The sequence below is a fragment of the Candidatus Omnitrophota bacterium genome, from assembly GCA_003598025.1.
GTDB lineage: Bacteria > Omnitrophota > Gorgyraeia > Gygaellales > Profunditerraquicolaceae > Profunditerraquicola.
Map to the genome: position 1 here is coordinate 230687 of QZKH01000002.1, position 115343 is coordinate 346029.

Annotated in this window: 112 protein-coding genes and 2 pseudogenes (2 of these 114 running past the window's edge); 109 read left to right on the forward strand and 5 right to left on the reverse strand. The window is 43.4% G+C overall.

Annotated elements, in window-relative coordinates:
* Together C4533_01420 and C4533_01425 are read right to left on the reverse strand one after the other, a co-directional pair.
* Positions 1-991: the 5' portion of a DEAD/DEAH box helicase gene (locus C4533_01420; protein RJP29674.1), read on the reverse strand. Its footprint begins 884 nt before the window's first position; 991 of the gene's 1875 nt are visible here — the first part of the coding sequence; its start codon is at positions 989-991; the stop codon falls past the left edge of the window.
* A 95-nt stretch (positions 992-1086) separates the two neighbouring features.
* The gene (locus C4533_01425) at positions 1087-1899 is read right to left on the reverse strand and encodes a hypothetical protein (protein RJP29675.1); all 813 of its coding nucleotides are present in this window, start codon (positions 1897-1899) and stop codon (positions 1087-1089) included.
* 242 nt (positions 1900-2141) lie between these two features.
* On the opposite strand from C4533_01425, the gene C4533_01430 reads away from it, so the two are divergent.
* The 98 genes and pseudogenes from C4533_01430 to recJ all read left to right on the forward strand — a co-directional run bounded on the left by C4533_01430 (position 2142) and on the right by recJ (position 101988).
* Entirely contained in the window at positions 2142-2693 is a 552-nt protein-coding gene (locus C4533_01430) for a DUF3786 domain-containing protein (GenBank protein ID RJP29676.1), read from the forward strand.
* A gap of 9 nt (positions 2694-2702) precedes the next feature.
* Positions 2703-3263 carry a hypothetical protein gene (locus tag C4533_01435; GenBank protein ID RJP29677.1) on the forward strand — a complete coding sequence of 187 codons (561 nt, stop codon included), beginning with the start codon at positions 2703-2705 and terminating at the stop codon, positions 3261-3263.
* Positions 3260-4180 carry a hypothetical protein gene (locus tag C4533_01440; protein RJP29678.1) on the forward strand — a complete coding sequence of 307 codons (921 nt, stop codon included), beginning with the start codon at positions 3260-3262 and terminating at the stop codon, positions 4178-4180. The genes C4533_01435 and C4533_01440 overlap by 4 nt, the downstream gene beginning before the upstream one ends.
* Before the next feature lie 47 nt (positions 4181-4227).
* Complete coding sequence (locus C4533_01445; protein ID RJP29679.1) at positions 4228-5268, forward strand: chorismate synthase; 1041 nt, start codon at positions 4228-4230, stop codon at positions 5266-5268.
* A gap of 57 nt (positions 5269-5325) precedes the next feature.
* Positions 5326-5580, forward strand: a complete 255-nt coding sequence (locus tag C4533_01450; protein RJP29680.1) for a septation protein spoVG — start codon at positions 5326-5328, stop codon at positions 5578-5580.
* Between the two features lie 57 nt (positions 5581-5637).
* On the forward strand, positions 5638-6147 hold the full coding sequence (locus C4533_01455; GenBank protein RJP29681.1) for a shikimate kinase: 510 nt from the start codon (positions 5638-5640) through the stop codon (positions 6145-6147).
* Positions 6126-7220, forward strand: a complete 1095-nt coding sequence (gene dprA, locus C4533_01460; protein ID RJP29682.1) for a DNA-protecting protein DprA — start codon at positions 6126-6128, stop codon at positions 7218-7220. The genes C4533_01455 and dprA overlap by 22 nt, the downstream gene beginning before the upstream one ends.
* 3 nt (positions 7221-7223) lie before the next feature.
* Positions 7224-9212: a type I DNA topoisomerase gene (gene topA / locus C4533_01465; protein ID RJP29683.1), complete on the forward strand. Its 1989-nt coding sequence runs from the start codon at positions 7224-7226 to the stop codon at positions 9210-9212.
* Positions 9213-9218: 6 nt separating this feature from the next.
* Entirely contained in the window at positions 9219-10079 is an 861-nt protein-coding gene (gene xerC / locus C4533_01470) for a tyrosine recombinase XerC (GenBank protein ID RJP29684.1), read from the forward strand.
* A gap of 5 nt (positions 10080-10084) precedes the next feature.
* On the forward strand, positions 10085-11347 hold the full coding sequence (locus tag C4533_01475; GenBank protein RJP29685.1) for a 3-deoxy-D-manno-octulosonic acid transferase: 1263 nt from the start codon (positions 10085-10087) through the stop codon (positions 11345-11347).
* Positions 11348-11419: 72 nt separating this feature from the next.
* Positions 11420-14494: an elongation factor G gene (gene fusA / locus C4533_01480; GenBank protein ID RJP29850.1), complete on the forward strand. Its 3075-nt coding sequence runs from the start codon at positions 11420-11422 to the stop codon at positions 14492-14494.
* Complete coding sequence (locus tag C4533_01485; protein RJP29686.1) at positions 14487-15140, forward strand: hypothetical protein; 654 nt, start codon at positions 14487-14489, stop codon at positions 15138-15140. Before fusA ends, C4533_01485 begins: the two co-directional genes overlap by 8 nt.
* 18 nt (positions 15141-15158) lie before the next feature.
* On the forward strand, positions 15159-16022 hold the full coding sequence (locus tag C4533_01490) for a hypothetical protein (GenBank protein ID RJP29687.1): 864 nt from the start codon (positions 15159-15161) through the stop codon (positions 16020-16022).
* A gap of 3 nt (positions 16023-16025) precedes the next feature.
* Positions 16026-16769, forward strand: a complete 744-nt coding sequence (locus tag C4533_01495) for a hypothetical protein (protein RJP29688.1) — start codon at positions 16026-16028, stop codon at positions 16767-16769.
* Entirely contained in the window at positions 16762-17805 is a 1044-nt protein-coding gene (gene pyk / locus C4533_01500) for a pyruvate kinase (protein ID RJP29689.1), read from the forward strand. Before C4533_01495 ends, pyk begins: the two co-directional genes overlap by 8 nt.
* Before the next feature lie 20 nt (positions 17806-17825).
* Positions 17826-18545 carry an STAS domain-containing protein gene (locus C4533_01505; GenBank protein RJP29690.1) on the forward strand — a complete coding sequence of 240 codons (720 nt, stop codon included), beginning with the start codon at positions 17826-17828 and terminating at the stop codon, positions 18543-18545.
* A gap of 41 nt (positions 18546-18586) precedes the next feature.
* Complete coding sequence (locus tag C4533_01510; protein RJP29691.1) at positions 18587-18973, forward strand: OsmC family peroxiredoxin; 387 nt, start codon at positions 18587-18589, stop codon at positions 18971-18973.
* A 13-nt stretch (positions 18974-18986) separates the two neighbouring features.
* Entirely contained in the window at positions 18987-21596 is a 2610-nt protein-coding gene (locus C4533_01515) for a cellobiose phosphorylase (GenBank protein ID RJP29692.1), read from the forward strand.
* Positions 21597-21623: 27 nt separating this feature from the next.
* The gene (locus C4533_01520) at positions 21624-22280 is read left to right on the forward strand and encodes an endonuclease III (GenBank protein RJP29851.1); all 657 of its coding nucleotides are present in this window, start codon (positions 21624-21626) and stop codon (positions 22278-22280) included.
* Positions 22277-22657 carry an acyl-CoA thioesterase gene (locus C4533_01525; protein RJP29693.1) on the forward strand — a complete coding sequence of 127 codons (381 nt, stop codon included), beginning with the start codon at positions 22277-22279 and terminating at the stop codon, positions 22655-22657. Before C4533_01520 ends, C4533_01525 begins: the two co-directional genes overlap by 4 nt.
* Before the next feature lie 224 nt (positions 22658-22881).
* Positions 22882-23301: a YjbQ family protein gene (locus tag C4533_01530; protein ID RJP29694.1), complete on the forward strand. Its 420-nt coding sequence runs from the start codon at positions 22882-22884 to the stop codon at positions 23299-23301.
* The gene (gene lpxK, locus C4533_01535; protein ID RJP29695.1) at positions 23298-24401 is read left to right on the forward strand and encodes a tetraacyldisaccharide 4'-kinase; all 1104 of its coding nucleotides are present in this window, start codon (positions 23298-23300) and stop codon (positions 24399-24401) included. Before C4533_01530 ends, lpxK begins: the two co-directional genes overlap by 4 nt.
* Positions 24355-26307, forward strand: coding sequence for a hypothetical protein (locus tag C4533_01540; protein RJP29696.1), 1953 nt, complete (start codon positions 24355-24357; stop codon positions 26305-26307). The genes lpxK and C4533_01540 overlap by 47 nt, the downstream gene beginning before the upstream one ends.
* Complete coding sequence (gene waaF, locus C4533_01545) at positions 26304-28400, forward strand: lipopolysaccharide heptosyltransferase II (protein RJP29697.1); 2097 nt, start codon at positions 26304-26306, stop codon at positions 28398-28400. Before C4533_01540 ends, waaF (C4533_01545) begins: the two co-directional genes overlap by 4 nt.
* On the forward strand, positions 28397-29500 hold the full coding sequence (locus tag C4533_01550; protein ID RJP29698.1) for a glycosyltransferase family 1 protein: 1104 nt from the start codon (positions 28397-28399) through the stop codon (positions 29498-29500). Before waaF (C4533_01545) ends, C4533_01550 begins: the two co-directional genes overlap by 4 nt.
* Positions 29479-30270, forward strand: coding sequence for a polysaccharide deacetylase family protein (locus tag C4533_01555; GenBank protein RJP29699.1), 792 nt, complete (start codon positions 29479-29481; stop codon positions 30268-30270). The genes C4533_01550 and C4533_01555 overlap by 22 nt, the downstream gene beginning before the upstream one ends.
* Positions 30263-31288 (forward strand): lipopolysaccharide heptosyltransferase II, encoded by a 1026-nt coding sequence (waaF, locus tag C4533_01560; GenBank protein RJP29700.1) that lies wholly within the window; start codon positions 30263-30265, stop codon positions 31286-31288. The genes C4533_01555 and waaF (C4533_01560) overlap by 8 nt, the downstream gene beginning before the upstream one ends.
* On the forward strand, positions 31275-33338 hold the full coding sequence (gene waaF, locus C4533_01565; protein RJP29701.1) for a lipopolysaccharide heptosyltransferase II: 2064 nt from the start codon (positions 31275-31277) through the stop codon (positions 33336-33338). The genes waaF (C4533_01560) and waaF (C4533_01565) overlap by 14 nt, the downstream gene beginning before the upstream one ends.
* 146 nt (positions 33339-33484) lie before the next feature.
* Complete coding sequence (locus C4533_01570) at positions 33485-33790, forward strand: hypothetical protein (GenBank protein ID RJP29702.1); 306 nt, start codon at positions 33485-33487, stop codon at positions 33788-33790.
* Between the two features lie 152 nt (positions 33791-33942).
* Positions 33943-34623, forward strand: a complete 681-nt coding sequence (locus C4533_01575; GenBank protein RJP29703.1) for a hypothetical protein — start codon at positions 33943-33945, stop codon at positions 34621-34623.
* 78 nt (positions 34624-34701) lie between these two features.
* Positions 34702-35511: a hypothetical protein gene (locus C4533_01580; protein RJP29704.1), complete on the forward strand. Its 810-nt coding sequence runs from the start codon at positions 34702-34704 to the stop codon at positions 35509-35511.
* A gap of 304 nt (positions 35512-35815) precedes the next feature.
* Positions 35816-36745 carry a hypothetical protein gene (locus C4533_01585; GenBank protein RJP29705.1) on the forward strand — a complete coding sequence of 310 codons (930 nt, stop codon included), beginning with the start codon at positions 35816-35818 and terminating at the stop codon, positions 36743-36745.
* Positions 36742-37761 carry a D-glycero-beta-D-manno-heptose-7-phosphate kinase gene (rfaE1, locus tag C4533_01590; GenBank protein ID RJP29706.1) on the forward strand — a complete coding sequence of 340 codons (1020 nt, stop codon included), beginning with the start codon at positions 36742-36744 and terminating at the stop codon, positions 37759-37761. The genes C4533_01585 and rfaE1 overlap by 4 nt, the downstream gene beginning before the upstream one ends.
* A 25-nt stretch (positions 37762-37786) precedes the next feature.
* The gene (kdsB, locus tag C4533_01595; GenBank protein ID RJP29707.1) at positions 37787-38527 is read left to right on the forward strand and encodes a 3-deoxy-manno-octulosonate cytidylyltransferase; all 741 of its coding nucleotides are present in this window, start codon (positions 37787-37789) and stop codon (positions 38525-38527) included.
* A complete protein-coding gene (locus C4533_01600; GenBank protein RJP29708.1) occupies positions 38527-39339 on the forward strand; it encodes a 3-deoxy-8-phosphooctulonate synthase in 813 nt (270 codons plus the stop codon). Before kdsB ends, C4533_01600 begins: the two co-directional genes overlap by 1 nt.
* Complete coding sequence (locus tag C4533_01605; GenBank protein ID RJP29709.1) at positions 39336-40307, forward strand: KpsF/GutQ family sugar-phosphate isomerase; 972 nt, start codon at positions 39336-39338, stop codon at positions 40305-40307. Before C4533_01600 ends, C4533_01605 begins: the two co-directional genes overlap by 4 nt.
* Complete coding sequence (locus tag C4533_01610) at positions 40307-40834, forward strand: HAD-IIIA family hydrolase (protein ID RJP29710.1); 528 nt, start codon at positions 40307-40309, stop codon at positions 40832-40834. Before C4533_01605 ends, C4533_01610 begins: the two co-directional genes overlap by 1 nt.
* Positions 40824-41714: an LPS export ABC transporter periplasmic protein LptC gene (gene lptC, locus C4533_01615; protein RJP29711.1), complete on the forward strand. Its 891-nt coding sequence runs from the start codon at positions 40824-40826 to the stop codon at positions 41712-41714. The genes C4533_01610 and lptC overlap by 11 nt, the downstream gene beginning before the upstream one ends.
* On the forward strand, positions 41695-42417 hold the full coding sequence (gene lptB / locus C4533_01620; GenBank protein ID RJP29712.1) for an LPS export ABC transporter ATP-binding protein: 723 nt from the start codon (positions 41695-41697) through the stop codon (positions 42415-42417). Before lptC ends, lptB begins: the two co-directional genes overlap by 20 nt.
* 120 nt (positions 42418-42537) lie before the next feature.
* Positions 42538-43410: a hypothetical protein gene (locus C4533_01625; GenBank protein RJP29713.1), complete on the forward strand. Its 873-nt coding sequence runs from the start codon at positions 42538-42540 to the stop codon at positions 43408-43410.
* 225 nt (positions 43411-43635) lie between these two features.
* Positions 43636-44241, forward strand: a complete 606-nt coding sequence (clpP, locus tag C4533_01630; protein RJP29714.1) for an ATP-dependent Clp endopeptidase proteolytic subunit ClpP — start codon at positions 43636-43638, stop codon at positions 44239-44241.
* Between the two features lie 31 nt (positions 44242-44272).
* Positions 44273-45409 carry an alanine--glyoxylate aminotransferase family protein gene (locus C4533_01635; GenBank protein ID RJP29715.1) on the forward strand — a complete coding sequence of 379 codons (1137 nt, stop codon included), beginning with the start codon at positions 44273-44275 and terminating at the stop codon, positions 45407-45409.
* A gap of 112 nt (positions 45410-45521) precedes the next feature.
* Positions 45522-47108 (forward strand): phosphoglycerate dehydrogenase, encoded by a 1587-nt coding sequence (locus C4533_01640; GenBank protein RJP29716.1) that lies wholly within the window; start codon positions 45522-45524, stop codon positions 47106-47108.
* Positions 47105-48847 carry a hypothetical protein gene (locus tag C4533_01645; GenBank protein ID RJP29717.1) on the forward strand — a complete coding sequence of 581 codons (1743 nt, stop codon included), beginning with the start codon at positions 47105-47107 and terminating at the stop codon, positions 48845-48847. The genes C4533_01640 and C4533_01645 overlap by 4 nt, the downstream gene beginning before the upstream one ends.
* Positions 48848-48941: 94 nt before the next feature.
* On the forward strand, positions 48942-50177 hold the full coding sequence (locus C4533_01650; GenBank protein RJP29718.1) for a homocitrate synthase: 1236 nt from the start codon (positions 48942-48944) through the stop codon (positions 50175-50177).
* 26 nt (positions 50178-50203) lie between these two features.
* Positions 50204-51475, forward strand: a complete 1272-nt coding sequence (locus C4533_01655) for an adenylosuccinate synthase (protein RJP29719.1) — start codon at positions 50204-50206, stop codon at positions 51473-51475.
* Positions 51476-51649: 174 nt separating this feature from the next.
* Complete coding sequence (locus tag C4533_01660) at positions 51650-52294, forward strand: hypothetical protein (GenBank protein ID RJP29720.1); 645 nt, start codon at positions 51650-51652, stop codon at positions 52292-52294.
* Positions 52295-52311: 17 nt separating this feature from the next.
* Entirely contained in the window at positions 52312-52707 is a 396-nt protein-coding gene (locus C4533_01665) for a hypothetical protein (GenBank protein ID RJP29721.1), read from the forward strand.
* Positions 52708-52796: 89 nt separating this feature from the next.
* Positions 52797-53780, forward strand: coding sequence for a DUF4912 domain-containing protein (locus tag C4533_01670; protein RJP29722.1), 984 nt, complete (start codon positions 52797-52799; stop codon positions 53778-53780).
* Positions 53781-53820: 40 nt separating this feature from the next.
* A complete protein-coding gene (locus C4533_01675) occupies positions 53821-55398 on the forward strand; it encodes a DUF1957 domain-containing protein (protein RJP29723.1) in 1578 nt (525 codons plus the stop codon).
* A gap of 21 nt (positions 55399-55419) precedes the next feature.
* On the forward strand, positions 55420-56130 hold the full coding sequence (locus C4533_01680; protein RJP29724.1) for an isoprenyl transferase: 711 nt from the start codon (positions 55420-55422) through the stop codon (positions 56128-56130).
* 12 nt (positions 56131-56142) lie between these two features.
* Positions 56143-56943, forward strand: a complete 801-nt coding sequence (locus C4533_01685) for a phosphatidate cytidylyltransferase (protein RJP29725.1) — start codon at positions 56143-56145, stop codon at positions 56941-56943.
* 10 nt (positions 56944-56953) lie between these two features.
* Entirely contained in the window at positions 56954-58105 is a 1152-nt protein-coding gene (locus tag C4533_01690) for a 1-deoxy-D-xylulose-5-phosphate reductoisomerase (GenBank protein RJP29726.1), read from the forward strand.
* A gap of 6 nt (positions 58106-58111) precedes the next feature.
* Positions 58112-59191 (forward strand): RIP metalloprotease RseP, encoded by a 1080-nt coding sequence (rseP, locus tag C4533_01695; GenBank protein RJP29727.1) that lies wholly within the window; start codon positions 58112-58114, stop codon positions 59189-59191.
* The gene (locus tag C4533_01700; protein ID RJP29728.1) at positions 59179-60240 is read left to right on the forward strand and encodes a flavodoxin-dependent (E)-4-hydroxy-3-methylbut-2-enyl-diphosphate synthase; all 1062 of its coding nucleotides are present in this window, start codon (positions 59179-59181) and stop codon (positions 60238-60240) included. The genes rseP and C4533_01700 overlap by 13 nt, the downstream gene beginning before the upstream one ends.
* Before the next feature lie 7 nt (positions 60241-60247).
* The gene (proS, locus tag C4533_01705; GenBank protein RJP29729.1) at positions 60248-61489 is read left to right on the forward strand and encodes a proline--tRNA ligase; all 1242 of its coding nucleotides are present in this window, start codon (positions 60248-60250) and stop codon (positions 61487-61489) included.
* Between the two features lie 20 nt (positions 61490-61509).
* On the forward strand, positions 61510-61968 hold the full coding sequence (locus tag C4533_01710) for a ribosome maturation factor RimP (protein RJP29730.1): 459 nt from the start codon (positions 61510-61512) through the stop codon (positions 61966-61968).
* A gap of 13 nt (positions 61969-61981) precedes the next feature.
* Positions 61982-62935 (forward strand): annotated as a pseudogene (gene nusA / locus C4533_01715) (transcription termination/antitermination protein NusA).
* 288 nt (positions 62936-63223) lie between these two features.
* The gene (locus C4533_01720; GenBank protein ID RJP29731.1) at positions 63224-65455 is read left to right on the forward strand and encodes a translation initiation factor IF-2; all 2232 of its coding nucleotides are present in this window, start codon (positions 63224-63226) and stop codon (positions 65453-65455) included.
* 84 nt (positions 65456-65539) lie between these two features.
* Positions 65540-66523 (forward strand): tryptophan--tRNA ligase, encoded by a 984-nt coding sequence (gene trpS / locus C4533_01725; protein ID RJP29732.1) that lies wholly within the window; start codon positions 65540-65542, stop codon positions 66521-66523.
* Positions 66524-66529: 6 nt separating this feature from the next.
* A complete protein-coding gene (locus C4533_01730; GenBank protein RJP29733.1) occupies positions 66530-67300 on the forward strand; it encodes a chromosome segregation protein ScpA in 771 nt (256 codons plus the stop codon).
* A complete protein-coding gene (ruvB, locus tag C4533_01735) occupies positions 67263-68366 on the forward strand; it encodes a Holliday junction branch migration DNA helicase RuvB (GenBank protein RJP29734.1) in 1104 nt (367 codons plus the stop codon). Before C4533_01730 ends, ruvB begins: the two co-directional genes overlap by 38 nt.
* A 15-nt stretch (positions 68367-68381) precedes the next feature.
* Positions 68382-68936, forward strand: a complete 555-nt coding sequence (locus C4533_01740) for a hypothetical protein (protein ID RJP29735.1) — start codon at positions 68382-68384, stop codon at positions 68934-68936.
* 7 nt (positions 68937-68943) lie between these two features.
* Positions 68944-69159, forward strand: a complete 216-nt coding sequence (locus C4533_01745; protein ID RJP29852.1) for a DUF2905 domain-containing protein — start codon at positions 68944-68946, stop codon at positions 69157-69159.
* Between the two features lie 13 nt (positions 69160-69172).
* Positions 69173-70312: a SpoIID/LytB domain-containing protein gene (locus C4533_01750; protein ID RJP29736.1), complete on the forward strand. Its 1140-nt coding sequence runs from the start codon at positions 69173-69175 to the stop codon at positions 70310-70312.
* Between the two features lies 1 nt (position 70313).
* The gene (gene queA / locus C4533_01755) at positions 70314-71306 is read left to right on the forward strand and encodes a tRNA preQ1(34) S-adenosylmethionine ribosyltransferase-isomerase QueA (protein RJP29737.1); all 993 of its coding nucleotides are present in this window, start codon (positions 70314-70316) and stop codon (positions 71304-71306) included.
* Between the two features lie 99 nt (positions 71307-71405).
* The gene (locus C4533_01760) at positions 71406-72548 is read left to right on the forward strand and encodes a tRNA guanosine(34) transglycosylase Tgt (GenBank protein RJP29738.1); all 1143 of its coding nucleotides are present in this window, start codon (positions 71406-71408) and stop codon (positions 72546-72548) included.
* A complete protein-coding gene (trmD, locus tag C4533_01765) occupies positions 72538-73236 on the forward strand; it encodes a tRNA (guanosine(37)-N1)-methyltransferase TrmD (GenBank protein RJP29739.1) in 699 nt (232 codons plus the stop codon). Before C4533_01760 ends, trmD begins: the two co-directional genes overlap by 11 nt.
* Before the next feature lie 2 nt (positions 73237-73238).
* A complete protein-coding gene (gene rplS / locus C4533_01770; GenBank protein ID RJP29740.1) occupies positions 73239-73595 on the forward strand; it encodes a 50S ribosomal protein L19 in 357 nt (118 codons plus the stop codon).
* A gap of 10 nt (positions 73596-73605) precedes the next feature.
* A complete protein-coding gene (locus C4533_01775) occupies positions 73606-74214 on the forward strand; it encodes a ribonuclease HII (protein RJP29741.1) in 609 nt (202 codons plus the stop codon).
* Entirely contained in the window at positions 74201-74587 is a 387-nt protein-coding gene (locus tag C4533_01780) for a YraN family protein (protein ID RJP29742.1), read from the forward strand. Before C4533_01775 ends, C4533_01780 begins: the two co-directional genes overlap by 14 nt.
* Positions 74584-75147, forward strand: a complete 564-nt coding sequence (locus tag C4533_01785; protein RJP29743.1) for a hypothetical protein — start codon at positions 74584-74586, stop codon at positions 75145-75147. The genes C4533_01780 and C4533_01785 overlap by 4 nt, the downstream gene beginning before the upstream one ends.
* Positions 75128-75979, forward strand: a pseudogene (locus C4533_01790) (bifunctional 5,10-methylenetetrahydrofolate dehydrogenase/5,10-methenyltetrahydrofolate cyclohydrolase). Before C4533_01785 ends, C4533_01790 begins: the two are co-directional and overlap by 20 nt.
* A gap of 9 nt (positions 75980-75988) precedes the next feature.
* On the forward strand, positions 75989-76315 hold the full coding sequence (locus tag C4533_01795; protein RJP29744.1) for a hypothetical protein: 327 nt from the start codon (positions 75989-75991) through the stop codon (positions 76313-76315).
* A 1-nt stretch (position 76316) separates the two neighbouring features.
* On the forward strand, positions 76317-77186 hold the full coding sequence (locus C4533_01800; protein RJP29745.1) for a 5,10-methylenetetrahydrofolate reductase: 870 nt from the start codon (positions 76317-76319) through the stop codon (positions 77184-77186).
* A gap of 3 nt (positions 77187-77189) precedes the next feature.
* Positions 77190-78083 (forward strand): hypothetical protein, encoded by an 894-nt coding sequence (locus C4533_01805; GenBank protein ID RJP29746.1) that lies wholly within the window; start codon positions 77190-77192, stop codon positions 78081-78083.
* Between the two features lie 2 nt (positions 78084-78085).
* Complete coding sequence (cdhC, locus tag C4533_01810) at positions 78086-80272, forward strand: CO dehydrogenase/CO-methylating acetyl-CoA synthase complex subunit beta (GenBank protein ID RJP29747.1); 2187 nt, start codon at positions 78086-78088, stop codon at positions 80270-80272.
* 50 nt (positions 80273-80322) lie between these two features.
* Positions 80323-81162, forward strand: a complete 840-nt coding sequence (locus C4533_01815; protein ID RJP29748.1) for a tetratricopeptide repeat protein — start codon at positions 80323-80325, stop codon at positions 81160-81162.
* Between the two features lie 54 nt (positions 81163-81216).
* Complete coding sequence (polA, locus tag C4533_01820) at positions 81217-83772, forward strand: DNA polymerase I (GenBank protein RJP29749.1); 2556 nt, start codon at positions 81217-81219, stop codon at positions 83770-83772.
* Positions 83765-85153, forward strand: a complete 1389-nt coding sequence (locus C4533_01825) for a glycogen synthase (GenBank protein RJP29750.1) — start codon at positions 83765-83767, stop codon at positions 85151-85153. The genes polA and C4533_01825 overlap by 8 nt, the downstream gene beginning before the upstream one ends.
* The gene (locus C4533_01830) at positions 85131-85745 is read left to right on the forward strand and encodes a dephospho-CoA kinase (GenBank protein ID RJP29751.1); all 615 of its coding nucleotides are present in this window, start codon (positions 85131-85133) and stop codon (positions 85743-85745) included. The genes C4533_01825 and C4533_01830 overlap by 23 nt, the downstream gene beginning before the upstream one ends.
* Positions 85733-86989 (forward strand): transcription termination factor Rho, encoded by a 1257-nt coding sequence (locus C4533_01835; GenBank protein ID RJP29752.1) that lies wholly within the window; start codon positions 85733-85735, stop codon positions 86987-86989. Before C4533_01830 ends, C4533_01835 begins: the two co-directional genes overlap by 13 nt.
* A 28-nt stretch (positions 86990-87017) precedes the next feature.
* Entirely contained in the window at positions 87018-87224 is a 207-nt protein-coding gene (locus C4533_01840; GenBank protein RJP29753.1) for a 50S ribosomal protein L31, read from the forward strand.
* On the forward strand, positions 87217-88296 hold the full coding sequence (gene prfA, locus C4533_01845) for a peptide chain release factor 1 (GenBank protein ID RJP29754.1): 1080 nt from the start codon (positions 87217-87219) through the stop codon (positions 88294-88296). Before C4533_01840 ends, prfA begins: the two co-directional genes overlap by 8 nt.
* Positions 88283-89077, forward strand: a complete 795-nt coding sequence (prmC, locus tag C4533_01850) for a peptide chain release factor N(5)-glutamine methyltransferase (GenBank protein ID RJP29755.1) — start codon at positions 88283-88285, stop codon at positions 89075-89077. The genes prfA and prmC overlap by 14 nt, the downstream gene beginning before the upstream one ends.
* Complete coding sequence (gene murA, locus C4533_01855; protein RJP29756.1) at positions 89070-90332, forward strand: UDP-N-acetylglucosamine 1-carboxyvinyltransferase; 1263 nt, start codon at positions 89070-89072, stop codon at positions 90330-90332. Before prmC ends, murA begins: the two co-directional genes overlap by 8 nt.
* Positions 90329-90895: an aminodeoxychorismate/anthranilate synthase component II gene (locus C4533_01860; GenBank protein RJP29853.1), complete on the forward strand. Its 567-nt coding sequence runs from the start codon at positions 90329-90331 to the stop codon at positions 90893-90895. The genes murA and C4533_01860 overlap by 4 nt, the downstream gene beginning before the upstream one ends.
* A 27-nt stretch (positions 90896-90922) precedes the next feature.
* Complete coding sequence (trpD, locus tag C4533_01865) at positions 90923-91930, forward strand: anthranilate phosphoribosyltransferase (protein RJP29757.1); 1008 nt, start codon at positions 90923-90925, stop codon at positions 91928-91930.
* A gap of 4 nt (positions 91931-91934) precedes the next feature.
* Positions 91935-92717, forward strand: coding sequence for an indole-3-glycerol phosphate synthase TrpC (trpC, locus tag C4533_01870; protein RJP29758.1), 783 nt, complete (start codon positions 91935-91937; stop codon positions 92715-92717).
* A gap of 5 nt (positions 92718-92722) precedes the next feature.
* Positions 92723-93346: a phosphoribosylanthranilate isomerase gene (locus C4533_01875; protein RJP29759.1), complete on the forward strand. Its 624-nt coding sequence runs from the start codon at positions 92723-92725 to the stop codon at positions 93344-93346.
* On the forward strand, positions 93343-93690 hold the full coding sequence (locus C4533_01880) for a hypothetical protein (protein ID RJP29760.1): 348 nt from the start codon (positions 93343-93345) through the stop codon (positions 93688-93690). The genes C4533_01875 and C4533_01880 overlap by 4 nt, the downstream gene beginning before the upstream one ends.
* Positions 93691-93706: 16 nt before the next feature.
* Positions 93707-94885, forward strand: coding sequence for a tryptophan synthase subunit beta (gene trpB / locus C4533_01885; protein ID RJP29761.1), 1179 nt, complete (start codon positions 93707-93709; stop codon positions 94883-94885).
* A complete protein-coding gene (locus tag C4533_01890) occupies positions 94882-95667 on the forward strand; it encodes a tryptophan synthase subunit alpha (GenBank protein RJP29762.1) in 786 nt (261 codons plus the stop codon). The genes trpB and C4533_01890 overlap by 4 nt, the downstream gene beginning before the upstream one ends.
* Positions 95668-96942 carry an insulinase family protein gene (locus tag C4533_01895; protein ID RJP29763.1) on the forward strand — a complete coding sequence of 425 codons (1275 nt, stop codon included), beginning with the start codon at positions 95668-95670 and terminating at the stop codon, positions 96940-96942.
* 1 nt (position 96943) lies between these two features.
* The gene (locus C4533_01900) at positions 96944-97969 is read left to right on the forward strand and encodes an HlyC/CorC family transporter (protein ID RJP29764.1); all 1026 of its coding nucleotides are present in this window, start codon (positions 96944-96946) and stop codon (positions 97967-97969) included.
* A gap of 258 nt (positions 97970-98227) precedes the next feature.
* The gene (gene rsfS, locus C4533_01905; GenBank protein RJP29765.1) at positions 98228-98593 is read left to right on the forward strand and encodes a ribosome silencing factor; all 366 of its coding nucleotides are present in this window, start codon (positions 98228-98230) and stop codon (positions 98591-98593) included.
* Positions 98594-98644: 51 nt separating this feature from the next.
* A complete protein-coding gene (locus tag C4533_01910) occupies positions 98645-100279 on the forward strand; it encodes an arginine--tRNA ligase (protein ID RJP29766.1) in 1635 nt (544 codons plus the stop codon).
* Positions 100280-100296: 17 nt separating this feature from the next.
* Positions 100297-101988, forward strand: a complete 1692-nt coding sequence (recJ, locus tag C4533_01915) for a single-stranded-DNA-specific exonuclease RecJ (protein ID RJP29767.1) — start codon at positions 100297-100299, stop codon at positions 101986-101988.
* 7 nt (positions 101989-101995) lie between these two features.
* Here recJ and rpmB read toward each other — a convergent pair whose 3' ends face one another.
* On the reverse strand, positions 101996-102226 hold the full coding sequence (gene rpmB / locus C4533_01920; GenBank protein RJP29768.1) for a 50S ribosomal protein L28: 231 nt from the start codon (positions 102224-102226) through the stop codon (positions 101996-101998).
* Between the two features lie 184 nt (positions 102227-102410).
* Here rpmB and C4533_01925 point away from each other — a divergent pair, with 184 nt between their 5' ends.
* From C4533_01925 to C4533_01970, 10 genes are all read left to right on the forward strand, one after another.
* Positions 102411-105320: a PD-(D/E)XK nuclease family protein gene (locus tag C4533_01925; protein RJP29769.1), complete on the forward strand. Its 2910-nt coding sequence runs from the start codon at positions 102411-102413 to the stop codon at positions 105318-105320.
* 140 nt (positions 105321-105460) lie between these two features.
* Positions 105461-105937: a hypothetical protein gene (locus C4533_01930; GenBank protein ID RJP29770.1), complete on the forward strand. Its 477-nt coding sequence runs from the start codon at positions 105461-105463 to the stop codon at positions 105935-105937.
* Between the two features lie 42 nt (positions 105938-105979).
* A complete protein-coding gene (locus tag C4533_01935) occupies positions 105980-106252 on the forward strand; it encodes a hypothetical protein (protein ID RJP29771.1) in 273 nt (90 codons plus the stop codon).
* A 71-nt stretch (positions 106253-106323) separates the two neighbouring features.
* A complete protein-coding gene (locus C4533_01940) occupies positions 106324-106593 on the forward strand; it encodes a 30S ribosomal protein S15 (protein ID RJP29772.1) in 270 nt (89 codons plus the stop codon).
* 50 nt (positions 106594-106643) lie between these two features.
* The gene (gene pnp / locus C4533_01945; protein RJP29773.1) at positions 106644-108707 is read left to right on the forward strand and encodes a polyribonucleotide nucleotidyltransferase; all 2064 of its coding nucleotides are present in this window, start codon (positions 106644-106646) and stop codon (positions 108705-108707) included.
* Between the two features lie 6 nt (positions 108708-108713).
* Complete coding sequence (locus C4533_01950; protein RJP29774.1) at positions 108714-110933, forward strand: DNA translocase FtsK; 2220 nt, start codon at positions 108714-108716, stop codon at positions 110931-110933.
* Positions 110930-111706 (forward strand): helix-turn-helix domain-containing protein, encoded by a 777-nt coding sequence (locus tag C4533_01955; GenBank protein ID RJP29775.1) that lies wholly within the window; start codon positions 110930-110932, stop codon positions 111704-111706. The genes C4533_01950 and C4533_01955 overlap by 4 nt, the downstream gene beginning before the upstream one ends.
* Positions 111703-112950: a 30S ribosomal protein S12 methylthiotransferase RimO gene (gene rimO / locus C4533_01960; protein ID RJP29776.1), complete on the forward strand. Its 1248-nt coding sequence runs from the start codon at positions 111703-111705 to the stop codon at positions 112948-112950. The genes C4533_01955 and rimO overlap by 4 nt, the downstream gene beginning before the upstream one ends.
* On the forward strand, positions 112947-113525 hold the full coding sequence (gene pgsA, locus C4533_01965) for a CDP-diacylglycerol--glycerol-3-phosphate 3-phosphatidyltransferase (protein RJP29777.1): 579 nt from the start codon (positions 112947-112949) through the stop codon (positions 113523-113525). The genes rimO and pgsA overlap by 4 nt, the downstream gene beginning before the upstream one ends.
* Before the next feature lie 4 nt (positions 113526-113529).
* Entirely contained in the window at positions 113530-114006 is a 477-nt protein-coding gene (locus tag C4533_01970) for a phosphatidylglycerophosphatase A (protein ID RJP29778.1), read from the forward strand.
* On the opposite strand, the gene thpR is transcribed toward C4533_01970, so the two are convergent.
* Together thpR and C4533_01980 are read right to left on the reverse strand one after the other, a co-directional pair.
* Positions 113967-114539 (reverse strand): RNA 2',3'-cyclic phosphodiesterase, encoded by a 573-nt coding sequence (gene thpR / locus C4533_01975; protein RJP29779.1) that lies wholly within the window; start codon positions 114537-114539, stop codon positions 113967-113969. The two genes, C4533_01970 and thpR, sit on opposite strands and share 40 nt — an antisense overlap.
* 1 nt (position 114540) lies before the next feature.
* Positions 114541-115011 (reverse strand): CinA family protein, encoded by a 471-nt coding sequence (locus C4533_01980; protein RJP29780.1) that lies wholly within the window; start codon positions 115009-115011, stop codon positions 114541-114543.
* 268 nt (positions 115012-115279) lie between these two features.
* Between C4533_01980 and C4533_01985 the strand changes: the two genes are divergently transcribed.
* Positions 115280-115343, forward strand: the 5' end (the start) of a protein-coding gene (locus tag C4533_01985; GenBank protein RJP29781.1) for a hypothetical protein. The gene runs 152 nt beyond the window's last position; 64 of the gene's 216 nt are visible here — the first part of the coding sequence; its start codon is at positions 115280-115282; the stop codon falls past the right edge of the window.

Sequence of the window (115343 nt, forward strand, 5' to 3'; positions counted from 1 at the left end):
CGAACATAACGCTGCGGCTGGGCATATTTATCCCCAGGGCAAAGGTCTCGGTGGTAAATATTATTTTTAAAAGCCTGCTGGTAAAAAGCCTTTCAATCACTTCTTTTAAGGTTGGCAGCATGCCAGCATGATGGTAGGCGATACCTTTTTGTACAAGGGTAAATATTGCCTGGGCGGATTTTTCGTGTGTCAGGCTGAATTTTTCACAGAGCAAATTAAAAAGAGCAATGATTTTTTCTTTCTCCTGCGAGCTCAGGAAATTGTACCCTGATAATTCAAAGGCAAGCTCTTCGGCCCTGCGCCTGCCGAATACAAAATAAATTCCGGGCAGGCCGTCTTTTTGCTTTACGTAATTTATCAAAGCATTAAATTTGTTTGGGCGCGGATTCTTCGTCCTCCTGATCTTATTGATGTTGTCCAGTATCTCATTATTCGATTGGAAGAAAAAATGCAGGGGGACGGGGCGTTTTTCCTCAATGACCATCTTGGTCGGTTTTTTGCGTATTGTTTCTATCCATTGGGCAAAGAATTTTATATTTGGTATAGTGGCTGATAGGCCCAGGAGATTTAAATGTTCGGGCATAAAAATCAACGATTCTTCCCAGACTGTGCCGCGTTCAGGGTTATCAATGTAGTGTATCTCATCAAAGATCACCCAGGAATATTTTTTCAGGCTTAGCGGCTCCTCAAGTATCTTATTGCGCAGGATCTCCGTGGTCATTATAAGCACAGGGGCATCCGGGTTAATGGATACATCGCCGGTAAGTATCCCTATTTTTTCTGAAAAGTTATCGTAGAAATCGCGGAATTTCTGGTTAGAGAGCGCTTTTATCGGTGCGGTATAAATTACGCCGGTATTTAATTTTATGGACTCGCTTATTACATGCTCTGCTATTGCTGTTTTGCCTGCGCCTGTTGGAGCCGAGACTATTACAGAATAGCCCTGATTTATGTAATTTATAGCTTCTTCTTGAAACCGGTCATATATCATAGTATTAGTTCATGGTTCATAGTTCATAGATTAGTTCACAGTGCACAGTTCGCAGAGCACAGATTAGTTCATGGTTCACGGTTCATGGAGTACAGTTATTGAATTTGTTTTATAAATTTAATAAATCTTCTTGTATAGAGCGTGTAAAAGAATGAAGTGTCATTAACATATTGACCCTCGGAGATACGGCTTGAAGACTTATTCCAATATAGAACATTTGAAAACAAGCCTATATTTCTAAGTTCCCTTACCGCTGAATCAGTTAATTCAGGGGAGTATTGGAATTTCTGATGTGTTTCTGTTACGACATCTCTTATTATAATCTGCGGTAATGAAATTGTACTCTCTAATTGTTTATCATACTTTTCATAAATAGCATATAGTACATTTAATGCCACCTTGCTTAAATGCCTAATTAAATCAATAAATCGTAATTTTTCATCTTCTGAAACATTCCTATCGGAAGCATTAAATAGGGCATTAACAAATATTTCTTGCTTGTCCATATATTCTGCGTTTAATGCTGTCTCCATTATTTTAATACAAAACAACTGTCCTTCTTGTGTATTAAAATATTCCTGCAGTTTATTTTTGAATTCGTCATTAAGGTTATTAATTCTATTTTCAAGATGCCCCAACATTTGAATTCGAGTTTGTTCTTTTATGGAATCTTGACATTTTTCTAATCCTTCTACCAAATCCCCCCATAGCGGGACCCTTTTTGCGAAGCTTTTTACAGCTCCCCAAAGTCCTGATTTTACGGCTAAGAGCCGGTTTGTTCTAATGTTTTCTTTATTCATCAGTTCGTTTACAAAGTTATTTGTAGAGACTATGGCGTGAAGGAACAATAAATTTGGACCCCCCACCATTCTTTCTTTAGTTACTTTTAACCATGAACTATGAACCATCAACTATGAACTAACCTATCCCACAGCTATAATCCCGGGATAAGTTCGGTCCTATAACTTACGTTCTACGCCTACGGCGTATCCGTAAGTTATGACCTCACAAATCCCACAGCTATAATCCCGGGATAAGTTCGCGCATACAATTTACGTTCGCCGCCTTTGGCGCCTCCGTAAATTGTGCGCTCACTTATTATATTCTAAAAACATTGATTTATCTATTATTAAATAGTAGAATAAGGGGCATGAGTTATGAGGTGGCGCTGAATAAGGCATGGCTAGATATTGCTAACCTTAATGTTACCAAGAATTTATCGGTAAAATTTCTTGGTGATGAGTATTCGGTTGATACAGAAAACAGGGTAATCCTGTCTTTGGCTTGTAACGTAAAAACGAAAGACTATAGGACAATACTTATCCTGCATTATTTGAAGAAAAAAATATCAGGTTTGCCTTTATTAAGCGGTAACTGGAAGAATTTCAGAGAGATAGCCTTGATCGAAGGCTATCACGATACATTCAGGAACAGGGTGCTTAAGCCGTTAATAAGGAAATACGGCAGGAACCCGGAAGGAATTTCTGATTCGATTAAGCGCTTCAAAGCCAGAATGGTTAATAAGGCAGATGTGGCTTTTGAGGTTGAGGTTTTTGAGGGTGTTCCTGTCTTGATAGAGTTATGGCGCCAGGACGAAGAGTTTGAGGCAGAGGCAAATCTCCTTTTTGACGCGAGTATTACCGATATTTTCTGCATAGAAGACATTGTGGTATTGGCTGAGACAGTAGCAGCAGCACTTTAGCGGGTGAAAATGCGTATCTATAAAATAACTTTAATAGTTCTGACGTTGGTTGCCGGAGCTATTTGTGTTTTTCTAGAGAGCAGTATTTCTTATGCCGAAGAAGCAAAGATTTCTTTTCCCGTCGGCAAAGGTTATGATTATAACAACATACTCGTAAAAAGAGTTATTGACGGAGATACCTTGCTGCTTGAGGACGGCCAAAGGGTACGTATGATAGGCATTGATACTCCGGAAATACACGAATCAAGAAAACTTTATCGTGACAGCAAGAAAAATAGCCAGGATGTAGAAGCAATAAAAAACATGGGAAGAAAGTCGTACGAATTTACAAAGAAACTTATTGAAGGCAAAATGGCCAGGCTTGAGTTTGATGTTGAGAGAAAAGACAGGTACGGCCGGCTGCTTGCTTATGTTTACCTGCATGATGGCACATTTGTAAATGCCGAGATAGTCAGGCAGGGCTACGCCTCTTTATTAACAATACCGCCTAATGTAAAATTTGCTGATATGTTCCTGCAGCTGTATCGTCAAGCCCGCGAAAAGCAAGTAGGCCTCTGGAGGGAAGAATGAGCCCGATAAGAGTAATAAGCAAAAAAATGGGTGAGCTTTTAATTGAAAGGGGCATCATCAGCCAGGAAAACCTGCAGGTAGCGCTTAGGGTGCAAAAGGAAAAAGGCGGCTACATAAGCCAGCACCTGATCGGACTTGGATATGTAACTGAATTTGACGTCGCAAATTGCCTGGCAAGCCAATACGGTTTTGCCTATCTGCCTCTTGAAAATTACAGCATCCCGGATAAGGTCTTAAATATACTGCCTCTTAAGATCATACGCATATATTGCCTTATGCCGATAGACAAAATCGGCAATGCCCTCACTGTGACGATGGCTGATCCTTTGAATGACGGGGTTATAGAGATGCTTAAACATATTACCAACTGTGAAATAAAAGTATTTATAAGCACATACAGCGAGCTATATAAGGCTATAGATAAATATTACGGCAAAAATATGAATGAATCCGAAGAGGCAAGCATGGAGAGAAAAGACCTTCTCCGCGAGAATATCGTTCATTCTTTTATACAGACAAAAAGCTATGCCGGGGTGGAAAGGCGCAGGGATATAAGGATAGATGTAGATGGATTAAGCCTGTTGTATTTTCTTGAGGGCAAAGAATACAAAGCCGTGGTGCGCAATATTAGTTATTATGGGGTATATTTTACATGCGATTCATTTCTGCCCATAGATACGAATCTTTATACCAATATTGTTTGTAAGATACAAATGCAGGATGAAGTGCTTCATTCTGTCGTCCAGGTTGTCAGGGTGGAGAGGAAGAAAGGCGATGATAACCCCGATAACGTTTCGCCTTCCTGGCACTACGGTATCGCGGGTTTTTATAATTTTATGACCAAGGATGACAGGCATAAGCTCGCTGTGTTTTTAAGCGAGCTTCTGAAAAAACGCGATGCCGGAAGCAAAGATTAATCAAAGACCCGCCGCAGGTTATTGGCGGCCTGATAGAGGAGGATAAAATGCTCAGATATTTAACTGCCGGAGAATCTCATGGCAAGGCAATAACCGCTGTTCTGGAAGGGATGCCCGCAGGCTTAAAGATAAATACTGCTTTTTTAAACTCGGAACTGAAAAGGCGCCAGTCCGGTTTTGGCAGAGGAAAACGCATGAAGATAGAATGCGACCGTGCGGATATCCTCTCCGGGATAAAGAATAACGTTACACTTGGCAGCCCGATAACCCTGGCAATAAAGAACAGGGATGACAGTATCGAGCGCCTGCATAAAGTGCTTGCGCCGCGTCCGGGGCATGCCGACTTAGCCGGTTTCCTTAAATACGGCTTTAGCGATATACGCCAGGTGCTTGAGCGCGCTTCAGCAAGGAGCACGGTTTCGGTCGTTGCAATCGGCGCGATCTCTAAATTGCTGCTAAATGAATTCCGTATAAAGATTTCAAGCCGGGTACTTTCTGTGGCCGGCTCAACTTCCGCAGCAAAAATAAAAGGGAAAATCATCGAGGCCATGAAAGAGAAGGATACTGTCGGAGGTATTTTTGAAGTCAGGGCAGAGTCGGTGCCTGTGGGTTTAGGCAGCTATGCCCATGCTGACAGAAGGCTTGATAGCCGCCTGGCAAAAGAAGTCATGGCTATACCGGGCATAAAAGGAGTTGAGATAGGTTTAGGGTTTGGCTATGCGCAGAAAAAAGGCTCAGAAGTCCATGACGCAATTTACTTCAGCAGGCAAAAAGGTTACGTGAGGAAGACCAATAATGCCGGCGGCATTGAAGGCGGGATATCTAATGGCGAGGACATAATTATGCGCGCCTGCATGAAACCCATATCTACATTAATGCGGCCGCTTGATTCCGTTAACATTATGACTAGCAAGGCATCCAAAGCCAGCGTCGAACGGACTGATACCTGTGTTGTTCAGGCTGCGGGCGTAGTGGCTGAATCAGCGTGCGCTTTTGTCCTGGCGGATGCTTTATTAGAGAAGTTTGGCAATGATAACCTTGGCGACATCAAACTGGCCTTTAAGAATTATTTGAAAAGAATATCTTAAACAAGGTTAGAAAGTATCACCTTCCTTCGTCTATTAATATTGAAGGGGGTGATACCTATGGATACGAAAGACCTTAAAGTTGAAAAGATCAGGAAGGTGCAGGGCCAGAGCAAACTTCGGGCTTTTGTGGATGTTTGCTTTGGAGAAATAACAATCAAAGGCCTGCGGGTGGTTGAAGGGGCAAACGGTTTTTTTGTCAGTATGCCGAAATACCAGGGTAAGGATGGCCGCTGGTACAGCAATATATGCCCTAAGACAAAAGAGGCGCAAAAACAAATTAATGACCTGATATTGCAGGCATATTTGGAATAAGTAAAATGGCTAAGGTTATGCTTGCGTAATAACCCTAGCCGGTTTTATATAAAAATTATGAAAAACCTATATTTAGTCGGTTTTATGGGCACGGGTAAATCAAGCGTGGGCAAGCTGATCGCTAAAAAGAGAAAATGCAGGTTTGCAGACCTGGATGAATTAATAGAATTAAAAGAAAAGAAAAGTATCCCTGATATCTTCGCTAAATACGGCGAGGCGCATTTTAGAAGGTTAGAGAAAAAGGCGCTTAAGGAAATATCGCGTGAAAGTAATTTCGTGGTTGCCTGCGGAGGCGGGATAGTATTAGATAAAGAGAATATCCAGATAATGAACGAATCCGGGTTGGTCGTCTGCCTTAAAGCAAGCCCTGAAGTCATCCTGAAGCGTACAGCCGCCTCAGTTAACCGGCCATTGCTGAATGTAGAAGAACGTAAGGAGAAGATCAATATGCTTCTGAAGATACGCGCCCCTTTTTACGCGCAGATAGCCAGGCAGGTAGATACATCAACCCTGTCTATCGAAGAGGTGGCTGATAAGGTGGCCGGATGGATGAAAGAGAAGCCTTAATTGCGCTGAATTTCGTTAGCGGTATCGGCGGTGTTAAATTAAAGAGGCTGCTGGATTATTTTTTCAAGCCTCAGGATATATTCCGGGCATCATCCGGAGAGCTGAGCCAGGTATCAGGGATAAACCCTGAGATTTGCAGGAAAATAAAGGATTTAAACCCGTATAACCTGGATAAAGAATTGGCAACGGCCGCAAGGCTCGGCCTTAAGATAATCACTTTGGCAGATGCAGATTACCCAAAAGCTCTGCTGAACATAGACTCATGCCCGATCGTGCTTTATTGCAAGGGCGCCCTGAAAGAAGAAGATGCATCTGGTATCGCCGTTGTGGGGAGCCGTAAGGCAAGCTTGTACGGCTTATCATGTTCGGAGAAGTTCGCGTTTGATCTTGCCTGTTGCGGGTTGACTATAATCTCCGGTATGGCATCAGGTATAGATACTACAGCGCATAAGGCGGCGTTAAAAGCAGGCGGCCGTACCGTTGCAGTCATGGGCAGCGGGTTTAACCAGATCTATCCCAAAGAAAATAAAGAACTGGTTGATAAGATATCTGCAAGCGGCTCTGTTATTTCAGAATTCCCGATAGATACGCTGCCGCTGAAATATAATTTTCCCAGGAGAAACCGCATAATCAGCGGATTATCCCGGGGCGTATTAGTGGTAGAGGCTTCTTTGAAAAGCGGTGCGCTGATAACCGCTGATTTTGCGCTGGAGCAGGGCAAGGATGTATTTGTTATTCCGGGCAAGATAGATTCGTTTAATTCTTGCGGAAGCAATGGCCTGATAAAGCAGGGCGCAAAGCTGGTTTCAGATATAAATGATATATTACAGGAGTTTGGCCTGGAATTTTCTTGCGGCAATATTGATAGTTCTGACCCGGCGAAAAACCGCATGGATAAAGAAGAAAATGTTCTATATGATGCTATAGATGAAAAAGGCATATTTATAGACGATTTGGTATCAAAGACAGATTTTAAAATAAACAAAGTGTTCGGTTTGCTTTTTAAACTGCAGCTTAAAAAGCTTATAAAACAACTTCCGGGCAGGATATTTGCCAGGAGCAACCAAGAGTAGACTATGAGTAAGAAAGACCTGATAATAGTTGAATCCCCCACTAAGGCCAAGACAATAGGCAAGATCCTTGGCGATAAATTTACAGTTGTATCCTCGATGGGGCATGTAATTGACCTCCCGCAGAAGAAGCTTGGGGTCGATATTGAGAATGGTTTCCTTCCGGAATACACGGTTTTAAGCGGAAGAAACAAGGTTTTAACCAGCCTGAAGAAGGACGCTAAGGAAAAATCCAATATTTATGTTGCGACTGACCCTGACCGCGAAGGGGAGGCTATCGGTTGGCACCTTAAGGAAAGGGTATTTAAGAACAAGAAGGTTTTCCGCCTGGTGTTCCATGAGATAACTCCGTCTGCGATAAAAGAGGCATTTAGTAAATCGCGGGATTTTGACATGAATATGATCGAAGCCCAGGCAAGCAGGAGGATATTGGACCGCCTGGTCGGTTATTTCCTGAGCCCGTTATTGTGGAAAAAAATAGTCAGGGGCTTAAGCGCAGGCCGGGTGCAATCTGTGGCTTTAAGGATATTGATCGAGCGTGAACGCCAGATTAATAATTTCGTTCCCAAAGAATATTGGGAGATAGAGGCGGAGCTAGAAAAAGCCGACGGTCAACGGTCCACAGACCACGGTATATTTACGGCTAAACTGGATAAAATCGATGACAGGAAGGCGGAGATAGCAAATAAGAAGCAGGCAGACGATATTGTCGCCTACCTCTCCGGAAGGGATTTTATCGTCAGCGATATAAAGAAGACCGAGAAGAAAAAGAACCCCCTTGCCCCTTTTATCACCAGCACACTTCAGCAGGAGGCCTTCAATAAATTCAGGTTCAATGCTACGCGCACCATGATGCTGGCCCAGCAGCTTTATGAAGGTATAGATATAGGCAGGGATTCACCCGTTGGCCTTATCACATACATGCGTACTGATTCTCCGCGTGTTGCTCCCGAAGCGATCAGGGAAGTCAGGGGAATGATCCAAAAGAAGTTCGGCGCCGAATACCTTCCCAAAGAACCTAATGCCTACAAAGTAAAGAAACTCGCCCAGGAGGCGCATGAAGCAATAAGGCCGACTATGATAGATAGCGCGCCGGATGCATTCAAGGATTTCCTGACCCCCGACCAATACAAGCTATACGAGCTTATCTATAACCGTTTTGTATCCAGCCAGATGACTCCGGCAAAATACCTGACGACTACGGCAGCCATTGAATGCGAAAAGTATTTGTTCAGTGCTTCAGGAAGCGTATTGACATTTGACGGTTTCCTTAAATTATATGCCAATAACGAAGAGGAAGAAGATAACAGCGAAAGCCAGAAGAATAAAATACCGGAATTAAAAAATGGCGAGGTGCTAAAACCGCAGAAATTAATCCCTTCCCAGCATTTTACTAAGCCCCCGGCAAGGTTTTCTGACAGTTCCTTGGTAAAGGCGCTTGAAGAAGACGGGATAGGCCGCCCCTCTACTTATGCCCCGATTATCCAGACCCTGATACTCAGGGATTATGTGCGCAGGATTAAAGGCTATTTCCACCCTACGGAACTCGGGACAAAAGTAGTTGAACTCTTGATCGAGTATTTTCCCAAGGTCATGGACCTTAAATTTACCGCGCTCATGGAAGAAGAGCTGGATGAGATTGAAGAGGGAAAATTAAAGAGAGCTGATGTCTTAAATCAATTTTATTCCAGCTTTAAGGCAAATTTAGATTTTGCACAAAAGAACATAAAGAAAGAAGTCATAGAGACGGACCAGGTATGCGAGTCTTGCGGGAAACCCATGATAGTAAAATGGGGCAGACGGGGCAAATTTTTAAGCTGTTCCGATTTTCCCAAGTGCAAGAGTTCAAAATCGATAACCAGCGGAGTCAAATGCCCTGAAGCTGGATGCGGCGGCGAGCTTATTGAGCGCCGTTCCAGGCGCGGATTTTTTTACGGCTGTTCCAATTTTCCTAAATGCAGGTTTACCTCGAGGACTTTACCCGAGGAAAAATAACCGAGAATGCAAAGGTATATCGAGAAATTCATCAGGTATCTGGAGATCGAAAAGAACTATTCTGCGCATACGCTCTTGAATTATAAGCTCGACCTGGAGCATTTCTTCAGTTTCCTGGGGTCATCTCCGGTTGAAGGCGTGGATTATATAACTCTGAGGAAATACCTTGCAACACTCAAAGATGCAAGCCTCGGCAACAGGTCCATAGGCAGGCATTTATCTACCCTGAGGACTTTCTTTAAATTTCTTACCCGCGACGGATTCATAAAAACTAACCCGATGCTCAGTCTTTCCAGCCCTAAAATAGAAAAGCACCTTCCCCAGTTCCTTACCGAAGAGGAGGCCAGCCGGCTTATAGAGGCGACTGTCGCAAAGGATGAATCAGGCTTAAGGGACAGGGCCATACTTGAGACTTTCTATAGCACAGGCATAAGGATCAGCGAGCTTGTTTCGCTTGATACCGATGATATTGATTTTATAAGCGGAGTGGTAAAAGTCGAAGGTAAAGGCAAAAAAGAGAGGATCGTGCCTATTGGTGATAAGGCGTTGTCTGCGATAAGGCAGTATATAGATAAAAGAAAAAAAGAATTTGATGCCGTATTCTTGAATAAAAACGGCAAGCGTATCAGTACGCGGGGAGTAAGGAGTATAGTTGCAAAATACATCAAGGCATCGGGTTTAAAACACGGGGTCTCGCCGCATACTATCCGGCATTCTTTCGCCACGCACCTTTTAAACCGCGGGGCAGATTTAAGAAGCGTGCAGGAACTCCTGGGGCATGTAAACCTTGCCACAACCCAAATCTATACCCATCTTACTACCGACAGGCTGAAAAATATTTATGACAAGGCGCATCCGCGGGCTTAACTATTATGACCATACTGATTGATTTATTGTACTTTATCGGCTTTATATTTTATCTGCCTCTGCTTGTCTTTAAGGGAAAACTGCATAGAGAGTTTTTCTTCAGGCTTGGGTTTATACCTAAAGTATATATGGAGAACCCTATCTGGATACACGCCGTAAGCGTCGGCGAAGTCATGGCCATTAAGAAGCTGGTTTATGAATTAAAAGCCGCGTTTCCAAGAAAAAGGTTTGTTATCTCGACAGTCACCGCTACCGGAAATAAGGTCGCCAAGACCTTAGCCGGCGGCAGGGATTACGTGACCTATCTTCCTTTTGATTTCAGTTTTATTGTCAGCAAGGTCATGCGCAGGATAAAGCCTTCTTTATTCATCGTAGCAGAAACAGAGATCTGGCCTAACCTGATAAACTATCTGCACCATAACAATATTCCTTTAATAACAATTAACGGCAGGATATCCGATAAATCCTTCATAGGATACAAGAGGATCAAGTTTATCCTGAGACACATCCTGAATAAGGTAAGCTTGTTTTGCGTGCAGACAGAAGAAGATGCCAAAAGGCTGATGGCTCTTGGGGTGGGCCTTGATAAGATGGATATTACAGGCAACCTTAAATTTGATTTAAACTATGGTAACGAGGTAAACCCTGAGAATTACAGGTCGCGGCTGGGCATAGTTTATAATGAAAAGCTTTTTGTCGCAGGCTCTACCCATAAGGGCGAAGACGAGATAATCTTCAGCGTATATAAGCGGATGCGCCAGTCATCAATAAATATAAAATTATTGATCGCTCCCAGGCACCCGGAAAGGGCCAGGGATGTCGCCAGCCTCGCTAAGAAATTCGGATTCAACCCCCAGTTGATATCTGCCATCCCTTTTATCTGCGAGACGTGTATTACGCAGCCGGTATTTATTCTGGATACCATAGGCGAACTCCCTGGTTTTTATAGCGCAGCCGATATAGTTTTTATCGGGGGCAGCCTTACGAAGAACGGCGGGCATAATATAATTGAGCCGGCAAGTCATGCCAAGCCTGTGCTTTTCGGGCCGTGGATGTTTAACTTCCGCGAGATAGCCAGGATGTTTCTGGATAAATCAGCAGCAATAATGGTCAGGGATGAAGACGAGCTTTTTAACAAAGCAGTCGCCCTTCTCAGGAATGAATCTGAAGCCAGCTTATATTCGGAAAGGGCAAAAGAACTGGTTTTAAAACATAGAGGGGCAACAGCAAGGACATTAAAACATATAATGAAGTTCATAACTAAATAACCGTTTATGTCAGGATATTTCTTAATTTTTATTTTTATCAGTGTTGTTTTTATTGCTTATTCCTTTTACGGGATGCTCCCGGCGGATTCAAGAAGCCGGAAGAAAAAAGGAAGAAGCAAATTTCCCGCCGGTAACGCAGACCAGGAGTTATTCAATAAAGAGCAGAAGATAATAAACCTGGAAAACAGCCTTAACGAACTGCAGTTTGACCTGGAGAAAGCCCAGGCAGAGCGCGCCGGACTTGAGAAGCAGATTGAGGAGTTAAAAAGGTCCAAGTCGGAAGCCGAAGATAAATTAGAAAAGAGGCAGTCATGGGTTGATAAGGATAGCCAGGAGTTCGGGAAAGTCAAAGAGCAGAGCGCAAAATTGCAGAAAGAATTCCTGGAAAAAGAAAAGCAGCTTCAGGAAGAGTTTGCAAAGAATGTAAATCTAAACAGGGATGTAAATAATCTGAACATCAAGATACAAGGGCTGGAGAATGATATAAAAAATAAGGATGAACAGATCGAGCTGTCAAGGCACAGGATAGACAAGCTCACTAATGACCTTGAAGGGCTCAAAGCTCTCAGTAATAAATTACAGAAGGAAAAAGAAATAAGCGAATGGGTGCCTAAAAGTGAATTCAGTAAATTAAACGAAGAGTATACTCAGCTTGAGAACGAACTTTTTGAAAAAGACGAGAAGATAAAGCGTTTCAGTGATGAGATAGTGCACTTAAATGATGAGCTTAAAAAAGTAAAGCTGCACCCTAAGGAAGAGCCTGCAGCAGAAGATAAGCCCGCTGATTTAGTTAGCCAGGAAACAGAAGCAAAACCTGCTGAAGAAAAAGCGCCGTTGCCTGAAGCTAAGGAAGAGAATGCAGGGGCCGCTAACGAAGAAGTAAAAGCAGCAGAGGAAAGCCAGGAGAAGACAGCCGCAGAAGAGCCGGTTACTGAAGAAGCAGAAAAAGCGGCGCAGGAGCCTGAAGCCCAAGAGGCAAAAGCTGCAGAGACAGAAGAAAAGACCGCAAAAGACAAATCTTCCAAAGAGCAAGTAGCAGCCCTTCCTAAGACCGAGCTGCATAAAATAAGGAATATAGGCATAATGGCGCATATTGATGCCGGTAAGACTACCGTCAGCGAAAGGATACTTTTTTATACCGGACGTTCGCATAAAATCGGTGAAGTCCATGAAGGCAAGGCCCAGATGGACTGGATGAAACAGGAACAGGAAAGAGGGATTACAATAACTGCTGCGGCAACTACCTGTTTCTGGAAAGACCACCGTATAAGCCTGATAGACACTCCTGGCCACGTTGATTTTACGGTAGAGGTTGAAAGAAGCCTGCGTGTTTTAGACGGAGCCGTAGCTGTATTCTGCGCAGTAGGAGGGGTGGAACCGCAGTCAGAGACAGTTTGGCACCAGTCTGATAAATACAGCGTGCCAAAGATCGCTTTTGTAAATAAAATGGACAGGGTCGGCGCGGATTTCTTTTTTGTCTTGAGGGATATGGCGGATAAGCTCGGGGCTAATGCGGTAGCAATACAGATACCTGTGGGCCAGGAAGATAAATTCAGGGGGGTAATCGACCTTCTGGAAATGAAGGCATATATATATCACGACGATACGATGGGCAAGGATTACAGCGTAGAAGATATACCGCAGGAATTTATGGATGCGGCTAAGGAGTACCGCCATATAATGATTGAAAAGGCGGTTGCCTTTGATGAAGCCCTGATGAAAAAATATCTTGAGGCAGAAGATTCCATTACAATAGAGGAGCTTATATCTGTGATCAGGTCTGCGACGATTACCAATAAACTTGTCCCGGTCCTCTGCGGTTCAGCTTTTAAAAATAAAGGAGTGCAGAAACTCCTGGATGCGGTTAATATGTATTTACCGTCTCCCGCTGACCTTGCCGAGGTAGCCGGACACGACCCGAAAGATAAATCTATCGAGATAAAAAGAAAAAATAACTATCAGGAGCCTCTTTCTGCCCTGGCTTTTAAAGTACAGTCAGACCACCATGTAGGAAAGATCGTTTATGTGCGGGTTTATTCAGGCGTGCTTTCATCAGGGACTTATATCCTGAATTCCGTGAAAAATAAAAAGGAGAGGGTGGGCAGGATCGTCCTGATGCATGCCAATCAAAGAGAGAATATAGATAATGCATTTGCCGGGGATATCATCGGCGTCGTTGGTTTGAACAATACCGTGACCGGGGATACATTATGCTCTGTGGAAAACCCGATACTTCTTGAAGCTATGGAATTTCCTGTCCCGGTTGTTTCTTTAAGCGTTACACCTAAGAGCAGGCAGGACCAGGATAAATTAGGCAGGGCGCTTGCCCGGCTGCTTGAAGAGGACCCAACTTTTATGGTAAGTTCCGACCAGGAGACAAAGGAGACGCTGCTTACCGGTATGGGCGAGCTGCATCTTGAAATTATAGTAGACAGGCTCAAAGAGGAATTCCAGGTGGAGGCCATAGTCGGCCAGCCTAAAGTCGCCTATAAAGAGACCATCCTGAATTCAGCTACGGCAGAAGGTAAATATATAAAACAGTCGGGTGGTCGCGGCCAGTACGGCCATGTAGTCATGGAGGTTTTGCCTAATGAGCAGGGCAAGGGGTTTGATTTTATCGACAGTATTAAGGGCGGCGCAATACCCAGGTCATTCATACCGGCAGTTGAGAAAGGCGTTGTTGAAGCTATGCAAAACGGGGTATATGCCGGATACCCCGTGGTTGATGTCAAAGTGAACCTTCTAGACGGTTCTTATCACGAAGTAGATTCGTCGGAACTGGCATTTAAGTTCGCCGCAATATTCGGGTTTAAGGAAGCGTTTTTAAAGGCGACACCTGTATTGCTTGAGCCATATATGGCGCTTGAGGTAAGCACGCCTGATGAATTCGCCAATAGTATCGTAGGTTATATCTGTTCGCGCAGGGGTAAGATCCTGAACATGGAAACAAAAGCAAAACAGAAACTGGTTTTTGCGGAAGTCCCGCTTGCCGAGATGTTCGGATATGCTACTGCATTCCGTTCTTTGAGCAGCGGCAGGGCCAATGCCCAGATGCATTTCTCCAAATATTTACAGGTGCCGAATGAAATAGCGCAGAAGATAATAGAAGAAAATAAAGACAAGAAAGAAGGCAGGGCAAATGGGTGACCTAAAATCCAGGGGAATGGAAAAACTGGAAAAGAAGATGCAGTCTATTGATGCTGATTCCATGCGTTACAGGATACTTGAAAGTGCAAAGATGTTTAAGTCTTCATGGATAGACTTAGGACAGGCGCTATATTCGGCCTGGAAAGACAAGCTTTATAAGAACTGGGGCTATCAGCAGTTTGAGACATACAGCGTAAAAGAGCTTGGTATCCGCAAGCAGACAGCCTTAAAATTATTGAGGTCTTATTTTTTCCTTGAAAAAGAGGAGCCCGCCTTTCTTAAAAGAGAGGCGCTTGAATCACTTGAGCCTTCTCATGTGCCTAACTATGAGTCAGTTGATATGCTGCGTTCGGCAAAAAGCAGGAAGATATTAGATGAACAGGATTATTCAGAGCTTAAGAAAGATATTCTGGAAAAGGGCAAAGATTACCGTGACGTAAAAAAGGGCCTGACAGAGCTTATAAGGCAGCGTAATGAGCTTGAGCCTGATGAGGCAAGGCAGCAAAAAAGGCAGGCTTCTTTAAAGAGGCTGCTGGGCTTGCTGCGTTCAGTAAAGAAGGAAGCTGAAGTTTCTAAATTCCTTCCCGAACCCGTACTGAAGGATGCGGAGAGCCTGATAAAAAAGATAGAATCGCTTCTGGAATGATTTTATTGGAGGGGATAAATGCAGACGAATAAAATATTCTTAAGCTTAGTATTGTTTATTTCTGGTGTTTTCTTAAGTGCTGTTTACGCGGAGCAGGCTTTTGAAGACAGGCCTTTTTCAATTGACGCTTATAGCAGGTATATACCGGAGAGTTCCGTCGAATCAATGCCGGGTAAAATAGAGGTCTCTGATTCTGAATTTGAAATAAGCAGGGAATTTAAACTATATGATAAGCTTCCGGTAAAACTGTCGTTCAATAATCGTTTCATCGATTTAAAGGATTCTGTCCCGGTCAGGCTGCCGCCTAAATTAGTCGGCCTTTCCTTTGACGTAGAAACGACTGTGTATTTCTTTAATCTAAAAAATACATATTTGCGTTTGGGCATAACCCCGTCGTCATTCAGGGACGACTGGGACCTTGAATCTTCCAGTTTCCGCATTCCTTCCAGGGCATTAGTAATATACCAGCCCCAGAGCCGATTGACATTTATCGCGGGGTTAGCCTGGTATCCTGATTTTGAAATTGAATTACTTCCGGTGATCGGTTTTATCTATAAGCCGAATGATAAACTCACATTCAGGATGGTGCCGGACAGGCCCGCTGTAAATTTCCGCTTGAATGATAAGATTACTTTATTTGCGGAGGGCAGCGCTAACTTAAATGAATTCGAAGTGACAAGAGGTAATGAGGAGAATGTTATCTTACAATACAGGCAGGCGGCTTTAGCTACAGGCCTAAGGTTTATGCTTAATGAATATACCCAGTTATCTTTATCGGTGGGCCAGGCATTTAACCGTCAGCTTAAGTACCGTGACGATAGCGCAAAAGTCAATATTGACAGTAGCGTTTTCGGCGAATTAAGGCTTGAGATAAGGATATAATCAATGAAAAAGAAAAACATAATCATAATATCGAGCGTGGTTGTTATCCTGGGATTATTATTATTATCGGTAAAGCTTATGCCCGGCAGTATGAAATGGGCAAAACAAGAAAAAGATAAAAGCCTGGATTTTCCGTATTTAGGCGAAAAGATAATCTATGAGGTGAAATTCGGGAAAATCCCTTTAGGCAGCGCAGTTTTTACTTATTTACCGCCTGAAACTGCGGGAGAAGGTATGATGTTGAGCCACATGAGGTTTGAAACAAGTGTTGCGCGCCTTAAGGACACGGAAGATATTTACTGTGACCCTAAAACAATGCTGCCCATAAAGATAAAGAGAGAAATCGTAAAGTGGATAAAAAAGGAGAATATCGTTGAGGAATATGACCAGAAGAATTTTTCGTTAAAGATAACAAAAAACGGTAATTCTGAGGAGAGCGTTTTTATTAAAAAAGATTCACCTATCCACAATGCTGTTTTGCTTCCGTTCTATGTCCGCGGGATCGCGGACCTGAAAAAGGGCTGGCAGCTTAAGGTCGCCCTTCCTCAAAAAAATTTTATTGTGACGCTTGATTCGGTAGAAAAGGTCAAGGTGCCTGCCGGGGAATTTCTTGCTTACCATTTTGTAAGCGAGCCGGCAGCAGTCGAAATATGGATAACCGTCGAGAAACGCATACCGGTTAAAATCGAAGGGCTGGGTGCGTTTGGGTATTCTCTTCAGATGAAGGAACTGCTTAAGGATGGCTAAGGCAAAAATAATCTGTACTATCGGCCCTGCAAGCGACAATTATAGCGTCTTAAGAAAAATGATGCTTGCGGGAATGGATGTTGCCAGGCTTAATTTCTCCCACGGTAACCACCTTTCTCACCAGAAAAGAATAGCGCTTATAAGAAAGCTTAATGCCAAATACAGAAGGCATATACGGATACTGCAGGACTTAGAAGGCTACCGTATAAGGATCGGAAAACTTAAGCACGGACCGGTAGTTTTAAAGAAAAAACAGGTATTATACCTGGCAAAAGAAAACTCTTTGCCTGATAAGCCGCACATCCCTTTCGACTACCCTGATAAACTTTCTTTTATAAGGAAAGGAGCATTAATATTCATAGACGACGGGAATATCTGCCTGCAGGTAAAAAGAAGCGCGGATTATTATTTACAGGCCGAGGTTGTAATTGGCGGTTTGCTTAAGGAATCAAAGGGGGTAAATATCCCCGGAGTTAACTTGCGTTTCCGCGGCATAACGGATAAGGACCGCAGGGATGTTGAGTTCGGGATATGCAATAAAGTGGATTTCATAGCCCAGTCTTTTGTAAGGGATGCGCTTGATGTGCAGAAAATCAGAGACATGATTCTAGACAGGCTTCCTTCATGCAAGATAATCGCTAAGATAGAAAACAGGGCAGGGCTAAAAAATATAGACAGTATAATTGAAGCGAGCGACGGGATAATGATAGCAAGAGGGGATATGGGTGTATCTATACCCTTAGAAGAGGTTCCGGTCATGCAGAAATACATTATAAAAAGGTGCAGAAGAGCAGGCAAATTTGTCATAACCGCCACACAGATGCTTGAAAGCATGGTTGAAAATATCAGGCCTACGCGGGCGGAGGCTTCCGACGTGGCGAATGCGGTGTTCGACGGCTCTGGCTACCTTATGCTTTCTGCTGAAAGCGCTGCGGGCAAATACCCCGTGCAGGCGACAAGATTCATGAACCAGGTAATAGGATTTACTGAACGCTACATTGATTCCGGTTATAAACTGGGTGAAAATTTAAAATAAATATGATAAAATAATTATCTATGGAAATAAGGATAAGCGTAAAACGCAACATAATAATCATGGAGTTGATCGGTAAGCTTGATGCCGATTCGGCCAACCTCATAGAGGCTATCGGCCAGTGCCTTCATGACGGCTATGGTGAGTTTTTATTGAATCTTGAGGCAATAGAGTTTATTGATTATCTCGGCATGTCAGCCCTTGTCCTTGCTTATAAAGAGATAATTAACAGTAAGGCCAGGATAAAAGTGGCAAATATCCCTGCGCACCTCAAGAATTTTTTCGTTGTCACCGGCATGGACAAAGTGGTTGATACATATGCAAGCGTTGACCTGGCATTAGAGAGTTTTAAAGAAGACCAGGCCATAGAGAATATAAAAAAGATGCAGTTACGGCGCAGGTTTAAGAGGCTGGCTATCGATATAAAAATCGACATGAAGCCTAAAATGAGCGCTAGCCCTGCCTGTTACCAGGCCGATATCCTTAATTTAAGCGCTATAGGTGCATATGTTTATGGTTGTGACCAATTCCAGCTTGGCGATGAGCTTACCTTGACGCTGAAGCTCGGCGTTGACCCCAAAGAGATGCACTTAAAGGCTAAAGTTGTCTGGATGTCGGATAAACAGGTGCAGAATCAGCTGCATCCCGGTATGGGGATAGAATTCCTTGACATTTCCAAGCAAGATCAGGATAAACTCCTGGCATTCATTGATAAGAATTTATCGTTAACACCGAGTGAATAATAAAACAGACAGGCAAACCCGGGTTTCGGATAGGCATAAGAATGTCAATTGCATATAAGGTAGAGATAAGCTCGGAAAAAGATTATTTCAGGGCAAAGTCAAAAGATTATGAATTTGAGATAGGCACAAAGGGCAGAGGGATGAGCCCGCCGGATGTGCTTTTGGCAAGCGTTGCCAGCTGTGTAGGCGTATATATAAGGAAATATTTTGAGAGCGCAAAAGCCGGAGAGTGCAATTTTCTGGTCAGGGCCGAAGCAGATTTTGCCAAAGAGCCGCCTTTCCGTTTTGATGAAATAAAAATAGACATTGAGCTTAAAGGCCTTAAACTTGATGACAGGAGAAAATCAGCCCTCCTTGAGTTTGTAAAGAATTGCCCCGTGCATAATACATTGAAATGTAACCCTAAAGTCAATATCAATATTAACTAAGAAAAGCCAAGGCATGAACTATAAATTTATAGACGATAAAGGTACTTTTGTAACTGATTCAGCGCAAAGCTTAAATACATATTTTCCGCTGGTTGATGCTAAAGGAAGCATTTTAAGCGCGATCTCGGCAAACTTATCCGGTGATATTAAAACAGATAACGAGCATTTCTTAACGCCTCCTGCCAGTATAGAAGACTTAAGAAGCAATTACCTTTCCAGGCGGGAGTTTTTTATCAGGCTCAATAAGCGCGTAATCAGGCTTTCGGATTTAAAGGCTAAACTTACCGCAGGTTTTCTTTATCATAAACTTTCAAAAGATATATCCGGGCTGAATATTGAAGTGACCAATTTTGTGCCTCATGATACCGGAGTTGAGGTGATGTGGGTAAAGATCAGGAATAATTCCGCAAAGCCCGTTACGATTGAGGCTACGTCATTCCAGCCGATATATGCCAGGTCGGAGAAGAATATGCGCGACCATCGGCACGTAAGCTCGCTTTTAAACCGCATCCAGCTGCATAAATACGGAACCATGGTTAAGCCGACGATGGTTTTTGACGAGAGCGGGCACAAAATAAATAAGAGCATATATTTTGTTTTAGGTTTTCAGGATGACGCTATTTTACCGCTCGGGCAATTCCCGACATTGGATTATTTCTACGGCAACTCCGATATTAACCGGCCGGATGCTGTTTACGGGCTGGTTAAACCTGCGCTTAAATATGAGCCTGCATTTGACGGCAAAGAAGCCTGCGGGGCTTTCAGGTTCAGGAGGAAAACTTTGGGCAGGCATGGTGAAGTAAATTATTTCATAATTATGGGCATAAGTTCTGATAAACAGAAGATTATGAATATTTTTAAGAGGCTTTCCAGCCGCAAAAAGGTAAATTTAAGCCTTGAGGCGGCAAAAAAATATTGGCTTGGTCTTTTAGGCGCAACGGAGATTGATTTTAATGGCAGGGATTACAATAACTGGCTGCTGTGGGTGAAATTACAGCCGACTCTGCGCAGGTTGTTTGGCTGCTCATTCCTCCCGCATTTTGATTACGGCAAGGGCGGGCGCGGCTGGAGGGATTTATGGCAGGATGCTTTGGCTTTGCTGTTGACAGAGCCTGCCGCAGCCAAAGAAGTGATGCTTAAAAGCTTTGCCGGCATCAGGGCCGACGGCTCAAATGCCACAATCATAACCAAAAAAGGTGACTTTATATCGGACAGAAACCGCATAAACAGGGTCTGGATGGACCATGGCGTCTGGCCCTATCTTACCTGCAGGCTTTACATCAATAAAACGAACGACCTTAATATGCTCCTTAAAGAAGTCGCTTATTTTAAGGACCATCAGATAAAGAGGGCAAGGGAAATTGATAAAGGGTTTACTCAAAAGGACAATATCCTGCGCGATGTAAAAGGCCGGGTTTATTATGGCTCAGTGCTTGAGCATATTTTATTGCAGACCTTGGTGCAATTCTTTAATGTAGGCAGGCACAACATTATCCGGCTTGAGAATGCCGACTGGAATGACGGCCTGGATATGGCGCCGAACAACGGAGAGAGCGTTACTTTCAGTTTTATGTATGCGCATAACCTTAAAGATATCTGTGTTTTCTTGAACAAGTTAAATAAAAAGAGCAGGAGCATCAGGGTGTTTAAGGAATTGAAGATCCTTTTAGACAGGATAGCCGGGCCTATAGATTACAATGATTACAGGCTTAAGCAGAGGCTCCTTAATAAGTATCTGGATGCCTCTGCCAATATCAGCGGCCAGAAGACAGATATCCTTATTGACGACTTAATCAATGATTTAGAATATAAGGCCGGGCACCTTGGTAATTGGCTGCGTAAAAATGAATGGCTTAAAGAAGGTTTCTTTAACGGTTATTACGACGAGGATTCAAAAAGGGTTGAGGGAGGCCGGGGTTCTAACGTAAGGATGATGCTGGCGCCCCAGGTCTTTGCAATTATGAGCGGGGTTGCAGATGAAGCACAAATAAAAAAGATTTGGGTATCATTAAATAAATATTTACGCAGCAAAGATTGCCGCGGTTTCAGGTTAAACACTGATTTCGGTAAGGTGTATACCAAGTTAGGCAGGGCTTTCGGTTTTTCTTACGGAGATAAGGAAAACGGCGCATATTTCAGCCACATGGCAATTATGCTTGCCAATGCTTTTTATAAGAGAGGCTATGTAAAGGAAGGTTTTGAGGTAATGGATTCTTTATACAGGATGGCCTCTAACGACAAGGCAAAAATATACCCTGTGCTTCCTGAATATTTCAATTCAGAAGGCCGCGGCCTGTATCTTTATCTGACCGGCTCAGCCAGCTGGTACATTTATACTATAATCGAGCAGGTCCTAGGGGTAAATTTCAGCTTTGGCGATATCGTTCTTAGGCCGATGCTGCTTGCGCAGAATTTTATTAAAGGTAAAAAAATCAAACTCGGGTTATCATTATATAATAAAAAAGTCAATATTGAATATACCGCAATTAGCCGTAAAGCTGCCCTTAAAATAAGAAAAGTCATTGTAAACGGGGAAAAATTAACCAGCCGCGGTGCCTCGTTTATTATAAGCAGGGATAAACTCGTAAAAGATAACAATCTGATAAAAGTATATTTATCCTGATTAATGTCAAAGCCATTCTTGCGCAAGATGCGTAAATATCCAAGAGTGACGGTTGTATTAAAGGCCCTTAAGCTTATAGAAAATCAGGCGGCAAGTTTTGTTCTCCCTTCAGTTACGGTGATCTCTGATAGGAAAAAGGACCCTTATCTTGTGCTTATCTCCTGTATTCTTAGCTTGCGCACTAAAGATAAAACGACTATGGAGGCAAGCAGCAGGCTTTTTGAAGCGGCAGATAATCCTGTTGCTATGTTGAAACTTAACCCCAGGCGTATTGAAAAATTGATTTATCCGGTTGGTTTCTACAGGAATAAGGCTGCCGTCATTCTTGATATAAGCAGGCGGATAATTACAGAGTTCTGCGGTAAGGTGCCCGGCACTTTAGAGGAGCTTTTAAGTTTTAAAGGTGTGGGGAGGAAAACAGCTAACCTTGTCTTGGGCCTGGGGTTCGGGGTACCCGCAATATGCGTGGATACCCATGTAAACCGTATACCCAACAGGATAGGCTGGATAAAGACTGAGTCCCCTGAAGAAACAGAAGAAGAGCTTAAAAAGATAATCCCTAAGAGCCGTTGGATACAGCTTAATACACTGCTGGTTGCTTTTGGCCAGAATATATGCAAGCCGGTAAAGCCGCTTTGCGGCTTATGTCATATTGAGAAAATGTGCGAAAAGAGGATAAAATGAAAGAAAAAATACACTATCATCATACTGATTGCGGCGGAGTGGTCTATTATGCGAATTACCTGGATTTCTTTGAAGAGGCACGCACTGAATTCTTCGCAGATAAGGGTTTTTCTGTAGGCGAAATGGCAAAACAGGGGATACTTTTTGTCGTCGCCCGTCAGGAGATAGACTATAAGGCGCCTGCATTCTATGGCGATACCCTTGAAGTAACAGCAACCATGCTTAGCGCCTCAGGGGTGAAGTTTGAATTCGGCCAGGAAGTAAAGAATCAAGACAATAAGCTTATCTGCCTTGGCAGGACAATCTTAGTCTGTGTAGATAAGAATTTCCGGCCCCAGGCAATACCCGACAACATCCGCACAGCCCTCTTAAAATAAGGGCCGTTTCTCCAGCTCCTCATAGAACTGCCCCCGCTGGTTTTAGTTGACAGTTCACAGAGCACAGATTAGTTCACAGTTCACTGTTCACGGATCACAGAACATGGCTGTGAACTAATCTATGAACTAAAAGCTCTATTTTCGGCTGTTTACCCTCTTAAAATCATTTGCTTGGCCCCAGCCTTTATGCTATCATATTTAAATCAATTTTAGCCAAATGAGCCATGAAAATAGTTAATGAAACGCTGAGTTTCAAAACCCGGGGAAACCCCGATTTAATTAACATAACTGCTGATGTTGCAAAGTGTTTAGGCTCAAAGAAATTCATAAATGGCAGCATTATTTTGTTTGTCATCGGCTCAACAGCAGCTCTGACTACATTTGAGTATGAACCGGGCATGATAAAAGATATACAGGAGATATTTGAGAAATTGGTCCCCAGCGCTAAAGGCTATCATCACGACCAAACCTGGGGTGATGCCAATGGCTTCAGCCATATAAGGTCTGCTTTGGTAGGCCCATCCCTGACCATACCTTTTAAAGACGCTGAGTTATTGCTTGGCACCTGGCAGCAGATAGTCCTTCTTGAGTTTGACAACCGGCCGCGCCAGAGAAAAATCGCCGTCCAAATAATCGGAGAATAAGATTGAAGAAATCCATATTGCATGACCCTAAATTTTTCTTATATTCCCTGGCTACTGACAAGAAAAATGGTTTCATTGCCGGTGTAATTAAATTATTCCTGCTGATTTTATCTTTATTATATGGTATAGCCGTTAATTTACTTATACTTTCATCAAGCTCAAGGAAGGCTGTCCTAAAATGCAAGGTCATAAGTATAGGCAATATCACTTTAGGCGGAACAGGCAAGACTATGCTTGTGGAATATGTCTCAAGCTTCCTTAAGGAAAGCGGCATAAAATTTGCGATTATCAGCAGGGGTTATAAGAGAACCCTCTCTGCGGTTGCCAAAAACCAATTCTCAATCGCTCAAATGGGCGATGAGCCATATATGCTCTGGAAAAAACTCAAAGATGTCCCGGTCATCGTAGACAGCGACAGGATAAATGCCGCTGATAAAGCAATAAATGAATATAAGGTTAATGGCGTACTTCTTGATGATGCATTCCAGCAGTGGGCCATTAAAAAAGACCTGGAGGTCTGCGTAATCGATTCCTTGAATCCTTTTGGGAACGGGCATCTTATCCCGAGGGGGATTTTACGCGAGCCGCTCTCTTCATTAAAACGGGCGGATGTCTTTGTCTTAAGCAAGACAAATTTCTGCGAAAACCTTCCTGCGCTTGAACAGAGATTAAGCAGGATTAATTCTAAGGCGCTCATCGTAAAAAGCACCCATGAGTACTGCGGGTTTTATAAAATCAACCAGCATCAGCTTGATTTTGAAATGGAATTTTTAAGGGATAAGAAAGTGGCCCTCATCTCCGGCATAGGAGACCCGCATTCTTTTGAAAAAACAGTCAATTCTCTCGGCATAGATTATGAACTTTCTTTCAGGTTCATGGATCACCATAATTACACAAGCGACGAATTAAGGCATATCGTGAATAAGAGCGAAGAAAAAGGCATAACTTATATTATTACCACCGAGAAGGACGCAGTAAGGATCAGCGACCTCAACGAACCGGTTCTTACAGAGAATTTTCTGGTCTTAAAAGTAAAATTAAAGATAACCGATAATGAAGAAAAATTCCATAGTAGATTACTCAGGGTATTTTCTGCTTAAATACCTCGGCCCGCTTATAAGGTGTCTGCCTGTAAAGGCAGTTTACTTTTTGGGAAGGCGCTTAGGGGAGGCGATATACCTACTTGATTTTAAGCACCGCGCGATAGCGTATTCCAACATGAAGAGGGTCTTAGGCAGTGCTCAGCCTGCCTGGAGGCTGAAGAAGACGTTAAAAGGTTTTTACAGGTCGTTCGGCCAGAGCATTATGGACCTTTTTTTGATCCCGTCCATAAATGAAAAGTATATCAATAAATATATAAGTATAGACGGCAGGCAAAATTTGGATGAGGCATTTAAAAAAGGAAAGGGAGTCATATTCTGCGGGGTGCATGAAGGAAGCTGGGAGATCTATAATATCGTCTGTGCAAATTTAGGCCTTCCTTTTGTGCTTTTTGTCCGCCAGCAGTCGCTTAAACGCATGGATGCTTTACTAAATTCTTACCGCAGGCATAATCAGTCCAAGGTGATACAGAGGGAAGCAAGTATGCGGCAGCTTGTTGAAGTTTTAGAGAGCAACGAATCCATAGGGATGACAGTAGATCAGGGAGGCGCAAAAGGCGAGCGGGTGAAATTCTTTGGCAAGAACGCCTCTATGGCAACAGGCGCAATACGCCTTGCGATAAAGCGCGATGTGACACTTGTGCCTGCTTTTTATCACCGGCTAAAGGGCCAATACGCAAAAATAATAATTGATAAGCCTTTCAAGATAGAGAAAACAGGGAATATTGAAGAAGACGTAAGGCTTAATTTAGAAAGGCTGATTCAAATATTTGAAGGGTATATTAAAAAATACCCCACTGAATTCTACTGGCCTTACAGGATATGGAAATACTCCGATGAGCGCAGTGTGCTTGTTTTAAGCGACGGGAAAGCAGGCCACATCAGGCAGTCAGATGCGCTTTTAAAGTTGATCAAAGAGCATTATGCGCAAGCCGGAATCAAGGCCGATGTCCAATATATAGACGTCAAATTCAAAAATAAATTTTCCAAGTTTTTATTGCAGTTATCGGCCTGTTTTAGCGGCAGGTACAGCTGCCAGGGCTGCTTCTGGTGCTTAAGGAGGTTTATTGAGCCAAATGTTTTAGGCGCGCTCACTAAAGCAAACCCGGACCTTGTTGTTTCCTGCGGCTCATCATTAGCTGCAATAAACTTCCTGGTATCAAGGGAGAGCTTAGCAAAATCCATAGTGATCATGAAGCCGTCGGTTTTTAGCGTAAGGAGGTTTGACCTCGTTATCATGCCCAGGCACGATGCGCCTCCCAGGAGAAAGAATGTTGTTATGATAGACGGTGTGCTCACCGGCGTAAATAAAGATTATCTTAAAGAAAAAATGCGGCTGCTTGATGATTCCGGGCTTTACAGGAAAGGCGCCTCTTTCAATAACTATATAGGCTTATTTATCGGCGGAAAAAGCAAGAAATTCGGCTTAAGCAAGGACACTGCCTTGGCAGTTATAAGGCAGTTAAAAGATGTTTGCAGCAGCGCTGATTTCGGCTTGCTGGCTACTACCTCGCGCAGGACAACAGATGAGGTCGCCCGCGCAGTAAAAGACGAGCTGCATGATGAGAAATGCTGCTCGCTGCTGGTGATATACAATGAAAAGAATTATCCTTTTATATCCGGAGGGATACTGGCAAAGAGCGATATTGTTGTTGTATCTGCTGACAGCATATCCATGGTATGCGAGGCAATAGATAGCTTAAAGCACGTAATCGTATTTAAAGACGCAGGCTTATCAGGCAGGCACAAGGCGCTGCTTAATAATTTCGCAAGGAAAGGCCTTATCCATCTTATAGAGCCGGTAAGGCTTAAGGCTGAGATAGAAGAAATAATCATCCAGAAACCGGTGATAAAAACTAGCTCCAAAGAATCATTGATAAGAGAGGCATTAAAGAAAGTATTATGAATATCCTGCAGGTACTTCCTGAATTAAATGTCGGCGGCGTAGAAACAGGCACGCTTGATCTTGCCAAGCATCTTGTCAAGCTCGGGCATAATGCAGTGGTTGTATCCTGCGGCGGGGCGCTGGTCAAGGAGCTTGAGAGCTACGGCATAAAACATTATCAGCTTGCGGTAAATAAAAAATCCATTCCCACGATGATAAAGATGGTCCCTAAATTAGCCGAGATAATAACCAGGGAAAACATCGATATAGTGCATGCGCGCTCGCGCGTGCCGGCATGGATAGCCTATTTTGCCGCAAGACGGACCAGGCGCGTATTTATAACTACCTGCCACGGTTATTACACCAGGCATCCGTTTAGTTTTGTCATGGGCTGGGCAAAGAAGGTCATCGTATTGAGCAATGTGATAGGCAGGCATATGATCGAGGATTTTGGCGTGCCGGTTGAGCGGGTAAGGATGATACCGCGCAGCGTTGACATCGAGAAATTCAAATTTATCGACCCGCAGGAAAAAAAGTTTGATTATTTTAACGTCGGCATAATCGGCAGGATCACCCCTTTAAAGGGGCACCTTGATTTTATAAAAGCTATGGCTAAAGTCGCGCGGGTCATCCCGCGGCTTAAGATTTGGATAGTCGGAGATGCGCCGGAATCAAAAGAGGCGTATAAAGAGCAGGTGCAGGTTTTAGTCAGGAGGCTGGGCTTAAGCCACTGCACCCAGTTTCTGGGCACGCAAAGGAACATACCGGAGATATTATCCAATTTTAACCTGCTTGTTTTAGCAACGACAACCCAGGAGGCATTCGGCAGGGTAATAATAGAGGCGCAGGCAAGCGGCGTTCCGGTAGTCGCGACAAAAGTCGGAGGCGTAATTGATATAATTGAGAATGGTAAAAACGGGATTTTAGTTGCGCCTGCCGATCCTCTGGCGATGTCCGAAGCAATAATCAAGATAGCAAAGGACCCCGCTCTTGCCGGGAAAATGGCCCATGCCGCATACAAAAAAGTGGTTGAGAAATATAATATCGAGCTGATGGTAAAAAATACCATGAAAGTCTACGATGAGGCGCTCCAGGATAAGAGCATTCTGATAATCAAGCTCAGCTCGCTCGGAGATATCATACTTTCTACCGCGGCAATACGCGCCATAAGAGAAAAATTCAGCAGGAATTATAAGATTACGCTTTTGGTGGATGAAAAATTCAAAGAGCCGGTACTGACTTGCCCCTATATCGACGAATTGCTGGTATGCGATTTTAAATTCCGCGATTCCGGGATAAAGGGGCTGCTTAAGCTGGCTAAGATACTAAGGAAAAAGAATTTTGATATAGCCATCGACCTGCAGAATAACCACCGCAGCCATCTTTTGTCTTTTTTAAGCCTTGCTGTAGACCGGTATGGTTACAAAAATAATAAATTCGGGTTTTTGCTTAACAAGGGTGTCAGACTTGATAAGGCTCCGGCGCCTCCGGTAGAGCACCAGTTCCGGATATTAAAACCTTTAGGTATTGAGTTGAATGACCCCAGGCTAGAAATGTGGCCGGCAAAGAAGGACCATGATTATGTAGATGAGTTTCTCGGCTCTGAATGGCTGAATTCGAAGCAGAGGTTGATCGGGATAAATATAAGCGCAAGCAAAAGATGGCTCACCAAAGGCTGGCCGATAGAGCATATGGTAAAGTTATGCGAGGAGCTTGCGCGCAAAGAATTCAGGATGGTCATAACCGGCTTAGAACATGATTCAAAACTGGCAACGGAATTGATAAAAAGACTTAAAAACACAAAAGCGATTAATGCCTGCGGAAAGACTTCCATAAATCAGCTTGCCTGCCTGATTGCAAGGTGCAGCGTTTTTATTTCGGGAGATTCTGCGCCGCTGCATATTGCATCCAGCCAGAATATCCCGGTGGTTGCGCTTTTCGGGCCGACTGATCCCCTGCGGCATATCCCGCCGCATGATAAAATAATCGTAATAAGGAAAGAACTATCCTGTTCGCCGTGCTATAAACCCAACTGCAGGAATATAAGGTGCATGAACCAGATTAAACCCGAAGAAGTGATTGACGCGGTTATGCAGCTACTGGAAGGCAAATGAACATACTTTTTATAACTAACCATATAAATATCGGGGGTATTACAAGCTATGTGGTTAATTTAGGCTCAGGCTTCAGGGAACTGGGCCATGAGGTATACATAGCTTCTTCCGGCGGAGAATGCCTGTCCAGGATGGAGGATAAGCGCATATATTTTTATCCCATACCCATCAGGACAAAATCAGTGCTCAGCCCGAAAATTTTGATCAGTTTCTTAAAATTAAAGGGGCTGGTAAATAGCAAGAACATAGATATAATCCATGCTAATTCCAGGACCACGCAGGCCTTAGCATGCCTGTTAAGCCGGGCCACAAAAGTCCCGTATGTTTCAACCTGCCATGGTTTTTTCAGGCCCAGGATGCAAAGGAGGATGTTTTCCTGCTGGGGTAAGAGAGTTATCGCAGTGAGCGATTCGGTAAAGGAACATTTGATTAATGATTTTAATGTCAGCTTCGATAAAATAAGCCTTGTTTATAGCGGTATAGATATAGACAGGTTCAGTGTCCCCACCCCCAAGGAGAGGGTTGAGGCAAAGCAGTATTTCGGTTTAGGCAGGGGCAAAACTATCGGGATAATCGCCCGGCTCTCCGATGTAAAGGGCCATATATACCTGATTGAGGCGTTAAGGTATATCCTTGCGATGATGCCTGAGGTGCAGTTATTGATAGTCGGCGACGGAAACATGAAAAATGAACTGGTTACCCGCGTCAATAATTACGGGATTGCAAAGAACGTATTTTTTGTAACACAGACGCTTGATACGAGGGATGTCTTAGCGGCGATAGATATCTTTGTCATGCCTTCCATTAAAGAGGGTCTAGGTTTAGCGCTCATGGAGGCGATGGCATGCGGCCTTCCGGTTATCGGCAGCGATATTGGCGGCATAAAGAACCTTATAACCAATGATGTAAACGGGTTGCTTTTTCCGGTCGCAGACAGTAACGCATTGGCTAAAGCGATAGTTGAGCTCATTAAGGATGATAAACGCGCAGCTAAGCTCGGAGAGAGAGCAAGAGAGTTTATCTGCGCAAATTTTTCCAAAGATAGAATGGCAAGAGAAACCTTAGAGGTTTATAAAAAATGCTTAAATCAAAAAAGCTAAAAATAATAATTATATTGGCTGCGTTATTAGGTATCGTTTCTATGGGCCTGGTATCTTTTATCCGCCGGAACTATGTTCCGCCGATACTTATGTACCACTTTATAAGGCCGGGTGAGCCTCCTTCAATGAGGTTAACGGTTTCACCTGCTACTTTTGAGAGGCAGATGCGGGTTTTAAAAATACTAAGATATAAAGTGCGGCCGTTAAGCGACCTGGTTAAGATGATGGAGAGTAGCGAGAAGATCCCCTACGGCACGGTTTTTATTACTTTTGACGACGGGAGCAAGGACAATTATATCAATGCATACCCCGTACTTAAAAAATACAGCCTGCCGGCAACGATGTTTATAATCACGCAGGAGGTGGGCAGGGATGACAGGTTAAACTGGAATGAAATACTCAAGATGCGCGATTCAGGCCTGATTGATTTCGGCAGCCACTGCATCGGCCCGGAGCCTTTAGTTAATCTTAAATCAGAAGAAAAAATTAAAGACGAGATATTCAGGTCAAAGGCGGTATTAGAAGATAAGCTCAATGAACCGATAGAGTTATTTGCTTATCCCGAGGGTCTTTTTAACGAAAGGATCCGCCAGCTTGTAATAGATGCAGGCTATAAACTTGCCTTTACTACTTCAAAGAAAGGCTATCCCGATAACGACCGCTTTGCGATGAAGCGCTTGAGGATCTCCGAGACTTCGGCAAATCCGATTGTATTCTGTATCCAGGTTTCAGGGGTGTATAATTTCATTAAGGAGCACCGTGATGACTAAAAGGATACTGATTTTTAACGTTAATTGGCTGGGAGATGTATTATTTTCTACCGCGGTTATCAGGAATTTAAAACGCAATTACCCGGATAGCTATATTGCCTGTTGTGTGCCGGGAAGGTGCCTGCAGATTATCAAGGGCAACCCGCACCTGGATGAGATCATTATTTACGACGAGCGCGGCAAGGCAAAGGGCCTTATGCCGCGGCTTAAATTCATCAACATGCTTAAAACAAAGAAATTTGATACGGTTTATCTTTTACACCGGTCGTTCAGCCGCGCGCTTATGTGCAGGCTGGCAGGCATACCTGAGAGGATAGGCTATCATACTAAAAAGAGGGCGTTTCTTCTTACTAAAGCCATAAAACAGCCTAAAAAAGACAGCATGCACCGTATAGATTATTACCTTAATATCTTAAAAGAAAGCGGGCTTGCCTGTCATGACCGGCACACTGAGTTTACATTTGACGACATGGATATGCTTGCCGTTGGCAATTTTTTCAAGGAAAATGATTTGGATGATAAAGGCCTGCTTATTGCTATTAACCCGGGCGGGAATTGGCTTCCCAAACGCTGGCCCAAAGAAAATTGGGCAAAACTGGCTGACCTGATAATCAGTGAATTAAAGGCAAAAGTTATTATTACCGGCGGCTCCCAGGATTTAAAATTAAGCAAAGAAATAGAAGGCTTGATGAAAAATAAGCCGGTCATCTCTGTAGATATCTTTAATTTAAAACAGCTGGGCGCATTGTTAAGCAGGATACCGCTTTTTATTACTGCTGATTCCGGGCCTTTGCATATCGCAAGCTCGGTAGGCTGCAGGAACATTATCGCTATCTTCGGCCCGACTTCGGCCAGCGTAACCGGGCCTGTGCCGGGAGATAATACGCTGATTATCCAAAAAGACGTAGGATGCAAAATCCCATGCTACGAGGTGAAATGCCCGGATAACCGCTGCATGAAGGCGATTACCCCGGAAGAGGTTTTAAAAGAAATCAAAAAGATTTATGCCAAAAGATAAACAAGTCAAAAAAATACTATTCATCACCCTAAGCAATATCGGTGATAATTTTCTATCCCTTCCGGTATTAGATACCTTAAAAGAATGTTTCCCCCTTGCCCAGATACACGTAATGGCAGCGCTCCGGCCTAAAGAGATATTTGAGAATAACCCCCTGATAAGTAAAGTCATCGCGTACGATAAGCACTCCCGCTTAAGCGAGAAGATGAAATTGTTCGGCCAGCTCCAGAGAGAAAGATACGATATCGTCATTGATTTGCGCAACAGCCTCTTTGGCGCGCTCCTTCCTGCGCGCTACAGGATTTCGCCGTTTCTTATCGTGCCTAAAGACATAAAGCATATGAATTCCAGGCATCTTTATAAAGTAAAAAAGATCCTGCTTAAGATAAAGAAAGATTTATCCGTAAGCATGAAGGAGACAGTGTTTTTCTTGAACCCCGAGGATAAGGCGCGCATAAAGAAGATCCTTTTAGACCACGGACTTTTTTTCCGTAACGACGTAGTCGTGGTCTCAGCCGGCGCGCGCAGTTATATCAAGCGCTGGCCCAAGGAAAAATTCACCGAGCTCATTACTTTAATGATAAAAGAATTCGGCGTAAAGGTGGTCTTAGTCGGAGATAAGGACGATGAGCCGGTCTCTGAATATATAGCCAGCAACTGCCCGTATCCTGTGTTGAATTTAACGGGCCAAACCAATATCGCCCAGCTTGCGTACCTTTTAAAGCGGGCAAGGTTTTTAATAACTAATGACAGCGCGCCTCTTCATATCGTAAGTTACCTGAACGTGCCGGTAGTGGCAATATTCGGGCCGACCAACGAAGAAAAATACGGTCCCTGGTCGGATAACTATTCGCTGGCAAAAAAAGATATCTCCTGCCGGCCGTGCGAGAAAGCAGATTGTTCCCTCGGCTCGATAAACTGCATGAACATGATAAGGGCTGACGAGGTATTACGCCTTGCGCGCAAGATGATAGTTGACAAGTTTGAGCCGCAAGATAAAAAGATAGACCATGATTTTAAGCGCATCCTCATTGTGCGCACTGACAGGATCGGCGATGTGGTCTTATCTACCCCGGTGATTAAGAACCTGCGCAATAGATTCCCTTCAGCATATATTGCCATGGTGGTTTCTCCGCAGGCAAAGGAGATAATTGACAATAACCCCTATCTTGATGAAGTGATACTCTATGATAAGGACAAAGAGCATAAAGGATGGCAGCAGAGCATGGAATTTGCCGGGCTTCTTGCCAAGAAAAAGTTTGATATAGCAATAATACTGCATCCGACCAACCGCATGCACTTATTGACATTCCTGGCAAAGATACCGGTCAGGGTAGGCTATGACAAGAAAATGGGATTTTTGTTGAGTAAAAAGATAAAGCATACAAAACAATTAGGGCAAAAACACGAGCTTGAGTATAATCTGGATTTATTAAAGGCAATCGGCATAAATGCCGAAGATAAAGAATTAATTTTTAATATCCGCCCGGAAGTTGAGATATGGGCGCGCCATAAATTAATGAATTTGGGCGTAAAAGACAACGAGAAGGTAATAGCAATACATCCCTCAGCAAGTTGCCCTTCTAAGATCTGGCCGCATGAGAGATTTGCACAACTTGCAGATAAGCTTATCGAGAAATACAGCTTTAAAGTGCTCATTGTGGCTGCTGCAAAGGATAATTATCTGGCTGAAAAAGTGATGAAAGAGATGTATAATGAAGCCATAAACTTAAGCGGAGAGACTTCCGTCAGCCAATTAGCCGCAATATTAAAGAGAAGCGTTTTATTCATATCCAATGATTCCGGGCCCGTGCATGTTGCTAGCGCGGTAAACACTCCGGTTATCTCCATTTTTGGCAGGAACCAGGCAGGGCTTAGCCCCAAGCGCTGGGCGCCGGTAGGCAAAAAAGATAAGGTCCTGCATAAAGAAGTCGGCTGCATCCAATGCCTTGCGCATAACTGTAAAAAGAATTTTGCCTGTTTAAGGGCGATAGGTGTGGAGGATGTGATTAGAGCGGTGGAAGAGGTATTAGCGAAGCAGCTGTTATAATTAGTTCATAGTTCATAGTTAATGGTTCATAGTTCATAGATTAGTTCACGGTTCACAGAGCATAGTTCATAGAAATATCAAGAAGAGGTTAGAGGGGCCTGGTCCTTAAAATTAGTTCCTATAAGAAATGGGCTTTGGAGGAAATTATGGATAATAAAAAGATATATAATAATGACTTGATAGTGTTTTCGATTTTGGGGAGCTTATGCCTTTTGCCGTCTTTATTAATGCTATACTATTTTTTTGTTTCAGAATCCAGCCAACCGCCGTATCTATTAAGAATGCTTTTTGAGATTATGCTTTCATCAAAAACCTATGCCCCTATGTGGTCAGAGGTTGATAAAGATCTTTTACTATACCGAGCTATTATTTGGATGGCTTTAGGTATCGGATTGATAGGTTTTGGAATTTATAAATATAAAAAGGAATCGGTTATTAAGACTAGTTTATAGTTGATGGTTCATAGATCATAGAAATAGATAAAGTAGGTAGTCACAAAGACACACGACACAAGGACACAAAAATTAGTTCACGGTTCACAGTACACGGAGCACAGTTAATGCACTAGATTCGTTTGAGAACTGTTCAGTTGGAGGAATTTAACATGTATACGATTATAAAAAAAATACTAGCGAAGATAGTTAATAATAAAGATCTAATTGTAACTATTGTAGCTGTTGTTGCACTTGTAGTTTCCGTTAGGGGATGTTGCGTATCTACGGATGCTTATAGACTATCTAAAGAATCTAAAAATATAGCAAAGGATGCTTTAGATACGGGAAAATATCAGTTTATCCAAATTAATCGCCCTTATGTATTGATCTCTCCAAAGAAATTCAATGATGGCTCATTTTGGAAAATTCAGCAAAAAAGCAATCACGTCGAAATTATAGTTAAATACGAAATAAAGAACGTGGGTAACGTTGCGGCAAAAAATATTGAATTACCTGATAATTTAATAATTGGACAAGAGACAAAACTCAAGAGAGATGCACCTGTTTCTTATAAGAAAATGAGCGAGGTGACATTAGGACCCGGAGATTTTTATGAACTTGTGTGTAGTTTTGTGTTAGATTATTCAGACGAAGAGGCAGCCAAAAATAATTATGAGTATATTGTTTCGGATTCAAGTGAAGGCCTAACTTTGTTGTTAGCGGTAACTTATACAAACGAGATAGATGGATTTATGGAATATAGGACAATAGTTGAAAACAGAATTCATAATGATAATGCTTTAATTATCAAATCTGAGATGCTTAATCTCAATACTAAAGCTAAGAATTGAATTGCAAATAATATAGTTAGAGAGTCGTCTTTAAATAGAAAACACTGTTTTGTATTTAAGAAGCTCAAAAGAAGATCTATGAAAAATTTAGACTTGGAGAAAAATGCAATAAAAGGGATTCGAGAAGCGATAGCTTGGCATACTATAATAGTGGATGTTTCCCTCGCCAATACTTCTCTTGGGTGGGGGACGGGAACATTATTAGAGATAAATAGCAGAAAGTTTATATTAACATGCGCACATGTAGTTAAAAAAGAATATAAAAATAAAGATTTGAGGTTTATTTATCGCTCAGGAAATTCTTTAAGAGATGCTGATAAAGATATTATTAAAGAAGCTCCGCTTAATGATCTAGTTGAAGCAGATGATAAAGCGTATTCTTTAGAAATTCCAACAATTAATAGGTTTTATTCTGATTTTACTGATGATTTAGTCATGCTGGAATTAGAGCCAACAGCAAAAACAATAAGTAATTTTGTTTTTTTTGATGCCTCTATAGGGAGAATCATATCTCCTGAAATTGGCATGGCGACTTATATGCTTGGTTTTTCTGTTGAACTAACAAGAGAAATTAATAAATATGGTGTTGGAAATTTCCATTATTTCTTGGGATCAAAAATCATAGATTTTGCTGCTTCTGACCGAAGCATTGATTATAATAGGCAATTTTTTATCGATTATAGTATTGATGATCACTCAGTTGACCTGCATGGTTTGAGCGGCTGTGGAGTATGGACGCGCAAGCCATCTGGAAAGAATAATTTATGGTCTCCAAATCTTTATCTTGTTGGAGTCCAGGATGCTTTTATCACAGTAACTAGAAAATTTCAGCCTATCCGAGCGACTAGGGGAGAAAGAATAACAGATTTAATTAACAAAACAATATAAATAATAAACACTTTATGATATGTGTGTAAAGTGGATTTTGGTTTTCTCAATAAGCTATCAGCTCCAGGCTATATTTATCGTGATATACATATAGTTTTTCTGTGACCTTGTGTCTTTGTGACCAACTACTCTAGTTATTACTGTGCTCCGTGAACCGTGATCTGTGAACTCAAGCTTTTTGTGTCCTTGTGTCGTGTGACTTTGTGACTACCTACTTTAGCTATTTCTATGAACTATGAACCATCAACCATGAACCTTTTTTCCCTTTGCTTTCCCTCATTTTTGTGCTAAAATTAACAGTTCAATGAGCAATATAAAGAAGGTTAAAACATACTCCATAAAGAAGCGTTTCAGCAAGGTAAAGGCAGGGGATTTTGCCAAGGCTCCGGCAAAAAACAAGTCCTTTGCCCGCTTCTATGAGTCTATGCCGGATATCCTTAAGGCCAAGGATTTAAGGGCGGTTGTAGATGCGGTAGTGGCAGCCCGGCGCAAGAAAAAAAGCGTAATATTAATGGCCGGCGCGCACGTTATTAAATGCGGGCTTAACCCGGTTATCGTCGAGCTTCTTAAGAAGAAGGCCGTATCTTGCGTATGTTTAAACGGCGCAGGGATAATCCATGATTTTGAGCTGGCTTACCAGGCTAAAACCTCCGAAGATGTAGGCGAAGCCTTAAGAACGGGTAGTTTTGGCATGGGCAGAGAGACTGCTGAGTTCATCAATCAGGCAGTTTTAGATGGAGTTTGCGCAGGCAAAGGCCTGGGTAATTCTGTGGGCATGGCAATAACCAAAGCCAAGCTACCGCATAGGGATTTGAGCCTGTTATACAATGCCTATAAATCCAATATTCCGGTTTGCGTATTCGTTGCAATCGGAACTGACATAATACACCAGCACCCTTCGTTTAACCCGGCTTTAACCGGTGAGGCAAGCTATCGGGATTTTGCCACTTTAGTATATGAGATCAAATCCCTAAATAACGGAGGTGTATTGCTGAATTTCGGCTCGGCAGTTATCATGCCTGAGGTGTTTTTAAAAGCGCTTAACCTGACCCGCAACTTAGGGCATAAGGCGCAGAATTTTACAACCGCAAATTTTGATATGATACACCATTACCGGCCGCATCAGAATATCGTTACGCGCCCGGTTGAGGCAGGCGGCAAAGGCTACTATATTATCGGCCACCATGAAATAATGCTTCCGCTCTTTGCCCAGGCCGTCTTAGAAAAGATATGAAAGAATTTGATAAGTTAATAAAAGATTTCAGAAAGGCGCGCATCCTTGTAATCGGCGATTTGATACTTGATGAATACATCTGGGGAGATGTAAGCCGGATATCCCCGGAAGCGCCGGTACCGGTAGTGTGGGCAAAGAAGAGGAATTTTATGCCCGGGGGAGCGGCAAATGTCGCATCCAACATCGTTTCCCTTGGCGCAAAAGTATGCCTCTTAGGCGTAATCGGCGATTATGCAAGCGCAGACACCATGCTTACGGAGTTAAAAAAGAGAAAGATACCCACAGGCACTGTCTTTATTGACAGGCACAGGCACACGACATTAAAGACCCGGATTATCGCCGGCCACCAGCAGATAGTGCGCGTTGACTGGGAGGATACGCACCCGGTGCCAAAGAAGATAAACGATAAGATAATAAATTTTGTCACAAAGAACATAGATAAATTTGACGCAGTCATCATTGAAGATTACGGTAAGGGCGTAATAAACATCGAGCTCCTTGAAAAGGTAGTCAAGCTTGGCGCAAAAAAGAAGAAGGTGATCACTGTTGATCCTAAGGAAGAGCATTTCCAGTATTACCGCGGGGTTACTTCAATCACACCCAACAGGCGCGAGCTTGAGAACGCAGTAAGGAACTTAAAGATCAAAGATACTTCCAACAAGTTTAAGATCTGCGACGATAAATTATTCAGCGATAAAGAGATTGAGAATGCCGCCCGCCAGATACTAAAATACCTCGGCTTAGATTCCATACTGGTCACTCTGGGCGAGAACGGGATGTGGCTTTTTGAGAATAACGGCCATGATGTAAAGATACCGACTGTGGCGCAGGAGGTATTTGATGTATCGGGCGCAGGCGATGCGGTTATCGCCTGTTTTACGCTTGCCTTAGCAAGCGGGGCGCAAAAGAAAAAAGCAGCGGCTTTAGCAAACATCGCCGCAGGCATTGTAGTCGGAAAACTGGGCACAGTCCCGGTGACTAAAGAAGAACTTTTACAGAAAATACATAAGCTTTGAGAATAGAAAGGCAGAAGGTGCTTAAATGGATGTAGTCGGCGTAATCCCGGCAAGGTTTTCATCAACGCGCTTTGAAGGAAAAGTTTTGGCAGATATTGCAGGAAAGCCCATGATACAGCATGTCTGGGAGCGCGCAAAGCAAGCGCTTATCCTTGATGAACTGATTATTGCCTGTGACGATGAGAGGATACAGGAAGCGGTAAAGGAATTCGGCGCTAAGGCGGTTATGACATCAAAGAGCCATTCCTGCGGCACAGACAGGATAATCGAGGTGATAAACCCGCTTGATGTAAAAGTGGTGATCAATATCCAAGCAGATGAGCCGCTTATCAATCCTATGATGATTGATATGGCAGCCCGGGCGATATTGGATGACGAAAATGTCCATATGTCGACGATCTGCAAAAAAATAGAGGACCCGGAGCTGATAAATGACCCGAATGTGGTAAAGGTGGTAATGGATAAAAACGGCTTTGCCCTGTATTTCTCAAGGGCGGCTATCCCGCATTGCGGCCATGATAATGAAGGCGTCTGCATTGATTACTACAAGCATATAGGCTTATACGGATATACAAAAGACTTTTTATTCACTTATAAAAATTTACCGCAGTCCTGCCTTGAGAAGTGCGAGCGCTTAGAGCAGCTGCGCGTGTTAGAGCACGGCTTCCGCATCAAGGTAGTTGAGACTAAATTTGATACTTTAGGGGTAGATACCCCCGAAGATTTACAGAGGGTGAGAGATTACCTGAAAAACCAGGAGAACTGATGCCGCAAGTAGAGGTTAATAAAATAAAGATAGGCCATGGCAACCCTTTAGTTTTAATCGCCGGCCCATGCGTCATTGAAAATGCCAAAGACTGCATGGACGCGGCAAAGAGATTAAAGGAGATAGCCAAAAAGCATAAGCTCGGGTTGATTTTTAAATCCAGCTTTGATAAAGCTAACCGTCTTTCCGGGGATTCTTTCCGCGGTCCGGGTCTTGTTAAAGGCTTAGAGATCTTAAGCCGGATAAAGAAAGAGGTAAATGTCCCGATACTGACTGATGTGCATTGCGCCCACGATGTAGACAGGGTCGCAGAGGTCGCTGATGTGATACAGATCCCCGCGTTTTTATGCCGCCAGACAAATATTGTCGTTAAGGCAGCAAAGAGCGGCAGGGTTGTAAACATCAAAAAAGGCCAGTTTCTTGCCCCTTGGGATATGGCCCCGATAATAAAAAAGATAGAGGAAGCCGGCAGCAAAAAGATTTTGATTACCGAAAGAGGGGTTTCTTTCGGGTATAATAATTTAGTCACGGATTTCCGCGCGCTTGCGATAATGCGCGCTTTCGGTTACCCGGTCATCTTTGATGCCACCCACAGCATACAGATACCCGGAGGGAAAGGGAGCTGTTCAGGTGGCCAGAGCGAATTTGTTGACGGATTGTCACGCGCGGCAGTTGCTTTTGGCTGTGACGGGATATTCTTAGAGGTGCATCAGAACCCGAAAGCCGCACTCTGTGACGGGCTAAACATGATAGATTTTAAACAGCTGGATAAATTGCTTGCCCAATTAAAGAAAATAGAGGAAGTATTATGAAGAGGCATTCGGTAGAAAAAATAGCAAAGGATGTTTTGACTATAGAGGCGCAGGCAGTAAGCGCTTTAAAGAGCAGGATAGGCGCGGATTTTAAGAAGGCGTTTAATATTTTGTTTAAGACAAAAGGAAGGGTGGTAGTAAGCGGTATAGGAAAAACCGGAATTATCGGGCAAAAATTTTCCGCAACCCTTGCCTCAACCGGTACGCCCAGCCTGTTTTTGCATACAACAGAGGCAGTGCACGGGGACTTGGGCAAAGTTACCGACGAGGACTCGGTCGTGCTCATCTCTAACAGCGGTTCAGGTGAAGAGATAAAACAGCTGCTCCCTATACTTAAGAAGATCGGATGTAAAATCATCGCCATGACCGGAAACCCGGAATCTTTGCTTGCCGAATACAGCGATGTGGTTTTGGATATCTCGGTAAAAAAAGAGGCTTGCCCCCTGGGGCTTGCGCCCACAGCATCCACCACTGCGACCCTGGCGATGTCAGATGCTTTGGCAGTCTGCCTGCTTGAAAGCAAAGGCTTTAAGAAGAGCGATTTTGCTTTCTTCCACCCCGGCGGAGCATTAGGCAAAAGGCTGCTGCTTAAAGTAGAGGATATCATGCGTAAGGGCAGGGATAACCCGGTGGTAAAAGCAGAAGAAAGAGTGGATAAAGTCCTGGTTAAGATCACCCAGGTAAGAGCAGGTTCAGCCACTATCGTGGACACAAGCGGAAGGGTAAAAGGCATTTTTACTGACGGCGATTTAAGAAGGCACTTAGAGAAGGATAAGAACCTCGCCAGCCGCAGGATAAAAGAAGTAATGACAAAGAACCCGACTGTAGTCGGCAAAGATATGCTGGCAGCCGAAGCTATGCGTATAATGCGCCAGAAGAGAATAGATGAGATACCGGTTGTAAATAAAAAAGGTATTGCTATAGGCCTGTTGGATATCCAGGACCTTTTAAAATCCGGAGTTGTCTGATGCAGGGAGACCTTATAGATAAAGCTAAAATGATCAAGGTCCTTTTGCTTGATGTCGACGGGGTTTTGACTGACGGAAGGATAATCTATGATTCCGCAGGCCGCGATATGAAATTATTCGACGTGCATGACGGCCTGGGGGTAGCGTTATTGCATAAATCAGGGATACCCACGGTTTTGATTACCGCAAAAGGCTCCAGGGCGATTAAGCCGCGGGCAAAGGATATGAAAGTCGCCAGGATATATGAAAATATCTCCCCCAAGACAGCCGTATTAGATAAGATTATTAAGAAATATAAAATAAAGCCCGAAGAATTATGTTTTATCGGAGATGACCTGGTCGACCTCTGTTTATTAAAGCGGGTAGGCCTGGCCGTTTCAGTCGCCAATGCCTGCGCAGAAGTAAAGAAGATAAGCCACTATACCACCGCTAAGGAAGGCGGCAGGGGCGCGGTGCGCGAAGTAGCTGAGATGATCCTTAAATCACAGGGAAAATGGCAAGAGGCGATAAGGAAATATGAGGCTTAAATTCTTCTTCATCTGTTCTTTGTTTTTATTAAGTTTATGTTTTATCGCGCCTCTTTATGCCCAGACAAAGCAGGAAGGTGCCCAGGAGATAAGCGATTTTTCCCTTGCCGGTTACGGCGAAAAGGGAAAGAAGTCCTGGGATATCGCAGGAAAGTCAGCCAATATCCTTAACGATATCGTCAAGCTTGACGATATTACGGGCAACCTATACGGCGAAGATGATGTAAAGCTTACCGCAGATAAGGGGGATTTTGATAAGAGCCAGGCAAAGGTCCACCTGCAGGATAATGTCGTCATCACTACCGCATCAGGGGCAAAGCTGACCACTGATTCCCTTGACTGGGACAGGAAGAAACAGGAAGTCAAAACGAGTGATCCGGTCAATATCCAAAGGGATAACATTACCACTACCGGGGTAGGCGCCTTGGGTGAGCCGAGCTTAAAGAAAGTTACCCTTAATAAACAGGTAAAAGTTGATATTGACGCAGAGCAAAATCCCAAAGCTGGCGCACCTCAAGAGAAAGTAGTGATAACCTGCGACGGCCCGCTTACGATAGATTATGAAAAGAACATCGCGGTTTTTAATAACAACGTAAAAGTAGTGCGTCAGGATTCAGTGATATACAGCGATACTATGGATGTTTATTTTATTGCCAATAGCGGCAACAAGGGAAAGATAAATACAGCAGGCAATGCTGCATTGGGCAGTAAAATCGACAAAATAATTTCCCGCGGCAACGTAAAAGTAGTGCGCGGGGAGAATGTTTCTTACAGCGATGAGGCAGTTTATACGGCAGCCGATAAAAAGATCGTATTAAGCGGCCGCCCCAGGCTTGAAATATATTCATCGGAGGATTTAGATGCATCTTTTGGAAATTAAAAACTTATCCAAATCTTATGACGGCAGGCAGGTGGTCAAAGGAGTGGATATCCTGGTAAAAAGAGGCGAGATAGTCGGGCTCCTGGGGCCAAACGGCGCGGGAAAGACCACGACTTTTTATATGGTAGTCGGAGTCATCCCGCCGGAAAAAGGAAAGATAGTCTTTGATAATCAGGATATAACCAACCTGCCTATCCATGAGCGCGCGCATTACGGCATAGCTTATCTATCGCAGGAGGCTTCAGTATTCAGGAAGCTTACCGTAGAGGAGAATATATCGTCAATACTTGAGACGCTTCCCATATCGCGCGCCGAAAGGAAGCGTAAGCTAGGGATACTGCTTGATGAATTGAATATCGCGCACCTTGCCAAGAACAAAGCATATACTTTATCAGGCGGGGAAAGAAGAAGGCTTGAGATAACGCGCGCGCTTGTCACCAACCCTTCTTTTATACTCCTTGATGAGCCATTTTCCGGCATAGACCCGATAGTAGTCAGCGAAGCGCAGGAGATAATAAAGGAGCTTAAGGAAAAAGGCTTAGGGATACTGCTTACCGACCACAATGTACGTGAGACCCTTTCTATCACAGACAGGGCTTATTTAATAGCCGAAGGAAAAATATTAATATCCGGCTCAGCGCAGGAATTGATAGACAACCCTAAGGCAAGGGAAGTTTATCTGGGTGAGAAGTTCAGGATGTAGTTATTTAGTTGATTCGTTGATTCGTTGAACCGTTGAATCGTTTAATCGAAGAAAACGAGATTAACTAATCAACGAGTAAACTAATCAACTATTCAACGATTAAACGATAAAGGAGTTAACGTGAAAACAGCAGTAAAGAAGCTTGATGCAACTAAAAGGGAAATGTCAATCGAGGTAACAGGCGAGGTCATAAAGAATAAATTTGAAGACGTGATAAAGAAGATATCCAAAGAGGCAAAGGTCCCTGGATTCCGCCCGGGCCATGCGCCCCGGGATCTCATTGAGAAGAATTTCTCCGGCGCCATACGCGAACAGGTCCTAAAAGAGCTCGTCCCGGAATTATACAACCAGGCGATAGAAAAGGAAGCGTTGGATGTAATAGAGCTTCCGGATATCTCAGATATAAAACTTGATAATGTTACGCTTACTTTCAAGGCGACGGTTGAAACAGCCCCCGAAATAGCGCTTAAGAATTACAAGAAGTTGAAAGTCAGCTATAAGAATGTAGAAGTAACGCCTGATGACGTTAAGCGCAGCATAGATTCGCTTAAGGAATCAAGGAAGCTGGATAATCTTGACGATAATTTTGCCCGCGGATTAGGGTATCCTACGCTTGCAGATCTGGAGAAGACAATAGAAAAACAGCTCTTCCTGCAAAAGGAACACCAGCAGAGGCAGAAGATGGAAGAGGAGATAATCGAACAGCTCAATTCCCAGGCGGATTTTAAGATACCTGCGACACTCATCGAACGCCAGATAAATGATATGCTCAGGCAGACAAAGATAGACCTGGCAATGAAGGGGATACCTGCTGAAAGAGTGGATGAAAGAGAGAAGGAATTAAGGAAAGAGATGGAGCCGCAGGCAAAAAAACAGGTCAAGACTTACCTGATTCTATCCGAGATCGCAAAGAAGGAAAAGATAGAACTTAACGACCACATGCCGCATAATGTAATGGAGTTTTTGTTAAGAGAAGCGGAATGGAAAGGTTAGTTCGTAGCAATATGGGTCACAAAGTCACACGACACAAAGACACAAGGTCATAAGGTCACAAGAACGCCATACTCAATACGCACTACGCAATACGACCGAAGGGAGTCCTGAGCGACATGTGGTGAGCGAAGTCGAACCAAGTCGAAGGACGCAATACGTTCAGTAATCTGTGATCTGTGAACTGTGCACAAATATTTTATTAAATCTTTTAAAAGGGAGGATGTAATGTCGACTAAAATGCAGACTTTGGTTCCGATGGTCATCGAACAGACATCGCGCGGTTACGAAAGGGCTTATGATATTTATTCACGCCTTCTAAAGGACAGGATAATCTTTATCGGCACGCCTATCGATGATGTTGTCGCAAACCTGGTTATTGCCCAAATGCTTTTCCTGCAGATGGAAGACGTTAAGAAAGATATAAATATATATATAAATTCTCCCGGCGGTTCCGTTACATCGGGCCTGGCGATATATGATACGATGCAGTTTGTAAAATGCGACGTGGCTACTTATTGCGTGGGGCAAGCTGCCAGCATGGGGGCTTTGTTATTATGCGCCGGCACCAAAGGCAAAAGGTTCGTATTGCCGAATTCGCGGGTGATGATACACCAGCCGTGGGGAGGCATACAGGGAGTGGCTGCGGATATCTCTATTCATGCAAAAGAGATACTTAAGATGCGCGATAAGATAAACGAGATACTTGCCCATCATACAGGCAAGACCGTTGATAAATTGCAGAAGGATACTGACAGGGATTATTTTATGTCTGCGCAGGAAGCAAAAGATTACGGCCTCGTAGACGAAGTAATAGCAGAAAAAAAGAAATAACAGGCAATAATATAATTCTTCGGAGGAAAAGATGAAGAAAAAATACCTACTTACCCCAGGGCCTACTCCGGTTCCTCCTCAGGTAGCTGAGGTCATGAGCCGGCCGATAATCCATCACCGCACCCCGCAGTTCCAGGCTGTGCTTAAGGAAGCGGTTGAGGGGCTAAAGTATATTTATCAGACTAAAAACGATTGTTTCATACTTACATCTTCGGGTACGGGGGCGATGGAGGCGGCAGTCGTGAACCTGCTTAGCCCCGGTGATTACGCCCTGGTGGTCGAGGGCGGGAAATTCGGCGAGAGATGGACGGAATTGTGCAAGAAATATTCGGTCAATGCCGAGGTTATTACCGTAGAATGGGGTAAGGCAGTCAGCCCAGAGGAGATAAAGAAACGCCTTCAGGCTAATCCTAAAATCAAAGTGGTGTTTACTACTTTATGCGAAACTTCAACCGGCGTTGATAACGATATAAAGGCAATCGGGGATGTGGTGGGCGCAACAAATGCTGCTTTGGTTGTTGATGCTATAAGCGGTTTAGGCGCCATCAATATTAAAACCGATGAATGGAAGTGCGATATCGTAGTATCAGGCTCACAGAAGGGCCTTATGCTCCCGCCGGGGTTAAGTTTTATATCCGTTAGCAGTAAGGCGTGGAATTTGATTAAGGATTCGAAATTACCGAAATATTATTTTGACCTTACCGCGGCAAAGAAGGCATGGGATAAGACAGACACGCCTTTTACGCCTGCGCTTACCCTTGTGATTGCTTTAGCCGAGGCATTAAAGATAATGAAAGAAGACGGCCTTGAAAATATATTTGCCAGGCATATCAGAATGGCAGATGCGACAAGGGCCGCCGTAAAGGCAATAGGGCTGGAATTATTTGCGCCTACTGCCGCATCTAACGCCGTTACCGCTGTCAAGGTCCCTGCGGGTATCGACGGAGAAAAACTGGTAAAGGCCATGCGCGATACCTACGGCATAACTATTGCCGGAGGCCAGGCTGAGCTTAAAGGCAAGGTCATCAGGATCGCGCATATGGGTTTCATAGAAGAGTTTGATATTATTGTAGGTATAAGCTGCCTTGAAAAGGTCCTCACCCAGATGGGTTATAAGTTTAACATAGGCGAAGGAGTTAAGGCCGCGCAGCAGGTTTTTCTGAAGTGACGTTTATCATTTAATCAATGCTGATTAAGGCGCAGTTTTAACTTGCGCCTGCGGCGGATCATAATGATGTTCTTAATTAGCGATCATTCGCGTTAATAAAAGGAGCATGGATATGGTTAAAATACTGGTTTGCGACTCGATGTCAGAAGAGGGGCTCAGTGTAATCAAAGATGTCAAAGGCTTTCAGGTAGATATAAAAACAGGCTTAAAGCCCGAGGAGCTTAAGGCTATCATAGGCGAATATGATGCGGTTATCGTGCGCAGCGCGACCAAGCTGACTAAGGACATCATTGAAAAGGCATCAAGGCTTAAAGTTATCGGCCGTGCAGGCGTGGGGTTAGATAACGTGGATTTAGATAGCGCGACCGCAAAAGGCGTTATTGTCATGAATACGCCTGCGGGAAACACTATATCTACAGCAGAACATACCTTCAGTATGATACTGTCTTTATCAAGGAATATACCACAGGCGAATGTATCCACAAAGAATGGAGAATGGAAACGTTCCAAATTTATGGGCGTCGAGCTCTACAATAAAGTCTTAGGGATAGTCGGTTTCGGCAGAATAGGAAAAGAGGTAGCAAAGCGGGCGCTTTCTTTCGGGATGAAAATACTTGCATATGACCCGTTTTTATCAAAAGAGGTTGCCGAGAGCTTAGGTATTGAAGTAGCTGAATTAAACAAGGTTTTGTCCGAGAGCGATTACATAACTGTGCATACCCCTCTTACCGAGGAGACCAGGCACATGATATCAACTAAAGAATTCAATATGATGAAGAAGGGCGTACGCCTGGTAAATTGCGCCCGCGGCGGGATCATTGATGAGGCGGCTTTGGCTTTAGCAGTCAAAGAAGGAAAAGTAGCAGGCGCAGCTTTGGATGTGTTCGAGAAGGAGCCGGTTAATACCGATAACGAATTATTAAAGCTTGATAATGTTATCATTACCCCCCATCTGGGCGCCTCAACAGAAGAGGCGCAGGTAAATGTAGCCATAGAGATTTCAGAGTGCATAAGGGATTATCTTTTGAATAAAGGCATAAGGAACGCGGCTAACTATCCGTGCCTTGAGGCGGAGGTATGTAAGACTATAGAGCCGTATATCAACCTTGCGGATAAATTGGGTTCTTTTGCCAGCCAGCTTTCCGACGGAAGGTTCCAGGAGGTAAATGTCATTTACAGCGGGGATATCACCGCTAATAACCTTGCCCCTTTGACCATGGCGCTGACCAAAGGCCTGCTTAGCCCGATATTAAAAGAGACGGTCAATTTTATTAATGCCATTGCTATCGCTAAAGAAAGAGGCATTAATATCAAGGAATCCAGATCAAGCAAAGAAGAAGAGTTTGTCAACCTCATCAAAGTTGAAATAAAGACCGATAAGGATACAAGGCAGGTTTGCGGCACACTTTCTTCCAATAAACAGCCCAGGATAGTCAAGATAGACGAATATTATGTTGAGGCAACCCCTCAGGGAGACATGCTTATGATAAGGAACCTTGACCGTCCCGGCATTATCGGAAGCCTCGGTACTTTATTAGGCAAGCATAATATAAATATCGCGGCGATGAGTTTCGGCAGGAAGACGCAGGGCGGGGAAGCTATCAGTGTTTTAAACGTGGATAGCCCTATATCAGGCGAGCTTCTTGAAAGCATCAGAAAACTGGAGAATATATTATCTGCCAAGGTGGTGAAAATATGAAGAGATTAAGCCTGTTATCGGTGCTTTTAAGAAAAAGCTTATTTTTGTTGTTAGTTATCCTTCTGCAGCATGCTGCCAGCGCTGAAGAGGTAGTCCTGCTTTATACCGGGCAGACCCATGCCATGATCTATACCTGCAGCTGCCCGTTAGAAAAAGACGGCGGAATTAGCAGGCGCGCAACGCTGGTAAAGGAGATGAGGCAAAAATACCCGGACCTATTGCTATTGGATGCAGGCGCATTTACTGCCGGCGGGCCATTAGATGAATTTACGCAGAACAGCCAGCTTGATATGCAGCGCTCAAAAATAAATTTCAAGGCGATGGAGATGATGCGTTATGATGCCGTAAATATCGGCAATGACGAATTCAATTTCGGAAGGGATTTTCTGGAGAAGGAAGCTGTAAATTCCGGTATTAAGTTCCTTTCCTGCAATATAAATAAATCAAAGAGCATATTGCCTTATATGATAAAAAAAGTAAAAGGCACAAGGATCGGGATAATCGGCCTTACAGACCTCGGGGCGATGCCGAAGGCCCAGGGTTTAGAATTCGTTGAGCCGGTAGCAGCGCTTAAGAATACGATTACCAAAGTAAGAAAAGAAGCCGATATAATCATTGTATTAAGCCACCTTGGTGAATCCGGAGATTTAAGCCTGATTAATAATGTGCCGGGGATAGATGTGCTTATATCCGGCGGGTTGCAGACAGGCAAGGAGCCGTTTGTCAAAGTGAATTCAACGCTTATGCTTCGGCCGTCATGGCAGGCGAGGAAGCTGAATAAGGCAGTGCTTGATATAGGTAACAAGAAAATAACAAAATTCAGCGTTGATGATACCAGGCTCTCTGACAAGATAAAAGATGATGCGGAAATATTAAAGATCATGCCTGATTGTTTTTCCGGAGCCAACTGCAAGAAAGAGGGTTTTATCGGCCAGTGTATTGAGCCGGGCACAATGAATTCCAAATGTAAATTTGAAAAAGCGCAGCAGGTCAACATCACTGTAATCAAGCCCAAAGACTGTGTTACCTGCAATACGGAGGGCGTGCTCGGGTTCTTTAAAAAGGTATTTTCTAACCTTAAAATTATTAACATTGAATATCCCGGCAAACAGGCAGAGGAGATAATCGCTTCAGTCAAGCCTGAGAGCCTGCCGCTTTATCTTTTTGATGAGAGTATTGTCAAAGATGAGGCATATGTTAAGCTAAAGAACAGCATAATGCAGAATGGCAAGTATTATGTAGTAGACCCGAAGTTCAGCGGTTTCTCATATTTCCTGGGCAGGAATAAAGCTGCAGGGCAACGGGACCTGTTTATCAATTTGTTTGAGAAAGATGCGGCAAGCGTACTTGAGGCGGTAAAAGAGTTTAATCCTGCAGTGCATTTTTTTGCCAGCGAGAATGAAAAAGCCGCAGGCGGAAGCAATGCTTATCAGGAAGAGGAATACATGCGCGCTGTTTGCATAGAGAAATATTACCCGCAGGATTTCTGGGATTATATAACCTGCAGAAGCAAAAATATTTACAGCAGCTGGTGGCAGGATTGTTTGGGCAAGCTTGATCCCAATAAGATCTCTGCTTGTGCCAGGTCAGCTGAAGGCAAAGAGCTGTTGGATAAGAATTCCGGCTTGACAAAAGAGCTTAAGATTAATTTTGGCCCGACCTTTCTTATGAATAACCAGGAGATCTTCGGGATAAAAGGCGCGCCGAATAAGGAAGAGTTGAAGAGTATAATAAAGTAACTTAGTTCATAGTCCATAGTTGATGGTTCATGGATATGGAGATATTTCTATGAACAATGAACTATGAGCAATGAACTAACCTTTGGAGGTTTTTATGAGTAAACCAAAAATTTATATTATTGACGTTACTAACAGGGACGGGGTGCAGACTTCCCGCATCTGTTTGTCCAAGCTGCAAAAAACAATGATTAATTTATACCTCAATGAAATGGGGATTTATCAATCGGAGTTTGGGTTTCCCCTGACGCATCATGAGACCAATTATCTTAATGCTAATATTGAACTGGCTAAAAAAGGCGGGCTTTCTCCGATAAAGCTGGAAGGTTGGCTCAGGGCGACAAAGGAGGATGTAAAATCCGCGTTTAAACTGGTGCCGGGGCTTGAAAATGTGAATTTATCAATATCTACTTCGGACCAGATGATAATACATAAATTCAAAGGCAAGCTTGACCATGCTTCCGTGATAAAAGAGATGACCGAAGCGGTAAAAGAAGCCCGTAAGCTGGGCGCAAAAAGTATTGGGGTCAATGCCGAGGATGCATCGCGTACAAGGATGGAGTATCTTATTGAGTTCGGTTTGTCCGCTAAGAAAACCGGCGCTGACAGGCTCAGGTACTGCGATACGCTTGGATGCGACACACCCTTTACTATTTATGAAAGGATAAAAGAATTGGCTGATGCAGTGCAGATGCCGATAGAAATACATTGCCATAATGACATCGGCCTGGTGGTAGCTAACTCTATCGCCGGGGCAAAGGCAGCCAACGACAGCGGCATGGATGCTTATATAAATACCTGTATTAACGGCATGGGCGAGCGCGCCGGAAACGCGGACCTTGTATCTGTGATTCTTGCGATAAAATACGGCAATGGCATGAAGGAATATACCCTTGATCAGAGAGTTGATTTAAAAGCATCATGGAAGACATGCAAATATGCCTCTTATGCTTTCGGGGTACCCATACCGATAAACCAGCCGGGGGTGGGCGCTAATGCCTTTGCGCATGAATCGGGAATACACGCCGACGGAGCTTTAAAAGACAGGCGCAATTACGAACTCTATGATTATGAAGAGTTGGGAAGGGGCGAGCCCGAGATAATTGAGACCGGCAGGAAAATAACCGCAGGGGAATATTCCGGTATAAAGGGCTTCAGGAACGTTTATGATAAGCTTGAGGTGGCTTTCCGCAATGATGAGGAGGCTACGGAAATACTTGAGCTGGTGCGTTATGCAAATGTCCACAACCAGAAGCCGCTTGTGGACGAAGAGCTGAAATTTATCGCTAAATACCCGGACATAGCACGCAGGATTTTTGAAGTAACCATTTAAACCAATTAACCTATCAGCCATTTAAAATCATGAATACGATCATCATCGGGACGCAATGGGGAGACGAAGGAAAAGGCAAGATAATTGATATTTTGTCCGGAGAGGTGGATTATATCGTCCGCTATCAGGGCGGGAGTAACGCCGGGCACACTGTCATTGTAAATAATAAAGAGTACATATTCCATCTTATACCGTCGGGTATATTACATAAGGGCAAGGTCTGCTGTATCGGTAACGGCGTGGTAATAGACCCGTCTACCCTTATACAGGAAATAAAAGGCCTGGTCTCTTCGGGAATAAATATAAAAGGCCGGCTTAAAATATCACCGCTTGCCCATGTTATATTGCCGTATCATAAGATCCTGGACCAGTTGAGGGAGACCAAGCGCGCGCATAAGATCGGGACGACCGGCCGCGGAATAGGCCCTTGTTATGCGGATAAAATAAACCGCTGCGGCATCAGGATGGTTGACCTGCTTAACCCCAGGGTCTTTAAAAGCAAGCTGGAAGATAATATCAACGAAAAGAACGAAATATTCAAAAAGGTCTATAAGCATACAGGTTTTGATTTCGGGGCAGTTTATAAAGAATACCTGGCTTATGCAAGGTACCTTTCAGAATATGTATATGATATTACAGAAGAGCTGAATTATGCCCTGCTTAAGAAAAAAGATATATTGTTTGAAGGCGCGCAAGGTACTTTTCTGGATATAGACTTTGGCACATACCCCTTTGTCACTTCTTCGTCTGCAGTTGCGGCAGGGGCATGTATCGGCTCAGGTATGCCGCCCAATAAAATAGACAAGATATTAGGGGTAGCCAAGGCATATACCACTCGGGTCGGCGAAGGGCCATTTCCGACGGAGTTCGGCCCTGTTTTTGATGAATTTATGCGCAGGAAGGGCAGGGAGTTCGGGGCAACCACGGGAAGGCCGCGCAGGTGCGGTTGGTTTGATGCGCTAATGTCCAGAGAAGCTGTTGTCTTAAACGGCATAAATGAGATGGCTTTAATGAAAATGGATATCCTAAGCGGGCTTAAGGAGATAAAGGTTTGTACTGCATATAGATATAAAGGTAAGATCTTTCACAAGTTTCCCTATGATTATGAGGTATTGTTAAACGCAAAGCCAATATATAAGACAGTAAAAGGATGGCAGGATAGCCTGACGCATATCAGGCGCTATAAAGACCTGCCTGTAAAAGCAAGGGATTACCTGTCTTTATTGGGCGGCTTGCTTAAAACAGATATAACCATGGTTTCAGTCGGCTCTTCAAGAGAAGATACCATCAGGGTCTGAAATTTTCATAACCAATTTGAAAATAAAGAAGTTAAGGCCCAGGTAAAACCTTTGGAAACCGGGGGTTTCCATTAAACCTGTAAGGCCCCTTTTGTATGCAGATTGGGCTCAAAATCCCTTGACTAATATATATAGGTATGATATATTTGACCTTAATCTAAAAGGAGGAAATCTATGATGACTAAAGTATCCAAAATCGTTTTAATAATCTTATTAGCAACAAGTTTAGTGGGATGCACATTTATCTTCCAAAAGGGAAGAAGGTCAGATTTGCAGAAAATCGATGAATTATCGCGCCAGCTCGATGATTTAAACAGCACGATGAAAATATTACAGAGCAAGTTAAGCGATGAGATCCGCGATAAGCAGGTGAGCCTCAAGATGATGGAGAAGGGCTTAGTCATAAATTTTGTCGCCGATGTTTTATTTGATTCAGGAAAGGCAAAGATCAAGAAGGATGCTTATTCTACTTTGGATAAAGTTGCTTCAGTATTAAGAGAAGATGTGCCTAACCTGAACGTCGGAATCGAAGGCCATACTGATAACCAGCCTATAAAATATTCCGGCTGGAAATCAAACTGGGAACTTTCATCAGCAAGAGCGCTTAGCGTGCTGCATTATCTGGCTGATAACGCAGGAGTTGCACCGGAGAGGTTATCTGCCATAGGCTACGGAGAGTTCCGCCCGGTTGCACCGAATGATACAAAACTGGGTATGCAGGCAAACCGCAGGGTTGAGATCGTAATACTGCCCAAGGTTCAGAAGGTTAAGGATTCGCAGGAAGCGCCCGAACCTATGCCCCAAGGCAAAATCAAATAACTTTACTGGATATAAAGATGCTAAAGCTGGATAATTTAGGCAATAAGCTTGTATATATATTAGGTGCTTTATGCGTGGTTTTATTGGTAATAACTTTCAGTTCCTGCAGCAACGCCAGCCGCCAGAAAGCCGCGCGGGAAAAAGAGATCTTTAATAAACTGGAAGCTGAAGAAAAATTGAGCAAGGTCTCCCAGGATAAAGTCTCTATGCAGGAGAAGATCGCGGCCCTCACTAAAGAGTCGGAGGCCTTGGCCGGGGATTTAGGGAAGACCAAGAATCTCCTGGAGCAGGAGAAGATGATAAGCCAGAGCATAAAAGAAGAATTAAACAAAGTCACCAAAGAAAAAGAATCCTTGGAAAGGCAGCTAGAAGAAGCACTCGCGGGAAACAAAGCCAATAAACTTAAAAAATGAACTAGGCCTGTGGAAAGAAGGGTATTTTTTTTGACCTTAAGAGAGGGGATGAGATTATCCCCTTTTTTATTGCGAGAAGAGGAGGGCGTATGGCAATACTAAGGAAGTTAAAAGAAGTTTTTAAAAAACTGCTCCGGATGCTTAAGCTTTCTGAATCAGGCGTTGATACTGCAAAAAAACAAAAGGCTAAAGAAATACAACCCAGCCAGAATGTATTGGGCAACCAGGAAGTAGAAGTCGGTATGACAAAATTCTCCAATCCGGAGAATATGAGGCAGGCGCGGGCTTATCCGCAGGAATTATCCGGCGCCTATGGTAAAGACAAAATGGTTTTGCAGGTTCGCGACCCCTGGTGGCTGCATGCCTATTGGGAGATAACAGAGCCGACATGGTCGCATTTTAAGTCAAAGTTAGGAGCAGATAAAGTCGCTTCGGCAAAATTGCTCCTTAGGGCATATGATGTAACAGGTATAGATTTCGACGGCAAGAACGCCAACAGGTATTTTGATATTGATATAAACAGGAACGCAAATAACTGGTACGTAGATACCGGTTCCGACGGCAGGTCCTGGTGCGTGGATATTGGATTGATGCTTGGCGACGGCAGGTTTATCACAATATTGCGTTCCAACTTTGTCACTACCCCTCTGGCCGGCCCGTCCTGGATAACCGACGAGGAGTGGATGATCCCCGATGACTTATTCGCCAGGCTCTACGGCATGGGATTTGGTTTCGGCAAGAGTTCTCCTGTAGGCAAGGGATGGCAGGAAAAGATAAGGAAAGAATTCTTTTCCTCTCCGGGATTTGCTTCTATGGCCAGCCCGGTAAAACAGATGCTCAAAGAAAAGCAGTTCTGGCTGGTTGTAAATACAGAACTCATCGTTTACGGGGCGACCGAGCCCGATGCTAAAGTATACGTGCAGAATAAAGAGATAAATTTAAGGCCTGACGGCACTTTCAGCCTGCGTTTTGCCCTCCCTGATGGCAAGCAGGTTATACCTGTCAAGGCGGTATCCAGAGACCAGCAGGATGAAAGAATTATAACTCCTGTAGTCAAAAAAGAGACTAAATAGATTAATCTGATTATTCACACCTAATAATAAGGGGCAGATAATGAATAAGGGTTATTTGTGTTTAGTTTTACACGCTCATCTTCCTTTTGTCAGGCACCCCGAACACGAGGATTTCCTTGAAGAGGATTGGTTATATGAAGCCATAACCGAGACTTATGTGCCTCTGATTCTGGTCTTTGAAAAATTAATACGCGATAATGTTGATTTCAGGATAACCATGTCGCTGACACCGACATTGTGCTCGATGCTCCAGGATGGGCTGCTCCAGGAGCGTTACTTAAAGCACATTAATAAACTGATTGAACTTGCGCACAGGGAAGCGGACAGGACGCGCTGGATGCCTGAGTTCAACCATCTTGCCAATATGTATTTGAGCAAGTTTTATGAAGTCAGGGGTACTTTTGAAAAGTATAACCGCGACTTAACGCGTGCATTTAAAAGTTTTCAGGACGCCGGCAAACTTGAAATAATAACCTGCGGGGCGACTCATGGTTATTTCCCGCTTATGGATGTGACAAAGGCTTCGGTCAATGCGCAGGTAAGGGTGGCAGCGGACCATTATGAAAACGTATTCGGCAGAAGGCCCCGGGGTATCTGGCTACCTGAATGCGGGTATAACCCGGGAGATGACCAGATACTGAAAGAAGCAGGCATAAAATATTTCTTTACCGATGCCCATGCAATCTTGCATGCGACTCCCCGCCCCAAATACGGCGTGTTTGCGCCTGTATATTGTAAATCCGGCGTTGCATCTTTCGGCAGGGACCTTGAGTCATCTAAACAGGTCTGGTCTTCAATAGAAGGTTATCCGGGAGATTATTTTTACCGTGAATTTTACCGCGACATAGGCTTTGACCTTGATTATGATTATATCCGTCCTTATATACATCCTGACGGTATCAGGATAAATACGGGAATAAAATATTTCCGCATAACCGGCAGCGAAAACAAGCAGCCTTATTCGCCTGAATTAGCCAGGGAAAAGGCCGCCGAACATGCAGGTAATTTCATGTTTAACAGGCAGAAACAAGCCGAATACCTGTTTGATCTTCTGAAGAAGAAACCGATAATAGTCTCGCCTTATGACGCTGAATTATACGGGCATTGGTGGTATGAAGGCGTTATGTGGCTGGATTTTTTAATCAGGAAGATAGTTTTTGACCAGGATGATATCAGGCTGATAACAGCTTCGGAATATTTAATCGAGAACCCGCGCAACCAGGTGGTGACGCCTTCAATGTCAAGCTGGGGATGGAAAGGCTACAGCGAGATGTGGCTGCAGGGTTCTAACGACTGGATATACAGGCACCTGCATGCTGCTTCAGAGAAAATGAGCGAGCTGGTTGATGCTTATCCTAATGCGCAGGGCATACAACTTAGGGCATTGAACCAGTGCCTGCGCGAACTGCTTTTAGCTCAAAGTTCAGACTGGGCTTTTATCCTTGGCACCGGTACGCATACTTCTTACGCAGTCCAGCGGACAAAAAACCATTTGCTTAATTTTATGAGGTTGTTTGAAGAGATAAAATCAAATTCCATAGATAACAACTGGCTTTCCGAAATAGAGCGCAAGGATAATATTTTTCCTAACATAGATTACAGAAAACACAAGGACTGAAAATCAGCTTGTTTAAAGAGTATGCCTCAAGAGATAAATATTCCCAGACATATTGCTATAATCATGGACGGAAACGGAAGATGGGCCACTGAAAAAGGCTTATCCCGGACCGCAGGTCACAAAGAAGGCACAAAGAGGATAAGAGAGGTAATAAAGGCCGCCGATGAATTCGGGGTGCGCGTGCTTACGCTCTTTGCGTTTTCTACGGAGAATTGGAACAGGCCTAAAAAAGAGATAGAGATACTGATGCGTTACTTAGACAGCTTCCTTGACCATGAGGCTATCGAGCTGCATGAGAACAATATGAGGCTGCTTATTATCGGCAGGGATGAGCCGCTCCCTCAATATATCCAGGATAAAATAAGAAAGGTCCAGGCGAAGACCAAGGATAATACCGGTTTAACATTGGTGCTTGCGCTTAATTATGGGGCAAGGCAGGAATTAGTTGATGCTTTCAAGAAAATCATCCCGCTGGTAACAAGGGGCGAGATCGCATTAGAAAGCGTAGATGAAAATATTATCGCTAAATTTCTTTATACTTACGGCCTGCCGGACCCCGATTTGCTGATAAGGACTAGCGGCGAGATGCGCCTGAGCAATTTTCTTCTCTGGCAGTTATCATATGCCGAGATGTATTTCCCGAAAAAATACTGGCCTGATTTTACGAGAGATGACCTGGAGAAGGCGATAAAAGAATATAAATCAAGGAGCCGGAGGTTCGGCGGAATTTAAAAAGTCAAGACTATGCTTAAATACAGGGTCCTTAGCTCGCTGGCATTAACGCTGGTATTGTTTGTTTTCATATCAATCGACTGGCTGTGCGGCCTGATGATAACTGCTTTCATAGTTGTCGCCCTTTATGAATTCTTTAAGATGCTGGAGAAAAAGGGCATAAATACCTACAAGTATTTCGGTATAGGCTTAGGTACGGTCATACCTTTATCGCTTATTTACCGTTTTGAGCTTACAAGAAATTGGGAATTTCTCTTTATAGTCCTCGGTCTTTTGTCGCTTTTTCTTATGCAGTTTCGGCGCAGGGACAATTCCGGCGTCATAGTTGATATATCTACTACGATATTCGGCATAATATATGTATCGTGGTTCTTAAGTTTTTTGATAAGGGTCAGGTATTTCTACGCAGGGGCAGGCCTGCTTGTGGCAGTCTTATTAATCACCAAGGCCGGCGATGTTGGGGCTTATTTGGTCGGCAGGCGTTTTGGCAGGACCCCGCTTATGCCAAGAGTGAGCCCTAATAAATCGCTTGAAGGCGCGGTAGGCGGATTGTTTTGCAGTATAATAGTTGCTTTTGTATGCAAGCCGCTGCTTGGGCTTGGCTACGCCCATCTTGTGTTTGTAGGTTTCATTATGGGAGTATTGGGCCAATTGGGCGACCTTTCAGAATCCTTGATAAAAAGGGACTGCCAGGTAAAAGACTCAGGCAAGATACTCCCGGGCATGGGAGGGGTATTAGATTTTGTAGACAGCCTGCTTTTTACAGGCCCGGTATTTTATTTTTACGTCAGCGCGCTGCTGAGGATTCAGTAATAATAGTAAAATGAAGAAAATAGCTGTTTTGGGCTCAACCGGTTCCATCGGTAAGAATACCCTGGATATCATAAAGAATTTTCCCGGGGAATTTAAGGCGGTTGCCCTCAGCACTAATAGCAATACCGATCTTTTATACCGTCAGATTAAGATCTTCCGGCCTGAATATGCGTGCGTCAGCGATGAGAAAGCTGCGGCAAAGTTAAAAAGGCTGTTAAGGCCATCAGCCGTCAGGATATTTACCGGCGCAGACGGCCTGGATGAAATGGCAGGATTATCCGGTATTGATCAGGTGATGATGGCAATAAGCGGTTCTGCGGCATTACGGCCACTCATTAGTGCTATCAATTCCGCCAAAGATATTGCGCTGGCAAATAAAGAGGCGCTGGTTATGGCCGGCCACCTGGTGATGAGGATGGCCGCCAGAAAAAAAATAAACATATGCCCGGTTGACAGCGAGCAATCTGCGATCTGGCAGTGCCTGATGGGCAATGAAATGCGCCAGGTAAAAAGGCTGCATCTTACAGCTTCAGGCGGGCCGTTCAGGAAATTCAGCAGGAGCCAGTTAAATAAGATATCAGTCGAGCAGGCACTTAAGCATCCCTGTTGGAAGATGGGCAGGAAGATAAGCGTGGATTCTGCTACTTTGATGAACAAGGGGCTTGAAGTAATTGAGGCAATGCATTTATTCGGGGTATCCGCCGATAAAATCAAAGTTGTAATACACCCCGAAGCTTTGATACATTCGATGGTTGAGTTTTTAGACGGGATAATCCTTGCGCAGATATCTGTGACTGACATGCGCCTGCCGATACAGTATGCCCTGTCTTATCCCGACAGGCTGCAAAACGGCATTAATTCGCAGTTAGATTTCTGTAAAATCAAGCAGTTTTCTTTTTACAGGCCGGATACCGGCAAATTTGAATGTTTAAGGCTTGCTTATGAAGCAGCTAAGGCTGGCGGCAGCCTTCCGGTTGTCATGAATGCCGCTAATGAAACCTGTGTAAATGCTTTTATAAATGGCAGGATCGGGTTCCTTGCAATACCCAGGATAATAGAAAAAGTGATGAGAAAGCACCGTTTAATAAAGGACCCTACATTAAAAGAGATATTTTATTCTGATGAATGGGCAAAGGCAGAAGCCCAGAAATCGCTTAATTAAAATAATATGGTAACCTTAATAATCTATTTATTGATACTTGGAATACTCATAGTAGTGCATGAGCTCGGCCATTTCTTATGCGCCAAAAAAGTCGGCGTGCGGGTCGAGGAATTTTCCGTGGGTTTCGGGCGCAAGCTTTTTAAGAGGAAGAAGAAAGATACAGAATATTCCGTATCTTTAGTACCCTTAGGCGGCTATGTGAAGATGTCAGGCGACAGCCTTGAGGAATATAAAGGCAAGCCCTATGAATATTTAAGCAAGACTCCGCAAGCAAGGGCGGCAATAGTCTTCTGCGGGCCGTTGCTTAATTATGTGCTGGGATTTTTATTTTTTTGGGTGGTTTTCTTTGCAGGGTATCCTACATTGACTTCAACAGTAGGGGCTCTTGTAGACGGCATGGGAGCTCAGGCTGCAGGCGTGCAGGCAGGGGATAAGATCATATCAGTAGACGGGAAAAATGTAAATTTATGGGAAGAGATACAGGATGGGGTATATGAAAAGAAAGCCGGAGACATCGTCAGTCTTACGGTTGAGCGCGGAGGTAAAGAGTTAAATTTTGATGTCACTATCAAGGAAAAAGAGTTTGACGATATTTTAGGCAAGAAAAAAAGCATAGGTATTATCGGGATAGAGCCGAAGAGCGATGAATTGATAAAAGTAAGGCATGGGTTTTTTGAATCACTGCTATTGGCCGCTGAGAAAACCTGGCTGCTTACCAGGCTTACCTATCAGAGCTTATGGTGGATGATAAGCGGGCAGTTATCGCTTAAGGAATCAGTGACCGGACCATTGGGTATACTTATGATTACATCAAATGTCGCCAGTCAGGGGATTATTGCGGTGTTGAATTTTATCGCCCTCTTAAGCATAAGCTTGGGTATATTCAATTTACTGCCTCTGCCTGTTTTGGACGGCGGGCATATATTGTTTCTTGCTATTGAGAAAATCAGGGGAAAGAATTTCAGCCTTAAGACCGAGCGTATTATTACGCGCTTAGGCATAAGCCTGCTTATATTCCTGGCTTTAATCGTTACTTACAATGACCTTCTGAGGTTTGGGAGCAAAATATTCGGATGGATGAAATAAAGAGAAGCAAAACAAGGTTAGTAAAAGTCGGCAATGTCAAGATCGGCGCGGGGAATGCTATCTCTATCCAGTCTATGGCCAAGACCAGTACTAAAGATATTGAAAGCACCTGTCGTCAAATCGGGCAGCTTCAAGAGAGCGGCTGCCAGATAGTGCGCCTGGCAGTCCTCGATATGGAGGATGCCCGGTCTTTAAAGAAGATAAAAGCAGGCTCTGTCCTGCCTATTGTCGCTGATATACATTTTGACTGGCGCCTGGCGATAGCTGCTATTGATAGCGGAGTGGATAAAATCAGGCTTAACCCCGGTAATATCTATAAAAAAAATGAAGTAGCAAACATTGTTTCTGCGCTTAAATCTGCGCATATCCCTTTAAGGGTCGGGGCTAATTCAGGCTCATTAAGAGGCCAGGGTATTAGCACCCCGGCAAAGTTGGTTTCTTCGGTTTTAGCTTATTTAAGGATGCTGGAGGGGTTGAAATTTTATAATACAGTGGTTTCTCTTAAGGCTTCCAATGTGCTGGATACAATAGAAGCTTATACCAGATTCAGCCGCTTAAGCGATTATCCCCTGCATCTTGGGGTTACGGCAACAGGTTTTTCTCTGGACGGTGCGGTTAAATCCAGCGTTGCCTTGGGGCATTTGCTATTAAACGGCATAGGTGATACAATAAGGGTATCTTTGACTGACGATCCCAGGCAGGAAGTACGGGTTGCAAAGAGCATCCTTGAGTCGCTGGGGTTAAGGAAATTCGGGATACAGTTTGTAAGCTGCCCCACCTGCGGAAGGTGCCAGGTGGACCTGATAAATGTTATCTCCGGTTTTGAAAAGGATATAGATAAGGCAAGCAAAGGCAAGACCGGCATGAAAGTAGCGTTTATGGGTTGTGTTGTAAACGGGCCCGGCGAAGCAAAAGAAGCAGACATAGGCCTTGCATTCGGAAAAAACGAAGGCCTGCTGTTTTATAAAGGTAAACCAGTAAAAAAAGTTTCTATCAAGGATTCAAAGAAGGAATTGATCAGGCAGATAAAAAAACTTAAAGAAAGATAATTGGCTTATGCTTTGGACAAAACTATTTATACCGACATTAAAGGAATCCCCCCAGGAAGCTGAATCTGTCAGCCATCAGCTGATGCTCAGGGCAGGATTGATCAGGATGCTCATGGCAGGGGTGTATTCTTATCTCCCGCTGGGATTAAGGGTGTTGAATAATATTGAAAATATCATCCGTCAGGAGATGGGTTCATGCGGGGCAAGCGAATTGCTTCTGCCTGCTTTGCATCCCCTTGAATTATGGTCCAGGACCGGAAGGGATAAAGATATCGGCGAAGTGATGTTTCGTTTTCAGGACAGGCGCAACAGAAAAGTCTGCCTTGGGCCTACTCATGAAGAAGTAATCACTGAGCTGGTAGCCAACCATGTGTCTTCTTATAAGCAACTGCCTTTGGTTTTGTACCAGATACAGACAAAGTTTCGTGATGAAATAAGGCCCAGGTTCGGGATAGTGCGGGCTTGCGAGTTTATCATGAAGGATGCCTATAGTTTTGACCGCGACCAGAAAGGGCTGGATATAAATTATCAGGCGATGCACGATGCCTACCTTAGGATATTCTCCAGGTGCGGGCTGGATATACTGACAGTCGAGGCAGACAGTGGAGTTATGGGGGGTAAAGTTTCCCATGAATTCATGGTGCCTGCTGCAAGCGGCGAAGATATTGTGCTTTACTGTCCGGATTGCAAGGTAGCAAAGCCTTTTAAAGAAGAAATAACCAGCTGCCGGCATTGTAAATCCGGGCTTAATAAAGTCAATACAATTGAGATCGGGCATATATTTCAATTAGGGGTCAAATACAGCAGCGCCTTGGGCGCGAATTTTCTTAATGAGAACGGAAAGCTGAACCCGATTATCATGGGTTGTTACGGCATAGGCGTATCCAGGCTCATCGCAGCAATAATCGAGCAGAATAATGACAAAGACGGTATAATCTGGCCAGCGGAAGTAAGCCCGTTTAAGGCAATTGTCCTGCCTTTGGATGTTAACGACAAAACTATCATGGATAAAGCCCGGTCTTGTTATGCCGGGCTTTTAAAAGCAGGCATAGACGTGATGATGGATGACAGAGATGAGAGGGCCGGGGTTAAGTTCAAAGACGCTGATTTAATCGGCATACCTATAATAATTGTCTTTGGGCAGAAATCTTTAAAAGAAGGCAAAGTAGAGATAAAGCTGCGCAGGGACAAAAAAGATTTATTGATTGATGAGCCCGTGATTATTGACAAGATAAAAGAGTTATCATAATAGATTTTAAGAGGCGACGTATGGATTATAAAATATTTGAGGAAGAACTAAGGGATTTAATCAGGCCGCTACTGGAAAACGAAGGTTTTACCCTTGTTGAGCTTAATTTTTTCCGCGCTCAGGACAAGGCGGTGGTCAAGATACTGGCTGATAGGCGGTCCGGAGGCATTAGCATAGATGAGTGCGCCAGGCTAAACCAGCAGATCGGGGATTTACTTGATAGCCGGGATACGATAAAGGATAAATACCTGCTTGAGGTTTCTTCGCCGGGCTTAGACCGCCCCTTAAGGACAAGAGAGGATTTCGGCAGGTGCATAGGCAAAGAAGCCAGATTTTTTCTTAAGGAGCAGTTTGATTCAAAACTGGAATATTCAGGTAAAATATTAGATGTTAAAGATGATTCGGTGAGCATTGATTCGGCAGGCAGGGTAATCGAGCTGCCCATCAGAATCATATCTAAAGCAAAACAACAGGTTTAAAACGGAGAAAAAAATGAGTCAGGAATTATTAGCTATTCTAGAACAGATTGAAAGGGAAAAAGGGATTAAAAAAGAGGTCTTGATTGAAGCGGTCGAGAGCGCGCTCTTAAGCGCGGCAAAAAAGGTCATCGATGTCAAGCCGGACGAAGAACTGCATGTAAAAGTGGACCGCTTAACCGGAAAGATAAAGACCTTTAAAAACGATGCCGAGATAAATTCTGTTGAGTTCGGCAGGATATCCGCTTCCGCTGCCAGGCAGGTCATTATACAGAAGATACGCGAAGCCGAGAAAGACGTGGTATTCAATGAATTCCAGGGTAAGGTGGGTGAGATAGTTTCGGGCACCGTTTACAGGTTTGAAAAAGGAAATATTATCATCGACCTTTTAGGCAAAGCCGAAGGCATACTTTTAAAGCGCGAACAGTCTCCTAAAGAAGAATTCAAGCAGGGCCAGCGCATAAAGGCCTATATCGTTGAAGTAAAAAAAGAAATCAGGGGACCGCAGATTATATTATCGCGCACGCATCCTAACCTTGTAAAAAAACTGTTTGAATTGGAGGTCCCGGAGATTTATGATGGTATTGTAGAGGTCAAAGCGATTTCCCGCGAAGCAGGGGAAAGGACGAAGATCTCAGTATGGTCCAAGAATGATAAAGTTGATTCTGTAGGGGCCTGCGTGGGGATGAGAGGTAACCGGGTCAGGAACATCGTAAATGAGCTGCAGGGCGAGAAGATTGATATAGTAAGATACAACGAAGACATCAAAGAATACATAAAAGCATCACTCTCGCCGGCCAAAGTCTCCGAGATCAAGCTGAATAAGGACCAGCTCAAAGCGCAGGTCATAGTCGATGATGACCAGCTTTCTTTAGCCATAGGCAAACACGGCCAGAACGTGCGCCTTGCCTCAAGGTTGATCGGTTGGGAGCTAGACATAAGGTCTAAATCCGGATTGCAGGCCGAGGCAGCTGAAGAAGCGCAGAAAGAGCAGGCAAAAGAGGAAAAAGAAGCAGAGGGTATTGCCCAGGCCCAGGATGCCTTAAGCGAGTTGCCCGGCGTCGGGGAAAAGCTACTTTCAAGCCTTAAAGAAGCAGGATTAAATTCTGTTGATGATATCCTTAAAGCCGGAGTAGGCGGCCTTACCGAGATAAAAGGCATAGGAGAGAAGAAGGCGGAAAAAATTATAAAAGAAGCAAAGAAGCTGTCCCGCAAGGAGTAGTTTTTAAGCTTAAGGATAAAAATACAAAAGGAAATTATGATAAAAGCAAAAAAAGAGAAGATAAAGACCAAGAAAGAGCCTAAGGCAAAAAAACCGGCAGCCATTAAAAAGGCGCAAACGGTAAAAACTTTGCCTAAGCCTAAAACATCGGCTAAGCCTGTTATAAAAAAAGCAGTAGTCTTAAAACATAAGAAGGCAGACCTTAAAAAGGAAGAGGTTATTCCTGTAACTACTGTTGAGCAGAAAGTAAAGGCGGCTAAAACCCCGGTTGTAAAAGAGCATATACCTAAGCCGGAGATTAAGAAAGAAGCTCCGGAGCAACGCAAGGTACCGCTTCCCGGCCAGCAGCAGGCTCCTTTACCTTCGTCTAAACCTGAGATAAAAGGACCGGTCAAAACTTCGGCAGTAAAGCCGGCGGCTGCAGTAAAAACAGTTAAACAGGAGCCGGTATATCACAAAGAGCAGGCGCCAGAAAAACCGGAAGTTAAGACTGTGCAACCCGAGAGAAAACTTAAAGAACTCGAACTCAAGCTTCCTATAACCGTAAAGGACCTTTCTGTAAAGCTTCAGGAGAAACCGTCTGTCCTGATAAAAATGCTGATGGAGATGAAGATACTTGCCGGCATGAATCAGCCGTTAGGCCAGGATATTGTCTCTAAAATAGCAGAGAAATACGGTTTTGCGATAGTCATGGCTCCGGATGAAGAAGCGCAGATCCTTAAAGTGCATCAGGATAAAGATGCGCCGGGAGCCCTTAAACCCAGGCCTCCGATAGTTACTTTTATGGGCCATGTTGACCACGGCAAGACTTCATTATTGGATGCGATAAGAAAAACCAAAGTCGTAGAGAGCGAGCACGGCGGGATCACCCAGCATATTGGAGCATACCGCGTAATCCTTCCCGGAGGCGAAATTACATTCCTGGATACGCCCGGCCACGAAGCATTTACGGCCATGCGCGCACGCGGAGCAAGTATCACCGATATAGTAGTATTAGTGGTTGCCGCTGATGAAGGCATCATGCCCCAGACTAAAGAAGCTATAGATCATGCCAAAGCAGCCGGTGTATCTATCATTGTCGCGCTTAATAAAATTGACAGGCAGCAGGCTAACGTAGATAAGGTAAAGAAGGAGCTTGCTGAATTAAACCTTACACCTGAAGACTGGGGAGGCAAAACCATAACTGTCCCGGTATCGGCAAAGACAGGCCAGGGTATTGATAATCTTTTAGAGATGATCCTGTTAGAGTCCCAGATGTTGGAATTAAAGGGCAATCCTGACAGGCCTGCAAACGGCATTGTGATAGAATCAAAGCTTACCAAAGGCAAGGGAATAGTAGTAACACTATTGGTTAAGAGCGGCGTCCTGCACTTAAACGAAAATTTAATCGTGGGTAATTTTTATGGCAGGATAAGGGCGATGTTTGATGACCGCGGCCGTTCGGTAACCAAGGCCGGGATGTCTAATCCTGTTGAGGTCCTGGGAATATCAGGCATACCCCAGGCAGGCGAGCAGTTTTTTGTGGTTAAAGACGAGAAAGAAGCAAGGTCTCTTTCCAATATAAGGCAGGATAAAGAAAAAGAGGAACAACTCGCGCCCATAAAAAGAATAAGCTTAGAAGACTTGCATGATCAGATACAGCAGGGCAAGATTAAAGACCTGAAGCTCATTATAAAGGCTGATGTCCAGGGTTCTATTGAGGCGATCAAAGATATGCTCAATAAACTCAATGTCTCAGAGATAAAACTGGATATAATCCATGAAGGCGTAGGCAGTATTAATTCTTCGGATATCATTCTTGCGGTTGCCTCAAATGCGCTGGTGCTTGGTTTTAATGTCCCCGTGGAAGATAAGGCTGCCGAATTGGTGGCTAAAGAAGGCGTGGATGTCAGGACGTATAATATAATTTACGAGTTAGGAAATGATATAAAAGCCGCAGTAGAAGGCATGCTTGAGCCGAAATTAAAAAAGGTCTTTTTAGGCAAGGCACAGGTAAAGAAAGTGTTTAAGCTTTCGCGCGAATCCGGGTTGATCGCAGGCTGCCAGGTAATAAAGGGCACAATCACCCGTTCGGCATCTGTCAGTTTATTACGTAACGGCAGCGAGGTTATAGAAACCAAGATATCTTCGTTAAAGAGGTTTAAAGACGATGTAAGAGAGGTAGCCGAAGGTTACGAATGCGGGATATCTTTAGCTAACTTTAATGAGATAATGGAAGGCGATGTAATCGAGGCATTTGAACTTGAGAAGATCGCCAGAAAATTATAAATAGGTTAAATGAGGTTACAAAGGCAACATCACGTAACGTCATTTAATATTCCGTAACATCAAGCAACCTTAAGATATATCATTATGATAAAAAAACGTATACTTAGCGGGATGCGGCCTACAGGAAAACTCCACCTTGGGCATTTAGTCGGAGCGCTGAATAACTGGGTAAAATTACAGGAGCTCCACGAATGTTTATTTATGGTTGCCGACTGGCATGCGCTTATGTCCGAATATGAAGACCCCTCCGCTATCCAAGAGAATATATTTGATAATGTAGCCGATTGGCTGGCTTGCGGGATAGACCCTGTTAAATCCATAGTCTTTGTGCAATCGCAGGTAAAGGAGCATCTTGAGCTGAGCATGATATTTTCGCTGATTACCCCTCTTGGGTGGCTTGAGCGATGCCCTACTTATAAAGAGCAGTTAAAGCAGGTCGCAAACCGCGACTTAAAGACTTACGCTTTCCTCGGGTATCCCGTGCTTCAGGCAGCGGATATACTTCTTTATAAAGCAACAGCTGTGCCTGTAGGAGAAGACCAGTTACCCCATCTTGAATTAACCAGAGAGATAGGCCGCAGGTTCAATTCTCTTTATAAGAAAGAACTATTTCCGGAGCCGGAAGGGCTGTTAACAAAATTTCCGAGGTTATTAGGGCTTGATGGCCGCAAGATGAGCAAAAGCTATGATAATTTTATTGCTATATCTGAGCCGAGCGAAAGCCTTAAGAAAAAAGTAATGAATATGTTTACCGACCCGGAAAGGATAAGGATAACTGATCCCGGGCACCCGGATAAATGCAACGTGCATAATTACTATAAACTTTTCGCTCCTGAAAGGGAAAAAGAGGTAGCTACTTTATGCCGGCAGGCTAAAGTCGGCTGCATAAACTGCAAGAAGGAATTATCTCAGATACTCATCGATTACCTTGCGCCTTTACAGAAAAAAAAGGATGAACTGGCCAAAGATAAGAAAAAGATAGAACTTATACTTGAGGCAGGAAGAGAAAAAGCGCATGTGCTTGCAAAAGAAACGATATCGCAGGCAAAAAAACTTCTGGGGATCTAAAACATAATGTCCGGATATAAGATAAAATTAGATATTTTCGAGGGGCCGCTCGACCTGCTTCTGTATCTGGTAAAGAAGGATCATCTTAATATTTATGATATCCCGATAAAAGAGGTCACTGAGCAATACCTGCGTTATCTTGAGCTTATGAGGCTGCTTGACTTAAATATCGCCGGGGAATTCCTGGTAATGGCAGCAACACTCCTGCAGATAAAGTCCAAGATGCTTCTGCCCGCAGAGAAGGAAGAGGCGCCGGAGGCGGAGGCTGAGGACCCCAGGGCAGAGTTAGTCAGGAGGCTGCTGGAATACGAGAAATTCAAAGAGATAGCACAAGATTTACGCGAAAGGGAATCAGCCCAGCAGGAAGTATTTAAAAGGCCCAAGCTCCCTGAGAAGCAAGATGCCGCAGGCAAGAACGAAGTGTATTTTGAGGCAAACCTCTTTGACCTTATCGCTGCTTTTTCCAGGGCATTAGAGGATGTCCCGAAGGAATTATTTTATGAGGTTATAAAAGATGAGTTTACAGTTGAAGATAAGATCCACCAGATATTGCACCTGCTTTTAGTAGAACAGAGTGTACAGATATCACGGTTATTCAGCGAGGCAAGGAATAAGATAGAAGTAGTAGTCACTTTCTTAGGTATACTGGAATTAATAAGGTTGAAAGAAATAGTTGCCAGGCAGAAATCGCTTTTCGGCGAAATAGAAGTAGTCAGGAACAAGGAGAATATAATCCCTTATGAAAGAAGAAATAAGGCAGAAGATACTGAGCAATAAAGATACCATTGCTTCTTCCGGTTTGAAAGGCGCTGCCGGTGATAACCCGGACGATTTTCTTACCAGGCTTAATGAGACCGAAGAGGACGTCGTATTGAATATGTCTCTGAGGCCGGCTAAGTTCCAGGAATTTGTCGGCCAGAAAGAGGTAGTGGATAACCTTAACATATGTCTTACTGCTGCCAGGCAGAGAAATGAGCCTGTCGAACATATATTGTTTTCCGGCCCGCCGGGCTTAGGCAAGACATCCCTTGCACATATCATAGCCCACGAGATGAATGCAAAGATCACGGCTACTTCCGGTCCTGCCATAGAGAGGGCAGGCGACCTGATAGGTATACTGACTAACCTGGGAAAGGGTGATATCCTTTTTATTGATGAGATACACCGGTTGTCAAAAGTGGTGGAAGAATTTTTATACCCGGCCTTAGAGAATTTCCAGATAGATTTTGTTATTGATAAAGGCCCGTATGCCAAGACGATAAAATTCAATTTAAAGCCGTTTACCCTTGTGGGGGCGACAACAAGGGTAGGGTTGCTTGCGTCTCCCTTAAGGAGCAGGTTCGGTATTTTTTATAACCTGGATTTTTACCAGATAGAAGACCTGGCAAAGATAATAAAACATTCAGCTAAGATACTTGGGGTAGAGGTAACCGCGCAAGCAGCTGATGAGATCGCAAGGCGCTCAAGGGGCACCCCGAGGATAGCCAACAGGCTCTTAAGAAGGGTGAGGGATTATGCACAGGTGCAGAATATAGCCAGGATAGATGTGCCGGTTGCCGCTAAGATACTTAATGACCTGGGTATTGATGAGGCGGGGTTTGACCATCTTGACCGTAAATTCTTAAAGGCTTTAATAGAGCTGCATGATGGCGGACCAGTGGGCGTTGAATCGATAGCTGCCAGCCTTAACGAAGAAGTAGACACTATCGTAGATACAGTAGAACCATACCTGCTTAAGGCAGGCTATTTGAAACGCACCCCCCGCGGAAGAACGGTTACCAAGGCTGCGTTTGCGCATTTTGGAATTAAAAATATAAAAGACAAGCAGCAGGAGCTATTCTAACACTACTTGTAAGTTATGGATATCTTGCTACATATCTGCTGTGCGCCATGCGCTATTTATCCTTTAAAAAGGCTTAAGGAACAGGGCTTTGGCGTATCCGGGATTTTTTATAATCCCAATATCCATCCGTACCAGGAATATAAAAACAGAAAAACAGCGCTTGAGGATTTTAGCAGTTCTTGCGGCTTAGATGTCTATTATCCGGAGTATCTTCCTTTTGAGTTCTTCCGCCACATTAATTTTATGGAACAAAAGCCCCAGAGGTGCCCGATATGCTGGTACCAGAGGCTTAAAAGAACCGCGCTTACGGCAAAAGAAAAGAAACTGGAATATTTTACTACCACGCTTTTAGTCAGCCCTTATCAGGACCAGGAAGCTTTGTATAAGATAGGTGAAGATATTGCCAGGCAGGTAGGAGTAAAATTCTATTACGAAGATTTCAGGACGGGGTTTAGTGATTCCCATATCCAGGCAAAAAACAGCGGCATGTATTGCCAGAGTTACTGCGGCTGTATTTATTCTGAGCTGGAGAGAAGGCAGAAGCATAAGGCAAAGAAAGGCAATATCTGATATGGATATAAGCAACTTTGGCAAGCTGCTCATAGTTTTTGGTATGATTATAACAGGCCTGGGCCTGATCCTTTTTTTATCCGGTAAATTACCATTTATCGGTAAATTACCCGGGGATATTATTGTAGAAAAGAAGAATTTCACTTTCTATTTTCCCTTGGCTACATCGTTGCTTCTGAGTTTATTAATATCTTTAATCATCTGGCTTAAATCCGGCCGCTAATCTGATTGAGAATATGTTGAAGAGAAAAATACTGTTTTCAGTTCTATTATTATTTCTGTTTTTTGGTTACTCTAATGCCGAAACCGTCTTTGTGAGGATAAACGTAATCGAAAATGCGCCTGCGCTTAAGGCCAGGGTAAAAGGGTTTTACGAAATAACGAACCCCAAGAACGGCTCTGTGCTTTTTCGCGGCAAGAACCTAGTATCCGATGTAACAACTTATACCGGCGGCATTATGCTTAAAGGCATAAAATTCAAAGGCAGCAGGATAACGTTAAAAGCGGCTGACACAGACTCGATCAACATCAATAATCTTAAAGTAAGGGGCTTTATAGAAATAATAAAGGACGATAAGGATAAATTTATGGTAGTAAACTATATAGAGATGGAAGATTATATAAAAGGGATTCTTTACCATGAAGTCTCCCATTATTGGCCTTTCGGGGTGTTGAAGGCGCAGGCAATTGTTTCCCGGACTTATGCCGCTTATCAGCTAAGAGAGAATAAGGCGAAGGATTTTGATATGAGGAGCGATATCTATTCGCAGGTTTACGGGGGGCGTGCCTCGGAGCGGTACCGCACAAATAAAGCCGTAGATGAAACCAAGGGTATGATTATATGTTATAAAGGCAGGGTAATACCTGCTTATTTTCATGCAGCGTGCGCAGGCCACACCGAGGATGCGTCTTTGCTATGGAAAACAAATCTCAAGCCGCTTAAGGGGGTAGAATGTAATTTCTGTAAAGACTCACCGCATTTTCATTGGACATATTCTATTGATAAAGGTACTCTTATTAAGAAACTATCCGATGCGGGGCATAAAACCGTAAGCATTGACACAATAGGTATCGATGGAAGGGATAAGTCGCAGAGAATAACTGATTTAATCATAACATCCGGCAAGAAAACAGTGCGCATACCAGCTAAAGACTTCAGGCTTATCCTGGGGCCGAATCTAATAAGGAGCACTAATTTTGATGTTAAGGCCCAGGGCGATAACTTTGTATTCGAAGGCAAGGGCTGGGGCCATGGTGTCGGTATGTGCCAGTGGGGAGCTTATTTTATGGCCAAGAACGGAGCCGTTTACTCGGATATAATCAGCTATTATTATCCTGGCACAGAGATAGGATATTGCGAGGATATGGATTTTTAAAATGAAGCTTTCCGACTTTGATTATACCCTGCCTAAAGATTTAATCGCGCAGCACCCCCTTAGAGAGCGCTCTGGTGCCAATTTGCTGGTTTTAAACCGCAAGGAAGAAACCATCGAGCACCGTAAGTTCAGCGATATAGCAGAGTATATCACTGAAGATGATTTTTTATTCCTGAATGACACAAAAGTCCTTCCTTGCCGTATCATCGGGCATAAAAAGACAGGCGGCAGGGTAGAGCTGCTGCTGTTAAAGCAAAAGGAAGGTCCGGTATTTGAGTGCCTCGTTAAACCAGCCAGGCTTAAATGCGGGCAGGAGGTTATTTTTGATTCAGGCAAAATTTCAGCCAGGATCAGCGCCAATAACGAAGTATCATTCAGTACTGCGGATATCCCGTCAATATATTCGCTGGGTGTTATGCCGCTTCCGCCTTATATAAAACGCCAGGTTTCCGACTCTGACTCAGAATACTACCAGACCATTTACGCAAGGGTCCCTGGTTCAGTAGCTTCACCTACGGCCGGGTTGCATTTTACCAGCGGGCTATTAGATAAGCTAAAAGACAATGGCGTGAAAATCGGGTACCTGACTTTGCATGTAGGTTTAGCTACCTTTAAACCGGTAAAGAGCCAGGATGTCGTAACGCATAAGATGCATGAGGAATATTTTTTTATCCCTGAAGGAACAATTAGGATGATTGATGATGCGCAGCGGAGCAGGAAGAATATAATCGCAGTGGGGACGACTACCTTAAGGTCTATTGAGTCTTACGGCCAGACATTACAAAGTTCAGGCAAAACCAGCCTTTTTATTTACCCGGGGTATAAATTTCGTTACGTTAACTCCATGATAACTAATTTCCATCTTCCGAAAACCACATTATTCATATTGGTCAGTGCTTTTGCCGGAGAAAAGCTTATAAAAAAGGCTTACCAGGAGGCTATAGACAGGAAGTACAGGTTTTACAGTTATGGAGATGCGATGTTGATTATATAGTTGAACCGTTGATTCGTTTAATAGTTGATTCGTTGATTATCTAATTTAAGTTCTTTCGATTCAAATGGTCAACCAGTCAATTATTCCGCTAATTTAAAAATGTTTGAATTAATAAAAAAAGATAAAAATACAAAGGCAAGGCTCGGTAAAATCAAGACCGCCCACGGCAGTATAGATACGCCGTGTTTTATGCCGGTAGGAACGCAGGCGACCGTAAAAGGTTTGTCGCCGGAAGAATTAACTTTAAGCGGGGCGCAGATAATACTATCTAATGCCTACCATGTTTTTTTACGGCCCGGTATGGAATTAATAAAAAAAGCAGGAGGCCTGCACAATTTTATGTCATGGAAAGGGCCGATACTTACTGACAGCGGGGGATACCAGGTATTCAGCCTTGCTTTACTAAGGAAGCTTAATGATAACGGCGTGGAATTCCAGTCTCATATAGACGGCTTAAGGCACGTCTTTACTCCCGAGGATATAATGGATATACAGTATATATTAGGCTCGGATATAATAATGCCTCTGGACGAATGCGTGCATTATCCTGCAAGCCGCGATAATGCGCTGGTAGCCATGCAGCGCACGATTGACTGGGCCAGGCGCTCAAAAATCAAAAAAGCGGAGTTGGACCGGGCAAATAAAGGATACGAAAGGTTGCTGTTTGGCATTATTCAGGGCTCAACCTATCAGGACCTGAGGATTACATGCGCCAATAAATTAACAGAAATCGGTTTCGACGGTTATGCCATCGGAGGAGTTTCTGTTGGCGAACCCTGGGACTTGGTATATAATATCGTCAGCCTGACTGCGGATGTTTTGCCGGAAACCTGCCCCCGCTATGTAATGGGAGTAGGTACTCCTTCGGATATAATAGAGGCAATTGATTTGGGGATTGATATGTTTGATTGCGTGATCCCTACGCGTTATGGAAGGAACGGAACTGCCTTTAGCCGCCAGGGCAAGCTTGTCATAAGGAATGCTGCCTTTTCACAGGACTTCAGTCCGATAGACAGCGGATGCGCATGTTATGCCTGCAGGAATTTTTCCAGGGCTTATATAAGGCACTTATTTAATACCGAAGAAATCCTCGGGCTTAGGCTGGTTTCCCTGCATAATATTTATTTTTACCTGGACCTGATGAGGCAGGCAAGGAAAGCGATAGCAGAAGGTTCTTTCCCGGAGTTTAAGAGATGTTTTTTAAGCACATATCAAAATGGGGGCATACAGAATGCGCGTTGATATAATAAGTATATTCCCGAAAATGTTTACCCCTATCCTTAATGAATCTATTATAAAGCGCGCGCAGAATAAAGGCAAAGTCAAGATTTTCGTCCATGATCTTAGGGACTATTCTTCTGATAAGCATAGGAAGGTCGATGACAGGCCTTTTGGCGGTGGTTCAGGGATGGTGATGCGGCCTGAGCCGGTTTTTAACGCCGTAGAAAGAATAAAAGCAAAACCGGGGTTAAATAGAGCCAAAGTCGTGCTCATGTGTCCGCAAGGCCGAAAGCTGGATCAAAAACTTGCAAGAAAATTATCTAAGGCCAGGCATCTTATAATAATATGCGCACGTTATGAGGGCATAGATGAAAGGGTCAGAAACAATCTGGTTGATACGGAAGTCTCTATCGGAGATTATGTTTTGACCGGGGGCGAGCTTCCGGCAATGGTTTTAATAGACAGCATAGTAAGGCTGATACCCGGAGTATTGGGCGACAAAAATTCCTTGAATTTTGAGTCATTTGAAGGTAACCTATTAGAATATCCTCAATACACAAGGCCCGCAAGATTCAAAGGGATGACCGTCCCTGCGGTGCTTTTGTCCGGTGACCATAATAAAATCGAAGATTATAGAAAAAAAGAATCTTTAAAGAGGACAAAACAAAGAAGGCCTGATCTTATAATCACCAGCCGAAAGGAGCATTAAAAATGGATAAACTTAAACTTATCGAATCAGGGTTTACAAAAAAAGAAATGCCGAAATTCAATGTAGGCGATACCGTCAAGGTTTTTGTCAAGATCCCGGAAGCGGATGATAAGATCCGCCTGCACCCCTTTGAGGGGATTGTCATAGCCAAAAAAGGCTCGGGCTCAAGGCAGAACTTTACCGTTAGGAAAGTATCTTACGGCGAAGGTATCGAGAGGGTATTCCCTTTATTCTCTCCCTCCATAGAGCGTATAGAGATAATACGCTCAGGGAAGGTTAAGAGGGCCAAGCTTTATTACCTTAGAGGCAAAGTCGGTAAAAGAGCTACTAAGATAGAAGAAGCCGAATCAATATCTTAATCAGCATTAAATGCTGTATTACGAAAGAAAATTAAAAAAGAGCGGCTACGACCTTATTATCGGAGTTGATGAAGCCGGGCGCGGCCCGCTGGCAGGTCCGGTTGTCGCTGGTGCCGTTTGTATCCAGGATAAGCGCTTTAAGAGCCGTATCGATGATTCTAAGAAATTATCCTCTCAGCAGAGGCTCAGCGCGTATTTGGAAATTGCAGATAAATGTTTTTTCGGGATAGGGATAGTAAGCGAAGAAGTGATAGACCGCATAAACATCCTTAAGGCAACGCAGGCTGCTATGGAGAGCGCCATAGGCGGACTTTTGACAAAGATAAAAGACCTGAATAAACGCAGGCCTTATATTATAGTTGACGGAAACGTAAAACTTTCGGCAGCTTATCCATGTTTGCCGATAATAGACGGAGATTCCAAGTCTAAGAGCATAGCCTGTGCTTCGATTATGGCCAAAGTAACAAGGGACAGGATAATGTGCGTCTACGACAGGATATATCCTGAATACGGGTTTGTTATTCATAAAGGTTATCCGACCGAGAAACACAGGAGGGCTATTAAAAGATTCGGGCCTTCCGGCATACACAGAAAAACTTTTTGCTATGCAAAAGCATAATAATGTTAATAGCGGGCTCATCGGTGAAAACATCGCTTTAGGTTTCCTTAAGGATAACGGTTATAATATCATAACAAGAAATTACAGGAAAAACTCAGGCGAGATTGATATTATAGCAAAAGATAACGGTTATCTTTGTTTTATAGAAGTAAAATCCAGGCGTTCGTGCGATTTTGGCCGGCCGGCTGAATTCGTTTCCGTGCAAAAACAATCCAGGATATCCAGGACTGCAGCACAGTACCTTAGAGAAAACAAGATATTCAACGAGAACGCAAGGTTTGATGTGGTCTGTATTACAGGTGATACAAAAGCCCTGCCAAAGATAGAACTCATAAAGAATGCATTTGAAATCAACAGGAGGATAGGCTATTGAAATACAAAGAACAGTCTTTAGCTGTTTATCTGAATGATCTTTCAGCCAGGCTTGCTGCTCCGGGTGGGGGTTCGGCCGCCGCTTTAAGCGCTTCCCTTGGCGCTGCCCTGGTTAGCATGGTAATTAATTTTACTATCGGCAAGAAAAAATACGCCGGTTACGAAAAAGAATTAGCAGTATTGCTTGATAAATCTGAGAAACTGAAATTCCAGCTGCTTGATATGGTGGACCTGGATGTGGCTGCTTATGCCAGCAAGAACCTTAGAGACGCGCTGGATGTCCCTTTTATGGTATGCAGGTTGAGTTTTGAAGCCGCAAAGTTATGCCCGCCGCTGGTAAAGAAAGGCAATATTAATTTAATCAGCGATGTGGGCGTTGCCATAGCTTTACTTGAGGCAGCATTTTTTTCGGCATTGTTGAATGTGGAGATAAACCTTAAATCTTTGGCAGATGCTAAGCTGGCCTCCAGTATCAGGAAAGAGCTGGACAAGAAGGCCAAAGATATAAAGAAAATAAGAGCTAAAACGGAGGCGCAAGTTGTCAAAGCTATTAGAGGGTAAGCCCATTGCAGCCAAGATACAGCAGGAGATAAAAGCAAAGATAGCCGGCTTTATGTCCGTACCTGTGTTAGTCAGCATTATGCTGGGGGAGAATGCCGGTGCAGAGGCGTATGTAAGATCCCAGAAGAAGGTGGCAGATGAGCTCGGCATAGATTACCGCCTGCATAAGCTGCCGCAGCATACAACAGAACGAGAACTTATAAATTTTATAGAAGATTACAATATGCATCCTGAGGTAAACGGGATTATTATACAGATGCCGCTGCCGGAGCATATAGATTACAAGAAAATAAGCCAATTTATAAAACCCGAAAAAGATGTCGAAGGCCTGCACCCGGCTAATATAGGTAAGATAATGTTCGGCAAAGCAGTGGTTGTGCCTTGCACTGCCGCGGCAGTGATGGAGCTCTTATATGAGAGCGGGATAGATTTATACGGCAAGGAAGTTGTAGTGGTAGGACATAGCGAGATAGTCGGCAAGCCGCTTTCCCTGCTTCTGCTGGAGAAATTTTCCACTGTAACCGTTTGCCATATAGGCACAAGTAAAGCAGGCAGGCTGGCAGAGCATACCAGCAAGGCCGAAGTCTTGATTGTGGCAGTCGGTAAGCCTAATCTGATCAAAGGCCAGGATATAAAAGAGCATGCTGTCGTAATAGATGTCGGCATCAACCGGGTAGAGGGCAAGATAGTGGGAGATGTAGAGTTTGAAGAGGCAGCAAAAAAAGCCTCATTCATCACGCCGGTACCGGGCGGAGTAGGGCCGCTGACCGTGACTATGTTGATGCGTAATCTAGTAAATGCAAAAATTTCGCAGGACAATGCGGTTCTTTGATTATAATACATGCGCACAATAATACTGCTGACGATTTCAAATATTTTTATGACGTTTGCCTGGTATGGCCACCTCAGGTATAAAGATTCTCCGTTATGGATCGCAATATTCGTAAGCTGGATGATAGCATTTGTTGAATATTGTTTCCAGGTCCCCGCAAACCGTATAGGCCATTATCAGTTCTCAGCCGCGCAGCTTAAGACTATACAGGAAGTTATCACCCTTTCGGTCTTTTCAATTTTTTCGGTGCTATATTTAAAAGAAGGAATGAAATGGAATTACCTGGCAGGGTTTTTATTGATAATAATAGCGGTAATCATTATTTTTAAAAAATAATATGACTCTGAGCGAGAAGATAAAATCCGGGAAATCATTATTGACCACCGAGATCGGCCCTCCAAAAGGCATAGAGACTAAGACTATTCTTGAGGACGCAGAGCTTGTACGTGCAAGAGTAGACGGGATCAATGTTACCGACCTTCAGAGTTCAGTCATGCGCCTTGGTTCGCTTGCGGTATGCAGCCTTTTAAAACAGAAGGGTTTTGAGCCGATATTCCAGGTTACCTGCAGGGATAGAAACAGGCTTGCCTTGCAATCAGATATACTTTCTGCCGCTGCTTTAGGCATTGAAAATATTTTGGTGCTTACCGGCGATCATCCTAAATCCGGGGATCATCCCGATGCCAAGCCGGTATTCGACCTTGATTCTGTGCAATTGCTGCAAGTAATAAAAGGCTTAGAGTCAGGTCAGGATATGAACGGCAACAAGCTGGAAGGCGTTCTCCCTAAGTTTTGCCTTGGGGCAGTAGTCAACCCCGGAGCTGATCCGATAGAGCCTCAGATCATAAAGATGGAAAAGAAGATAGAAGCCGGAGCAGTGTTCTTCCAGACTCAGGCGGTTTATGATGTGAGAAAGTTTGAAGTTTTTATAGAGAAGACAAGACACCTTAATACCACAATACTTGCGGGGGTAGTCCTGCTTAAGTCGGCCGGCATGGCAAAATTTATGAATAAGAACGTTGCCGGCGTATCTGTCCCTGATTCCCTTATTGCTGAGATGCAGCAGGCACAGGATAAAGTCAAGGCTTCGGTAAAAATTGCAGCCGGATTAATCAAAGAGCTTAGGCCTATGTGCCAGGGTATCCATATTATGCCGATAGGCTGGGATAAAGTTGTGCCTATGGTATTGGATGAGGCAGGTCTTTAGTTTATGAAAAAAATAATCATAGTCGGCTGTTCGGTTTCAGGCCACACCGCAGCCGTAAACTTAAAAAATAAATCTGATAAATTTGAAGTAAGTATTATAACAGAAGAAAACTATCCTTTTTACGACCGCCGGAAGCTTACGGAACTGATCTCAGGTAATATTAACGAAGAGAAAGAATTGTTTGTCTGCGAAGAAGAGTTCTATCGCAAAAGCAATATAAATTTTCTTAAAGACAGCGCCGTTGTCTCAGCCAATATTTCTAAAAAACAGCTCAGCCTTAAAGATAAGCAGGCAAGCCTAAACTTTGATTATCTGGTAGTCGCATCGGGACAAAAACCTGTTGTTCCTGAAATACCCGGCTCCAGAAAAACAGGGGTCTTTTCTTTCTACAGCCTGCAGGATGCAAAGGATATAACCGCTTATTTTATTGATGAACAGATTTGCCTGGTAGGCCTTAATGATGTTTCTCTGCATTTATCCGAGGCTTTAGCTGCTAAATATCAGACAGGAGTAAAGATAATTTCTGAAGTGGCGCCAAGTCAGGCGCAGGCTTTACCCGTGGGGGTCGAGGTGATCCAGAGTAAGCCGCAGGAGATAATCGGCGAAGGCCAGGTCCAGGCCGTTAAGCTTTATTCGGGAAAGATTATAGCAGCTTCTGCAGTTATTTTTACTGATAGCAGGCAGGCAAATGTAGGTTTCTTGAAAAATTGCGGCATCGAGACAATCGATTCCCGTTTAGCTGTTGATGATTTAATGAGGACCAGTAATAAGGATATTTTTGCATGCGGCTCTGTTGCATCGCGCAGGGATGCTTTTCAGGCAGAAAAAACATGGGAAGATTGCCTTAACGATGGTATAAACTTGGCGGAAAACCTAATAAAAATCACAGGAGATTAATCATGTCAGAAGTCTTAATCAATTTAGGAAGCAAAGGGAATGAGGCGGTCATAAATTTAACCCGGGAAACATTAAATAGCGTAATAGCCAAGAAATCCGGGGCACAGAAGATCGCATTTCCTGAGACTAATTTTTACCTCCCGTTTATAAACGCGATCCTTAAAAGAGAAGTCAAGACGCTTGGTGATTGTTTACAGGCGCTGGATGATGCCTTGCGTTTGAGTAAAAACGAACCCAGCGCAAACGGAGTAAATATAGAAGCATTGGGCGGGATATTTAACAAGGGTTTATCTACGCTTATCTGCGAAGAGATACTGGCTGCCCTGAGTTATTTTGACGCTAAGCATCCCAGCGGCTCGGGAACAGGCTTTTTATCTGACACCCTGCTGCGTTCTTTAGGGTTACAGTTAGTAGACGGCAGGATAGCCGGTATCGCCGTTATATTGGGTCCGGCAAAAGACGAAGATTCAGCCGTTGAGCTGATCAGGAATTTCCAGAGCAGGAGCATAGTGAGCCTGCTGGCAGGGACCGCTAACGGTAAAACTTTTAAAGAGCAGCTTGAAAAGAGGAAGATCGAGATCGGGCTTGATAACTATATAGTCCCGTTAGGCCAGGATTATTTATCCGCGATTTATTCTGTTAATTGGGCAATCAGGGCTCCCTTGATGTACGGTGGTTATAAGCCCGGGCAATGGCAGGAGATATTGAATTACACCAGGACAAAAGTCCCGGCTTTCGTCGTCCTGTTAAGCCATGTAGATGAAGTGCTGGTCGCAACCGGGCTTGGCGCGCTGGCTTTGGGTTTTCCTATTATTACGGATCTTGATGTGCCGCAGCTGGGCAAGATCGATACTACTTTGTATGAGGCGCTGGTAACCGAGAAGGATTATAAAAAGCTTGCCGGTAAATGCATAGAGACAAGAGGATTGAAAGTCAAGGTAACTAATATTGATATTCCTGTTCCTTACGCTGCTGCTTTTGAGGGTGAGAGGGTAAGGAGAGAAAACTTATACGTTGAATTCGGCGGTAAAGGCAATACCGCTTTTGAGTTCCTTGCGTGCAGGGATTCTAAAAATGTAGAAGACGGGAAGGTGGAATTGATCGGCCCGGAAATAGACGAAAAAGAAGAAAACTCCAAGAGTATGCCGCTGGCGCTCATCCTAGAAGTCTCCGGGCGCAAAATGCAAAAAGATTTTGAACCTATATTAGAGAGACAGATCCATCGTTTTATTAACTACGCTATGGGTGTAATGCATATAGGCCAGAGGGATATGAATTGGATCAGGATATCCAAGGATGCCTTTGATAAAGGTTTCAGGCTTAAACATATCGGGGTCATCCTTCATGCCATGATGCATCAGGAGTACAGCAGTATTATTGATAAGGTCCAGGTAAAGATGTATACGCGTAAAGAGGATGTTGAAAGATTGTTTGGACATGAAGCCAGGGCAGCTTTTAATGAAAGGGATGAACGCATAAGCGGTATGACCGATGAAAGCGTGGATACTTTTTATTCCTGCCTGTTGTGCCAGTCATTTGCGCCGAACCACGTTTGCATAATCACGCCCGAGCGCCTGGGGTTATGCGGCGCCTATTCCTGGCTGGACGGCAAAGCTTCTTATGAAATAACGCCTACGGGTCCGAATCAACCGGTGGCAAAAGGCGCGGTTATCGACACCAAGTTAGGTAAATGGTCCGGGATAAACGATTTTGTGCACCTTAAGTCAAATAAGACAATTGAGAGTGTTAGCATGTATTCTTTGATGGACTCCCCTCAATCTTCATGCGGTTGTTTTGAATGCATACTTGCGATAATCCCCGAGGCAAACGGGGTTATGGTTGTGCACCGTGATTTTTCAGGCATGACCCCATGCGGTATGAGTTTCACTACTCTGGCCGGTTCTGTAGGGGGAGGGGCGCAGACTCCGGGGTTCTTGGGGGTAGGGAAGCTTTATTTGGCGAGCAAAAAATTCATAAGCGCTGAAGGCGGATTAAAAAGGCTGGTGTGGATGCCCAAGGAACTTAAAGAAATGTTGTCTGATAAGTTGAAGAAGCGCGCCCAGGAATTAGGCGTGCCCGGCCTGCTGGATAAAATAGCTGATGAGACCGTGGCGACTAATTCACAGGAACTGCTTGATTTCCTTTCTAAGGTAAAGCACCCTGCTCTTGAGATGGAGCCGTTGATGTAATTTTTTTCTTGACGTTTTAAATTTTATAAGATATTATTAATACATAATTTATGCCTAACCATTCCCACCATAATTATAATAAGGTGAAAATAGCAATAGGGTTTACGTTTTTTTTAACGTTTAGTTTTTTTTCTGCCCACACTGCATTCTCTGAGGAAGCGGTTAGCAATTATCTTCCTTACGATAACCTGTTTAAAGGTTCGCAGCAGATTGAGACAAAAAGCAGCAGCGTGCCAGTTTCTTATGCCGCAGGAGAGGTCCAGGGCCTTGGCGCGTTAAGGGAGCAGGCCAGGTTATATAGGTCTCAGGGGATAGAGCTCCAGCGGGTTGGTAATTATGACCAGGCTCTGGGGTTGTATAAGAAGGCAATTGAACTCGATCCTTTATATGCCGTTCCATACAATGATATGGCTATAATATTCGAAATACAGGGCCTGAAAGATAAGGCAGAAGAATATTATCTTAAAGCCATTAAAGCGGACCAGTATTTCCTGAGCGCTTATTCTAATTTGGCTTTATTCTACGAAGGCAAGAGAGATCTCAATAAAGCAGTTTACTATTGGGGCAAAAGGGCAGAACTTGGCGATGTAAATGACCCCTGGACCCAGAGGGCAATCCAGCGCAGAAGCGACATACTAGCTTTGAATTCCGGCGTAACTTATGACCCGGAACAGGAAGAACGGATTGCTGACTTGATGAATGAGATCGAAGCCCGCAAGGATAATAAGAGTCTTTCCAAGTATTACTTTGAAAAAGCCAAGAAAATGCACGAAGGCGGAGACGATGTGGGGGCGTTGAAGAAAGGCATAGATGCTATGCAACTGGATGAATCTAACGCCGAGATCCGCGACTTCGTTGATAATATCCGTAGAACTTTGTTATCGGAATAGTTAACCACAAAAATTCTTTCCTACCGAGAAAATTGAATTCCTTGAATAAAATTAATGAAGGATAAGAAAATATACCTGGTTGATGCAACAGCTTTTTGTTATAGGGCTTTCTACGCGCTGAAAGACTTAAAGACATCCTTTGGCCTGCCGACTAATGCCATATATGGTTTTGTGAATATGCTCAACAAGCTGCTTAGCGAGCATAAGCCTGAGTACATTGGCGTATGTTTTGATGTTTCCAGGGATACTTTCAGGCAGAAGAAGTACGCAGAATATAAGATGCAGAGGCCTCCTATGCCTGACGGCCTGGCAGAGCAGATGGGTTATATCAAAGAGATCATAACTGCCAGCGGCATAAAGCTCATAGAAAAAGAAGGGTTCGAGGCTGATGATATAATCGCAACAATAACAAAGCGCGCAAGGCAGGCCGGTTTTTGCGTGGTTATTATCAGCTCAGATAAAGATATGCTTCAGCTTGTCGGAGAAGGGGTGGTGGTTATCAGCCCGCATAAAGACGGAGATATAGTATATGACCAGGATAAGGTAGTGGAGCGTTTTGGAGTAAAACCTTCTTCTATAATCGATATTATATCTTTGATGGGTGATGATGTTGATAATATACCCGGTGTAAAGGGTATAGGAGAAAAGACTGCCGTATCTTTAGTCAAGGTTTTCGGCTCAGCAGATGAATTAATATCAAGGGTGGATGAAGTAAAACAGGAGAAAATCAGGAGCAGCATCATCGATAATGCAGAAATTATCAGACTGAGCAGGGAGCTGGCCTTGCTTGACAGCAATGTTGATATTGATTTTAGCCTGCAGGATTTACGTCCTGTAGGTCCGGATAATAATGCGCTTGCCAGGCTATATAAACACCTTGAGTTTAAGAAATGGCTTAAAGATCTGGATAAGAATGAACCTGCTAATAATGAACATAAGCAGGAGGTTCTGGCGATACCAGACAGCCAGCTCAGCAGCATCATCAAGGGCGCCAACCTGCTCTATTTATCCGGGCAATCTTTTGATAGCCTTTATTTATCAACAGGAAAAGATTTTTTTAAAGTAAATAACCCGGGCCAGAACCTAAGAATCGTATTGCAGGACCCTTCGATCCTTAAAATAGGGCACAACCTCAAGAGACTTAAGTTCGTTTTAGCCAGGGAAAACGTTGATTTAAAAGGCCTATATTTTGACACCATGATAGCCGGGTATGTTTTAAACCCTGCTAAGGCCAACAATCTTATCAGCGATATTGCATTTGATTATCTGGATAGGCCGGTTAAATTCAACCCCGATGACGGAATAAGTTCCCTTGAATTAATAATTGAGTTAAAAGAGCTTCTGGAAGATGAGCTGAATAAAAAATCCCTAATCAATCTTTTTAAAGAAATAGAAATGCCTATGGCTGAAGTCCTGTCTGAGATGGAGATAGGCGGGATAAAAATAGATTCAAAATTGCTTAATGATATCTCCAAAGAACTGGAAAAAAGACTTATTGCCCTTGTTGATGATATCTATAAATTAAGCGGCACCCAGTTTAATATAAATTCACCAAAGCAGTTAAGGGATGTGCTCTTTGAAAGATTGAAACTTCCCGTCGTAAGGCGCAGTAAAACCGGGCCCTCGACAGATGAGGGGGTTTTAACGACCCTTGCTAAGAAACACGAACTTCCTGCCTTGCTTCTTGAATACAGGCAGCTGACTAAATTAAAGAATACCTATATCGATACACTGCCGAATCTTGTCAATAAAGACACAGGCATGCTGCATACTTCTTTTAATCAGACCCTGACTGAGACGGGCAGGCTCAGCTCCAGCAATCCAAACCTTCAGAACATACCGGTCAAGACTGAGATTGGCAGGCAGATAAGAAGGGCAGTGATTGCTTTTGATAAAGGCAGCAGGTTATTGTCCTGCGATTATTCACAGATAGAACTCAGGGTTTTGGCGCATTTATCCAAAGACGAAAACCTGATTAGCGCATTCAGAAATAATAAAGACATCCACAAAGCGACTGCTTCTTTGATTTATTCTGTAGAAGAGCCCCAGGTCCAGGATTATATGCGTGAGACAGCCAAAAGGGTAAATTTCGGCATAATTTACGGCCTCACATCTTTTGGATTATCGCGTGATCTTGACATATCCCAGGACGAGGCCCAGAGTTTTATCGACGCTTATTTCATAAGATTTCCCAAAGTCAAAGAGTATATAAATTCCCAGATAGATACAGCTCAAAAGAACGGGTTTGTCACTACTCTGCTTGGCAGGAGGAGGTACCTGCCTGATATAAGCAGCAAAAACCAATCTATAAGGCAGCTGGCGCAGCGCCAGGCAGTAAATACCCCTATACAGGGAAGCGCCTCCGACCTTATAAAATTAGCGATGATCAGGATACAAAAAGAAATATCTGCTGCCAGGTTAAAATCAAAGATGATCCTGCAGGTGCATGATGAACTGATTTTTAATGTCCCGAACGGAGAGATGGATGTTTTCTCTAAGATGGTAAAGAATGCCATGGAGCATGTGCTTGTTCTTGATGTCCCTATTACGGTAGATATGAAGTCAGGTTTAAACTGGCTGGATATGAAGGAGCTGAAATTAAATGATTGAGGTGTTGTATTGTTCTTCTGAAGTTGTCCCGTTTGCAAAAACAGGCGGCCTTGCCGATGTTTCTGGTGCGCTGCCTTTATCTTTAGAGAAACTCGGCGTAAAAGTAAATATCGTTATGCCTTTATATTCCTTGGTGGACAGGGCTAAATTCAAGCTCTCCAAAGCAGGAAATGCAACTTATAAGGCAGTTATCGGCAGCAGGATTAATATATTTTTTATAGAGAATAAGGCTTTCTTTGACAGACCGTCTTTATATACGGATTCCAACGGTGATTATAAGGATAACCTTGAAAGGTTTTCCTATTATTGCAATAGGTCGCTTGCGCTGATTAAAGAATTTAGCCTTAAGCCGGATGTTATCCACTGCAATGATTGGCAGACATGCCTGATACCGGTTTATCTAAAGGCAAATTATTCAAAAGACCCTTATTATAAAAATATAAAGACACTTTTAACGCTTCATAACCTTGGTTACCAGGGGATTTTTCCTAAAGAAGAATATCCCAAACTTGGATTAGATAATTCATTTTTCAGCGTTGATGGATTGGAATTTTACGGCAAGGTGAATTTGCTTAAGGCGGGCATAAGGTTTTGCGATATTATTAATACCGTCAGCCCGAGGTACAGCCGGGATATACAGACTTCGGAGTTTGGTTTCGGGCTTGAAGGATTATTGAAGGAGCGTTCCGACAGGCTTTATGGAATATTAAACGGCATAGATTATTCTATATGGGATCCCCGGAAAGACGATTTTATCGCCAGGAAATTTTCACCGGAAGACGTGCATTTAAAAACAGTAAATAAAAATGACCTGCAGAAAGTCTGTTCTCTCCCGCAGAAAGATGTGCCGGTAGTCGGCATGGTTTCCCGGATAGTGGAGCACAAGGGTTTTGACATTATCTGCGAGGCTATTGATAAGATATGCAGTCTGCCGCTTCAAGTGGTCATCCTGGGCAAGGGAGAAGATAGATACGAGAAATTACTTAAAGCCGCAGCCAAAAAATACCCCGGGAAAATATCTGTCAATTTTGCTTTTGATGATCTCCTGGCGCATAAAATATATGCAGGTGCAGACATGTTTCTGATGCCTTCTCAATATGAACCTTGCGGCCTTGGGCAGATGATAAGCCTTAAGTACGGCAGTATACCGATTGTTTTTAATACCGGAGGTTTAGCTGACAGCGTAAATGAAGATAACGGCTTTGTCTTTTATAAGTATGGCTGTAATCCGCTTGCGGAAACAGTAAAAAAAGCTCTTGCCGTTTACACTGATAAGAAAGAGTGGGCTAAATTAGTAGTTAATGCGATGGAAGCGGACTTCTCTTGGGAAAGATCCGCCAGGCAATACATAAAGCTGTATGAGAAAGCAAAAGAAATATAATAAAAAATTAGTCATCGGCTTGACCGGTAATTTCGGCAGCGGCAAGTCCACCGTGGCAGGTCTATTCCGTGAGCTCGGCGCTTATGTGATAGATGCTGATAAACTCGCGCGCAAGGCAGTTTCCCCCGGGGCAAAGGCTTACAATAAGATAGTAAAGGTTTTCGGTAAGGCGATTTTAAGGAAGAACGGGCATATTGATAGGGTACGCCTTGCAGGCCGTGTATTTTGCGACAGGAAGGCTTTGGTAAGTTTGAACAGCATCATTCATCCTGAAGTAATCAGGGCCATAAAAGAGAAAATATCTGCCAGTAAATACAGGATAATACTGCTTGATGTCCCTTTATTGATTGAGTCAGGGTTGAGCCGCATATCAGATAAAGTGATCGTGGTTAAGGCCTCAGCAAATACGATAGCTCGGAGGCTTTCAGGTAAAAGAGGTTTCAGCATTCAAGAGATTAAGGATAGGACTAAAAACCAGATGCCTATCCGGGATAAACTCCGCTTAGCGGATTTTGTAATAGATAATAACCGCAGTTTCAAAAATACAAGCGTACAGGTAGAAAAAATAAGGAGGAAGTTGTGGAAAAGTTAGTAATAAGCGAATTAAAAGATAAGAAAATATCCGAGTTGAACAAGATTGCCAAGGCGATGAATATTAACGGCATAAGCGGTTTGAGAAAACAAGAGATGATATTTAAATTGCTGCAGGCGCAGGCGGAGAAAGAGGGCCTGATGTTCGGGGAGGGCATATTGGAGATACTCCCTGAAGGCTTCGGGTTCTTGCGGTCAACCAATTATAATTATTTACCGTGCCCTGACGATATATACATATCTCCTTCTCAAATCAGAAAATTTGACCTAAGGACGGGGGATACCGTATCAGGCCAGATCAGGCCGCCGAAGGAGGGAGAAAAATATTTTGCCCTTCTTAAGGTGGAAGCGGTGAATTTTGAGAATCCCGAAGATGCAAAAGAAAAAGTCCTTTTTGACAACCTTACTCCTATTTATCCCCAGGAGAGATTCAACCTTGAGACAAAACCCGAGGAATTGTCGATGAGGGTCATGGACCTGCTTACACCTATAGGCAAAGGCCAGAGAGGCTTGATTGTCGCCCAGCCCTACAGCGGAAAGACAGTATTGCTGCAGAAGATAGCCAATGCCATAACCACAAATCATCCGGAATCTATCTTGATCGTTCTTCTAATAGATGAAAGGCCGGAAGAGGTTACGGATATGCAGAGGCATGTTAACGGCGAGGTGGTTTCTTCTACCTTTGACGAGCCTCCGGAGAGGCATTTGCAGGTCGCTGAGATCGTATTGGAAAAAGCTAAGCGCCTTGTAGAGCACAAGAAAGATGTGGTTATACTTTTAGACAGTATCACAAGGCTTGCCAGGGCTTATAACTCTGTAATCCCGCATAGCGGCAAGGTTTTATCCGGCGGTATTGATTCCAACGCCTTGCAGAAACCTAAGAGGTTCTTCGGTGCCGCAAGAGGGCTTGAGGAAGGCGGAAGCCTCACGATTATTGCCACAGCTCTTATCGATACCGGCAGCAGGATGGACGAGGTAATATTTGAAGAGTTCAAGGGCACCGGCAACATGGAGCTCCAGCTTGACCGCAATCTTTTCCAGCGCAGGATATATCCGGCGATTGATATAAAAAGGTCGAATACACGCCATGAGGAGCTGCTTATGAAGCAGGAAAAGCTCCAAAAAATATGGATATTAAGGAAAGTGCTTAATGAGCTGAATAACGTCGAGGCGATGGAGCTTCTGATAGAAAAGCTGGCCAAGACCAAGAACAACGAAGAGTTTTTAAACAGTATGAACCATTAATGTTGGAGAATTAAAAACAGGAGGAAGAATGAAAGAAAAAATACACCCCAATTACAAAGACTGTACGATAGTATGTGCATGCGGAGAGACGATCCATACCCGTTCCACAAAACCGAACATAAGGGTAGAGGTCTGTTCTAAGTGCCATCCTTATTTTACGGGAAAGCAAAAGTTTGTTGATTCAGCGGGAAGGGTAGAGAAGTTTATTAAGAAGTATAAGAAATCAAATGGCTGAAAAACTTGATTTGTCAAAATATCAGGCTTTTGAAAAACGATATAGCGAACTTGAGCACTTGTTGGCTTCTCAGGAGGTGATAGCTGACAAAGAGCAATACAGCAGGCTTGCCAAGGAACTTTCTTCCATATCCAATAAAGTATCATTGTTCAGGGAATATGAGAAGACAGCAAGGAATATTGACGAGCTTAAGGCTATGCTGAGCGCCAAGCATGATAAAGAATTCATTGAGCTTGCTAACAGCGAATTACATGAGCTCAAAGAGAAGAAACAACAGCTGGAGAAAAGCCTTATTGAGGCATTGAAAGCCAGGGATGAAGAATCCGGTAAAGATGTCATAGTGGAGATCCGCCAGGGTACCGGGGGCATGGAGGCAGGGCTGTTTGCCGCTGACCTCTTCAGGATGTATTCCAAATATGCCTTAACCAAGAATTGGGCCGTAGAGGTAATGTCATCCCACCCTACTGAATTAGGCGGGTTCAAGGAAATAGTCTTTGCTATAAAAGGCAAGGATGTTTTTAAACATATGAGATTTGAAAGCGGAGTGCATAGGGTGCAGCGCGTCCCTCACACCGAAGCCCAGGGCCGAATACACACTTCGACTGCTACTGTTGCAGTATTAGTTGAGCCCGAAGACGTAGAGCTTGTCATTGACCCTAAAGACCTAAGGATTGATACTTACAGGTCTTCAGGCCCCGGAGGCCAGCATATGCAGAAGAGCGATTCGGCAGTGCGTATTACCCATATACCTACGGGAATGGTTGTAGCCTGCCAGGATGAACGGTCTCAGCTTAAGAATAAAACAAAGGCAATGAGGATTTTAAGAGCAAGGCTATTGGAGGTAAAGAGGGAAACAGAATTTAAAAAGGTCTCAGAAGAGCGTAAATCTCAAATCGGGAGCGGAGACAGGAGCGAAAAAATACGAACCTATAATTTCCCTGACAGGCGGGTTACTGACCACCGGATAAACTTTACTTCTCACAGGCTTGAGTCCGTATTAGAAGGCGATATGGATGAATTAATATCGGCCATTATCAAAGCTAACGAGGATAAGCTGAATGAACGAAGCTGAACTTGTATTTACGGATGTCCTGCAGTGCGATAGAGTGTCTTTATATTCCGCAAGAGGTGTTATACTTAACCGCAGGCAGCTTTCTAAGATTTCTAGCGTATTTAAACGCAGGCTTAACGGAGAGCCCCTTCAGTATATTTTAGGCAAGACCGAATTCATGGGTTTTGAATTTAAGGTAAACAGGAGCGTGCTTATCCCCAGGCCCGAGACAGAGATCATGGTAGAGGAATGCATAGGTATAATAAGAAATATTTCCGCTAAAGGCAAGGCGTCAGTTTTGGATATTGGCACAGGTTCCGGATGCATAGCTGTTTCTTTGGCAAAATTATGCCCGAAAACATTATCCATCGATGCTGTTGATATATCCGGCGGCGCTCTATCAGTGGCTGCGGATAATGCTCATAGAAACGGAGTTGCAGGCAGGATAAATTTCATAAAAAGCGATTTATTCAAGGAACTTAATCCGCGGAAGAAATACGACCTCATAGTTTCGAATCCCCCGTATGTAGAAAGAGGTATGATAGGCAGATTAGAAAAAGAGATCCATTTTGAGCCGAGGTTAGCGCTTGACGGCGGGGATTCCGGCCTGGATTTCTATAAAGCGATAATTTCTGATGCGCCTTCATTTATGAAAGAAAACGGATTCATAGTTTTTGAGGCAGGCCTGGGCCAGGCGGAAAGAATAAAAAATATTTTTTACAAAAATGATAAATTTGAGATAATAGGTAAGGTTAAAGATTACAATGATATTGAAAGGGTCATAATAGCTAAATATGGATAAACTTATAATTGAAGGCGGTAATAGGTTAAAAGGCGAAGTTGAGGTTTCTGGCTCAAAGAATTCGGTACTGCCGATATTTGCGGCAACTCTGTTAACGGACAAGCCCTGTGTGATTAAAGGAGTGCCGATGTTGCGGGATACAAATACTATGCTCAAGATCCTTAAGTCATTGGGCAAGAACATCGACCTTGACGGCAAAAATGTCAGGATTACAACGGGTAAACAACTCAAATATTTTGCGGATTACAAGCTTGTTTCTACCATGCGCGCTTCATTCTGTGTCCTGGGCCCGCTTTTAGGCCGCTTTAAAAAGGCAGAGGTTTCTTTGCCGGGCGGATGCGTTATAGGTGTGCGCCCAGTAGACCTGCATTTAAAAGGCATTAAGTCTCTTGGAGCGGATATCAATATCGAATCGGGTTATGTTATTGCCAATGCCAGAAAATTAAAAGGCGCCTATGTTTATTTGGGAGGCGTATTCGGTTCTTCTGTGCTGGCTACTGATAACGTAATGATGACAGCGGTTTTAGCCAAAGGTAAAACAGTGATTGAATCTGCTGCCTGCGAGCCTGAGGTAGTAGATTTAGCGGAGTTCCTGATAAAGATGGGAGCTAAGATAAAGGGCCACGGCACCCCGATAATTGAGATAGAGGGTGTAAACCACCTGCAAGGTGCTGAGCACGAGATAATCCCTGACAGGATAGAAGCAGGCACCCTGATGGTCGCTGCGCTTATTACGCGCGGAGATATAACTATAAAAAGAGCATTGTACCAGCATCTGGGCGCGCTTATCGATAAACTGCAGGAAGCAGGTGCAGGCATATATAAGAGTAACGGTTCAATAAGGGTAAAATATAAGGGAAGGCTAAAGCCAATTAATATTACCACATTGCCTTATCCGGGTTTTCCCACGGATATGCAGGCGCAGGTCATGAGTCTTATGACCGTTACTCCCGGGATAAGCCTAATTACAGAAAAGATATACCCTGACCGTTTTATGCATGTTGCCGAACTTAACCGTATGGGAGCGCGTATTCAAAGAGAGGGTCCGCATGCGGTGGTAGAAGGGGCGAAATCGCTTAGCGGGGCTGCGGTCATGGCATCTGACTTGAGGGCCTCTGCGGGGCTTGTATTAGCCGGCTTGTGTGCCAAGGGCAGAACTTCAGTTTCCAGGATCTATCATCTTGAACGTGGTTACGAAAATATGGAATCCAAGCTGCAGGGGCTAGGCGCAAAGATATGGAGAGAAAAAGAATGATTTTAATGATTGATAATTATGACTCATTTACCTATAACTTGGTCCAGTATCTGGGCGAGCTGGGCCAGGACGTAAAAGTCTATAGAAATGACAAGATTACTATTAACCAGATTAAAAGGTTAAAGCCGGCTAAGATATTGATTTCTCCCGGTCCGGGCCGGCCGGAGGATGCCGGAATATCTTGCGCCGTTATAAAAGAACTTGAAGGCAAAGTCCCGATATTAGGGGTTTGTCTGGGGCATCAATGTATAGGTTATGTTTATGGGGGCAAGATAATCAATGCGCGTAAACTTATGCATGGCAAGACTTCGTTGATTTATCACAATCGTAAAGAAATATTCCGCGGGATCCCTAATCCTTTTGAAGCTACAAGGTATCATTCATTGATTGTCGAGCGCAGCTCTCTTCCCGGATGCCTTGAGATAACAGCAAAGACAAAAGAAGGAGAAATAATGGGTTTAAAGCATAAGATTTTTCCGACTTGGGGCGTGCAATTCCACCCGGAATCCATATTGACAAGATGCGGCAAGGATATACTTGCTAATTTCCTGAAAGCCGCCTGAAAGAGTTTTAATCAAAATCCAAAGCATATGATCCAGGAAGCTATAACCTTATTAAAAGAAAAAAAGGACTTAAATCCTGAGCAGATGTATTCTGCCATGGAGGAGATAATGGCAGGTAAAGCCGTTACGGAGGATATTGTCCGGTTTTTGCTGGCCCTGGAGGATAAAGGTTATGCTGTCGAAGAGTTGACTTCTGCAGCCAGGGTAATGCGCAAGTTTGCCGTGAAGATAAGCCCGAAGGAGAAAGAGATACTGGATACCTGCGGCACGGGTGGTGACCAGAAAGGGACTTTTAATGTTTCTACCGCAGTGGCATTCGTGGCCAGCGGATGCGGTGTTACTGTAGCAAAGCATGGAAACCGTTCAGTCTCAAGCTGCTGCGGAAGCGCCGATATCCTTGAGTCTTTAGGCGTGAACATTGAGATGAGCGTAGAAAAGATAGAGGCATGCCTTGATGATATAGGCATAGCTTTTCTTTTTGCGCAGAGAATGCATCCGGCTATGAAGAACGCCATGCCTGCCAGAAAGCAGATAGGCAGGAGGACGATATTTAATATATTGGGTCCTTTGGCAAACCCTGCTTCGGCAACACATCAATTGATCGGAGTATTTGAGCCTGCGCTTACCCGGGATTTAGCCAGCGTATTGATGAAGCTAGGCAGTAAGAGTGCTCTGGTTGTATGCGGTGATGACGGCCTGGATGAAATATCGGTTTCAGATTCTACTGTGGTTTCAGAGCTGCGCAATGGCAAGATATCGACTTATAAGATTTTCCCGGAAGATTTTAATATCAAAAGGGTAGATTTGAAATATTTACAAACTTCCGATATCGCCGGTAACAAAAAGGTCATAATGGATGTTTTAGGTGGGAGTAAAAGTCCTTGCCGCGATATAGTTGTTTTGAATTCTGCGGCAGCATTATTTGCGGCAGGAACCGTCGGTTCTATAAAAAGCGGTATGGGGCTTGCAGCCGAATCTATTGATTCGGGCCGGGCGTTAAGAAAATTAGAACTTTTAATCGAATATTCCCGTTAAACCTATGAAAGACACGCTTAAAGAAATAATAAAAGTTAAGAAAGAAAAATTACTTCTTGCAAAACAAGCCTTGCCCGAAGATGAGCTTAAATCCAGGCTAACAGGTTTACCCGAGGCCCGTGGTTTCACCCAGGCTATAGCTAAGCCAAAACAGATATCGCTTATTGCTGAGTTGAAGAAAGCCTCTCCGTCAAAAGGCCTGATACGCCAAGATTTTGACATTGCTAAACTTGCAGCTGCTTACCAGGAGGCCGGGGCACAGGCTATTTCGGTATTGACCGAAGAAGATTTTTTTCAGGGGAACTTATCTTATCTACAGATAGCCAGAGATAATGCAAACCTCCCTGTTTTAAGGAAAGATTTTATCATGGAGGCATACCAGATTTATGAATCCCGTGTTTTTGGAGCCGATGCAGTACTTCTTATAGCAGATATACTTTCTAAGGATAAGCTGGTTGAATTGATGGGGATTTCAAAAGAGCTCGGACTTGATTGCCTGGTAGAGGTGCATGACGAGAAAGAGCTGAAAAAAGTCCTGAACCTTAAAGTGCCGCTAATCGGTATAAATAACCGTGATCTTCATTCGCTGGAAGTGGATTTCAAAATAACCGAAAAATTGTTCCCGCTTATCCCTAAAGAAAAAATAGTCGTAGTAGAAAGCGGGATAAAGACTTATCAGGATATATTATTTCTCAAGATTCTCGGGGCAAGCGCCGTACTTATCGGAGAAGCTATTATGAGCAGCCAGGATGTCCGTCAGAAAATAGAAGAAATAATGGGCTGGTAGCTTAAATGGTTAAGATAAAAATATGCGGGATAACTAACATTAAAGATGCCCTTGATTCAATCAGGCTGGGGGCGCATGCCTTAGGCTTTGTATTTTACAAAAAAAGCCCCAGGTATATACGCCCTATAGATGCAAAGAGCATAATTGAACGTTTGCCTTCGGGGATAATGAAAGTCGGCGTATTTGTCGGGGGAAGCCGAAAGTCCATAAAAAATATTTTACGTTCGTGTAAACTAGATGCTTTACAATTGCATGGCGGGCAGACGCCGCAGTTCTGCAGAGGATTTAAAGGCTACAGGGTAATAAAATGCCTCAAGGTAAGAAAAGCTATAGATAAGAAGGAGATAAACAGATATAATGTATATGCTTTGCTTTTTGATACTTTTGACAAGGATGTTGCCGGGGGGACTGGCCGCAGGTTTGACTGGAAATTATTAAAGGGCATCCCAAGAAATAATAAATTGTTTTTTCTTTCCGGAGGCTTAACAGCCGGAAATGTGGGTTTGGCAATAAAAATTGTCCGTCCCGACTGGGTTGATGTTTCTTCATCTTTGGAATCGCGCCCTGGAAAGAAAGACGCAGCCAGGGTCAGAAGATTTATAAACGCAGTAAAAAGAACCAAAATATGAAGAAGTGCCCTTACTGTGCAGAGAAAATACAGGATGAGGCGATTAAGTGCAGGTTCTGCGGAGAATCACTTAAGAACAAAAGAGGTTGTTTAAATTGTTTGATCGGCTGTCTTCTGTTTATGGTTGTTTCTGTGCTGGTGTTCCACATCTTTGTCTACCTGGTATTTTTTCTTATAAGGTTTTTGTTCGAAGGGGCATTTTTTGAGATGGGCAGTCACCGTTATTATTATGCGCCCATGGGTGTTGAATATGCGGGATCAGTTGTAATTGAGATGCTGAGAAATCTCGATAACCTATGGTTCAGGATTACGGACGCTTTAGGTAAAGGTCTAACACAATTTTAAACCACTATACAAAAATATGAATCCGGATAAAAAGGGACATTTTGGAGAGTTCGGCGGCAGATTCGTGCCGGAGACGCTGGTGTTTGCGTTGAACCAGCTTGAGCATGAGTTTAACAGGGTTAAAACCGATGTTAAATTCAAGCGCGAGCTTAGCGGGTATTTTAAAGATTATGCAGGCAGGCCTACGCCGTTATATTTTGCCAAGAGTTTAAGTAAATTTATCGGCTCAAGGGTCTATTTAAAAAGAGAGGATCTGCTGCATACGGGAGCGCATAAGATAAATAATACACTGGGCCAGGTATTGCTTGCTGTTAGAATGGGCAAAAAGAGGATAATAGCCGAAACCGGTGCCGGGCAACACGGAGTTGCCACTGCTACGGTAGCTGCACTTTTTGGCCTTGAGTGTTTCGTTTATATGGGTAAAGAAGATATAGAAAGGCAGGCTTTAAATGTCTATAGAATGAAATTATTGGGAGCCCGTGTTGTCCCTGTTACTTCTGGTTCCAGGACATTGAAAGATGCCATGACAGAAGCTTTAAGAGACTGGGTAACAAATGTGCGTGATACCTATTATATAATAGGTAGCGTAGCCGGCCCGCATCCTTATCCTTTGATAGTGAGGCATTTTCAATCAGTAATCGGTGTGGAGGCCAGAAAACAGATAAAAATGCAGGAGGGCAAACTTCCGGATTACCTGGTTGCCTGTGTCGGAGGGGGCAGTAATGCTATGGGTTTATTTCACCCCTTCTTTAAAGATAAGAGCGTAAAATTTATCGGGGTAGAGGCAGCCGGCAGGGGGATAAAATCCCAGAAACATGCGGCTACTTTAGTAGCCGGAAGTATCGGTGTCCTGCATGGCTCTAAATCCGGGTTGCTGCAGGATAAGTTTGGCCAGGTTAAGGAAGCTTATTCTATAGCAGCCGGCCTTGATTATCCTGGAGTGGGCCCTGAGCATACCTATTATAAGTCTATCAAAAGGGCTAGTTATTATTGTGTCAACGATAAAGAAGCGCTTCAGGGATTTAAGATGCTTTCAGAATATGAAGGCATAATACCTGCTTTGGAATCAGCACATGCAATAGCTTTTTTGCAGAAGCTACGCGGCAAGATAAAGAAAGGCTCTGTTATAATTGTCTGTCTTTCCGGCAGGGGTGACAAAGATATGGGTATAGCAACAAAAGAGCTTAAGCTATGAACAGGATAGAAAAAAAATTCAAAGAGTTAAAGCGTAAAAACAAAAAAGCCCTGGTTGCTTTTATTACTGCCGGGTATCCAAGCCTGAGCGCTACAGAAAAACTGATAATCCGGCTTGAGCAAGCCGGAGTTGATATCATAGAATTAGGCATCCCTTTTTCAGACCCTATGGCAGACGGGCCGATAATACAAGAATCTTCCCAGGAGGCTTTAAATAAAGGGGTTAACGTTGTTAATATACTTCAGACTGTAAGAAGGGCTAGAAAGCAGGTAAGACTGCCGCTGTGCCTTATGACGTATTATAACCCCGTATTCCGTTACGGCCAGGACAGGTTCGTAAGGGATTCGGTTGCAAGCGGAGTTGACGGGCTTATTGTCCCGGATCTGCCGCCCGATGAAGCCGCCGGATTGATAAAAAAAGCAAGGAAGACAGGTTTAGATACGATATTTTTTGTCTCTCCTACCACATCCAGGGAGAGGATGAAATTTATAGCAAAGAATACTACGGGTTTCATTTATTATGTTTCCACAACCGGTGTAACCGGTCCACGCAGCAATATTCCTGGTGACCTGCTGGTAAACCTCAGGGCAATAAAGAATATAACCTCAAAGCCGGTGTGCGTAGGTTTTGGGGTCTCAAACAGGGACCAGGCCTTGAAGATTTCCAGAATAGCAGACGGAGTAATTGTCGGCAGCGCAATAGTGAAAAAGATAAAAGAATGCAGTAAGCACCCAGCCTTTATTAATAAAGTTGCAGCATTTGTTTCTTCTCTTAAAATATAAATGAAATACGACAAAAAAACACTTGATAACGGCTTGCGTATAATTACCTGCTCAATGGAGGCGCGCAGGTCATTATCTTTGGGTATATGGATAAAGACCGGAGGCAGGTATGAAAACAACAGCAATAAAGGCATAAGCCATTACCTTGAACATCTGATATTCAAAGGAAGCAAGAAATATTCCTGCAGGGAAATAAAAGAGTCTATAGAGGGTATCGGAGGCAGCCTTAACGGGTTTACCTCTGAAGAGCTTACTTGTTATTTAGTGAAGGCTCCCGCTCAATATTGCGACCTCTGTCTTAATATACTTGCCGATATGTCCCTTAATCCTTTACTCGACAGCCAAGATATAGAAAAGGAAAGGACGGTTATCCTCGAAGAGATAAAGATGTACAGGGATCTTCCGCAGAGCTATGTTTATGAGCTCTTGGATGCTTTGCTTTGGCCGGCTCAGCCTTTAGGTATGAGTATAGCCGGAAGCGAAGAGTCGGTTAAGCGCATAAAACAGGAAGACCTGGTTGAATACCAGCGCAGGTATTATGCAGCTTCAGGTATAATTGTCAGCGCCGCCGGGCAACTTGATCCGGATAAATTTGCCTCTAAAGTAGAGACAATATTTTCAGGCGTAGGACAAGGCCAGGATAATGAATTCCTGCCAGTAAGCATCAAGCAGGCAAAACCACAGTTAAACCTTTTCCATAAAGATACAGAGCAGACCCATCTTGCATTAGCTTTTCATGCCTTAAAGAGAGACCATCCTATGAAATATGCTTTAGCGCTTATGCATATCATTATGGGCGGGAATATGTCCAGCAGGCTTTTTAACGAAATAAGGGAAAAGCGCGGCTTAGCTTATGAAATCGGGGCTGCGGTAAAAAAATTCCATGATTGCGGCTCGTTTATCATCCATGCCGGTATTGATAATACCAAAGTAGAAGAGGCGCTTAAGCTTATATTGGCAGAGGCAAAAAAGATCAGGGAAACACTTATCACGGAAGACGAGCTTAAAAGGGCAAAAGAATTTTATGCCGGGCAATTAATGCTATCGCTCGAGGATACTATGGACCATATGCTATGGATCGGAGAATCCATATCCACTATAGGCAGGCTATATTCTGTTGAAGAGATAATGAACGGTATAAATAACGTTTCCAGGGAAGATATAAGAGGCTTGGCTCAGGCGATTTTTAAGGAAGAAGGGTTAAACCTCGCCTTGATTGGGCCGGTAAAAAATATAGAAGAGAAGCTTTATAAAGAATTGTTTATAAAATCCTGATATGTATAAATTACTTTCGCTGCCCGTAATAATATTAATGTTGATTTTATTTGTTTTGTGCTCTTTCTTCTTTTCTGCATCTGAGACTGCGATAATCGGGCTCAGTAAAATACGCCTTAGCCATATGATAAGGAAAGGCATTAAAAGGGCAAAGAATATTCAAAATTTGGTTGCCAGATTAGACAATTTTATTGCCGCCATATTAATAGGCAATAATTTTGCTAATATCGCCATTTCTGCTATAGCTACCGGGATTTTCGTGCATATATTTGGGTATCATTGGGGCGTGATGATAGCTACCTTCACATCTACATTTTTCATCCTTATTATGTGCGATATAACTCCGAAATTGCTGGCTACCAAACATACTGAGAAGATAGCGCTTTTTTCTGCACCGATAATGGAAGTATTTATAAGGGCATTGCGTCCGGTAATACTTATATTTACCGGTATAAGCACGGTTATACTTAAGATATTCAAAGTAGAGAAGTCCAAGAGGCTACCTTTAATAACCGAAGAAGAAATACGCACGATGATAGAGATAGGAAAAGAAGAGGGGGTGCTTACCGACGAAGAAAGAAAGATGCTGCACCGTATTTTTGAATTCGGGGACACGAAAGTCGAAACCGTGATGATGCCTAAGGAAAAGATAGTGGCGGTAAACATTAAGTCCAGTTCCGAAGAAGTCCTGAATATATTCGTAGAGCAGGGGCATTCAAGGCTGCCAGTTTATGAAGGCGCAATAGATAATGTAATCGGCATTATATATGCGCGTGACCTGCTGTATATCCTTAGAGATAAAGGGCTTTTTGTCATTCAAGACCTTGTGCATGAAGCCTATTATGTCCCGGCAGCTATGAGGGTAAGCGAGCTCTTAAGAAAATTCCAGCTGGACAAGATCCAGATAGCTATAGTCGTTGATAGCCACAAGAAAACACTGGGCATTGTCACACTTGAGGACCTGACAGAAGAGATTGTGGGGGAAATAGAGGAGGAGCGGTCCAGGCGCTTCCGAAAAAATAATTGACCGCAACATTTTAAGGTGTATAATGAGTGAAGATTTTAACCGGAGTCATCAAGTTAAGTAAACAACGCAGAAGGAGGAAGTAAAATGGGCGAAAAAGGATATTGCGTAAAATGCAAGAGCATGAAAGAAATGAAGGATGAACAGAAAGTAACCATGAAGAACGGCAGGGCTGCGGTCAAAGGTAAATGCCCGGATTGCAATACCGGCATGTATAAGATCCTGGGGAAGAAATAACTCCTCTTAAGGGGGAATTCAGAAATAGAACCAAAGAATTTAGCTTTACGTATAGGCAAACTCATAAGGACCAAGAAAGCCCAGGATGTTGCGGTTCTGGATATGAACGGGGTTTCTGGTTTATGTGACTATTTCGTTATAGCAAGCGGGGAATCATTGAAGCAGATCAACTCTTTCGCTAAATCCATTGAAGAGGATTTAGCGAAAGAGGGTATAAAGAGCACTGTTAAGGTTTCTCCGAATGACGAATCGGGGTGGGTAGCCCTTGATTACCGTAGCGTGATAGTACATTTATTTCTTAAGCCTAAAAGGGAATTTTACGCCCTGGAGAATCTCTGGTCAGATACTAAAAGGGTCAGGCTCCCAAGAGGGCCATCAAAGAAAAAATAACCCTGAAAGCTTTTTCTCGCCTTATTACAAGCACCAACCAAAAGTTTCAAAATGAGAGAACATATCCAAAATAAAATAATTGAGGTTATAAGAGTTTCTTTAAATAAGCTGGGGCTTAAAGAGGAACAATACGGGAATCTGTATTTAGACCTTCCTGCTGATAGAAGGTTCGGAGACCTTGCCAGCAATACCGCTTTGAAGATGTCCAAGGTGTTAAAGAAGCCTCCTATGTTGATTGCCCAGGATTTGGCCTCTATGATTAAGGAGGAAATTGCTTCTTCTGATTTAAAAGAATATATAAAAGATGTAAAGGCAGAAGGAGCAGGATTTCTGAATTTTTATTTCAGTGACCGTTATTTTTATGAAGGGGTAAGCCAGATAGCAGAGAAGGCAGAGGCGGCCCTTAAGACAAATATCGGGGGCAACAAGAAGGTATTGATTGAATTTGTAAGCGCCAATCCTACCGGGCCTTTATCAGTGGCGCATGCCAGGCAGGCTGCTGTCGGAGATGTCCTGGCCAATATCCTCAATTTTACAGGCTATAAAGCAAAGAAGGAATATTATCTTAATGATGAAGGCAACCAGATAGAGATCCTGGGTAAGTCGGTAGGCCTGCGCATCAGAGAGCTTAACGGAGAACAGGTCGAGTTTCCCGAGAATCATTACCAGGGGCAATACATATATGATATAGCAGCCCAGGCAATAAAGGATCATTGTAAGCAGGATAATCTAAGCGAATATGCTGCGGACTATATTTTAAAATGCATAAAGAAGGAGCTGGAAGATTTCGGGGTCAGCTTTGATACATGGTATAGCCAGAAGGCGCTGAGGAAAAGCGGGAAAATCAATGCAACTCTTGAGAAACTGAAGGAAAACGGGTTTATATATGAGCATGAAGGCGCAGTTTGGTTAAAATCAACATCCTTCGGTGATGATAAGGACAGGGTGGTTATAAAAAGCGATACAAGCTTCACTTACCTTGCCCCTGATATCGCGTATCATCAGGATAAATATGCAAGGGGCTTTGATTGGTTGATAGATATGTGGGGCCCGGATCATCATGGTTATATAAAAAGGCTTAAGGCATCTATTCAGGCTTTTGGTAAAGACCCTGAAAGCCTTACGATAATCATCGTACAGCTGGCCAGTATTTTTAAGGACGGTAAGTCCGTTGAGATGTCTACAAGGCGCGGCCAATATATAACCCTGCGCGAAGTACTTGATGAGGTCGGCAGGGATGCTTCTAGATTTTTCTTCCTTATGCGTAAGACTTCCAGCCATCTGGATTTTGATTTAACTATAGCAAAAAAACAGACTTCTGAAAACCCGGTATATTATGTGCAATATGCTTATGCAAGGATATCCAGTATCCTCAAAAACACAGGCATCAAAATAAAGAACCCGGGTTTAGATCTTTTAAAGGAGCCGGAAGAATCCGCCCTTATGAAAGAGATCTCTCTTTTTGCCTATATACTGAATATTTGCGTGAGCACGCAGGACCCGTACATGTTAACAGTTTACCTGCAAGAGCTGGCAGAGAGTTTTCATAAGTTTTACGACAAGCACAGGGTATTGGGCCAGGATGAATCATTGACTAAAGCCCGGGTTTGTTTACTACTTGCTACCAAAACCGTTATCGCAACAGGCCTTAAGCTGCTTGGCGTATCCCTGCCGGATAAGATGTAACACTACAGCAGTCCTATATGCACCAACATAAAATACTTAATATCGCCAGCCCAAACCCAGAAACCCAGGATTTGTTCAGGCAAGTCTTGGGTTTTTCAAATGTCTTTGCCCAAGTCCTCATAAACCGCGGTTTGACAGAGCCTAAAGAGGCAGTTAGGTTTATCGCCGCTAAATTAGAAGACCTCTCAAGCCCTTTTTGTTTTAGCCAGATGAAGGCAGCTGTAGAAAGGATAAAATCCGCGATCAGGCAGAAGGATAAGATACTGGTTTACGGAGATTACGATGTTGATGGGATAACTTCTATAGCCCTGGTTAAATCTGTGCTTCTTGGCCTGGGGGCTTCGGTAATACACTATATCCCGGACCGTATCCGTGAAGGATACGGGTTGAACAGGAATATTTTAAATATCTGCATGGATAATAATGTGTCCCTGCTACTTACCGTTGATTGCGGGACCAATAGCCGTGAGGAGATAAGCAGTTTGATTAACGCAGGGATCGATGTAATAATTACAGACCATCATGAATTATCGGAAGAGTCTTTACCCCGGGCAACAGCGATAATAAATCCTAAAATCAAAGAGAGCGGTTATGCATTCAGGGATTTAGCCGGTGTCGGTGTCGCCTATAAGTTGTGCCAGGCTTTGACAGGCAGGGATTTGGTTAGCGAATTGGATCTTGTTACGCTGGGCACTATCGCCGATGTTGTTCCTTTGGTCGGAGAAAACAGGATCATAGTTAAAGAGGGATTATTAAGGTTGCCTGCTACCGCTAAACTGGGCATCAGCGCGCTTATTGAGGCAGCCGGAATAAAAAACAGGTCTATTACTACTACCCATGTAGGGTATATCCTGGGCCCGCGCATAAATGCAAGTGGCCGTATTGCACATGCTGATTCTGCCCTGAAATTATTGTTAAGCCAGGACCCCCAAGAGGCAATGGAGCTAGCGGATGAACTTAATAACAAGAACCGCCAGCGCCAGGGTATTGAAAATAAAATATTAGATGAGGCACAGGGTATAATTGACCGTGAAGTTAATTTTAAGGAACACAAAGTAATAGTTATAGCAAAAGAGGATTGGCATGAGGGTGTTTTGGGTATAGTTGCTTCGAAATTAGCTGACAGGTTTTACCGGCCAACAGTGCTGATTTCAATAAGCGAAGACCACTGTAAGGGCTCGGCACGTTCCATCAAGAACTTCCATCTATTTAATGCGCTTATTGATTGTAAAAGCGTTCTTGAGTCTTTTGGCGGGCACAGTCATGCCGCAGGCTTATTGATTGCAAAAGATAATATAGATTCCTTCAGGAAATATATAAATGATATAGCTTCACAAAGGCTTGATGCCGCTGATTTAATACCGTGTATTGATATTGATGCAGAATTGGGTTTAGCAGATATCAATAATAAGGTTATCGGTGAAATCGAATCATTAGAGCCTTTTGGTGCGGGTAACCCGGAACCATTATTCTTGACACGCGGGCTTAAGTTGAAATCCCAGCCATGCGTGCTTTCCAGGGATACGCTTAAATTTTGGGTGACTGACGGAAAGGTGACTTATCAGGCAATCGGATTTGGATTAGGCAGCCTTAAGGGCAGTTTGATGAGCGCGTCCAGTTTTGATTTGGTGTATACCCCGGCATTTGATAACTGGAGAGGACAGAGTAGTACTATACTGGAAGCCAGGGATATATTTTTTAATCAGTGATTTGAGATTATTTTGCCTTGGCGAATGCGCCTTTTTTAATGCATTTCGCGCAGATATATACTTTTTGAGGATGGCCGTTTACCAATATGCGCATCTTATGAAGGTTTGCGAAAAACTTACGTTTGGTCGAACGGACTATTTTACTTCCGGTACCGCCTTGTTTCTTGGCCATACCTTTGCGTACTACACTGCGGCCCTTTAATTCACCTTTTTTGCATATAAAACATTTCTTTAGCATAATTAGCTCCTTTTACGAATAATTTAGTATACTTGAAAATATTATAATGTCAAGATAGAATAGAGAATTACCTGCCTGCCGGCAGGCAGGGTCCACAGCTCACAGTGGACGGTTCACGGAAATAGTAATTAAGTCTTATTCTGTGCACTGTGCTCAGTGAACAGTGAACGCATATATCTATAATATGAACGATATCCTTGAAGGTTTAAATAAAGAGCAGAAAGAAGCAGTAACCTCTAAAGAAGGCCCGCTGTTAATAATCGCAGGCGCAGGCACTGGAAAGACTACTGTTATAACGCGCAGGATCGCCTGGCTGATATCTCAGGGCTTAGCAAGCACTGATCAGGTTTTAGCCCTTACCTTTACAGATAAAGCAGCAGCCCAGATGCAAGAGAGGGTTGATATGCTTGTTCCTTACGGATACACAGATATATGGATATCCACTTTTCATGCTTTTGGAGACAGGATATTGAGGGAAAATCCCATACAGTCGGGATTGAGCCCTGATTTTAAAGTGTTAAATCAGGCAGAGGCGTCGGTTTTCTTAAGAGAACACCTCTTTGAATTCGACCTTTCTTACTATCGTCCGCTTGCAGAGCCTACACGTTTCATACAGGCGCTTATTTCTTTTTTTAGCAGGGCAAAAGACGAAGATATATCAGCCAGCGAGTTATTAAAATATGCCGGGTCTCTTTCTGAGAAAGCCGCCGGCAGTAACGATGAGATCTTAAAAGAAGAAGCTGCCCACCAGGTTGAAGTTGCGCATGCTTATATGAAATACCAGGAACTCCTGCTTAAAGAGGGGGTAGTTGATTTTGCCAGTCAGTTTTATATGGCTTTGGAGCTTTTAAGGGCTCATCCCATGGTGCTTAATGGTTACCAGAATAAATTCAAATATATACTGGTTGATGAATTCCAGGATACAAATTTCTCGCAGTTTCAGATGATTAAGCTGCTGGCTGGGAAGAGCAGGAATGTCGCAGTAGTCGCAGATGATGATCAATGCATATATAGATGGAGGGGTGCAGCTTATAGCAATGTGCTGAATTTTATGAACGAATACCCTGATGCAGAGAAGATAACGCTTATACAGAATTACCGCTCCACCAAGCCGATATTAGACACCGCATACCGCCTGATACAAAATAATAACCCCGATCGTTTTGAAATCAAGGCGAATATCAACAAGAGGCTTATCAGTCTTAAGGGCGAAGGAGAAGCTGTGCGTTATTTGCATTTCGATACTAATTCTGACGAAGCTGATAAAGTGGCCGCTGTAATAAAGGAAGAGTGTTCAAAAGGCGGATTCAAATACCGCGATTTTGCCATACTTGTGCGTTCTAATTCCGATTCACAGGCTTTTTTGCAGGCATTGAATATGCAGGATATACCGTGGCAGTTCAGCGGCAGCCATGGGCTTTATTCGCGCCCGGAAGTGATGATGTGCATAAGTTTTTTACGTGCATCAGCTGATATATATGATTCGCTGAACCTGTATTATTTATTAACATCGGAAGTTTATAAAGTTGATATGAAGGATCTAAGTTATTTCTCGCATTATGCCAGGCGCAGGAATAAACCCTTGTATTTCGTGCTCAAGGATGCCGGGCAGATACCTGAGTTCAATGATGTAAATCAGGCAACAAAAGATAAGGTCTTAAGGTTTCTTAGTGATTTTGAACATTTTGTAGAAGCCTCAAGGGAAGAGACAACGGGCAGGCTTCTTTATTTATTCTTAACCGATACGGGGTATCTAAAGAGCCTGACGTCTGATATGACTCCTGAAAAAGAGTCTAAAATACAGAATATCGCTAAGTTTTTTAATATCGTAAGGAATTTTGAGCTTATTGCCCGTCATGATAGGGTGGGAAGTTTTGTGAAGCACCTGAACCTTTTAATTGAAGCCGGGGATGACCCGTCTACAGTGGATATTGATTTCTATGATATCAACGCAGTAAATGTACTTACTATTCATAAGGCTAAAGGGCTGGAGTTTGGAGTGGTTTTTCTGGTAGACCTAGCCCAGGGCAAATTTCCGTTACCAAGGAGAAAGCAGCCTATTGAACTGGATGACCATTTAATAAAAGAGGTGTTGCCGACGGGTGATTTCCATATACAGGAAGAGCGCAGACTCTTTTATGTCGGTATGACCAGGGCCAAAGATAAACTCTATCTTACCAGCGCCGATGATTACGGCGGTAAAAGGGCGCGGAAAGTCAGCCAGTTTGTGATTGAGTCGGTAGGAGAGGTTGCGCCTGAAGCGCTTAAAGAGAAGTCAAGCGCCCTTGAATTGATACAGCGTTTTGCTCCTGTACGTAATAAAGTCAAGCCTGTTGTCAATGAACAATCTGCGGCTAGAGTAATTAATTTAAGCTATTATCACATCGACGATTACCTTACCTGCCCGCTTAAATATAAATATGTCAACATTTTAAGAGTACCTATTATGGAGCACCATACAGTTATTTATGGCAGGGCGATGCATGAGGCAGTCACCGGGTATTTTCAGGCAGTAATGAGCGGCAGAGGCATGGATAAAGATGAGCTGCTGAATATTTTCGAAAATAGTTTTGATCCTCAGGGATTCCTTGACCTTAAGCATCAGCTTGAAAGGAAGCGGCTCGGTAAAGAGGCGCTGTTGCGGTTTTATGACCAGCAGGCAAAGCAGCCATGCAAAGCAAAATTTATCGAGAAAGAGTTTTCTTTTGTCCAAGGGCAAAACAGGATCACCGGCAGGTTTGACAGGATTGATGAAGAGGACGGAGGCGCTGTGGTGATTGATTTTAAAACCTCCGACATAAAGACCCAAAAGGAGGCTGATAAACGCGTCAAGGAAAGTATGCAGCTTAAGCTTTACTCCCTGGCGTATAGAGAGATCTTCGGAGAATTACCATTAAGGGTTGAATTACATTTCCTTGAATCTGGCTTGATCGGAAGAAAAGAGATAGATGAAGCAGACATAAAGGATGTGGAGGAAAACATAGATTCTGTTGCTGAAGGTATCCGCAATAATAAATTTGAAGCAACGCCTAATTATATGTCATGCACTTATTGCGCTTATAATGAAATTTGCCCATTCTCAATGGCAAAGTAAATTAGTTCACAGTTCACAGAGCACCGTTCACAGTATTACTTTCAACTAGGGATAATTTACCAGTTGCCTACATTCCGTGAACCATGAACTGTGCGCATTCCGTGAGCCGTGAACAGTGAACCGTGAACTAATAATAATATTTGACATCTAAATATTTATTTGTATATAATATTGCCATGCAAAATAGCCAATTAGTAAGGGAGAGTCTTGAGATGCCTAAGGTCGCAACTATAGTAAATAAGGATACTGCTTTCGGATATCAGCTGCTTCTTGATCTTTACGGATGTAAAGAGGGAGCATGCGACGATCTGTCGTTATGCTATAGATTCCTTGATGAGATAGTCGATTATCTGGGAATGGAGAAGCAGGCCCCCCCGAATATTTTCTTCACCGATGCAAAGCGTTTCCCTGATAAGGCAGGATTATCCGGATGGGCTCCCCTTGTCGAAAGCTCAATAGTAATACATACTTTAAGCCCTAAGAATTATATTTCGGTTGATATATATTGCTGTAAGGAGTTTGATAGAAAGAAAGCAAGGTCTTTTGTTCAGCAGTTTTTCTCGCCAAAACGTATTGATGAGCAATATCTCTTGCGAGGATTGGACTATTACAAGTAGAACTCCCCTTTATCAATTTCCCATAGTAAATAACGGTTTAAAATGAATAATAATATTACGTTGTTTGCGGATTATATATTTATGCAATTCTTGAGCCTAAGCCTTTATACCGTGCTGGTGGGGATTTGTTTTTGCGATGGTTTTAAATTAGATATAAGGAAGAAGCTTATCTGGTTCCTGGTTTTCTTGGCAATAAGCGCCTGGGTGCTGAAAGAAAAAGGGCAATACGATTTGGCTTTAATCCTGCCTGTCCCCACAGCATTAGCCATTACCCTTTGCTTTTATCAAAAGTTTAAGAAAGGCAAGCAAGTTTAGGCCAGTTAGATATTGACTTAGAGTGGAAATAATCGTATAATAAACATCTCAAAAAGAAGGAGGTGAGACTGTTGGCACAAGTACAAGAAAAAAAGAAGAATATCATAGAGAGCTTTAAGGTCCATAGTCGTGATACAGGAAGCGTCGAAGTCCAGATTGCGCTTTTGACCGAAAGGATCAATTCTCTTACAGAGCATTTTAAAAATAATAAGAAAGACCACAATTCTCGCCGGGGTTTATTAAGCCTGGTTGGAAGGCGTAGAAGGTTCCTTGATTATTTGAAGAAGAGGGATTTTAAGAAATACGAAGAGCTTCTGGATAAGCTGGGCTTGAGAAAATAAGGCCTGATGTCTTTATTTTATTTCCCAAATATAAAAATTATGAGGTTATAATGAAAATCATTTTTGGAAAAAATGAATTGATTCTAGAAAGCGGCCGGTTTGCCAGGCAGGCTAACGGTGCAGTTACGATTCAGTACGGCGGCACTGTAGTTTTGGTTACGGCTTGCATGTCTGCAGAGCCAAGAGAGGGTCTGGATTTTTTCCCTTTGACCGTTGAATATCAGGAAAAAACTTATGCTGCAGGCAGGATACCAGGAGGATTTTTTAAGAGAGAGGGCAGGCCTTCAGAGAGCGAGATCCTGGTTGCCAGATTAATAGATAGGCCAATACGCCCGCTTTTCCCTAAAGGGCTTTTTAATGATGTGCAGGTGATGGCCATAGTCTTATCCAGCGATGGCGAAAACGATCCCGATGTTTTTGCCCTGACTGCCGCATCGGCGGCATTGTCGATATCAGACATACCATTTAACGGCCCGCTTGCAGCCTGCCGCGTCGGGTATATTAATGAGGAATTTATCCTGAACCCTACTTATTCTGAGCTGGAACAATCCAGCCTGGATGTTGTTATCGCGGCAAATTCCAAGGGTATTGTTATGCTTGAGGCAAAATCAAAGGAGGTCTCTGAAGATATATTCCAGAATGCAGTTAAGTTTGGTTTTGAAAGCATGCAGCCTATAATTGCCATGCAGCAGGATTTTGCCAAACAGCTCGGCAAGAAAAAAATAGATATTGAATTGAGAAAGGTGCCTGCTGAACTTAAAAGTAAAGTCAAGGAAATGGCTGAAAGCAAGCTTTGCGAAGTTTATAAGCTTGCCGGGAAAGAGCAGAGAGAAGATGCTGTCAGGCTGATAGCCAAAGACCTGGAGGCACAACTTGTTTCAGAGGATTACCTTGCGCTGGATATTAAGATGGCTTTATATGACCTCGAGAAAGAAACAGTAAGAAACAAGATCTTAAGAGATAAAGTGCGTATTGACGGCAGAAAGTTTGCTGAAATAAGGCCGATTACCTGCGAAGTGGGCGTTTTACCGCGCACTCACGGTTCCAGCGTTTTTACCAGGGGCCAAACCCAGAGTTTGGCAGTCACTACTCTTGGTACAGGCGAAGACGAGCAGATGATTGAGGCGCTTGAAGGAGAAAAATTTAAATCGTTTATGCTCCACTATAGTTTTCCTCCTTTTAGCGTAGGAGAAACAGGCCCTGTACGCGGCCCCGGCAGAAGAGAGATCGGCCACGGAGCTTTAGCTGAGAGGGCCCTTTCAGCAGTTATTCCGTCTAAAGACAAGTTTCCATATACTATAAGGGTTGTTTCCGAGATACTTGAATCCAACGGTTCTTCAAGCATGGCTACTGTGTGCGCTGCTACATTATCGCTTATGGATGCCGGCGTACCGATAAAAGACCCCGTTTCCGGTATAGCATTGGGTTTAATAAAGGATGGGGCACAAGCTGCAGTATTGACCGATATAGCAGGGCTGGAAGACCATTTTGGAGATATGGATTTTAAGGTGGCAGGTACCGGAAAAGGAATCACAGCGGTACAACTGGATTTAAAAATTGATGGAATTGATTTAGAATTATTAAGTAAGTGTTTATCCCAAGCCAAAGATGCCAGGATGGTTATTTTAGATAAGATAACACAAGCTATTGCCGGACCGAGGTCAGAGATTTCTTCATATGCTCCGCGCATTGATGTGTTAAAGGTCAAGACAGAAAAAATCGGTGAGCTTATCGGTCCTCAGGGCAAGACCATAAAGAAGATTATCGCCCAAACAGGAGCCGCGATAGACATACAGGATGACGGCACAGTTTTAGTGTCTTCTACTGAATCTGCCAAATCTAAGATGGCCATTGACATGATCAAGGCGATCACTGACGATGTGGAAGTGGGCAGGATCTATGAGGGGAAAGTAAAGCGCATTATGCCTTTTGGCGCCTTTTGTGAGATAGCGCCGAATAAGGAAGGGTTGGTACATATATCAGAGTTATCAGATAGTTTTGTCAAAGATGTTGAGAGTGTTGTTAAAATCGGCGATGAAATAAAAGTCAAAGTAATAGGTATAGATGAATTAGGCAGGATCAACCTGAGTAAAAAGCAGGCAGAAGAGAAATAGCAGAAGATGAGAGAGCGCAGGCTAAATGAGATCAAGGCAGTAATACTGATCGCGCTTGGTTTAATTATCCTCGCGAGCCTGGTTTCTTTTACCCCGTATGACCTTAGTTTTTATACTTCTCACCCTAATGTTCCAGCCAAGAACCTAATAAGAGGATTCGGAGCTTATCTTGCAGGGGTATTATTGTTTTTATTCGGATGGGCAAGCTATGCCATTCCGGCAATAACTTTATTGCTCGGGGTAAAGCTCTTCCGTCAGGATATCCCTGATCTTAGGATGCCGAAGATACTGGGTATGATTGTGTTATTGCTATCCATCAGTTCTCTGATTGGGCTATTTGTCGCTAAGAACGTTGTTTATGCGTTTTCAAGAGGAGGATTTATTGGATACGGCATCTCAAGTTTTGTCGGTACATACCTGGGTAAACTTGGGGCTTCAATTGCTTTTACAACGCTTATCATTCTGTCGCTGGTGTTGGTGACGGATATACTGCCTTCGTCAATAATTTCCACGTTATCAAAAGGTTTTACTTCCCTTTTTTCTTCGTTCTATTCCAGATTTAATGCTGCAAAAAAAGACAAGTCAATCAAGATTAAGCCTGCGGCAAATATCAGAGATAATGTCGGTCTGACCAGTAACCTCAAGGTAAGGCCCCAGCCCAGCCTTTTACAGGAGACAAAGAAGGACTCTATCCAGCAAAAGACAGAAGAAGCATTCGTAAAGCCTAATATTAAAATAAAAACCCCGGTTAAATCCCAGGGGCAATCTGAAATAAAACCTAAGCCCCAGGAGTTAAAGATAGGTGATTACCATCTTCCGGAACTAGATCTGCTTGAGTCTCCTCCGCCGTTTGAGGCAAGGCAGATCAAAGAAGATTTGGCGAATAATGCGCAAGTCCTGGAGGAAACACTGGATGATTTTGGTATTACGGTTAAAGTCACGGATATTGAGCGCGGCCCAGTTATTACCAGATATGAGCTTGAACCTGCCCCGGGCGTAAAACTGAACCGTATTGTTGCATTAGGGGATGATATAGCTTTAGCTATGAAAGCCCAGTCAGTAAGGATAATAGCTCCTATCCCCGGTAAGGCAAGGGTGGGCGTAGAGGTGCCTAACAGCAAGAGCAGCCTGGTTTATTTAAAAGAGGTGCTTTCTTCTTCTGAATTTGTTAATGCCAAGTCAAAACTGACATTAGCATTGGGTAAGGATATAACCGGTCAATCAGTCTTTGCGGAACTTGATGATATGCCGCATTTATTAATCGCCGGTACTACCGGTTCCGGAAAAACCGTTTGTGTCAACTCGCTTATACTCTCATTGCTTTTTAAATCCTCACCGGTGGAATTAAAATTCCTTATGATAGATCCCAAAATGGTAGAACTTGCTCCCTTTAATGGTATCCCGCATTTGTTGTGTCCGGTTGTCACGGAATCAAAGAAAGCGCATTTGGCGCTTGATTGGGTTGTAAATGAAATGGAAGAGCGGTATAAGCTTTTAGCTAAAGTCGGAGCCAGGAATATCGAGGCCTATAATCAAAAAGAAGAAAGGATCCCTTATATAGTAGTAATAATCGACGAGTTTGCTGATTTAATGTCTGTTTCAAGGGATAAAGTAGAGAATGCAGTAACAAGGCTAGCCCAGCTTTCGCGCGCCGTGGGCATACATTTGATCCTGGCGACGCAGAGGCCCTCAGTAGATGTGATTACCGGGGTGATTAAAGCCAACTTACCGGCGAGAATATCTTTTAAAGTGGCGTCAAAAGTTGACTCACGCACAGTCCTGGATATGAACGGCGCAGACAAACTCCTGGGCAAGGGTGACATGCTTTTCTTAAGGCCCGGAGAGTCAAAATTGATACGTGTCCAGGGTACCCTGGTAAATGACAAGGAGATTGAAAAAGTCGTAGATTTTATTAAAGAGCAGGGCCAGCCGGTATATGATGATGAAATATTAAGAGAAAAACAGAGGACAGGCATGGTTAACGGCGATAAAGACGAGCTTTATGATGAAGCGGTAAGGATAATCATGGAGAGTAATCAGGCTTCTGTTTCGATACTTCAGAGAAGATTGCGTTTAGGCTATACGCGGGCAGCAAGGATAATCGACATAATGGAGCAAGATGGGCTCGTAGGCCCTTATGAAGGAAGCAAGCCCAGGAAGATCCTCGTTGACAGGAATTCCTGGCTGGAAAAATATTTAACCGTTCAGGAGAATGACCAGCAATGATGGAATCTTCGGGAGAAAGACTTAAAAAGATCCGTTTGAGTAAAGGCCTGAGCCTTGAAGAGGCTTATAAAAAGACGAAAATACATTTAAATGTATTAAAGGCGATAGAGGATGATAATATCATCAATATAAACCCTATTTATTTAAAGGGTTTTCTTAAGATCTATTGCCGGTTTTTAGGCGTAGACCCTAAAGATTTTGTCCCCGAATACAAAGACCCGCATACTTTGAAACTGGCTGCTTTAGAAACGCAGGGAAATAATAAATTGTCATTTATGAAATCTGCTGCCGGTAAGCTGGGTTATCTCGGGAGCGATAACTTTAGGAAAATAAGGAAAGTGCTGGTCATAGGATTAGCCATTTTAGTAATCCTATTTGTGTTGTTTAATCTCGGTAAATTTATTAAGCACAGGCTCTCTATTCTATTCTCGAAAAAGAGCTCTATTTCTTCTGTAAGCAAGGTAAATAAGGATACGGCCAATAAGCAGGTTCAGAAGAATGCAGGAGTTTCTTTAAATGTTATGCTTACAATAGTTGCAAAGGAAGACTGTTGGATAAATTTGAAAGTAGACGGCCGCACAGTTTTCCAGAGCGTGCTTAAGAAAGGCCGCTCGGAGACCTGGGAAGCCAAAGATAAGATGGAATTGACCATTGGCAATGCAGGAATAGTATCCTTGGAAGTCAATGGGCAATCTATCCCGCCTTTAGGCAGAAAAGGCCAGGTAATAAAGAACATCCTGATTACCAAAGAGGGCATTGTTACCAGAAGATGAAAGGCAGCGTCGGTATATTAAGCCTGGGTTGCCCGAGAAATCTTGTCGATTCTGAAAACCTGCTTAGCCGCCTTAACCTTAAAGGTTATAAGATAGTTGATATGGAAAAGGCGGAAATCGGCATAGTCAATACCTGCGCTTTTATAAAGGACGCAAAGGTCGAGTCTATAGACGCGATACTGGATTTAAGCGAGCTTAAGAAAAGCGGCAGCCTGAAGAAGATCATAGTCTGCGGATGCCTTGTCCAGAGATACAAAGATGAGATAATAAAGGAATTCCCTGAAGTGGATGTATTTATAGGGAGGATGCCTTTAGGTCAGAATAAGGATAGATATAGTCTTACACCCAGGCATTACGCTTATTTAAAAATCTGTGAAGGGTGCCTTAATAAATGTAGTTTTTGCGTTATTCCCCGGATCAAAGGCAGGTTTACGAGCAGAAGTATAGAAAGCCTGGTTAGTGAAGCTGCCGATTTAGATAAAAAAGGCGTTAAAGAGCTCAACATTATTGGTCAGGATATCAGCGGTTATGGGATAGATTTGTACGGCAAGCATGTTTTACCGAAATTGCTGAAGGAGATATTGACAAAGACACACAGGATCGATTGGATAAGGTTGTTATATCTTTATCCCAGCAGGTTGACTGATGAACTGCTGAGATTAGTTAGGGACCAGGAGCGTATCTGTAAATACATAGACTTGCCGCTGCAGCATATAAATGACAGGATCCTCAGACTTATGAACAGGGGTATGACTAAAAAGGGGATACTTGAGTTAATAGAAAAAATAAGGAAGCTGGTGCCAGAGGCGGCGATAAGGACCTCTTTTATAGTCGGGTTTCCTTCGGAGTCAGAAGAAGAATTCCGCGAGCTTATGGATTTTGTCGAAGAAGCTGAGTTTGAAAGATTAGGAGCCTTTATTTATTCGAGAGAGGAAGGTTCCCCTGCGTACGGGTATCACGGGCAGAAAACCGAGACAGTCAAGAAAGAGAGGTTTAATGCCTTAATGATGAAACAGCAGGAGATCTCCGGGAAAATCAATTCAAGGCTATTAGGTAAAGAGATGGATGTAATAATAGATGAGAAAGACAAACAGGGATATTCTGGGCGTACTCAATTTGATGCCCCTGAGGTAGATGGCATGGTTTATGTGCATTCCGGAACAAAATTAGAACAGGGAGATATAATAAAAGTAAGAATTACTGACACTTTGGAATACGATCTAGTAGGAGAGGCGATTAAATGAATATTGCAAACAGGCTGACGATATTAAGGATAGTATTGACGTTTGTTTTTATGTTTTTTCTTTTTGTAAACGGCCTTTGGGCCAAAGTATTAAGTTTCGTTATCTTTATATTCGCTGCTTTATCTGATTTCCTCGACGGCAGGATAGCCCAAAGAAGGAATATGGTCACAGATTTCGGCAAGCTGATGGATCCCATAGCCGATAAGATCCTTGTCTTGGCGGCATTTGCCGCTTTCGTCCAGATGCAGCTGATAGAAGCCTGGATGTTTGTTTTAATTATCTTCAGAGAGATACTTATAACTTCATTAAGGCTGTTTGCGCTTAACAAGGGCAAGGTCTTGTCAGCTACTAAAGTCGGTAAACATAAGACAGCCTCGCAGATGATAGTTATTTTTACTATCCTTGTTTTTATAGTAGCCAAAGAAATAATGCTGGCATTCTTTACCTGGAATCCTGCCTGGGAGAACCTGTTCCATAAGGGTATTTATTTCTTGATGTTAGCAACTATTATTCTTACTTTATATTCCGGCCTGTCATATTTATGGGATAACCGTAAGATCATAAGTAAGATATAAATATATGCCCGTGTCCGGTTTTAACCGTTTTTCTATAAAGCTGCTGAGTACTTTTTTTTACACAGGTTGTTTTCCTCTTGCGCCAGGGACATTTGCAAGCCTTGTAGCGCTGTTTATATATCTTTCGATCCGTAATAATGCAGCTGTTCAGATCGGCATCATTTTGTTGTTACTTGTGTTAGGATTCTTTGTCTGCAGCAGAGCCGAAGAAGTCTTTAACAAAAAAGATCCCCCTTATATAGTCATTGATGAAGTAGCCGGTATGTTTTTAAGTTTACTTTTTATCGGTTACAGCTTTAAGCTTGTTTTCATCGGGTTTTTCTTATTCAGGCTTTTTGATACCTTAAAGGTATTTCCTGCCGCAAGGATAGAGCGTGTAGGCGGAGCTATTGGTATAATGGGCGATGATATTATCGCAGGCTTATATGCTAATGCCCTGCTTCACCTGCTTTTGAGGGTTGCTCCTTCGATAGCTTCATAAAGAGGCCCAGCCGATGAAAGCTCACTTTTAAATAGGAAAATTTCTTTTAACGCGATTTTTTGGATTATTGCTTTTTGCTGCGGATTTATACCAGTTATCTGTTTCTTTAGAGAGCTGATATTGTGAAATGATCTTACTCTTCCGATAGTTATATGCGGGACAGGATCTTTATCTTCTTTAGGTATCCCGATTTTCAAGAGCTTATTTTCTAAAGAGATAATAAGCTCCTTAATTTTATCGGCACCTTCATCAATCCCTGCGTATATCACCCGCGGATGGTCAAGGCCGGGAAATGCCCCGATATTAGAAATCCTGAAAGTAAAATCAATAAATTCCTTTGCTGTACTATTTAGAACTTCTTTTATCGGCGGTGTTGAATCCTGGTCTATATTGCCTAGGAATTTTAAGGTGAGGTGGATGTTTTCTTTTTCAACCCACTTTACGTCAGCCCCCGAAGTTTTCAGCTGGTTTTGGGTCTCTGAAAGACATTCTTTTATAGCCGGAGGTAATTGTGCTGCGATAAAAGCCCGCATCTTAGATAAGTTTATCCAGCATACTTAAAGCCATAGCGCAGGATTTATTGCGTATTTGCAGGCGGTTGCCTTTGAAAATGAACCTTTTGGTTATTGAATGATTTTCTTTCGCCAAGGATATAAATACCGTGCCTTTGGGCTTCAATTTCGAGCCTCCTGTCGGCCCGGCTATACCTGTTATACCAACGCCTATATCAGTATCTAGGATTTCTTTTACATTTCTTGCCATTTGCTGCGCTACTTCTTTTGAAACAGCGCCTTTATTTTTTATAAGGTGCCGGGGTATATTTAATAATTTGATTTTAGCGTTATTATTGTAAGCGACTATGCCAAAAATAAAATATGCTGAGCTGCCGGAAAGGTCCGTGAGGAATTTTGAGAGCAAGCCACCTGTACATGATTCGGCTACTGCTAAAGAATATCCGGCATCCGTTAGTTTACGGTGAAGCTGCCTTAAGGCTATTTTTTTCATACCTATATTATAACGTTTTTATAATGATTGACAAGACAGGATTTTTATAATAAAATTATACCCATCTTCAGGGCTCTGCCAGAAGATGGCAGATCTGCCGTAAAAGGCAGAAGGTGTAAATCCTGACCGGCGGTTGCGCAGAAGCGCACACTGATGCTTCCGATAGCATCATGTGTCAGCGCAGAAGCGCACACTGATGCGCATATAGCGTGCCAGGCGAAAGTCCGCAAGCCTTAAAAAGGCATGAACCGGTGTAATACCGGTACCGATGGTTGCGCAGAAGCGCACACTGACGCATCATATAGCGTCAGGTGTTGCGCAGTGTTACACGC

Excerpts from the sequence above, each read along its gene's own strand:
- trpS (RJP29732.1), top strand. The coding sequence starts at position 65,540 with ATGATAAAAAAACGTATACTTAGCGGGATGCGGCCTACAGGAAAACTC.
- C4533_01830 (RJP29751.1), top strand. The coding sequence starts at position 85,131 with ATGAGAAAGCAAAAGAAATATAATAAAAAATTAGTCATCGGCTTGACC.
- C4533_01445 (RJP29679.1), top strand. The coding sequence starts at position 4,228 with ATGCTCAGATATTTAACTGCCGGAGAATCTCATGGCAAGGCAATAACC.
- C4533_01750 (RJP29736.1), top strand. The coding sequence starts at position 69,173 with ATGTTGAAGAGAAAAATACTGTTTTCAGTTCTATTATTATTTCTGTTT.
- C4533_01720 (RJP29731.1), top strand. The coding sequence starts at position 63,224 with ATGATAAAAGCAAAAAAAGAGAAGATAAAGACCAAGAAAGAGCCTAAG.
- C4533_01925 (RJP29769.1), top strand. The coding sequence starts at position 102,411 with ATGAACGATATCCTTGAAGGTTTAAATAAAGAGCAGAAAGAAGCAGTA.
- trpB (RJP29761.1), top strand. The coding sequence starts at position 93,707 with ATGAATCCGGATAAAAAGGGACATTTTGGAGAGTTCGGCGGCAGATTC.
- C4533_01910 (RJP29766.1), top strand. The coding sequence starts at position 98,645 with ATGAGAGAACATATCCAAAATAAAATAATTGAGGTTATAAGAGTTTCT.
- pyk (RJP29689.1), top strand. The coding sequence starts at position 16,762 with ATGGCTAAGGCAAAAATAATCTGTACTATCGGCCCTGCAAGCGACAAT.
- C4533_01640 (RJP29716.1), top strand. The coding sequence starts at position 45,522 with ATGGTTAAAATACTGGTTTGCGACTCGATGTCAGAAGAGGGGCTCAGT.
- waaF (RJP29700.1), top strand. The coding sequence starts at position 30,263 with ATGACTAAAAGGATACTGATTTTTAACGTTAATTGGCTGGGAGATGTA.
- C4533_01645 (RJP29717.1), top strand. The coding sequence starts at position 47,105 with ATGAAGAGATTAAGCCTGTTATCGGTGCTTTTAAGAAAAAGCTTATTT.
- C4533_01475 (RJP29685.1), top strand. The coding sequence starts at position 10,085 with ATGACCATACTGATTGATTTATTGTACTTTATCGGCTTTATATTTTAT.
- kdsB (RJP29707.1), top strand. The coding sequence starts at position 37,787 with ATGGATGTAGTCGGCGTAATCCCGGCAAGGTTTTCATCAACGCGCTTT.
- rfaE1 (RJP29706.1), top strand. The coding sequence starts at position 36,742 with ATGAAAGAATTTGATAAGTTAATAAAAGATTTCAGAAAGGCGCGCATC.
- murA (RJP29756.1), top strand. The coding sequence starts at position 89,070 with ATGGATAAACTTATAATTGAAGGCGGTAATAGGTTAAAAGGCGAAGTT.
- rimO (RJP29776.1), top strand. The coding sequence starts at position 111,703 with ATGAAAGGCAGCGTCGGTATATTAAGCCTGGGTTGCCCGAGAAATCTT.
- lptB (RJP29712.1), top strand. The coding sequence starts at position 41,695 with ATGCATCTTTTGGAAATTAAAAACTTATCCAAATCTTATGACGGCAGG.
- C4533_01530 (RJP29694.1), top strand. The coding sequence starts at position 22,882 with ATGAAAATAGTTAATGAAACGCTGAGTTTCAAAACCCGGGGAAACCCC.
- C4533_01575 (RJP29703.1), top strand. The coding sequence starts at position 33,943 with ATGTATACGATTATAAAAAAAATACTAGCGAAGATAGTTAATAATAAA.
- thpR (RJP29779.1), bottom strand. The coding sequence starts at position 114,539 with ATGCGGGCTTTTATCGCAGCACAATTACCTCCGGCTATAAAAGAATGT.
- C4533_01450 (RJP29680.1), top strand. The coding sequence starts at position 5,326 with ATGGATACGAAAGACCTTAAAGTTGAAAAGATCAGGAAGGTGCAGGGC.
- C4533_01805 (RJP29746.1), top strand. The coding sequence starts at position 77,190 with ATGAAAAAAATAATCATAGTCGGCTGTTCGGTTTCAGGCCACACCGCA.
- queA (RJP29737.1), top strand. The coding sequence starts at position 70,314 with ATGAAGCTTTCCGACTTTGATTATACCCTGCCTAAAGATTTAATCGCG.
- C4533_01660 (RJP29720.1), top strand. The coding sequence starts at position 51,650 with ATGATGACTAAAGTATCCAAAATCGTTTTAATAATCTTATTAGCAACA.
- C4533_01950 (RJP29774.1), top strand. The coding sequence starts at position 108,714 with ATGAGAGAGCGCAGGCTAAATGAGATCAAGGCAGTAATACTGATCGCG.
- trmD (RJP29739.1), top strand. The coding sequence starts at position 72,538 with ATGCGCGTTGATATAATAAGTATATTCCCGAAAATGTTTACCCCTATC.
- C4533_01670 (RJP29722.1), top strand. The coding sequence starts at position 52,797 with ATGGCAATACTAAGGAAGTTAAAAGAAGTTTTTAAAAAACTGCTCCGG.
- polA (RJP29749.1), top strand. The coding sequence starts at position 81,217 with ATGAAGGATAAGAAAATATACCTGGTTGATGCAACAGCTTTTTGTTAT.
- C4533_01675 (RJP29723.1), top strand. The coding sequence starts at position 53,821 with ATGAATAAGGGTTATTTGTGTTTAGTTTTACACGCTCATCTTCCTTTT.
- C4533_01935 (RJP29771.1), top strand. The coding sequence starts at position 105,980 with ATGAATAATAATATTACGTTGTTTGCGGATTATATATTTATGCAATTC.
- C4533_01880 (RJP29760.1), top strand. The coding sequence starts at position 93,343 with ATGAAGAAGTGCCCTTACTGTGCAGAGAAAATACAGGATGAGGCGATT.
- C4533_01540 (RJP29696.1), top strand. The coding sequence starts at position 24,355 with ATGAAGAAAAATTCCATAGTAGATTACTCAGGGTATTTTCTGCTTAAA.
- lptC (RJP29711.1), top strand. The coding sequence starts at position 40,824 with ATGAGGCTTAAATTCTTCTTCATCTGTTCTTTGTTTTTATTAAGTTTA.
- C4533_01600 (RJP29708.1), top strand. The coding sequence starts at position 38,527 with ATGCCGCAAGTAGAGGTTAATAAAATAAAGATAGGCCATGGCAACCCT.
- C4533_01505 (RJP29690.1), top strand. The coding sequence starts at position 17,826 with ATGGAAATAAGGATAAGCGTAAAACGCAACATAATAATCATGGAGTTG.
- C4533_01490 (RJP29687.1), top strand. The coding sequence starts at position 15,159 with ATGCAGACGAATAAAATATTCTTAAGCTTAGTATTGTTTATTTCTGGT.
- C4533_01955 (RJP29775.1), top strand. The coding sequence starts at position 110,930 with ATGATGGAATCTTCGGGAGAAAGACTTAAAAAGATCCGTTTGAGTAAA.
- C4533_01710 (RJP29730.1), top strand. The coding sequence starts at position 61,510 with ATGGATTATAAAATATTTGAGGAAGAACTAAGGGATTTAATCAGGCCG.
- prmC (RJP29755.1), top strand. The coding sequence starts at position 88,283 with ATGAACGAAGCTGAACTTGTATTTACGGATGTCCTGCAGTGCGATAGA.
- rplS (RJP29740.1), top strand. The coding sequence starts at position 73,239 with ATGGATAAACTTAAACTTATCGAATCAGGGTTTACAAAAAAAGAAATG.
- proS (RJP29729.1), top strand. The coding sequence starts at position 60,248 with ATGCTTTGGACAAAACTATTTATACCGACATTAAAGGAATCCCCCCAG.
- C4533_01510 (RJP29691.1), top strand. The coding sequence starts at position 18,587 with ATGTCAATTGCATATAAGGTAGAGATAAGCTCGGAAAAAGATTATTTC.
- C4533_01550 (RJP29698.1), top strand. The coding sequence starts at position 28,397 with ATGAACATACTTTTTATAACTAACCATATAAATATCGGGGGTATTACA.
- C4533_01690 (RJP29726.1), top strand. The coding sequence starts at position 56,954 with ATGAAGAAAATAGCTGTTTTGGGCTCAACCGGTTCCATCGGTAAGAAT.
- clpP (RJP29714.1), top strand. The coding sequence starts at position 43,636 with ATGTCGACTAAAATGCAGACTTTGGTTCCGATGGTCATCGAACAGACA.
- C4533_01580 (RJP29704.1), top strand. The coding sequence starts at position 34,702 with ATGAAAAATTTAGACTTGGAGAAAAATGCAATAAAAGGGATTCGAGAA.
- C4533_01525 (RJP29693.1), top strand. The coding sequence starts at position 22,277 with ATGAAAGAAAAAATACACTATCATCATACTGATTGCGGCGGAGTGGTC.
- C4533_01840 (RJP29753.1), top strand. The coding sequence starts at position 87,018 with ATGAAAGAAAAAATACACCCCAATTACAAAGACTGTACGATAGTATGT.
- C4533_01795 (RJP29744.1), top strand. The coding sequence starts at position 75,989 with ATGCGCACAATAATACTGCTGACGATTTCAAATATTTTTATGACGTTT.
- C4533_01760 (RJP29738.1), top strand. The coding sequence starts at position 71,406 with ATGTTTGAATTAATAAAAAAAGATAAAAATACAAAGGCAAGGCTCGGT.
- trpC (RJP29758.1), top strand. The coding sequence starts at position 91,935 with ATGAAAGACACGCTTAAAGAAATAATAAAAGTTAAGAAAGAAAAATTA.
- C4533_01555 (RJP29699.1), top strand. The coding sequence starts at position 29,479 with ATGCTTAAATCAAAAAAGCTAAAAATAATAATTATATTGGCTGCGTTA.
- waaF (RJP29701.1), top strand. The coding sequence starts at position 31,275 with ATGCCAAAAGATAAACAAGTCAAAAAAATACTATTCATCACCCTAAGC.
- C4533_01800 (RJP29745.1), top strand. The coding sequence starts at position 76,317 with ATGACTCTGAGCGAGAAGATAAAATCCGGGAAATCATTATTGACCACC.
- C4533_01665 (RJP29721.1), top strand. The coding sequence starts at position 52,312 with ATGCTAAAGCTGGATAATTTAGGCAATAAGCTTGTATATATATTAGGT.
- C4533_01895 (RJP29763.1), top strand. The coding sequence starts at position 95,668 with ATGAAATACGACAAAAAAACACTTGATAACGGCTTGCGTATAATTACC.
- C4533_01610 (RJP29710.1), top strand. The coding sequence starts at position 40,307 with ATGCAGGGAGACCTTATAGATAAAGCTAAAATGATCAAGGTCCTTTTG.
- C4533_01740 (RJP29735.1), top strand. The coding sequence starts at position 68,382 with ATGGATATCTTGCTACATATCTGCTGTGCGCCATGCGCTATTTATCCT.
- C4533_01685 (RJP29725.1), top strand. The coding sequence starts at position 56,143 with ATGCTTAAATACAGGGTCCTTAGCTCGCTGGCATTAACGCTGGTATTG.
- ruvB (RJP29734.1), top strand. The coding sequence starts at position 67,263 with ATGAAAGAAGAAATAAGGCAGAAGATACTGAGCAATAAAGATACCATT.
- pgsA (RJP29777.1), top strand. The coding sequence starts at position 112,947 with ATGAATATTGCAAACAGGCTGACGATATTAAGGATAGTATTGACGTTT.
- pnp (RJP29773.1), top strand. The coding sequence starts at position 106,644 with ATGAAAATCATTTTTGGAAAAAATGAATTGATTCTAGAAAGCGGCCGG.
- C4533_01825 (RJP29750.1), top strand. The coding sequence starts at position 83,765 with ATGATTGAGGTGTTGTATTGTTCTTCTGAAGTTGTCCCGTTTGCAAAA.
- C4533_01515 (RJP29692.1), top strand. The coding sequence starts at position 18,987 with ATGAACTATAAATTTATAGACGATAAAGGTACTTTTGTAACTGATTCA.
- C4533_01775 (RJP29741.1), top strand. The coding sequence starts at position 73,606 with ATGCTGTATTACGAAAGAAAATTAAAAAAGAGCGGCTACGACCTTATT.
- rseP (RJP29727.1), top strand. The coding sequence starts at position 58,112 with ATGGTAACCTTAATAATCTATTTATTGATACTTGGAATACTCATAGTA.
- C4533_01455 (RJP29681.1), top strand. The coding sequence starts at position 5,638 with ATGAAAAACCTATATTTAGTCGGTTTTATGGGCACGGGTAAATCAAGC.
- C4533_01605 (RJP29709.1), top strand. The coding sequence starts at position 39,336 with ATGAAGAGGCATTCGGTAGAAAAAATAGCAAAGGATGTTTTGACTATA.
- C4533_01520 (RJP29851.1), top strand. The coding sequence starts at position 21,624 with ATGCGTAAATATCCAAGAGTGACGGTTGTATTAAAGGCCCTTAAGCTT.
- prfA (RJP29754.1), top strand. The coding sequence starts at position 87,217 with ATGGCTGAAAAACTTGATTTGTCAAAATATCAGGCTTTTGAAAAACGA.
- cdhC (RJP29747.1), top strand. The coding sequence starts at position 78,086 with ATGTCAGAAGTCTTAATCAATTTAGGAAGCAAAGGGAATGAGGCGGTC.
- fusA (RJP29850.1), top strand. The coding sequence starts at position 11,420 with ATGCTCCCGGCGGATTCAAGAAGCCGGAAGAAAAAAGGAAGAAGCAAA.
- trpD (RJP29757.1), top strand. The coding sequence starts at position 90,923 with ATGATCCAGGAAGCTATAACCTTATTAAAAGAAAAAAAGGACTTAAAT.
- C4533_01680 (RJP29724.1), top strand. The coding sequence starts at position 55,420 with ATGCCTCAAGAGATAAATATTCCCAGACATATTGCTATAATCATGGAC.
- C4533_01970 (RJP29778.1), top strand. The coding sequence starts at position 113,530 with ATGCCCGTGTCCGGTTTTAACCGTTTTTCTATAAAGCTGCTGAGTACT.
- C4533_01650 (RJP29718.1), top strand. The coding sequence starts at position 48,942 with ATGAGTAAACCAAAAATTTATATTATTGACGTTACTAACAGGGACGGG.
- rpmB (RJP29768.1), bottom strand. The coding sequence starts at position 102,226 with ATGCTAAAGAAATGTTTTATATGCAAAAAAGGTGAATTAAAGGGCCGC.
- C4533_01585 (RJP29705.1), top strand. The coding sequence starts at position 35,816 with ATGAGCAATATAAAGAAGGTTAAAACATACTCCATAAAGAAGCGTTTC.
- C4533_01435 (RJP29677.1), top strand. The coding sequence starts at position 2,703 with ATGCGTATCTATAAAATAACTTTAATAGTTCTGACGTTGGTTGCCGGA.
- xerC (RJP29684.1), top strand. The coding sequence starts at position 9,219 with ATGCAAAGGTATATCGAGAAATTCATCAGGTATCTGGAGATCGAAAAG.
- C4533_01495 (RJP29688.1), top strand. The coding sequence starts at position 16,026 with ATGAAAAAGAAAAACATAATCATAATATCGAGCGTGGTTGTTATCCTG.
- dprA (RJP29682.1), top strand. The coding sequence starts at position 6,126 with ATGGATGAAAGAGAAGCCTTAATTGCGCTGAATTTCGTTAGCGGTATC.
- C4533_01900 (RJP29764.1), top strand. The coding sequence starts at position 96,944 with ATGTATAAATTACTTTCGCTGCCCGTAATAATATTAATGTTGATTTTA.
- C4533_01430 (RJP29676.1), top strand. The coding sequence starts at position 2,142 with ATGAGTTATGAGGTGGCGCTGAATAAGGCATGGCTAGATATTGCTAAC.
- topA (RJP29683.1), top strand. The coding sequence starts at position 7,224 with ATGAGTAAGAAAGACCTGATAATAGTTGAATCCCCCACTAAGGCCAAG.
- C4533_01440 (RJP29678.1), top strand. The coding sequence starts at position 3,260 with ATGAGCCCGATAAGAGTAATAAGCAAAAAAATGGGTGAGCTTTTAATT.
- C4533_01780 (RJP29742.1), top strand. The coding sequence starts at position 74,201 with ATGCAAAAGCATAATAATGTTAATAGCGGGCTCATCGGTGAAAACATC.
- C4533_01875 (RJP29759.1), top strand. The coding sequence starts at position 92,723 with ATGGTTAAGATAAAAATATGCGGGATAACTAACATTAAAGATGCCCTT.
- C4533_01860 (RJP29853.1), top strand. The coding sequence starts at position 90,329 with ATGATTTTAATGATTGATAATTATGACTCATTTACCTATAACTTGGTC.
- C4533_01570 (RJP29702.1), top strand. The coding sequence starts at position 33,485 with ATGGATAATAAAAAGATATATAATAATGACTTGATAGTGTTTTCGATT.
- waaF (RJP29697.1), top strand. The coding sequence starts at position 26,304 with ATGAATATCCTGCAGGTACTTCCTGAATTAAATGTCGGCGGCGTAGAA.
- C4533_01700 (RJP29728.1), top strand. The coding sequence starts at position 59,179 with ATGGATGAAATAAAGAGAAGCAAAACAAGGTTAGTAAAAGTCGGCAAT.
- C4533_01815 (RJP29748.1), top strand. The coding sequence starts at position 80,323 with ATGCCTAACCATTCCCACCATAATTATAATAAGGTGAAAATAGCAATA.
- C4533_01730 (RJP29733.1), top strand. The coding sequence starts at position 66,530 with ATGTCCGGATATAAGATAAAATTAGATATTTTCGAGGGGCCGCTCGAC.
- recJ (RJP29767.1), top strand. The coding sequence starts at position 100,297 with ATGCACCAACATAAAATACTTAATATCGCCAGCCCAAACCCAGAAACC.
- C4533_01980 (RJP29780.1), bottom strand. The coding sequence starts at position 115,011 with ATGAAAAAAATAGCCTTAAGGCAGCTTCACCGTAAACTAACGGATGCC.
- C4533_01425 (RJP29675.1), bottom strand. The coding sequence starts at position 1,899 with ATGGTTCATAGTTCATGGTTAAAAGTAACTAAAGAAAGAATGGTGGGG.
- C4533_01890 (RJP29762.1), top strand. The coding sequence starts at position 94,882 with ATGAACAGGATAGAAAAAAAATTCAAAGAGTTAAAGCGTAAAAACAAA.
- C4533_01635 (RJP29715.1), top strand. The coding sequence starts at position 44,273 with ATGAAGAAAAAATACCTACTTACCCCAGGGCCTACTCCGGTTCCTCCT.
- C4533_01485 (RJP29686.1), top strand. The coding sequence starts at position 14,487 with ATGGGTGACCTAAAATCCAGGGGAATGGAAAAACTGGAAAAGAAGATG.